This is a genomic window from Bacillus sp. Medicinal_06 (genome assembly GCF_056711665.1).
On sequence record NZ_JBWYHD010000009.1, the window covers coordinates 57672 to 173014 of the forward strand.

Below are 115343 nucleotides of genomic sequence, written 5' to 3' on the forward strand. Positions count from 1 at the left end.
AACAACATATATTTAATAAAATGAGATTTATTCTCAAGAAACAGCAAAAGAAAACTAGGTGTGTCCACCTTTTTTGATAATGATTCTCAGAATCACAATTCTATTCTACCTACCGGTATAAAAGGCTGTCAACCATTATTTTGCAATATCAAACTAATGTAATTGATATGAAACCAATATCATAATATGACGTTTATCCATTGGTACATGTTTACTGTATATCAGTATCTAAAAATAATTTTAAATTTCAGCAATAAAAAAAGAAGAGTAAATTATTCACTCTTCTTACTTATTTAGTTTCGCTTCAATTTTCTTAATCAGTTCATCTTCGTTTGGCGCTGCAACCGGACGATTATTCACAAAAGCGAATGATTTTTTACGACCTGGTCCACAATAAGATTGACATCCAACTTCAATATTTGCACATGAATCTACTTTTTTGAGCTTTGGTATCAAGGTCTTAATGTTCGTCGCCTGGCAATCATCACACACACGAAATTCGTTTCCCATTCTATACAACACTTCCTCTATTTTTAACTTTTCACAAGTACATTTAACAATAAACACTAAATGGTATTTTACCGCTCTTTGGGGCTTGATGCAAGTTCCCCTCTATGATTCCTACGCGATAGAAAACCTCACTTTCCCTCTTCATTTTTCCCTTTATAAACTCTCTTCATTCGTGCACCAATTTCTTACTTCCATCAAAATCTACCATATTTTTAAAAGCTTTGTATAAAAGCCCTTTCTTTTGCCCATTATAAAAATAGGAAGTTCATAAAAAGAAAGGGAGTTGAATCTATGAAAGTAAGACAAGATGCTTGGACAGACGAGGACGATTTATTACTTGCAGAAACCGTACTACGTCATGTTCGAGAAGGAAGTACACAATTAAATGCATTTGAAGAGGTTGGCGATCAATTAAACCGTACCTCAGCTGCTTGTGGATTTCGCTGGAATGCTGTTGTTCGTTATAGCTACGAACAAGCCTTACAGCTAGCAAAAAGACATCGAAAAGATAAAATGCGTGCCGCTAGCGGCGAACAGGCAAAAAAACGCCTCCTTTATACGCCACCAGCTTCAGCGGTAATTACGAATGATGAAGAACTCGTTGTAAACACAACTGTTCCTCGTTCAGAACCAGTTGTATCTAGCACTTCTATAACAATGCAAGATGTGATTTACTTTTTACAAACAGTAGGATCTTCAAACGTAAAAGTAACAGCACTCGAAAACGAGAATACGAGATTGAAACAAGAAATTAAAGCACAGATACTTCGTAATGAAGAGTTAGAAAAGAAATTAGAAAAGCTAGAACAACAATCTAATACAGTACAAGAAGATTACGAAACGCTCATGAATATTATGAACCGCGCTCGTAAATTAGCATTAATGGATGATGAAGAGCCTACGCAAACTTCTTTCCGTATGGATCGAAACGGCAATTTAGAAAAAATTGCAGAATAAAAAGGATGCGATGAATGCATCCTTTTTATTTCGCCTCAATCATATGAGCTTCTTCTATTTTAGAATCGTTCTTTATATCTGGGAAAATCTCTTTTTTCGGATTTTCTTTAAATACTGCCGATCCAATTACTTTTACTGGTTGACTCATTTTTTGATATGCTGCATCGCTTACAACTGCATACATATCTGCGTATTTACGTGCATCGCCAATAATTATATTGCCTTCATACTTCATTTTCTTCCCATCAATCACTACATCATTTTGCTCCGTTTTCGCAAATACAACCCCTGCATCATCAGAAATAGATGGAAGTGTTGTAATTGGTTTTACATCGTCTCCCTCTACTTTTCTCAGTACTTTTTCTTTTACCATTTTGTCTGCTGTTGTTTTACTCATAATTAATACTTTTTGATCATTAAAGGTACCAAATTTTGCTTCAAATTTATGCTGAGATTCCATTTTATCTTTATATTGATCCATTTTTTTCTGTACCGCTGCGTCATCACCATACATAATCACGCCGTTTGCTTGTGGGGCAATCATATCCATAATCGAGCAACCACTAAATACTGCAGCTGACATAATCGCTACAAGTCCTAATTTTACTTTTTTCATTTGTATTCCTCCTAAAACTATAATTACAATTCTTAGTTTAACGAGCATAGTGGCTTTTACCAATCGCCTTTCCTTACAGTAACATTACAATCTCGTAAGGTTCTTTTTCACAACTCTCCTCTCTCTTTTTTGTTATAATAAAGGTTGTTATTTTATAAATAAGGGGTTAGTTATATGAGCAATTCCCGTTCCATTTTATCTCAACCAGAGTGGCGCATTGTAGATCAGTCCAGTTTAGGTCAGACCTTCCACGCACTTCAATCATTCGCTATGGATGATACATTGTGCACAACAATCGGAAATGGTACATCTGCTTCGACAATGCGCTCTTGGGTTCATCACAATACAATTGTTCTTGGTATTCAAGATTCTCGTCTTCCTCATTTACAGGAGGGAATCTCCTTTTTAAAACAGAAGGATTTCAATGTCATTGTTCGTAATTCAGGCGGTCTTGCAGTCGTACTTGATGAAGGAGTTTTAAACGTATCGCTTCTATTTCAAGAAAACGAAAAAGGAATTGATATCGACCTTGGATATGATACGATGTGGCATTTAATTAAAGAAATGTTAAAAGATTACGATGTTGATATCGAGGCAAAAGAAATCGTTGGCTCTTATTGTCCTGGTAGCTATGATCTAAGCATTCGTAATCAGAAATTCGCAGGTATTTCGCAGCGCCGCATTCGCGGAGGGGTTGCTGTACAAATTTACTTATGTGCTACAGGTAGCGGCTCCGAACGTGCGGCACTGGTTCGTGATTTTTACAACTTGGCAATTCAAGGTGAAGAAACAAGATTTACGTATCCTGAAATTGTACCGAGCACAATGGCTTCTTTATCTGAATTACTCGGTGAAACAATTACCGTTCAAGATTTAATGATGCGTTTATTAAAAACACTGCAGCAGTTTGCGCCGCAATTAACACCATCACAATTAACTGTGGATGAAGTTCCTTTATATGAAATGAACTTGCAGCGTATTATTGACCGTAATAATAAAGCACTTAGTCTTGAGAAATAACAAAGGCCCCGCTATATAGCGAGGCCTTTCGTTTTTATAGTGCTTGAGCTGCTGTAATTAAAGCTAACTTGTACACTTCTTCTTCGTTACAACCGCGAGATAAATCGTTTACTGGCATGTTTAAACCTTGTAAGATTGGTCCCACTGCTTCAAAGTTACCTAAACGTTGTGCAATTTTATAACCGATATTACCAGCTTCTAAGCTTGGGAATACGAATACGTTCGCATCACCTTTAATAACAGAACCTGGTGCTTTCTTCTCGGCTACAGATGGTACAAATGCAGCGTCAAATTGGAACTCACCATCTAATGTTAGCTCAGGAGCCATTTCTTTTGCAATGCGAGTTGCTTCTACAACTTTTTCTGTTTCTGGAGATTTCGCAGAACCTTTTGTAGAGAAGCTTAACATTGCAACGCGTGGATCGATACCGAATAGCTCGGCAGTTTTTGCACTTTCAATACCAATTTCAGCTAAATCTTGGCTGTTTGGTGCAATGTTGATTGCGCAATCAGCGAATACATACTTCTCATCTTCACGTACCATGATAAATACGCCTGAAGTTTTTGTAACGCCTGGTTTTGTTTTAATGATTTGAAGTGCTGGACGAACTGTGTCAGCTGTAGAGTGAGCTGCACCACTTACTAAACCGTGTGCTTTGCCCATGTATACAAGCATTGTACCAAAGTAGTTTTCGTCTTTTAAGATTTCACGAGCAGCTTCTTCTGTTGCTTTACCTTTACGGCGTTCAACGAAAGATGCTACCATTGCATCCATTTCTTCATATGTAGCTGGATCGTAAATATCAACGCCTGCTAATGTTAAGTTCATGCTAGCAGCTTTTGCGCTAATCTCTTCTTTATTACCAACTAAAATTGGTTTTACTAACTCTTCTTTTGCTAAACGCTCTGCAGCGCCTAAAATTCTTTCATCAGTTCCTTCAGGAAGTACGATAGAAATGCCTTTTCCTTGAACTTTTTCTTTTACTGTTGTAAATAAATCGCTCACGAATAAACCCTCCTACAAATGTTAAAAAACTCTACCTTTAAGAATACTTCTTTTCATCTATATTTTAAACTTATAGCTCCTAAAAAATAGGTAAAATGAAAATGATTATATTTTCATAAAATTCAGCCCTATTAATTTTCCATTTATCTATGGATATAAGAGATATATAACCTTTCTTTTTTTAGATGAAAAAGAGCATCCGCCCATGCATAGCAGCGGTCAGGGGCTTTTCCTGCCCCATGCCAATTGAAAACAAAATGAATGTATACATACTCCCCTTTCTAGCATTTTAAAATGTGACAATTTTATGCACCCGAGCTTTACATGGGTGACTTTAAACCTATATATGCTATAGTTAACGTGTAAAATATCATTAACTGAGGTGAATAGAATGAGTGAAGCAGCAAAAACGTTAGATGGTTGGTATTGTTTACATGATTTACGTTCTATCGACTGGGCAGCATGGAAAACATTATCTAGTGACGAACGCGGACAAGCGATGTTTGAATTTTTAAACGTCATTGAGAAATGGAATAAAGTAGCTGCCGCAAAGCAAGGTAGCCATGCAATGTATACAGTTGTTGGGCAAAAAGCTGATATTATGTTTATGATTTTACGTCCAACAATGGAAGAATTAAATGAAATCGAAACAGAATTAAATAAAACAACATTAGCTGAATATATGGTTCCTGCATACTCTTACGTATCTGTTGTTGAACTAAGTAACTACCTGCCAGCTGACGAAGATCCATACCAAAATCCACAAATCTTAGCACGCTTATACCCAGAATTACCAGAAGCAAAACACATTTGTTTCTATCCAATGGACAAGCGTCGTCAAGGAGATGACAACTGGTATATGCTTCCGATGGAAGACCGCAAAAAACTAATGTACAGCCACGGAAAAATCGGTCGTCAATACGCAGGTAAAGTTCGTCAAGTCATTACTGGTTCTGTTGGCTTCGATGATTACGAGTGGGGCGTAACACTATTCGCTGACGACATCCTTCAATTCAAAAAACTTGTATATGAAATGCGCTTTGATGAAGTAAGTGCTCGCTATGGTGAATTTGGTACTTTCTTCGTTGGTAACATTTTGCCAAGCGAAAAAGTAGCTAAATTTTTATATGTATAATACAAAAAAGGAACGAAATTCGTTCCTTTTTCTTAATATCCTACAAAACACCTTCAAAAATCCTCTTTTTTCATCAAATTTAAACAATAACAGACAAAAATTTGTCAAATTCCCTATTAAATCATAACCTTCTTATATTCGAAATTACGCTAAGATGGTACGAGCTATATGCTAATAACGATGCGAAGGTGATAATTTATATGAGGAAAATTTTATCTATTTTACTAGTGTTTCTATTGTCATTTTCTTCCTCAGGAGTAACAACCTCCCCTGCAGAAGAAAAAATACAAATAGAAGCTGCCGCTGCCATTCTTTTTGATGCAGATACAGGGAAAATACTACATGAACAAAATCCAGATGAATTACTAGCTATTGCCAGTATGTCAAAACTTATTGTTGTTTACTCCGTTTTAGAGGCTATTAAAGAAGGAAAAATCACATGGGATACAAAAGTAAATATCTCTGATTACGCTTATGAAATTTCCCGTAATAATGAATTCTCCAATGTTCCTTTCGAAAAAGGGCGACAATATACAGTTAAAGAATTATATCATTCTATTGTTATCTTCTCTGCAAATGGATCCAGCATTGCACTTGCTGAACTTCTTGCAGGAAGTGAAAAGAACTTCTTAAATCTTGCAAATGAACATGCAAAAAAACTAGGGTTAAAGAAATATAAATTTGTAAATGCTACTGGATTAAATAACGCTGATTTAAAAGGAAAGCATCCGGAAGGAACCGATCCGAACGGAGAAAACTCCTTATCAGCTCGTGACATGGGTATTCTATCAAAAACGATTATTAAAAAGTATCCAGAAATGCTAGAAGATACAAAACAAAGATTTAGAAACTTCCCAGATAACCATCCAAAGCCAATCCGTATGGAAAACTGGAACTGGATGTTGCCCGGGGCCGCTTTCGCTTACGAAGGAACAGATGGTTTAAAAACGGGAAGTTCAGATACAGCTGGATATGGGTTTACAATTACAGCAAAACGCGGTGACTTACGTCTTATCTCCGTTATTATTAAGACAAAATCAATGGATGAACGCTTTACGGAATCCCGTGAATTAATTGATTACGGTTTTAATAACTTTGAAAAACAGAAATTGAAAGTAGATAAAAATAATACACTTTCTGTTGTAAAAGGAAAAGAAGACAACGTAACTGTGACGCCTGAAAAAGAGATAACGGTAATCACGAAAAAAGGTAGCAAACCACCTTACAAAGTTTCCACTGAAGCAGATAAATCACTTGCTGAAGATGGAAAATTAGTAGCACCTATAAAAAAAGATACAAAAGTTGGCTCGCTCGTTTTAGAGTCAACTGACCAATACGGATTCTTAAATGGAAGCAACAAAATGAAAGTCACTGCAAAAACAACAGAAGAAGTAGAAAAAGCAAATTGGATCGTATTAACAATACGATCCATTGGTGACTTCTTCTCAAATATGTGGTCAAAAGTGTTTGGATAATAAAAAAGCTAGCAAATTGCTAGCTTTTTTATTATGTCTCTCCCTCTATATAAATCCAAATAAAAAACTTGACATAACTCCTTTTCTTTTAGGCGAAATTGAGCATCCAGCTATGCATAGAACTTCCTACCCCATGCCACTAAGTGAAAGCAGCAGGAAAAATCTTTATCCTCCGCAGCAATGACTTATGGATGTATATAACATCAAAATCCCACTTCTTAAAACTTTGTTTGGTTGTCATATCTGGCTTCTTTTTCTCATACGTATGAACTAGTAATTGTTCTACACCGTTTTTACCAACTCCTCTTTCTGTAAAAATGGTGGAAGAGAGGTGAAACAAATGGGTGTAATTTCTTATAACGAAGAACATGTAAAATTATTAGCAAGACTTATGCGAGCTGAAGCTGAAGGAGAAGGACAGCAAGGCATGCTAATGGTTGGGAATGTAGGTGTAAATCGTGTTAGAGGAAATTGTTTAGACTTCAAGAACATACGTAATCTACAACAAATGGTATTTCAAAGGCCTGGTGGTTTTGAAGCGACACAAAAGGGGTATTTTTACCAGCGTGCACGCGAACAAGATATCGCCCTTGCAAGACGTGTTATTGAAGGTCAACGATTTTGGCCTGCTAATTTTGCTTTATGGTTTTTCAGGCCAGACGGTCCTTGTCCACCAACTTGGTATAATCAACAAAATACTGGTCGTTTTAAAAAGCACTGCTTTTTCCAACCATCAGGAGAGGACTGCCCAGGTGTATATAGTTAGTTTTATTCTACATTTTAATTTTTAAGGGGAGGGAACGATTTATTATGGCACAGCAACAAAATCCATTCTATGGAACTTTTTTTCAACCTTCTGGAACCCAGTTACCACCAGGACAACAACAGCAACAAATGACACCTCAGCAACAACAAGCAATGCAACAACAAGCGATGCAACAACAAGCGCAAGCACAGTTTGCAGTATCTCAAGGTATGCTACCACTAGAACAATCCTATATCGAAAACATCCTTCGTTTAAACAAAGGGAAAAGAGCAACTGTTGTTATGACATACGAGCGTGGTAGTTCACTTGGAACACAATCTTATACAGGCATTATTGAGGCTGCTGGTCGTGATCATATCGTAATCAGTGAACCTCAATCTGGAAAACGTTTCTTACTACTTATGATTTACTTAGATTACGTAGAATTCCCGGAAGAAATTGTATATTTACCAAGCCAACAAGCAACCTATCCCCCAAGATCATAAAAAAAAGCTGGCGTTTGCCAGCTTTTGTTTTGTCTTTATAACCCTTTTACAACTGCAGTTCCTAGTAAAATCCAGCCTACGATGAACGCGACGCCACCAAGTGGTGTAATCGGTCCAAAAAACTTAATACCTGTTGTACTTAATGCATATAGACTTCCAGAGAACATAATAATTCCAGCTACCATAAACCAGCCTGCTGCACCTAGAAGGGAAGATTGAATTTTATCCATTAATAAAGCAACAATAAACAATCCTCCGGCATGAAACATTTGATATGTAACACCTGTTTTCCAAACTTCTAACATTTTTGCAGAAATCTTATTTTCTAAACCGTGTGCACCAAAAGCACCTAATGCAACAGATAATCCAGCTGCAATACAGCCTAATAAGAAGAAGATTTTCATTAGAATTCCCCTTTTTATCTTTATGATAAGAAATTTTTACATATAAGCCAACCTTTTTAACTCCTAAAAATCAAATAAAGAATTGCCGTTTGCATCCTCTTCCTTCATGTATACAGGTTCCCCCGAAACTGGTACGACTTGCTGAGTTGTTGCTGTCATTGTCATCGGATGAGATGATATAACTTGTGATTGTAATTTTGGCTCTACATACGTATGAGATTCACTCTGTTCATCTAAAAGTAAATCACATAAAGCACGAACAACTGATAAATGTTCTTTTGCCTTCTGTCCTTCACTGCTTTTTGCTTTCGCAATTTCATTTGCCATTTTATTTAAGATCTTATCGCTAGATACTTGCATTCCGTGTCACCTCTTACTTTGTAGTTCTTTCTCAAATTGCCCTAGTTTCTCTACTATATATATCCACTTTGATTTTCAAGCACCTAAGTCGCGGCTATGAAAACAAAAGAAGATCTCCACTTGTTTTCTCATTTTGTTCTCACTTGGCATGGGGCTAAAAAAGGCACTGACGGCTTCTATCCATCGCCGGATTCTCTCTTTCCACCTATAAAGAATGATTTTATGTCGTTTTTTTATTTTGTATTTATATAGACCGAATACTATTATCATATCATGTTATTTTAATTTTTCCTGCTATTTGTTTATCCATCTTCTTCCTCCGCATTGCATGAAATAAAGTGAAACTTTAATCAGTGGGGGTTTTCTTCATCTCCCACTGATAATTAGTCCCCACGAATCGGGCTTTTACGGGCTAAATTCCCCTCAATACTCATTACTACTACCCTAACAGGAATAATACGAAGTAGTTTTATTTTTTGTATTCCTATTCTTCTTCAACTCTTTTCTCCACTACAATCTTTGCCAGAGGAAATAAAATACGTATATACTAGAAGCGGAATCTACGAAAGAGGTCGATATGATGAAAACATTTCTTTCCGCCCTGCAGTGGGCGTTGTTTATTTTGGCTGGAAGCCTCATTGTACCAATTAGCGTTGCGGCCAGTTATGGACTTGAAGGTGCTGAAGCCATTGCATTTGTACAACGAACGTTATTTGTTCTTGGTTTCGCTGGTCTTCTGCAAGCTATATTTGGTCATAGGCTTCCTATCCAAGAAGGCCCAGCTGGTCTTTGGTGGGGAATTTTCTCACTATATGCAAGTCTAGGTGTTGTATTATTTGGATCTAACAGTGAAACACTTCGAGTCTTGCAATACGCTTTCTTATTAAGTGGTATTATTTGTATTATCCTTAGTGTTTTGGGGCTTATTGATAAACTTGTTCGATATTTTACACCGACAGTAATTGGAACATATTTATTCCTTCTTGTCGCCCAGCTAAGTGGTGCCTTCCTAAAGGGAATGTTTGGCCTAGATGGTAAACATTCCGAAGTACAAGCAAATGTATTCATTCTTTCACTTATTGTTATTTTACTATCATTTTTCATTATGAAGTTACCTATTATTGGACAATACTCTGTTCTTTTCAGCATTGTCTTTGGATGGATTTTATTTGCATGTTTCGGATTGTCTAATCCTATTACACCGGTAACAGACATGATTCGACTTCCATCCCTATTTGTCTTTGGGACGCCTCGCATTGAATGGAACATGGCGATCACCGTTATATTTGTTACACTGTTACTTTTAACAAACATGTTAGCAAGCATTCGTGTTGTACAAAAAGTTGTTTCTAAATACGAAAAAGACGCAGTCCAAGATCGCTTTAAACAAGCTGGTATTATAACAGGAATTAACCAATTGTTAGGTGGTTTGTTCTCAGCGATTGGACCTGTGGCTATTTCAGGATCAGCTGGATTTATTGCAACAACAAATATTTATAAACGCCTTCCTTTCATATTAGGATCAAGTTTTATTATTGTAATTAGTATATTTCCAAAGATTACATCATTCTTTGCCGCTATTCCTGTTGCTGTTGGATATGCTGCCATTTATCCTGTATTTGCAAGTATGATTGGTCTTGCCTTTCGTGAATATGACACTGTAGAAAATAAAGAGCGTTTATTCCGCGTCGCTGGTCTGTCTCTTTTCACAGGAATCGGTGTTATGTTTGTCCCACCGCAGGCTTTTTCGACCCTGCCACCATTTTTAGCATCATTTTTAAGCAATGGCCTTGTACTCGGTTCTGTCATGGCTATTTTGCTTGAAGTTTTATTTTCCCGTTCAAAGGAAAAACAGCCATTATAAATTGGAAAACTTCCATTATTGCACTCTATTTTCAGAGTTGTTACGATAGTGATAAATCATTATGGGCAATATGCCCATAATAATTTATCCTAACAATACAGTAATCCAATAAACTTTTTCTAAAGAAGTTCGATGTCTTACTATTTATTCCTCATTATTTTGCTAGATTGAATTTCTAACAATACGAATCATTATTTCAACAAAGAAAGGAATTTTTTACATGTCTTATAAAATGATTGTTTTAGATTTAGATGATACTTTACTTCGCGATGACCATACAATTTCAGAACGTACAAAACAAGCTTTAATGACAGCCCAAGAGCAAGGAGTAAAGGTTGTACTTGCTTCTGGCCGTCCAACATTTGGTATGCGCCATATCGCAAAGGAACTCCGTTTAGAAGAATACGGCAGTTTTATCCTATCATTTAATGGTGCTAAAATTATTAACTGTAAAACAGATGAAGAACTATTCAGTAGTACACTATCTCCTGAAATCGTTCACAGTTTATATGAAATCAGTAAGCATGAAGACGTTTGGATTCATACGTATGTCGGAGATGATATCGTAACAGAAGAGAATAATCCATATACAGAAATTGAAGGTCAACTGACAGGCATGCCGATTATCCAAGTAGATAGTTTTACAGCAGCTGTGCAAGAACCTGTTGTAAAAGTATTAATGAATAAAGAAGCTGAGCGCCTTGTAGAAGTAGAAAAGAAACTACAAAAACAATTAGAAGGTAAACTAAGTGTAATGCGTTCTAAGCCATTTTTCTTAGAATTCACAGAAGCTGGTGTTACAAAAGGAACAAGCTTAAATCAACTGATTCAAAAGCTTGGTATTAAGCGCGAAGAAGTTATTGCAATGGGTGATAGCTATAACGACCAAGCAATGATCGAGTTTGCTGGTCTTGGGGTTGCGATGGGTAATGCTCCAGATGATATTAAAGAAATTGCTAACTACGTAACAGACACAAACATGAATGACGGCGTTGCTAAAGTTGTAGAGAAATTTGTACTTAAAACTGAAGTTCTAGTTTAATATATAAATTTTTCAACATATACATTGCTGCTATGAAATCAAAAGGTAACTTACACTCTCTTTCTCCCTTTGTTTTCACTTGGCATGGGGCGAAAATAGGCACTGACCGCTTCTATCCATGGACTGATTCTCTCTCCCATCTAAAAAGAGGGGTTTTATATCAGTTCTTCAATCTGAATTTATATAAATCCATTCACAAAACCCATTTGAAGTCAAACACTTCAAATGGGTTTTTATTTAAATATACGTAGCTTTGTGAAGATATTTTGAACTTTACAACATTCCCGTAGTGTAAACTTTGTTTTTGTATATAATGAAATAAAATAGACTATTTTATTTTGAATTAGAATACAAATTTACTATATACAAGCTCATATTATAAGGAGGCTGTTTCATGTTATCTACACCAATCGGAAGATTAAGAGCAATTGGATTAGTCGAGGGGATTTCCTTCCTACTATTATTATTCGTAGCAATGCCGCTAAAATACTTCGCGGATTTTCCAGCAGCCGTTAAAATTACAGGTATGGCTCACGGCGTACTATTCATACTATTCATCTTCGCAGTGATTCAAGTAACAATCGTACATCGTAAGTCAATCTTATGGGCTTTAGGTGCATTCATTGCTTCCGTTATCCCATTTGGTACGTTCGTACTAGATGCAAAATTAAAAAATGAACCACAATAAGTAAAAAGGTAGCTAACAATTATCCTGTTAGCTACCTTTTTTATAGGTTTGGAATTTGCCAATCAATTTCTTTCTCATTCATACTAGATAAGATATCGTTCACTTTCGAAAATGGTTTACTTCCAAAGAAACCGCGTCTTGCTGATAATGGACTTGGATGTACCGATTCAATAATATGATGATTTGCATTTGTAATCAGCTTTTTCTTCGCCTGTGCATGGCGTCCCCACAGTATAAAAATCACTGGTTTATCTCGTTCATTTAAAAGCTCAATTACGCGATCAGTGAAATGCTCCCACCCTTTTCCTTTATGAGAATTTGCTTCCCCTTGTCTGACAGTTAACACCGCGTTTAGTAATAACACGCCTTGCTCCGCCCATTTCACTAAATAACCGTTATTCGGGATTTCACAACCAAGGTCTGCACGCAGTTCTTTGTACATGTTTTGCAATGATGGTGGTGTTTTCACACCAGGTTGTACAGAAAAACTTAGCCCATGCGCTTGATCTGGCCCATGATATGGATCTTGTCCTAAAATGACAACCTTCGTATCCCCATAACTTGTATAATGCAATGCATTAAAAATATCATTGGCATTTGGATATACTACATGGGTACTATATTCTTCTTTTAAAAACTGCCTTAGTTTCTGATAATATGGTTTTTCAAATTCTGGTGCAAGTAACGGCTCCCAATCATTCTTTAAAATATGTTCCATCTCTTCACTTCCTCTTCACTTAATTAACCATGTCTTGCTTTGTAAAGACTACAAACGAAACGATAAGAGAAGCTATTGCCCAAACGGTTAAATTCATCAATGAAAAGCTCATCGATAGACCTTGCAATGCTGGTAACTTTCCTGACAAGTAATCTGTTAAGGATAAATTTACACTAAAAATATATTTTGCCCCTTCCCAAGATGTTGCGAAAGAACTTAAGATACCACCTGCAATTAATGCTGCCAGCATGACTCCCATACCAGCTGGTGTATTACGAATTAACACTGAAATCATAAAGGATATTGTTCCCACAACAATTGCAACAAACCACGCTAATCCATATGCCATTAAAATATATTGCCATTGCGGAATAAGATGAACAAAATTTGTATTTAATGTTTCTTTATCTATCCCAAATCCTGTAAGTACTGGTAATTTCCAACCAGAATATCCAAAAACAACGCCCGATAATGCGTATGAAAAAATTCCTACCAGGAGCAATATAAGTGAGATAAATAACAACATCGTCACGTATTTACTGAGAAGAATTTTCCAGCGCCGAATCGGCCGTGTTAGAAGCATTTTCATCGTTCCATCGCTTCGTTCTCCTGAAACAATATCAATCGCTACAATCATTACAAGAAGCGGAATAAACAATGTAATCCCCTGTTCAATGAATGCTCGCACAAATGTCGGTGCTCCCGGTGCAGTTGGATTAATATCATGATCTAAATAATATTGTTGTTGCTCCACTCGTACTTTCAACCAATCCCGCCATTCTTCTGGCAATCTTGAATTATTTAAACGGTTTTGTGAATCAACAATTTGCTGCTGAAGGGCTACTTTCCAATCACTCGTACCGAGGCGCTTTTGTGTTGTTTGCACTTCACGATACTGTGCATACACAAACAAAGGAATTAAGATTGCCAATATGAGCATAACGACAAAAATACGTTTCTTTCGATAGATTTTTTCTGATTCATTTAAAACAAGATTCGCAAATTCACGCATGCTGCTCACTCCTTGTGAGTTCAATGAATAAATCTTCTAACGTAAACACAAGTTCCTTCACGCTATGTACATCTATTCCGTTTTCTACAAAGCGTTTATTCCAATTACTAATTGATGAAATGTCCATCCGGCAAAGTAAACGTTCATTGTCTACACTAATTTCTCTTACTTCTTCTGCCGCTTCTAACATATTTTTCGCCTTTGCAATCGGTGTAACAATCCATTCCACACGATCGCTCGCAGTTTTAATTAACTCTTCAATTGGTGCAACCGTAATCATTTTCCCTTTATGAATAATCGCAACGCGATCACATATCATTTGTACTTCGCTTAGTAAGTGACTCGAAATAAAGACGCTCATATTTTCTTCTTTCACAAGCTTATGTATAAATTCCCGCATCTCTCTAATACCAGCTGGATCTAAGCCATTTGTTGGCTCATCTAATATAAGCAGTTTCGGGTTTCCAAGAAGAGCCTGTGCGATTCCAAGACGTTGTTTCATGCCAAGAGAATATGTTTTTACTTTATCGTGAATACGTTCATCTAAGTGAACCATTTTCGCAATTTCTAAAATACGTTCATCTGATATACCGCCAAGCATCCGTGCAAATTGCTTTAAATTTTCCCATCCCGTTAAATAGGTATAAAGTTCTGGGTTTTCCACGATACTCCCAATTTGTCGCATCGCTTCGCGAAAATTCCCTTGAATATTATACCCACCAATCGTAATCTCACCTTCAGTTGCTTTAATAAGCCCAACTAGCATCCGAATTGTCGTTGTTTTCCCAGCTCCATTTGGACCTAAAAATCCAAATACTTCTCCTTGGTTCACATCAAACGATATGTTCTCCACAAGCGTCTTTTTCCCAATTACCTTTTTTACATCCCGCACTGAAAGTATTATCGTCATTTCGCCTCTCCTCCATCTAGCTGCATCTTACTTACAACATTTTGTAATAAGCGAGTTGCCATGTATGAGTAGCCTGTTTCGTTTGGATGGAAATGATCTGAGTATAATAATTCTTTCCCTCTGCTTTGAAACAGATCAAACGTTGGCGTTATATATACATTTCTATTATCTATTGCTAATTTCTCTAAAGATGCATTCCAATCTACAACAATCGATGAAGAGCCTTTTAAATCCTCTACATCTTCAAATGGATTATATAAACCAAGCCAAAAAATCGGACTATCTTGGTTTAACTTTCGGATTTCAGCTAAAATTTGCTTCGCCTGATTTTGAAACGTTTGCGTATCAGGACGGTATGTTTCTAAGTCTATCTTCTCAAGTGATTCCCAGCCTGGAAATAAGTCATTGCCTCCAATGGTTAAAACGATTAAATCTGCCTGTTTAATGGAGTATTGAGCACCACTGCTTTCTATTTGCTTTAACAAATCTGGCATCTTCGCACCACTAACAGCTAAATTCGTTAACGCAACCTTTTGTTTATAATCCTCTTGTAGACTTTCTTTTACTCGCCCCACATAGCCAATTCCTTCTTTATCACCAACGCCGCGAGTTAAAGAATCACCTAAGCTGACAACTTGTAATGTTCCTGGGTTTTGTTTCCCTTTTACTTGTTTTTGTTCTGTCTTCGTAGTTAAATTTGAAGCTTTCGGATTTAATACATCATTAATACCCGAAATAAAGCCATATGCAAATAAACAAAAAGATACGATTGTAATGAGTAAAATTCCTTTTATTAATTTTGATCTCATATCAAAACCCCTTTTAGCCTGGTAGATTGCCCATATTATACCAAACGCCCATTTGAAAAGCGATTTTCATCTCTTCTATAATTATGTAGTTTCACGAATAGTCAATTGCGGCAAGAGTTCAATACTCTTCACATCTATCTTTTCATCTTTTATCTTCTCATATAGTATCTCAAATGCTTTTGCACCAACTGCTTTACTAGAATGAGCAATCGTTGTAATTCCTAATACATCTGCTACTTCTTGATCGTCACACCCAATAATCGCTAGATCTTCCGGAACACGAATCCCATGTTTCTTTGCTTCTGTTACCATACCTGCTGCAATATGGTTACAAGAAACAAGGAATGCTGTTGGCCTTACAGGCATCTTTATCCATTCCCTTATTACATTGCGCCCGTCGTCTACCTTAAAACACCCTTTAAATTTCCAGTTATCCGCAGGTGTAATAGAAATATGTTGCAGTGCATCCTCGTACGCTTGTTTTCTTCTTTGACTATTAATGCTATTGTCTCTTCCAATACAATATCCAATACAAGTATGACCAGTATCTATCAAGATTTTCATTCCTTGAGCAAACACTTTATAGTAATCAATATGTACGCTCGAGATGAAATTCGAATCTATTTCTTCACAAACTACAATTGGCCCAAATTTCGTATACTCCTCGAGCTTTTCCTTATCATTTGTCCGGGAACATATAATGACTCCATCAAGCTTTTTCATTTTTAACATCTGCAAAATTTCAAGTTCCCTTTCTTCACTATAATTCGTCTGACAAAGCATCATATGATAATTATTCTTTGCAGTTTCTTTCGATATCCCCTCAATAATAGCACTATAATATTGATCATTTACATGCGGCAATAAAACACCAATTACATTTGTTTTTCCTTTCACTAAATGAATTGCATTCACATTTTGAGTGTAATTTAACTCTTCTATAATGGCTAAAATCTCTTTTCGTTTCTGTTCATTCACATACGGATGATTATTAAGTACACGTGAAACAGTTGATACAGATACTCCAGCCAATTCGGCAATTTTTCTTATATTAGTCATTTCATTCTCTCCTTTTTACAAAATTTCTCCCTTGACCTGGTAAGCTTTTCACATTATATCCTTTCCTAGCAAACACGTTCAGAAAGGATTAGGAACATATGATACAATTCAAACTAGAATATATATTTTTTATCGGTGGCTTACTCATTCTATCTCTCGGAATTAATATGATGACAACCATCACTTCTTTTGGACTTAGTCCTTATGATTCATTTTTCATTGCCCTATACCAAAATTTTGGAGTAAGTATTGGCTTTTGGATTTTTATGATTAACTTCGCTTTTACAATTATTGTACTGTTTTTAAATAAAAAGCACATTACAATAGGAACAATCGTTACTATGGTTCTTATATCTGTTTTTGTTGATTGGATTGGTTCTATCGATGTCATTATGAATTCTATCCGCTCTCTTCCAAAATATATAACACTTATTTGTGGAAATCTATTTGTTGGCGCTGGAATTGGCATTTATGTATCTACACAGCTCTGTGCTGCACCGCAAGAAGCATTCGTCTTAACCATGGCTGAAAAGAAAAAGTGGACATTTCGAAGAACAGAAATTTCATTAGCCTTTTTATTTTTAACATGTAGCTTTTTACTAGACGGTCCTATTTACTTTGGTACAATTATCCTTTCATTTACAACAGGCTGGATTATTCAAGCATTTATTCAGATTGGCACAAAGGTCCTTAACATAAAAAAGCCTATTGAGCATCACGCTCAATAGGCTTCATCTATTTTACTGAAAAACAGCTCCCTGAATATAATCAAAGACAGCCTTCTCATCATTTGGTAACACAACTGGCTGAATTTTCTTCGTATCAATAGCGATATTTGGGTCTTTCAAGCCGTTACCTGTTAATACCGCTACAATTTGGCTTCCTTTTGCAATTTCGCCGCTTTGCAGTTGTTTATAAACACCTGCAAGAGAAGCGCATGAAGCAGGTTCTGCAAAGATTCCTTCGTACTTGGCTAACCATTCATATGCCTCAAGAATTTCACGATCTGTCACTTCATCAATTTTACCTTGAGAGTATTCTGTAGCGAGGGCGGCTTGTTCCCAACTTGCTGGATTCCCAATTCGAATCGCTGTTGCAATTGTTTCTGGCTCTTCAATCTTATGTCCACGCACAATTGCCGCTGCTCCTTCCGCTTCAAAACCGTGCATCTTTGGCAATCCCGTGCCAAGTCTTTCATGATACTCTTTGAAACCTTTCCAATATGCTGTAATATTTCCAGCATTACCAACTGGAATTGCTAGAATATCCGGTGCTTTTCCAAGCGCATCACAAATCTCAAACGCAGCTGTTTTTTGCCCTTCAATTCGGTATGGATTAACAGAGTTTACAAGTGTAATCGGCGATGACTTACTTAGCTTACGTACAATTTGCAAAGCATGGTCGAAATTCCCATCAATACTGATAATCTCGGCACCATACATGACAGCTTGCGCTAATTTACCGTATGCAATCTTCCCATTTGGAATAATAACGATACATGACAATCCTGCCCTAGCCGCATAAGCTGCTGCAGATGCAGATGTATTCCCCGTAGAAGCACAGATAATGGCTCCGCTCCCCGCCTCTTTTGCCTTTGCTACCGCCATTACCATACCGCGATCCTTAAAGGATCCGCTCGGATTTGCTCCTTCGATTTTCCCATAAATTGTTGAACCCCACCGCTTCGAAAGGTTTTCTAATAAAACAAGTGGTGTATTGCCTTCATGCAATGTTAAGGAAGGTGTCTTTTCCGTAATAGGTAAAAACTCCTTATACTCAGCAAGCAAACCTTTCCACATTACTTAGCATCTCCTTCGATTCGATAGTTTGCTTTCACACAATCTACTTCCTCGTATTCCCTAAGTGTATGTAAAATATATTCATAGTCTGCAAGTGATGCACGATGGGTTACGATAACAATCTCAGCCTTTCCTTTCTCCTGTAGCGGCATTTGGATAATCTTCTCAAAGCTAACACCACGTTCAGAGAATAAAGACGTGATTTTTGCAAACACACCAATTTCATCTTTTACATGTAATCGTAAAAACTTTTTCACAAAAATTTCATCCGGCTCTTTTAATACCTTCTCATACTGAGGAGAAACTGCACTATTCCCAGTTACACCAAGGCGTACATTTTGCATTACCGCAACTAAATCAGAAACAACCGCTGTCGCTGTTGGTAAGCTTCCTGCACCAGGTCCATAAAACATCGTTTCTCCTACCGCTTCACCATACACATATACGGCGTTATATTCATTTTGAACAGCTGCAAGAGGGTGTGTATTCGGAAGCAACGTTGGTTCAACTGTTACCTCTAACTTTTCACCATCGCGCTTTGCGAGCCCAATTAATTTAATTGTGTATCCTAAGCTTTTACTATATGCAATATCTTCCTCTGTAATGGAAGTAATCCCTTTCACCTTCACATCTCCAAGTTCTACATTTGTAGAAAAACCAAGAGTAGCCAAAATCGTCATTTTTCTTGCTGCATCTAAACCTTCAACATCTGATGTTGGATCTGCTTCTGCAAATCCAAGCTGCTGCGCTTCTTTTAACACGTCGTCGTATGCTCTCCCTTCGTCAGACATTTTTGTCAGAATAAAGTTCGTTGTTCCGTTCACGATTCCCATCACTTTCGTAATAAGATCCGAGGAAAGCCCTTCTACAATGCTGCGTAGAATTGGAATCCCTCCAGCTACGCTCGCTTCGTAGAATAAATCAGCTTGATTTTCCTTTGCTACTGTCAGTAATTCCGCCCCATGCAATGCCATTAAATCTTTATTAGCAGTAACAACATGTTTACCATTGTTCAAAGCTTGTAAAATATAAGATTTTGCTTCCTGTATACCTCCCATCACTTCAATGACAACATCGATATCAGGATTATCTATAATTTCATTTGCATTTTTCGTTAATAAAGTAGAGGGGACTTGGACCTCTCTCTCTTTCTCAATATTTTGCACTAATACTTTTGTTACTTTCACTGGGCAACCAACTTGGTGCATTAATCGATCTTGATGATCCGTAATAATACGAACCACACCGCTGCCAACTGTTCCAAGGCCTAATAAGCCCACTTGAATTTCATTCATGATACTGTCCACCCCTCTAAAGAATTGTATTTAGATGCCATTATATAAGGTAAAATTCTGAAAAACAATGTATTTTGAACATTTAGAAAAATATAAGATAATCCTTACAAAGAAAGCGTTGCCACGTGTTATATGATGATCATCTTACAAAATATAAGGGGTTTCTTGATATACATAATAATTTAACCAATTTGAAAATAATAAATTTCCATGACTTCGCCATCTTATGAGTGGCTTTTCAGCTGGGTTATTATGTTTAAAATAGTTTTTTGGAACCTTAATCTCTAGCCCTTTTTGTTTATCGCGTTCATATTCCTCTTTTAACGTATTACAGCTATATTCACTATGACCAAGAACAAAAACCTGCCTTCCCTCTTGCCCCATAATAAGGTGAACACCCGCTTCTTCTGATGTTGCTAGTAACGTTAGTTCTGGTACCTTTTCAATATCAGCTCTACGTACTTCTGTATGGCGAGAATGAGGTGCAAAGAAGAGTTCATCAAACCCTTGCAATAATTTCACATGCTGTTCATGCACTTCATGTTCAAATACACCAAACATCTTTTCTTTAAGCGGATATTTTGGAATTCCATAGTGATAATGCAAACCCGCTTGCGCCCCCCAACAAATATGCAGAGTAGATGTTACATTTGTTTTTGAATATTCCATAATACGCCCAAGTTCTTCCCAATAATCTACCTCTTCAAAAGGAAGTGTTTCAACCGGCGCTCCTGTAATAATGAGACCATCAAATTTTTCTCCCTCGATATCGCGAAACGTTTTATAAAAACTTGTTAAATGATCTTGCGCTACATTACGGGATACATGAGACTCCATATGGAGCAAATGCACGTATAATTGGAGTGGTGTATTACCGAGTAATCTGAGCAATTGCGCTTCTGTTTCTTGTTTTGTTGGCATTAAGTTCAAAATTGCAATTTTTAAAGCACGTATATCTTGTGTTTCAGCTCGTTCTTTTGTCATGACAAAAATATTCTCTTTTTGCAATACTTTACGAGCTGGTAAATCCTTATCAACAATGATCGGCATGTGCTTTGCCTCCAACTAATGCTTCCTCTAGGTCCGCAATAATATCAGAAACATCTTCTATACCGACTGATAGGCGAATTAAATCAGATGTAACACCTGCTAAACGCTGTTCTTCTTCATTTAACTGTCTATGCGTTGTACTAGAAGGATGAATCACACATGTTCTCGCATCTGCTACATGTGTTACAAGTGTTGCTAACTTCACATTTGCAATAAATTCTTTCGCAGATTCTAATCCTCCTTTAATTCCAAATGTTAAAACACCACTTGCACCTTTTGCTAAATACTTTTGTGCTAGTAGATAATTTTCGTTACTTTCTAATCCCGGATAATTCACCCATTCAATACGATCATGATTAGCAAGCCACTTCGCAACTGCAAGAGCATTTTCACTATGACGCTCCATTCGTAAATGCAATGTTTCTAAACCAATATTGCTAATATACGCATTGAATGGGCTCATACAGTTTCCATAGTCTCTTAATAGTTGAACACGAGCTTTCACAATATATGCTGCCTGCCCAAAGTTCTGCACATAACTTACACCGTGATAACTTGGATCTGGTTCGACAAGCTCTGGATATTTTCCATTTGTCCAATCAAAATTTCCACCATCAATAACAATCCCACCTAATGAACTTGCATGGCCATCAATATATTTTGTTGTAGAATGAACAATGATATTTGCCCCATGTTCAAACGCTTGGCACAAATATGGTGTCGCCAAAGTATTGTCCACGATAAAAGGTACTTCTAGTTCTTTTGCCGCTGCTGAAAACTCTTTAAAATTTAAAACATTCATCGCTGGATTTCCAAGCGATTCTGCATAAATTAGCTTTGTTTTGTCATTTGCAAGTGCCACAATCTCATCAGCAGCTAAATTTGGATTAAAGAATGTAACATCAATTCCTAATTTACGTAGACTTATCCCAAATAAGTTAAATGTTCCCCCATAAACGGTTGAAGAACAAAGTAAATGATCACCACTACTACAAATATTTAGAACAGCAAGCATAATGGCCGCTTGACCAGAGGCTGTCGCAACAGCTCCAACGCCGCCTTCTAAATCGGATAACTTTTGTTCAAATGCTGCTAGTGTCGGATTCCCAATACGCGTATAAATATAGCCTTCTGCCTCTAAATTAAAGAGTGCCGCTAAATCATCAGACGTATCGTATTTGTACGTCGTACTTTGATAGAGTGGTAAAACACGTGGTTCACCATTTTTTGGTGTATAACCACCCTGTACACAAATGGTTCCTTTTCCCCATGATTCTCCCATTTCTCTTTCTCCTTTCTTTTATAGAAAATAAAAAAACTGCTTCTTTCCCTAACAAGAAAGAAGCAGTTTGAAAACACGCTCTAAAGTCTCTTTCTTATCTCTCAGGGTTTATTACCTGCAGGATTTGGCACAATTCCGTGATACGGCTGTTGCCAAGGTTTCATAGGGCCTGTCCCTCCACCTTTTCTTGATAAGACTATGCAATTACCGTTGATTTTATAGCAATCATTTCCTAATGTCAATTATTTTTCTGAATGTTTACAAAAGATTTTATTAACTGTTTTATTGTTTATTCAGAAAATTAAAGTTATATTAAAATTATTATTATAATTGACCTTTCCCCCTAAAATATTCTACACGTTTACTTATACGTTTTTTCTTTTCATACTCTATCGTCATGAGTAAAGCGGCTATTATAAGCAAGCTATTACTAACAATCATCAAAGGAATAGATAAGTATATCATTGCATATAAACTTGGAAAAATTGCAGCGCACATAAAAAAAATTCGATGAAGAAACACTGCGATACAAACAAATAGTATAGATACCATAACCATAATAAAAATAGAAAACTGTTCTACATGAAAGGAAGTCCACCGATATTCTCGATAAAAATAAGTTATGACTTGTACGGCACATGCTAAAAAGCCTATCATGTGACCAACAACATGGAATTTATACCTATCTTGTTTTCTTCCAATTTTTATAGCTAAATTTATAAAGGTACCCATTACAGCCCCGATTACTGTGAACACCCCTATATACCATAAATTTCTACCAATCGAAATCTCAACGCCATAAACACCATAAAGCATAAGGGCTATACCCGTTCCAATCATTATAGTAGACAAAACAACATCATATTTTTTATACGGAAATTGCCTTTGCAAAATTAACGAAATAATTAATATACAGGTACATGCTGCTAAAGCAGTATAAATAAAAACACCCAAACCTCTCCCTCCCTCATGGTAAATTTTACTATAAAATCACAATAAGTCTTATATTCATTCATATGAAAAAAAACTCACGTACATAACGCGAGTTTTCACTATTCTACAATAACAGCTATACCTTAACCAATTCATTTCCCTCTATTCCTTTGGCTTATTGCACAAGACACTCTCCCAATTTCCTTAGAATCTTTAAAGGGATAACACCATGTTTTAATCTAAGAAGATCGTAATTATTGTAAAATTTGATAAAGCTCATTAAGACTTTGTATTTCATAAGTCGGAATAATTCCAATATGATTCGGCTTCTTAGCAGGATTAAACCAACATGTGTCTAATCCTGCTAACTGCCCACCTTTAATATCTGCACTTAATGAATCACCGATAATTAATCCTTTCTCCACAGAGAAATTAGAAATTCGTGCAAAAACATAATCGAAGTATTCCTTCATTGGCTTTTGATGACCAGTGTCTTCTGAAACAAAAATATCCTTAAAGAATGAATGTAATCCCGAATTACGCAGGCGTTTATCTTGCGTTTTGGAAACACCGTTTGTAACAATATATAAATCATATTCGCTTTGGAGATCTTGTATTAGTTCAAAGGCTCCTTGAATAAGCTGATTCCCTTCTTCTAAATAACTACGATAATTCTGTTCAAACAAAGGTCCATCAACTTCCTGACCGTACTCCTTAAATAAAATTGAAAATCGAGTATTTACTACCTCATCTCGGTCCATTTTTCCTTCCTCAAAGGATTTCCACAGACCTTGGTTTATTCTTTTATAATGTGCTGTAATTTCATCAGTTAAAGGGATTTTTTGTTCCTCAAAAAGTAAATGTAACGCCGTTCTTTCAGCTGCTTTAAAATCTAATAAGGTATCGTCTACATCAAATAGTAATGTTTGATATTTCTTCATGTTGTTTCTCTCCCTTTCCACTATAAAAACACATTTTTTCTTTTATTCTCAAATAAATCGTATCACTCCCACTTGTAAAAAGAATAGGAGATATCTCATACTAAATGAGAGGTGAAAAAATGAAAATCGAAAAAAATTCAGATGAAATTTATAGTTATGTACAACGCTTCAATTTTCAAACGTTCTTCTCATTTGATATTTTTCCATATATAGAAATTCATTCGTTTCAAAAGAAAGAAACCATTTGTAACGAAGGAGAAGACTTTCCTTATCTCTATTACTTAATCTCTGGAAAAGCAAAAATATATATGAGCCATCAAAATGGGAGAATTTCCTTAATTGACTTTGTAAAAGCACCGTCAATTATTGGAGAATTAGGATTAATTGGAGTCGAATCTATAACAAAAGGTATCGAAGCTATGGAATCATGTATCTGTCTAGCTCTTCCTCTAAAAGATTGTCATCATCTCTTATTACAAGACGCATACTTCTTACAACAGCTATGCAAATTTATTGGAGAAAAAACACTTACTCGAACTGAACAATATGCAAGAAGCTATAACTACCCTTTAGAAAATCGATTAGCAGCTTTTATTCTGTTAACTGAGCAAAACAATTGTTATCTCGAAAAGCATACAGAGGCCTCTGAATACTTAAACGTTAGTTATCGTCATCTCTTATATGTATTAAAGCAGTTTTGTCAGCAAAATTGGTTAAAAAAAGAAGGAAGAATGTATTTGATACAGGGTAGAGAGCAATTAAAACAGTTAGCAGATGAGCTCAAACGAAAATAAAAAAGCAGCACCAACGTCTTAAAAACGTTGATACTGCAAGGGTACTTGTCATGTTTGAGTGACGATTATATTTTTAATTAAAATGTACTTGCTACTTTAGCAGCTTTTTCAAGGCCTTCTGCAATAATTGCTTCTGCTTTATCTGGGAATTGATTATGACCTTCAATGATCACTGTTTCCATATTTGTTGCACCGAAGAAGCCCATCATGCTTGCTACATATTTAACAGCCATTTCTACGCCAGCTGCTGGTCCTTCAGAATATACACCACCGCGTGCATTTAATAGTGCAATTTTCTTATCACCGATAAGACCTACCGGACCTTCTGGTGTATATTTAAATGTTTTTCCAGCACGATTTAGGTAATCAATATATGTGTGTAGTACAGCTGGAATTGTTAAGTTCCATAATGGGAAACCAAATACCACTTTGTCAGCTGCAAGGAATTGATCTAAATATTTATCCGCAACAGCTACTGCTTTTGCTTCTTCTGCTGTTAAGTCAAACCCTTTACCAGCTTTAAATGTACCATTAATCATATCTACGCCTACATATGGCAACTCTTCATTATATAAATCAAGTTCTACCACTGTATCATTTGGATGTGATTCTTTGTAGCTTGCTAAAAATGTTTCATATAATTTCACGCTAACCGCTTGGTCCGCTGGGCGGTTGTTAGCCTTTACGAATAAAACTGTTGTCATGTTTTATTTTCCTCCTAATACTTACTCTTACGTTGTTTATTATTTACTCGCTAAAAAGGGACAACCCCTTGTAATTGTTGTTGCTTACAAATACCATTTTATCCTCTCTCTTCTTTCATTTCTTCCTCACATGGACGTATCTTTTCAAAAAAAAAGTCCGCCTCCTAAAGGCGAACTAGGTCCTACGACTTTTGTCTTATACGATCCCATTTTTCACTGCATATAAAGCTGCTTGTGTACGATCCGATAGACTTAATTTACTTAGAATACTACTTACATGGGCTTTTACTGTTTTTTCGGTAATAACTAAAACAGATGCAATTTCCTTATTACTCATTCCTTTTGCCAAGAGCTGTAATACTTCATTCTCCCTTGCCGTTAGTACATCTACATGAATATTTGATAACTCCTGTTTCTCTTCTTGCGGCAACGTTTGAGAAAGAAGGCTACTGGCTATATCAGGATGAAGTTGAATATTTCCTTTGTATGCACTACGGATGGCTTCCACAAGTTGATCCGGCTCGACATCTTTTAAAATGTATCCACTTGCTCCAGCCTTTAAGGCTGGTAACACATGTGCTTGATCCGAAAAACTAGTTAATACGAGCACTTTTACATTTGGATACTCTTTTTTTATACACGCAGTTGCTTCAATCCCATCCATCTCTGGCATATATAAATCCATTAGTACAACATCTGGCTGCACCTCTCCTACTTTCATTAGTGCCTCTTTTCCGTTATTTGCTTCTCCAACTAGCTCCAAATCTTCTTGCGTGCTTAAAAAAAATGCTAATCCTTTTAAAACAACTGTATGATCATCAACTAATAATACTTTTATCTTCACGAATTTCCCTCATTTTCACATAGCATTATAATGGTACGATAACTTTTATACTCGTTCGATTTTTCTCACTTACAATTGTAATACATCCGCCAATTAACCCTGCGCGCTCACGCATTGTTGTCATACCGAGCGATTTTTTCTCTTTTATGTCTTTTTCTATAAAACCAAGCCCGTAATCAACTATCTCTAAAGACACTTCTTTCTCCGTCACTCTCAAATAAATTGTGGCCTCTGTTACTCCCGCATGTTTACTCACATTATTTAACGCTTCTTGCCCAATTCGCCATAGCGTTTCTTCCACTACACGTGGTAAATCGCGCACACCTGTAACCTGTTCACGTATTTTCAAACCTAAATTTTCACCATATTGCTTTAAAGCGGGCAGTAATCCTTTTTCTAATCCTTCTGGGCGAAGTTGCCAAATAAGTGTCCGCATTTCTTTTAAGGCACCTTGCGCTAACTCTCTCATCTCATAAAGAGATTGATCTACTCTTTCATTTTGTCCCTTCAAAACAGCTTCTGCGCCCTTCGTCATGAAGGTTAATGAAAATAGCTTTTGTGAAACTGAATCATGCAAATCCCTTGCCAAGCGGTTTCGTTCTTCCATTCGGACAAGCTCACGGCGCTGCTGGTTTAATCGTAAATTCTCAATCATTAATGAAATATGATTCGTTAACGCTTGAAGAACATCTACGGCATTTGTATCAAACTCACCCTTGTTTGAACTCACACATAAAACGCCGAACACATGATTTCGAATATGTATTGGAGCTGCAATAATAGAACCATTAGGATGAACGCTATTTCCCACTTGTCTTTTCATTAAAATAGGTCGATTTTTTTCTATCGCTTCCTTCGCTGCCCTCTCTAAGCCAAAATCCACTTGTACTGTATGCTTCTTATAGCAAGCTCGCATAGAGAGCTTTTCCTCTTTTATAAAAAATGAAACTGGCTCCCATAGAAATACATCTCCCACTTGTTTCACAACTTCTTCTGGCAATGTACTTAATTTATGAATTTTTCTTAGTTCCTGAATAAATCGCTCTAGTTTCACATAATAATGAGCTCGTTTCTTTTCATTTTCATATAGTTTCGTTCTTTTTAAAGCTGTCCCAATTTGCAAAGCAACCGATTGCAACAGCATAAGTTCTTCTTCAGAAAAATGTATTTTCCCTGGACCTGCAACATTTAAAACCCCAAAATCTTCTCCACCAGCTTTTAATGGGACAGTTGCATGATGAAGGATCCCCTCAGTGTCACCCCAATTATTTTCAACCGCGTTGTTAATTCGTTTACATTCAATAATATTAACAGCTCGCTCTAATTTCCCCTCTACAAAACGGCGTAAACACCAACATTCTCCTTCACACATTGGCCTTTTATTTTGAAAAGAAAGCGCTGCTGGTAAATGATAATCAATTAACTTTGTATACCTACCATTTTCATCAGCAAGAAAAATCCATCCTGTTGTTAATCCTGTTACATGCAATAACTTCTCTAATACTGCTTGCAACACATGATATGTATCATTAGATGTATTTAATGTTTCTGCAATCTCTTTTAATATAGCTAATTCACTTATACGGTTTTCTTGAAACATAAATTGTCTCCTACATACAATATTTTCTTTTCTCATTGTACCAAATTCAATATCTTTTCAACCAAGCTAACTACTTTTTCACTTTTTACTTATTCACAACATTGATATAATGGTTAAAAATGTAGTTTTCATTATATCACCTGAGGGGGCTTTCACAATGACATTAAACAAGGCACTTACAATCGCTGGTTCTGACACAAGCGGTGGTGCTGGTATACAAGCAGATTTAAAAACGTTCCAAGAACTTGGTGTATACGGCATGACATCTCTTACAACAATCGTAACGATGGATCCGCATAACGGCTGGGCACATAACGTATTCCCTATTCCTGCTTCTACACTCAAACCACAATTAGAAACAACAATTGAAGGTGTTGGTGTTGATGCTTTAAAAACAGGTATGCTTGGATCTGTTGAAATCATTGAAATGGTTGCTGAAACAATTGAAAAGCATAATCTACAAAATGTAGTCGTAGACCCAGTTATGGTTTGTAAAGGTGCAGATGAAGCGTTGCATCCCGAAACAAATGATTGCTTACGCGATGTACTTGTTCCAAAAGCATTAGTTGTTACACCAAACTTATTTGAAGCCTACCAATTAAGCGGTGTAAAAATTAATTCACTTGAAGACATGAAAGAAGCTGCTAAAAAAATTCATGCTTTAGGTGCAAAATATGTATTAATTAAAGGTGGTAGCAAATTAGGTACAGAAACTGCAATTGACGTATTGTACGATGGAGAAACATTCGATTTTCTAGAATCAGAGAAAATTGATACAACAAATACACACGGCGCAGGTTGTACATACTCTGCAGCAATTACAGCTGAACTTGCAAAAGGTAAATCTGTAAAAGAGGCTGTAGCAATCGCAAAAGAATTCATCACAGCTGCAATTCGTTACTCTTTCAAATTAAACGAATACATCGGACCAACACATCACGGTGCATATCGTAAATTTGCTGCTGGAAAAGAACTTGTATAAGAAATAAAAAACAAGCTATCCATGGATAGCTTGTTTTTTATGATGCTAATTTATCTCTATAATCCCAAAACTTTTTACCTTTTTGTTGTTCCACGTGAAACAACAAAAAAAGTAAAAAAGAGCGACGAATCGCTCTTTCTCTTCAACAACACCTTGATATTTTTCCACCTTTCGCATTGAATCTAGCTTCTTGCGCCTCTGCAAAAAACTGTTTTTGACATAGAATCGGTTCTTCCGGGTGGTGCTGTTTCATATGAATAACATACGTTTCATAACTTGGTACTCCAACAAGCAAACTAATAAATTGCTTTCGCGATTTCCACACCTTCCCCAATTTTTTAAGCATAGTTTCTCGACTCACTTTCATCTCTTGAAATATATGGCGCTTCTTTTAATGGTGTTGCTTTATTTTGCAACACTTTAATCCATATACGAATCGCAGAAATAAGAACTGCGATAACAACTACCATGAAAATCCCACAAAGTGCTGCATCGATATAATCATTGAAAATAATTTGCTTCATCTGTGCCACATTTTTGGCTGGTGCTAGTATTTTCCCGTCATCTAAAGCATTTTGAAATACTTTTGCATGCGATAAAAATCCAATTTTCGGATTCTCATGAAATAATTTTTGATAGCCAGCTGTCATCGTCACAATCAACAAGCCTACCGTTGGGATAAGTGTAACCCAAACATATGCCTTTTTCCCCATTTTGAACAATATCGTTGTTCCAAGTAATAAAGCGATTCCAGCTAGCATTTGGTTAGCAATTCCAAAGAGTGGCCATAATGTATTTATACCACCGAGTGGATCAACTACACCTTGGTATAAGAAGTATCCCCACCCCAACACACATAACGTTGTTGCAATCACATTAGCCAGTGTAGAATCTGTTTTCGCAAACGGTTTATATACGTGTCCTAAAATATCTTGGATCATAAATCGTCCTACACGTGTACCAGCATCAATTGTAGTTAAAATAAATAGCGCTTCGAATAAAATAGCAAAGTGATACCAGAACGCCATCATCGCAGTGCCACCAATTACTTGTGAAAAGATATAGGCCATTCCAATCGCTAATGTTGGTGCTCCTCCCGTACGAGATAATATCGTTTGTTCACCAACGTTTACAGCCAGTTCTTTTAATTCATTTGGTGTAATCGTGAATCCCCAAGAAGAAATTACTTGAGCCGCTTGTGAGACATCGGTCCCGATAAGAGCTGCTGGACTGTTAATTGCAAAGTACGTTCCTGGTGTTAATACACAAGCCGCAATCATTGCCATCGCTGCAACGAACGATTCCATTAGCATTGCCCCGTAACCAATTGGCTGGGCATGTCCTTCTCTTTCGATCATCTTCGGCGTCGTACCAGAAGAAACTAAAGCATGGAACCCTGATACAGCCCCGCATGCAATTGTAATAAATAAAAATGGAAATAGATTTCCAGAAAACACTGGTCCTGTTCCGTCAATAAACTTGGACACAGCTGGCATTTGTAAGTCTGGCGCTACAATGAGGATCCCGATTGCTAACCCAACAATCGTACCCACTTTTAAAAAGGTACTTAAATAATCACGTGGAGCTAAGAGCATCCACACCGGTAATGCAGACGCAATGAAACCGTATACAATAAGCATAATTGCAATTGTTTCACCACTAAAAGTAAACATACTTGCAAGTGTAGGATTCTCAGCTACATACTGTCCTCCCACAAGAGATAAAAGAAGTAAAATAATACCGATAACGGATCCTTCCCCAACTCGTCCAGGACGAATGTAACGCATATAAATACCCATTAAAATAGCGATTGGAATTGTCGCTGCGATTGTAAACATTCCCCAAGGGCTACCAACAAGCGCTTTCACAACTACTAAAGCTAATACCGCTAATAAAATAATCATAATACCTAAAATACCAATCATCGCAATCAATCCTGTTACAGGACCAATCTCATCTTTAATCATTTCACCTAATGATTTTCCATTACGTCTCATTGAAGCAAATAAAATAACAAAATCTTGTACTGCTCCAGCAATTACAACTCCAACAATAATCCAAATTGTTCCTGGTAAATATCCCATCTGCGCTGCTAAAATTGGACCTACTAGCGGGCCCGCTCCAGCAATTGCCGCAAAGTGATGTCCAAATAATACCCATTTATTTGTTGGAACATAATCCTTCCCATCATTTAGCGTCTCAGCAGGTGTTTGTCGATTATTATCTAGTTCAAATACTTTTCGTGCGATAAATCTACTATAAAAACGATACGCAACCGCATATACAGAAACCGCTGCGACTAATAACCATACAGCATTAATCGTTTCGCCTTGTGATAAAGCAATGACACCAAATCCAGCTGCTCCTATTGCTGCGATTACACCCCAAAGTAAAATTGACTTAAATGCCTTCACATACAATCCCCCCTATACTACTTCTTAGTGGAGATTGTACTAAATTTTCTGAATATTTTAGTCGAATCCTCCTTATCATGAAGGATTCTTATGTTAACATGTTGAAATTCACCTATGACTTGTCATAATTCAATTTTATTTCGAAGTCGTTTTACATAATTTCGACTAACAGGAATCGGCTGCTCATCATACCTTTCTAAATAAAGATTATAAGTTCCGTTATAATAAGGCTTTAGTTCTTGAACATACATAACATTTATTAAATAACTTTTATGAACGCGCAAAAAATCATATGCTGTTAATTTATTTTCTAATTCTTGGAGTGTGTATGTTGAAATATACTGATTATTTGTTGTATATATTGAGACAGTTTTATTCTCCTTATTTTTACTTACATATACTATATTCTCTGGGAAAAGATACGTAATTCCTTCATGACTTTCAATCGGAAGTTTGCGCAAATGATTTTTTATACTCTTTCCTTTTTCTTGTTCTAGTCTATGCAAAAGAAATTGTAAATCTTCCGCATGAAAAGGTCGTAATAAATAATAAAACGCTTGGAAGCGAAAGGCTGTTATCGCCTCTTCTATATTCTCACCTATAAAAATAAACTTTGTATCGCTACTTAATTGCTGTAATAAGCTAGAGAATTCAAATCCTGTGCCATCCTTTAATTTTGTATCTAAAAAAATAAAATCAGGAATATGCTTTTTGGCTACTTGTAAAGACTCCATCCCTGTTCTTGCTTCAAAACACTCTATATTTCGAATATTTTCTGTAAATATCTCAATTAATCGATTTCTATTTTCTGTCTCTTCCATGATAAGTAAAATTTTCATCTGCCCAACCACCTAATTGTTTTGTCCATATGTCTTGTTGTATACATTCGCTTTAGTACGAAACAATCCCTTTTTCTATGCATATTTTCTATTGAATAAGCTACTCTTCTTCTCAATAATAACAAAGGAAGGAAGTCTTTTGGACCTCCTTCCTTTGTTATACTAATTCTCTTTGCTTCGTTTCCTGTCCAAGTACAACCACTGCAAGCACCCCTATTAAAATGGAACTGCAAAAGATTGTAAAGATCAAAGAGAGAGAAGCTTGAGAAGCAACAAGGTAACCTACTAACAACGGACCAAGAATACCACCAATACGACCAAATGCTGCAGCCATACCAGCCCCAGTACCGCGAATCACTGTCGGATATTGCTCAGGTGTATATGCATATAGTGCACCCCATGCTCCTAGATTAAAGAAGGATAATAACATTCCTGCTACTAACAATGTCGTGAGCGATTCAGCTACTCCAAAGACGTAAGCACTACATGCTGTGCCAATTAAATACGTAACTAATACAAATTTACGACCGAGGCGTTCAATAAACCATGCAGCAGTAAAATACCCTGGAAGCTGTGCCAATGTCATAATTAACACATACTGGAAACTCTTTATTAAACTAAATCCTTTTAACACCATCACACTTGGCAACCAAAGGAACATGCCATAATAAGAAAAGACCACACAGAACCATAAAACCCATAGCATAATCGTTGCTTTTCTATATTCTCCAGACCAAACCGCTTTTATATTTGCAAGAACAGATTGTTTTTTCTCAACCTTTTCAAACCTTGGTGAATCCGGTAAATTCCATCGTAAATATAACGCATAAAAAGCGGGGATCGCACTTAATACCATCGCTATTTGCCAACCGTAGTTTGGAATGACAAAATAAGAAATTAAAGCTGCAATTAACCAGCCACCCGCCCAAAAACTTTCTAGTAATACAACAATTTTTCCACGTTCATGAGCTTCCACACTTTCAGATACAAGCGTGGAAGCAACTGGTAATTCCCCGCCAAGGCCCATACCAATTAAAAAGCGTAATATGAGAAACATAGTCAATGTTGTTGTTAATGCCGTTAAGCCGCTACCGATAGAAAATAATAATAACGTTATAATAAAGACCGATTTTCTTCCCATCTTATCCGCTAGTATCCCAAATGCGAGTGCACCAACAGCCATCCCGATAGAATTGATACTTCCTATCCAGCCCATCTCTTGGCTACTTAGTCCCCATTCTTTTTGCAGTGCAACGATGACAAATGAAAGCATACCCACATCCATTGCATCAAATAGCCAACCTAGCCCCGCTATTCCAAGAAGCTTGCGCTTTGAAATTTCTTTTACATTCCCCACAAGAAGTCCTCCTTACACAGGTGTCTTTACACATCATTTTACATGTGTGTATTGTATAAGTAAAATAATTTCATCCCTATTTTTACTTAAAGGTTCCTTTTTAATCTTCCCATAAAGTGGAGCTTCCATTAGTAGGGTTTTACTAATGGTTTGCCCTCAACAATTGGGCTTTTACGAGCAATGATTCTCCACTTATCTTCTTCGTGTTCCTCTGAATCTTGAGGCGTGGGTCTTACTCCCCTAAAATAGCGGGATAAAATGAAGGTTAAGAATGCCACATATTCAACTTTCAAAAATAAAAAAAGCAGCGATATTTCGCTACTTTTTCGAACGCATCACTGCTTTTAGAAATTCAGCTAATACAAGCTGACGACGCCAACGCGTCGGATTACTACATAGACGGTAAAACCATTCTAAATGAATGGCTTGAATCCATTTTGGTGCACGTTTTACTTCTCCTGCCCAAACGTCCAAACTACCGCCTACACCAACAGCTACCTTTGCTTGCAAACGATGTTTATTATTTTGGATAAAGTTTTCTTGTCTTGGGAACCCAAGTGCTACAAGTAATAGATCTGGCTTTGCTTCTTGAATACGAGAAATAATATCTTCTTCCTCTTCTTGCTTGAAATATCCATCTTGTGTTCCTACAATAGATACAGCTGAATATGTTTTTGTTAAATGATCAGCAGCACCTTTCACAACATGCGGTTTTGCTCCAAGTAAAAAAACAGATACAGATTTATTCTCTTTCGACAACGCCCCAAATAAATCACTCATTAAATCAAAACCTGCTACACGCTCTTTTAATGGCGTGCCTAGCATGCCGCTTGCTTTTACAACTCCAATACCATCTGGTGTGATTAAATCAGTTTTCAAAAGTGTTTGATGAAAACTTGGATCTTTTTTCGCACACATTACAATTTCCGGATTCGCTGTTACAACTTGAAATGTATGAGTTTGTTCTAATTCTAACTGCTTCATGATATATTGAATTGTCTCTTCCATTGTCATCGTAGAGAAAGGGACACCTAAAATATCAACTGTTTGTACTGCCATAATTATAATCCTCTCTATTTCAATAAAAGTTTTTTATATGCTTTATGAGTATCTTCATATAGATTTCGTAATGAGAAATGAGAAGAAGCATGCTCATACAAACGTTCACCCATCGATGCTAATTCACCATTCATCCATTTCTTATAGCTTTCCTCTAATGCACTTGCTAATGCATGCACATCACCAATTGGTACAATCCATCCATATGTATGATCAACAATCAACTCTTCCATATCACCAACATTTGTTGCAATAGAGGTTAAGCGTTGATTTGCTGCTTCTAATAATACAAGTGGGAAGCTTTCACTATAAGAAGTTAATAAATTAATATGAGAGGATGCATATAATTCTTTAACATCCGAACGATACCCTAAAAACATCACTTTATCTTCTAAGCCTTTCTGCCTTACTGTCTCTTTCAATTCTGTTTCAATTGGGCCATCTCCAACTAATAATACCTTAATGTTAGGAATTGTTAGTTTTTGCAAGGCATCAAATAAAATATTATGTCCTTTTACAGGATGAAGACGGGCTACTTGAATGGCAATAAAGGTCCCTTCTTGTACACCTAATTCATCTTTCATATTATAAGGCTTTGTTGGAAGGTTATCATACTCAATCCCGTTATAAACGGTACAAATTTTATCTTCTGGCACACCTAGTGCTACTGTATTTTTCTTAAAACGTTCCGTAATGGCAAAAAATAAATCCACTTTCTTATAAGATTGCAAATTTAACTTTGTAAAAATCCAACCTTTTAAACCGCGCTTCATAAAATCAAGAGTTGGATCACTATGAACTGTTGTTACCCATTTTGCACGTATCTTCCTTTTTAGAAGAGAAAGATAAAAGTTCGCGCGCGCACCATGTGTATGTACAATATCAAAGTGTTCTTCGTTAATAAACGTACGTATTTTGGAAAGAATTGATATGTCATAACGAGATGATTGGGAAAAAACGTGCACCTTAATTCCAAGCTCTCTTGCTTCTCTAGCAATTGCACCTTCTTCAAACACAAGTAATTCAACTTCATCTTTTGGAAATTGCGACAAAAGTGAAATAATGTGAGTTTTCCCGCCACCTTCTTCTGCTCCAGCATTCATATGCAACACTTTCATCTCTGTCTTCCTCCATCTTTATGTTCTCTTATAATTACTATAACAAAAAATAAAAGCTAACGTGACGCTAGCTTTTATTTTTCTATCATTCAATTTCTAAATCAACAATTAAATATGCAAAGATTACAGCAAAATAAATACTTACTCCAGGCGCCGTTAATACATGTCCCGCTATAAATGCGATACCCAGCGCTAAACCTAATGCAGTTGCTAATAATCCGTATTTGACTGTAAATACATCCTTAAATCTAGTTACTAGTACGAGAAGAATTTTCACACCGAAGTATAAGAATGGGATTAAAAGTAGAGCGAAACCGACAATTCCAAATGAATAGAACCAATCATGAAAATCTCGTTCAATTAGCTTCGGATATTCTTTGAAATTCCCAGCATACCCCATGCCTAATAATTTTTGAGATGTTGGAGCTTTTGCATAGTAGTCTTTGTACATTTGTTGGAATAGCTCACGCCCACTAAAAATAATTGCTTGTGTTTCTTCTTTTTTCTCTACTTCTTTTTCTTTCGCTATTTCTTTTTCTTGTTCCTCTTTTGTAACAGAAGGTTTATTTTGTTTCTTTTCTTCTTTCTTTTCTTCTGCCTTTTTCGCTTCTTGTTTTTGCTCAAAAATTTGGAAGTGAAGTCCTATATTTTTTAAGAATGGTGAAAATGGTGTATACGCTAATACTCCAGCAAAAACGACAGTTGCTAGAATACCATTCAATAAATATGGCTTCTTCTTTCTATCTTTACGCTGCAGGAATGCTTGAACATAGCACATGAAAACAGCAACAACCATTGTACCAAAAATTGCTCCAAAACCAACCTTTGTACCAACAGCAAATAATGAGAAGATAATTAAAATAGAAGGAATCCAAAAATAACTCTTCGCTATGCTTGTTGTTTTCTCAATTGAATATAGGACAACAATTGGACATATAACTGCTAAAATAGCGCCTAATTCATTTCCTGCATAGAACCAACCACGTGAACCAAGTTTCACCCATTCGTAGCTGTTATAATCCGTTCCTGTCGCAATGGAAATAACCATGATACTATTTATAATTAACGTTGCATACACAATATAGTTACGCATTTTGGAATACGCATTTGTTTTTTCTCTTAATGATTTAAATACAAAAATGTAACAAGTAAGCATAATTAATGGGTATAATGATTTTGCTATGAATTTAACTTCTTCTCCTAACATAATAGGGCTTTTGACAAGTTTATTATTTACTAAACCTATAGCAAAAACAACACCTACTACTATTAAATAGATGATATATTTACGATTTTCTTTTTCTTTTGCTTGAAGCAAAATATAGATTCCACCAAGAGCCATTACTAATAAACGCGTAATAACTCCAATTGTTGTATCGATTTTCAAAACCATGATGCAAAATGATGTGAGTAAGTCTAAAACTGGCTGTAACATAATGAAAATCAATAAAAGATTTCCAAATTTATTACCTAAACTATTATTTTCTAACATCTCGAACCCCCATAACTATCATAACCTTATCTCACTTTATACAATCTACAATAAACCTTTAACTCGTCTCAAATATTTATTATAACATAATTTTTCAGTTAACCACTTGCTATTTTCAACTACTATCTATATAGATAATAGATAATAAATCTCTTCCTTATATGTTGCATATCCCGTATTTTCAAACGCTTTCTTTCCTCGTTTTTTCTTTTTTTCTACATGTAACGAAAAGTAATTGTTATTTCTAAAACTTTAGTGTATATTTTGCTCTGGAACATCTTTAAGAGGAAGGGATTAAAGCCATGTTATTAATCGAAATATTTACGTTTCTCGGCATTATCGCCGCTGCCATTTCTGGTACATTAGTTGGTTTAAAGAAAGATTTAGATTTATTTGGTGTCCTTTGTTTAGCTGTAGCTACTGCACTTGGTGGCGGAATTATTCGTGATATTATGATTGGTAACCTACCTCCCGTTGCATTTGTACAACCGATTTACTTTTTTGTTAGCGTATTAGCAGCTCTCTTTACTTGTATGTTTTTTGAACGTATTAATAAACTTCAAGTTGTCATTATGCTTTCAGATGCTGTCGGTTTAGGCGTTTTTACTGCTATTGGCGCAAATGCTGCCATGTCACATCACGTCGATGCTTCCTTCTTAGTTGTTTCGATGGGTGTTATTACAGGTATTGGCGGAGGGATTTTGCGTGATATTTGTGCTCAAGATATTCCCTATGTATTCCGTAAAGAGATCTATGCAATTGCTTCTATTTTAGGTGCAATTAGTTTCCTAATTACGTATGAAATGGGTGCACACGTATTAGCCTTTTATATTTGTTTACTAGTAACATTCATCATACGTGTAGTCACTGTTATATATAATGTGCATTTTCCAGTCTTCTTTAAAAGTCATGCAAAGGCAAATGCTAATAAAGTGAAACTTTAATCAGTGGGGGTTTTCTTCATTCCCCACTGATTATTAGCCCTCACCAATCGGGCTTTTACGGGCAGTTGACCTCCCATCTAACTTCTTTGCTTTTGCCGAATTTTGAGGTGGGAGGCTTACTGCTCGTTAATGCGGGGTAAAAGTCATAAAGAGAATTCAAAGGGAATTCGCTTTATTTATGCCTAAAAAGAAAACTCACCACTTAAAAAATGGTGAGTCTTCTTTTCTCATATACCTCAGTATGTCCCCGAAAGATACAGAATAAAAATATCCTGCTCCAAAAAGGTTTTATTCTATTTTTTGAAAAATAGCTTTTGACAATAGAATGACAACATATAGACACCTAAACTTTGTAGAATGAATAAACTTGGTATAGTTAAATTACTATGTATCATATCCTTATTTAAAAGTTTCATGCCAATATATCCAGTTATAAGTAACAGTAGAAACATATAACCTTCGCTCTTTTGTTTCTGAATAAGAAAATGTAAAAGCGCAATTGACATAAATAAAGTTACAGCTATAAAGATGAGTTTTTCACCTTTTAGCAATGCCCCATTCATTCCTTCTGAAGATAGCTGATCTGCACTTGGCTTAACGACAGCTAACCGTTCTGTTTCTAACTCACTTACATTTTGATTTAGGCGTTCTTTCATGCTTTTTGCTTGAACCGTTTCTTGTTTATTACGCCCTTCCCCAATTAAAACCGATTGCATATACGCATCATTAGAAATGGTATATTGTTTTATTCCCATTGCTTGAATCCCATAGTTGATACCAAAATGAGTAGCATAAAATACAGCCAAAACCCCGATCAGTTTTAACAATACATTTTGTTTATCTGCACTTTGGAATATTTCCACTAGTAAGACATACATAATTACTAAAGTAAGTATAAATACCCCTACTGGATACATCATATTACTAAGAGCAAATAGTATCGCAGCACATGCCCATGTGTAAGAATGACTCAATCCTTTATGCAGTAAGATGTAACTCGCAAAGTAAAATAGAAATATAGAGAGTGATTCCCCTGTTAATAATGAACAAGAAAGAATATTGGGCAAATATAGTGAGTAAAACACCGCCGCGATTCGACCGCATTCTTCTTGAAATAAAATTGCCGCAATTCGATAAATGAAAAATGCTGTTCCTGCGCAATATAAAACATTACATAATTGCAACACAAATGTAGCATCGCCAAATACACGAATTAATACTGACTCATATATAATGAAAGGTATTTGACTAACAAGAGTTATATTACCGCTTCCCAGCGCAACTTGTTTTGCAGTCTCATACATGGCCCTCATATCTCCTATAACTGGAGTATCAAAAAAGAGAACTGCTCCAAGTCTAATAAGCACCGTCATACTCATTAGAAAAATGAGAAACTGTTTATCCGTAAATCGATATTGCAAAATAGAAGAGAGAAGTAACAGTAGTATAACGAAAATCGAGAGCACAATCGCTAAACTTGTAGCACTTCCTCCTAAAAACTGCTTACTTCCCTCAAAAGCGTTCCAGCAAGAATAAACAAAAAAGGCAAGCATAGTTCCAATAATCATTTTACTAAAAAAAGATGAAAATCCTGTTTGTAGATGATTCATATGTATATTGCACCTCTATTTCCATTCATGACAAAACGATTCTATCATGAATGGACTTGTGACAGGTAGAAAATTTATCCCGCTATTTTAGAACAGTAACACTCCACCTCAAAATTCAGCGGAAGCAAGGAAAGTTAGGTGGGAAATGAACTGTCCATAAAAGCCCGATTGGTGAGGGCTAATAATCAGTGGGGGATGAGAAAAAACCACTGATTAAAGTTTTACTTTATATGATAAAAATATAACAGTTACTTTTTCACTTGCAATGTAAGCGAAACCTCTTTTACACTACAACCTATACAAAACAAATTTTCTTTCAGTTATACGAATAGAAATACAATATTATTCTATTTTAATAAAGTATACTTCTTATCGAATCTCAATTATCGAAATAACAAATTGTATTCGAGAGAAGGCACTAACCTTTTTTATACAGAAAACAGGCATGCCACTCTGATTGAAAACATAAATAGGAGTCGATTATATGGATAAGAAATTTATGAGAGAATCAAAAGCAATTAAAACAACGCGTGTTTTTCCAAACGATTTAAACAACCATCAAACATTATTTGGCGGAAAATTATTAGCGGAAATTGATAGTATCGCATCTATCGCAGCAGCAAGACATAGCCGAAAACATTGCGTAACAGCTTCCATTGATTCCGTAGACTTTTTAACCCCAATCCACCAAACGGATTCCGTTTGCTATGAGGCATTCGTTTGCTACACCGGGAGATCTTCTATGGAAGTATTTGTGAAAGTCGTTGCAGAAAATTTATTAGAAGGAGAACGCCGTATCGCTGCAACTTGCTTCATTACATTCGTAGCACTAAAAGATGGAAAGCCATCTTCTGTACCACAGGTGCTACCAGAAACAGAAGAAGAACATTGGTTACATAAAACAGGAAAAGAACGTGCACAAAGTAGAAAAGATAACCGTACAAAAAGTAGAGAAATGGCCGATGTATTAACATTGAATAAACCTTGGAACGCATAAATTAAAACTTCTTTCAAAAAGGTTGATACTCTCTTAGCGAATATAGGTCCACTATATTCGCTATTTTTTAAAATATATATGAATCCAACTTGATTTTCCAACATATAAATTGTGGCTATGAAGAACAGAAAGAGACTTTCACTCATTTTCTCCTTCTGTTTTTACATAGCATAGGGCTAAAAAAGGCAATGACCCTGTACATGAGCAGATTCTCTCTCCCACCTAAAAGGAATGGTTTTATGTTGGTCTTTCAATCCGTATTTATATTTATCCAAACATATCTTTTTACAAAACCCATATCATTCGTTTTATCTACTTCATATATCTTCCTAACCAATAGTTGATTTACAAAGTTTATGTGCGGTACACTTATATCCGTAGTTATTGACTACCAATACTAATTTATTGAATATGGAGGAAATCTCTTGAAGCTTATACAACGAATTAAAAACAATCCACTTTATAGCAAAGTAAAATCAATTCCTGCTATTAAAAAATATTCTCAAAATAAAACACTCCGTATTCGAAGAGCAAATATGGAGCAGTACGGATTAAAAGCACTCATCCTAATGCAGGAAGCGTTTGAAGCTGCCGGTCATACATTTTGGTTAGATTATGGGACTTTATTAGGCGCTGTACGTGAAAAAGATTTTATCGGACACGACGATGATATTGATGTTGGAGCTTTTTACGTAGATGAAAATATGAGACAAGCTATTGAAGACCAAATGAAACAAAGAGGATTTATAAAAGAAAGAGCATTTATAATTGATGAAAAAACAGTAGAGGAAACATATGTATATAACGGCGTATACGTTGATATTTTCTATTACTTTAAAGAAGCAAATCATAAAATATGGTGCTATTTCTTCGAAGGCGGTAAAAATGTAGTGTTCGAAGATCATGAAACATACCGTGTTTCAACTGGCTGGAAAACAAAAAAGGCCGTCTCTACATTCGCAGACATGGGAGCAATCTCGTTTAAAGGTGAAACATTTGCTGTTCCTAGTAATTATGAGCAGTATTTAACAGACAATTATGGACCAAATTATATGATTAAAAATGCAGATTGGGATTCTTCTAACTCTGCTTCTAATATTGAATTACTTCCTATAGAACATGCAGAAGGAATCTATTTCAATAATTAATACAATGATTATGAAAGATACGTATTTAACTTTCATTTGTGTGGAAAGGTGAAATTATGCAAAAGTCACTTGTCTCAAATATTTTTTATAAAATATTGCTGAATACCTTTAATATTATTCTCCCAATTCTAGTAGGCCCTTACGCATACAGGATGCTCGGTGCTGATTCAATGGGAACTGTTAACTTTGCTGAAACGATTTTTAATTATTTTTTCATTTTTGCTGTATTTGGTGTATATCAATATGGATTGCGTGAAATTAGCTTAGTGAAAAATGATAAAAAGAAAGTTTCACAATTATTCACGAGTCTATATGTGATTAACTTTACAACCAGTATTCTGGCTTTAATAGCATTTTCACTCTTTAGTTATATTGGATACGGAAACCAAGATTTATTTCCTGTACTTCTCATTTTCGGATTCAACTTTATTGCAAATTTATTTTATGTAGAGTGGTTTAATGAAGCACATGAGAATTATGATTTTATTACGAAAAAAACCGTTATTGTTCGTCTGATTTATGTTGTGCTTCTTTTCACTTTTATTCATGGAGCAGATGACTATAAGCAATTTGCCGGTTTATTAGTTCTATCAACATTTTTAAACCATACGATTAGTTTTATATATGTGAAACGACAAGTTAAGTTTGATTTTTCCAATTTAACAATTATTCCACATTTAAAGCCTTTATTTTTAGTTGTTATCTTTTCAAACGCTAATATTCTATACACACAGCTAGATCGCCTTGTTCTAGGAGAATATGCCGGAAAAGCTGAAGTTGCTTTCTATGTAATGGCCTTTCAAATTATGACCATTATTAATACACTTATGTTAAGTGTTGTACAAGTTACAATTCCAAGACTCTCCTATTTATCAGGTAACGCAACTGAAGGAGAATATGAATCATTACTAAATAAAATCTCAAAAGTATATTTCATTACTCTGTTTCCTGCAGCGATTGGATTAATGCTTATTGCTCATGGAGCTGTTGTCATTTACGGCGGAAATGAATTTGCTGGAGCTGGTAACACCTTAATCGTGTTTGCATTTTATATGATTTCAGTAGGAATTGAATCTATTTTATCAAACCAAATTATTTACGTGAAAAAGAAAGAAAGTATTTTAGTACGCTTTTTATTCATTTGCGGTTTCATAAACCTTGCATCTAATATTGCGCTTATATACTTTGATGTACTTACACCAACAACAGCAATTTTCACAACAACAATTGCTAACTGTTTATTAATTATATTCGAATATATTTATGTAAAAAAGAAATTAAAAGTAAATTACACATTGTTCGACATGCAAAAGCTACGATACCTGTTTTATTCACTGACATTTTTACCAATATCATTCTTAGTGAATACAATAATTTCAGGACAAATCCTACAAGTTATCATCACAATGTTAGCATGTGGATTCGCTTATGCACTTATCCTATTCATAGCGAAAGATGAAATTCTCTTTATGCTATTAGACAAACTAAAAGCACGATTTAAAAAAGCTTAAATGCAACCTCTTAAAGGAGCTGTTACAATTGAAATTCTCTTTAATCATGGCCACTTGTGGTAGACGTGATGATATTCTTGATTTACTACAATCATTAGAAAAACAAACATATAAAAACTTCGAACTTATTGTAGTTGACCAAAACGATACACCAATTTCTGATCTATTTGAGGATTACAAAGAAAAGTTCGCCATTAACTATATTTATACCCCTATTAAAGGGTTATCCCGTGCCCGTAATACAGGATTAAAAGTAGCTGATGGCGATATCATTGCTTTTCCAGATGACGATTGTATCTATGAAACAAATGTGTTAAAAAGCATTCTAGAAACATTTAACAGCAATAAAGATATTCAGTTTATATCAACGAATACTACAAATGTAGAAGGAACCGGCTCATTAATACTCGCTCCAGAAACAGATATTATTTTAAATAATAAGTACGGATTCATGGGACCTTCCTTCACACTATTCTTTACAAAACAATTTGTACAAGATGTTGGTATGTTTGATGAAGATTTAGGTGTTGGATCTGGAACAATTTACGGAGCTGGTGAAGAAACTGATTTCGTGCTGCGTGGTATGAAAAATGGATATACAGGACTATTTAGAAAAGACCTATTCGTATACCATCCAGTAAAAGAAGAAGTGATTAATGAGCAATCATTAAAAAGAGCTATTTCCTATGCCGGTGGTTTCGGAAGAGTAATTCGTTTACATTATGGCTTTCCTTACTTTTTACGCGCGGTTGCAGCCGCTACATTCCGTATGACACAAAATATTTCGAACGACAAACGTAAATTCCATGCAAATCGTTTAAAAGGAATCGTTCGAGGGTATTTTAAATAGAAGAAAAATAAGAGCAAACGAATTTAACGTTTTCTCTTATTTTTTCCCTTTAAAAATGCAATTGTCTCCTTTAACCCCTCAAGATAAGATGTCTGCGGTACTTTGCCAATGTGACGCTCATATTTTTCCCCGCTCAATACAACCGGTTCTTCTGTCAAATATAACATTTCTACAAACTCTTTCATTTGTTTATCAAATAGGCCAATCATTCCGATTATACGTTTTTTTACAGTCATTATAGGTTTTGTATATCCAGTTAATTCTCTTATATGCGTAATCATTTCTTCGCCTGTAATTACACCTGATCCTGGTATGTTCCAGTTTTGCCCATATGCATCATCACGTAATGTTAATTCAACAATAGCTTTAGCTCCATCCGGTGTAAAAATATATTCCCTAGCAAGCTTCTTATCCCCAACAAAACTAGATATTCTATTTGCAAGAACACCTTGCAGTGTATGATGAACGAGTGTACTTTCCGCATTTGGGCCATAAAAATCTGGAAAATGAGCAATAAGTACCGGCACCTCTGCTTGCTTCGCCATCCATTCAAGCTGTAAACGCATTTTCCCCTTCTTTGTGTGCGGATCCTTCACAGCCTCTTCCGTTACCTTCCCTCCGCCTTGTCTTCCATACGCATAAATATTATCTATCATCGCTAATTTAGCACCGTGGTGTTTCGTCGCTTCTAATATATTTTTTAGTAACTCTGGTTGTTTTATCTCCCAATCTGTATACGGTATATTTACAGCATGAAATATAACATCTACATCTTTAGCAGCTTCCATTATATTTGCTTGCTTAAATACATCTCCTGCTACTATTTGTATTTTTTCTTCATCGTAAAACAGCTTTTCTAATCTCTCCTTATTTCTCGCAAAAGCAATTGTATCAATCCCTCTCCCGCACAACTCCTTTGTAATCGCATACCCCATTGCTCCAGATGCTCCCAACACTAGCGCCTTTTTCATCATCATATCCCCCTTTAATTAACCGATGTTCAATTAATGTTAAAAAGAAAATCACTTACATTAGAAGTGATTTTGCAATAAAATTCACATGTTCTTTAGCTAAATCTTGTACATCTTCAAACGTTTGACCACTTCCACAATAATGTGCAACAAATCCATGTAATGATAAAAAAACAGACCATACTGTCATTGCGTTTATATTTCCTTTACATAAAGAAGATATAACAGAAGCGAACTTTTCATAACTAACATTTGGTCCATCTGCTAAACATTCTTTTAATTCGTCATCTTTAATCAAGAACATGATTTCATAATGACTTTGATTTCGTAAACCGAATTCAATAAATCCAAATAAAACCGATTTTAATTGCTCTTCTCGCTGTAAATTTTGAGCATTAATTTCATCTAGTTTTTCATTTAATAATTGAAAATCTTGTTCAACCATCGCATAAAAAAGCTCCGCTTTATTCTTAAAATGATAATAAATTGAACCATGACTATACCCTAATTCTGTTGCAATTTTACGCATGGAAGTATGCTGATATCCTAATTTTATAAATAAATCTCTCGCTGCATTCATAATCATTTCTCTTGTTAATTCTTGTTTAACTGCTTTTCTTGGCGACATCTATCATACCTCACAATTTAATTAACCACCGTTCAATTATATTATATTCCTTTCCCAGAAAAAAACAACCTTGTTTTTGAAAAAATATACATTTTGAAAGGATGGTATTATCTCTAAGAATTTAGTATCATGATTCAAGATACTATTTTGAAATGGACGGAGGACACTATGAGCTTATTAACAGTTGAAAATTTAGGTCATACATTTGGTGACCGCACACTATTTAAAGACGTATCAATGCGTTTATTAGCAGGAGAACATGTTGGATTAGTTGGCGCAAACGGCGTTGGCAAATCAACATTTATGAATATCATTACTGGACAACTTATCCATGACCAAGGACGTGTAGAATGGACACCTGGCACACACTACGGATATTTAGATCAACATACCATTTTAACACCTGGCAGAACAATTCGTGACGTATTAACAGATGCATTCTTACCTTTATTTGAAAAAGAAAAAGAACTCAATATCATTACAGAAAAAATGGGAACGGCTACACCAGAAGAATTAGAAGAACTTCTAGACCAAATGGCAGAAATACAAGATGCACTTGAAGCAGGTGGCTTCTACTTACTAGATATTAAAATCGAAGAGGCGGCACGCGGTCTTGGAATTGATGCAATTGGATTAGACCGTGATGTTTCTGCGTTAAGTGGTGGACAGCGTACAAAAGTATTACTTGCAAAGCTATTACTTGAACAACCAGAAGTACTATTACTGGATGAGCCGACAAACTATTTAGATGTTGAACATATTCAATGGTTAACAAATTACCTGAAAGAATATCCACATGCATTCCTTTTAATTTCCCATGACACGGAATTTATGAACAGATGTGTGGATGTTATTTTCCATCTAGAATTCTCAAAAATGACGCGTTACACAGCGACATATGAAAAATTCCTAGAGCTAGCTGAAATCAATAAAAATCAACATTTAAACGCTTATCAAAAGCAACAAGAATTTATTAAAAAACAAGAAGATTTTATCGCAAAAAACAAAGCTCGTTATTCTACAACAGGTCGTGCAAAGAGCCGTCAAAAACAACTTGATCGCATGGAACGCATCGATCGTCCAGAAACAGCGATTAAACCAGAATTCTCTTTCAAAGAATGTCGCGCAAGTAGTCGCTTTGTCTTTGAAGGTGAAGACGTAGAAATTGGATACACACATGCATTATTACCAAAACTAACGATGACAATTGAACGTGGAGAAAAAATTGCAATTGTTGGATGTAATGGTGTTGGTAAATCAACATTATTGAAAACAATCCTAGGTAAAATTAAACCGTTAAGCGGGAAAACAAGCCTTGGTGATTTCTTAGAACCAGCATACTTTGAACAAGAAGTAAAAGCTGATAACTTAACACCTATCGATGATGTTTGGAATACATTCCCGAATCTAGATCAACATCAAATTCGTGCAATGTTAGCAAAATGCGGACTAAAAAATGAACATATTACTCGTCCATTAAGCCAATTAAGCGGTGGAGAGCAAGCAAAGGTTCGTTTATGTAAACTCATGGGTGAAGAAAGTAACTGGCTATTATTTGATGAGCCGACAAATCACCTTGATGTTACGGCAAAAGAAGAGTTAAAAAAAGCAATGAAAGCATACAAAGGAACAATTCTTCTTGTATGTCACGAACCAGACTTTTACCAAGATTGGATAACAAAAGTTTGGAATGTAGAAGAATGGGCCGAGCAAAAAATCTAACCACACCTTTTTCTATGTGGCAGTATAGAAGTTCTAAACTGCCACATACTGTATATCAATAAGACATCATCATGTTGGAAGCTATAAGTATGCTTTTTAATTCCTATGAATTTATGTTCTTCTTGCCTATAGAAATTATTGGATACTTCTTATTACAAAAAGTAAATCGAAACCTTGCCAAACTTTTCTTAGTAGGTATGTCTCTCTACTTTTATGCATATTTCGAAACAAAGTATCTAATGCTAATAGGTGTTTCATTATTTACCAATGCCATTATAGGTAACCAAATTTCACTGTAGAAAACGCAAAAAAACCATCACTGATGAAAAGGCTTATGAACAAAGATTATCAAATTTCACAAATGAAGTAATGCATTTTGATGCTTCTAAATTAACAAATACAGATGTAAAACTTAACTAAAAAAGCCCTCCCATAAGTTGATTTCACTTATGGGAGGGTCTCTTTTTTACATAAAATTACCTCATTCTATATAGTTATAAGGAACTACAATAAAATACATTTTTTTAAAACTTCTAACTATGATTTTTATCTTTAATATTTTTCTATTTTATAATTTTATTAATACATGCTATCAACAGATTTTTTCTTATTAAAAATATGAGTAATACCAATAGCTGCTAAAACAACCATAGGCATTGTAGCAGAATAATGATATCTTGGTGCTACTTCTACCAACATTTGCGCTAATGTTAACCCTATCGTGTAAAGACAAATAATGAAAACTGAAGATTTATTTCTATTTTTAAATGCTTTCACGACACCTAAAAGCGAAGTTGCAATTAAGAAATAATAAAAAACATTAGATATTACGGCGTATCGTACTGGATGATCCAAGACGGGTTGTGCATATCCAGCAGCCTGACTATCTTCACCTAAAAAAACGATAAACTTATCAAAAAATAGCTTTGAAAAATCTATGTTACCACTTTGTATTCTCTTCTTTGCTTCTTCTAACATTTGTTTTTGAACCTCATTCGCAGTCCATCCTGGTTTATCATTGTAATATATCAGCAATTCAGAATCTGCCGCATTCCATGTTCCTGAACTTTCTGTGTTAAATCCTACATAAAAATTGTATCCAGGTGTTGAGGCTATCTCTTCACCTAAACGCAATGTTATATAATGATTTGCTGCTGAAGAAAAAACAAAGTATCCCAATAATATAACACCTAAGTATGTTGCCTTACTTACAAGTAGTTTTTTATTTCCCAAGTGCCTTGTATCTATTATGAAAAGCCATATAGCTAAAGCTATAATCGGTACCGCCGCAATTGGACGTACCATATTCATTAATGCAAGTAATAAAGCTAATAACACTGAATAAAAGAGCAATTTTTTAATACTGATACTTGGAAGTTTCTCATAAACAATAATCATGATTGCCCAAATTAATAGCAATATTGTACAATACAACGGTTCCGACATTGCAAACATATTATAGATAGTTTGTGAAGGTAAAAGAATCCATAAAACACTTGCAGTTATTGCTGTTCTCACACCGCTAATTCTTCTGCATATAAAATATATTAACCCCATCGATATCGTCGATAAAACCACATTAACAATTGGAGGTATCATATAACTTACTCCAAATATTTTAAAGATAATACTTAGGAACGATGCATACCCAAAAATATGGGGAAAGAGCGCTACATATCTACTGCTAATAACGAAATCTTTACTGAGTGATTCAGCAGTATAATAAAAAGTTGCATAATCAACAAGTGGCTCAATTTTATACATGAAAATCCAAGTTAATTTAACTGCCAAACAAATGATTAATAATACCAAGAAACATTTTGTTTCATTTAATTTTTCAAGATACAATGAACCTTTTCTTAGAATAAAAGTTCCAATCAAACACAAAAATAAAAAACTAACTAACAAAAATACATAATTATATTTTTGCGTATCAGAGAAATAATTAATAATTAATAATGCAGCAAAAAAACCGTAAATAATATATATGGCTCTTGCCGAAAAAGTTGATAATCCTTTAAAAAATGTGTTCAACAATTACACTCCTTTTAAATTATATTTATATAACGATATTACAACAGCACCTTTATCACACATTAACGGGCATTCCCTACTAAAGGAAGCTTTACTTTATATGATTTGTGCAGAACGTTCAAAAAACTGCTTTTCATTATTTTATAAAACAAAAAAACCCTAAAATTCCTGAATAATATTTACACCATTAACACAACTCTTACATATCCCAGTTATTGAATTCCGCTACAAATTACTATACATTAATAACACTTGGATTGCCATATTCGTTTTAGCCCCAGCCATTATACTATATATAAATCAAATTTATAAAAAACGAACCTTTTAGCACCCTATATTTAAATGATTTATACTTATAAGGACTAATAATAACGTAGCATTTTAATCAAAAGTCCTCCAACTTCCCCTTAATTTTTTATATCCACTATTGTTTTATATCATAATTAAAAGATTTAATTGCTATACCATATTGAAATGTTAATCTACCCAAAATATGTAACATGTTACTAACAATTATGCTATAATTGTTAGTTGTTATGTATGAATAACATTCCAGTACAATCTATTTTATTTATATATTTTATAAAGATGAGGATACTATTATGGAGAAATTTTTAAAGTTTGGTTTAGTAGGAATCTTTAATACGCTCATTACAATTATAAGCTATATCATCTTGGTTAAATTGGGTATGAATTACCTTATCGCAAATACAATCTCCTATTTAATTGGCGTTGCAAATAGCTATTATTGGAATAAAAATTGGGTATTTCAATCTAACAGTAAAAACTTATCCGTGTTTTTAAAATTTCTGACTGTTAATCTAATCGTATTAGCTTTTAATACACTTAGCTTGTTTATATTGGTAGACAAACTTTTATATAATGAATTTATTGCGCAAATTTTCGCGATTGGTATAGGTATGATGATAAACTTTTTCCTAAATAAAATTTGGACATTTAATCAAAGCGAAAAATCCTACTAATTAGAAACTATTCAAATTTATTGAAACTATGGAGGACAGGAACATGGAAAAACTCATTTCAGTTGTAGTTCCTATGTATTTCGAAGAAGAAGTAGCACAGGAATGCTATAATCGTTTAAAATCTGTCATGATTCAAAATAATATCAATTATGAGTTTGTGTTTGTAAATGATGGAAGTACAGATCGGACAATGGAAATTTTAAAAGAAATTGCTGCAAATGATTATCGTGCTAAAGTTGTTAATTTTGCACGTAATTTCGGTCACCAAACGGCTGTAACCGCAGGGATTGATTGCGCAAGTGGAGATGCTATTGTAATTATAGATGCAGATTTACAAGACCCTCCCGAGGTGATTCCTGAACTTATAGCAAAATGGCAAGAAGGCTATGAAGTTGTTTATGCAAAAAGAAAGCAACGTAAGGGCGAAACTTGGTTTAAACTTTTAACAGCTAAATATTTCTATAAATTCTTAAACTACATGTCTGATATCGATATCCCAAAAGATACAGGTGATTTTCGAATTATCGATCGCAAAGTAGCAAATGTGTTTAAGCAAATGACAGAGCGAAATCGTTTCATCCGCGGGATGATGTCTTGGATTGGATTTAGCCAAACATATGTGGAGTATGAAAGAGATGAACGTTTTGCTGGTGAAACAAAATATCCACTAAAGAAAATGATTAAATTTGCATCAGATGGAATTATTGCATTCTCTACAAAGCCATTAAGAATCGTCATGACTTTAGGTTTAATGTCTGTTTTCATTTCTATTGCAGTTCTACTATACTCTGTTATTGTGAAATTAATTGGAAGTGATATTCAAACGGGTTGGGCGTCTATTATGGTTGCCATTACATTCTTCAGTGGAATTCAATTACTTGGCCTTGGAATCGTCGGCCAATATATTGCTCGTATTTATGACGAAAGTAAAAACCGTCCAATTTATATTGTGAAAGAAACAATAAATATTGATCAGAAAGATATTACTAATCCTGAAAGAGAAACAGTAAATTCATTATAAATAGAAACAAAAGGTATCGTTATATTTTTGTAACGATACCTTTTTTATTCTACCATTGGTGGGCGGTAATACTCCTCCCACCTCAACATTTAGCAAGAACACAGAAATTATATAGATAAATTACCCGTAAAAGCCCCACTAATTAAATTTTCGCTTTATGTAAATACTTATTTTTCTTCATATCAGCTCTTTATGATAGTCAAAACCTTAAAATCATCTTATATTATAATATCCTTTAAGTCGTAATTTAAAATCATTCAAATCAGGATATGCATTTAAATTTGCTAACATCCCTTGAATAACTGGAATTCTTGGATTTGGTACTCTTATTTCAGCTTCCAAAACATCTAATGTAACTAACAATTCGTCATTTTCTAATTGATCTGCTAAGGTGCGTTTAAGCATAATGATTTCCTGTAAGAAGTGTTCCTTTGCTTGCTCTTTAATAAGGTCAGAACTACAAAAGAATTGTCCTAATTTTTCCTCATGTAAAACAGGTATATCTGAAGAGTTCAAAAGCCCTGCTACGAGATCATCTATTCTCTTTAGAATAAATGTAGAAACATGTGGTAAATCAATTTCCGTTGCATTTAAAATGATCAATTCTAAGTATCCACGGCATATTCCCTCTACTATAATCACAAGGTCTAACAAATACGGAGTAATCTTATCACCGTAAATAGATAGTAAACTATTTCTATAAAATGCGTGTGACTCAAGCTTCATTCGCATCATAAATGCTTCTACCTCTTTATTAAACGGAATGGCATTCTCCCTCGCATGCATGATGATAAATTCCTTATGCTTTTGTACATCACTAAACTGACAATACAATTGTTTTTCAAACTTCTCGCGTGGAAGTAACGATTCGTTATCCAAGTCCATCATCTTTTTATGGATTTTGTCATAATAATACTTGAGTGTTGCTAATAACAATTCATCTTTTGACTTAAAATATAAATAAAAAGCTCCCTTCGATATGCCACAAGCAGTCACAATCTCTTGTACTGACGTTGCGTTTACGCCTTTAGTTGCAAATAACTTCATTGCCATTTCTATAATTAAACGTTCTTTTTCTTTCATAGTTTCTCTCCTAATTTAATCTCGCATCTTAAAGTTTTAACTTAGCTTTATTATACCATTCCTTTTCATTGACGACTGACCACTCAGTCAGTTATATTATGTATTAGACTGACCAGTTGGTCAATATACGTTAAAAGGGAGCGCAAACATGAACAAAATAATTAACTTTTCGTTAAAAAACAAGTTCGCAGTTTGGCTATTAACCATTCTCGTTACCGTGGCAGGAATTTATTCTGGGCTTAATATGAAGCTCGAAACAATCCCTGACATTACAACACCTGTTGTAACAGTAACAACGGTTTATCCTGGTGCTACACCAGCGGAAGTAGCTGATAAGGTATCAAAACCGATGGAACAGCAACTGCAAAATTTGAGCGGAGTCAATGTTGTCAGTTCCTCCTCTTATCAAAATGCCTCTTCTATTCAAGTAGAGTATGACTTTGATAAGAATATGGAGAAAGCTGAAACCGAGATTAAAGAAGCACTTGCAAATGTAAAATTACCAGAGGGCGTAAAGGATCCAAAAGTTTCTCGAGTAAACTTTAATGCCTTTCCTGTTATTTCATTAAGTGTAGCGAGTAAAGATGAATCTTTAGCTACCTTAACTGAAAAAGTTGAAAAAAATATTGTCCCAGGATTAAAAGGACTTGATGGCGTTGCATCTGTTCAAATTTCGGGACAACAAGTAAATGAAGTACAACTTGTCTTTAAAAAAGATAAGATGAAAGAATTAGGTTTAAGTGAAGATACAGTTAAAAATATCATTAAAGGTTCTGATGTATCTTTACCACTTGGCCTATATACATTTAAAGATACTGAGAAATCAGTTGTTGTAGATGGTAACATTACAACAATCAAAGCTTTAAAGGAAATGAAGATTCCTGCCGTTCCTTCAGGAGCAAATAATCAAGGTAACCCAGGCGCAGGAGCTCAAGCACCTCAAATGAATCCAGCGACATCTGATGGTATTCCAACTGTTACATTAGAAGAAATTGCTGATATTAAAGAAGTTGGAAAGGCAGAATCTATTTCTCGTACAAACGGAAAAGATGCAATTGGTATTCAAATTGTTAAAGCTGCTGATGCAAATACAGTCGACGTCGTAAATGCAGTCAAAGATAAGGTAAAAGACTTTGAGAAAAAATATAAAAACCTAGAAATCATCTCAACATTTGACCAAGGTTCACCAATTGAAAAATCAGTTGAGACAATGCTTAGCAAAGCAATTTTTGGTGCAATCTTTGCCATAGTCATTATTATGTTGTTCTTACGTAACATTCGAACAACATTGATTTCTGTTGTCTCTATACCACTTTCTTTATTAATTGCTGTTTTAGTACTAAAACAGATGGATATTACACTTAACATGATGACACTTGGAGCGATGACCGTTGCAATTGGACGCGTTGTCGATGATTCAATCGTTGTTATTGAAAATATTTATAGGCGTATGTCCTTAGCAGACGAAAAATTAAGAGGCAGAGACTTAATCCGCGAAGCGACAAAAGAAATGTTTGTTCCAATTATGTCTTCAACAATTGTAACAATTGCGGTCTTTTTACCTCTTGGACTCGTAAAAGGTATGATTGGGGAAATGTTCCTACCATTTGCTTTAACAATTGTCTTTGCACTATTAGCTTCACTGCTTGTAGCTATTACAATTGTACCGATGTTAGCTCATTCCTTATTTAAAAAGGAAAGCACGAGAGAAAAACAAGTACATCATGAAGAAAAACCAAGTAAATTAGCAAATGGCTATAAACGTGTGCTTGGTTGGGCATTAAACCATAAAATCATTACATCTAGCATCGCTGTTCTCTTATTAGTAGGTAGTCTTGCACTTGTACCGATTATCGGTGTAAGTTTCTTACCATCTGAAGAAGAGAAAATGATTATTGCAACATATAATCCTGAACCGGGGCAAACATTAGAAGACGTTGAAAAGATAGCAACAAAAGCCGAAAAACACTTCCAAGATAAAAAGGATGTAAAAACAATTCAGTTCTCATTAGGCGGAGAAAACCCAATGAGTCCAGGTAAAACAAATCAAGCTATGTTCTTCGTTCAGTATGATAATGACACGAAAAACTTTGAAAAAGAGAAAGAACAAGTCATTAAAGACTTACAAAAGATGACAGGAAAAGGTGAATGGAAAAGCCAAGACTTCGGAGCTAGTGGCGGCAGCAATGAAATTAAGCTATACGTATACGGAGATAGCTCAGAAGACATCAAACCTGTCGTAAAAGATGTTCAAAATATCATGAAGAAAGAAAAAGACTTGAAAGATATCGACTCTAGTCTTGCAAAAACATATGTAGAATACACATTAGTCGCAGATCAAGAAAAACTAAGTAAAATGGGGCTAACTGCTGCCCAAATTGGAATGGGACTTTCTAATCAACATGATCGCCCTGTCCTCACAACAATCAAAAAAGATGGTAAGGATATTAACGTCTATGTGGAAGCAGAAAAACATGATTATGAAACGATTGATGATTTAACAGATCGTAAAATTACAACACCACTTGGCAACGAAGTAGCCGTTAAAGATGTTATGACTGTAAAAGAAGGTGAAACTTCCAATACAGTGACACATCGTGATGGACGTGTTTATGTGGAAGTAAGTGCAAAATTAACATCCGATGATGTTTCGAAAGCATCCACTGCTATTCAGAAAGAAGTCGATAAAATGAATCTTCCTTCTGGTGTAGATGTTTCCATGGGCGGTGTTACAAAAGATATCCAAGAATCATTCCAACAACTTGGTTTAGCGATGTTAGCTGCGATTGCCATTGTATACTTCGTTCTTGTCGTTACATTTGGCGGTGCTCTTGCACCATTTGCAATCCTATTCTCGCTACCATTTACAATCATTGGTGCCCTTGTTGCCTTACTGATTTCAGGTGAGACGTTAAGCGTATCAGCAATGATTGGTGCTCTTATGTTAATTGGTATCGTTGTAACAAATGCGATTGTTCTAATTGATCGTGTTATTCATAAAGAATATGAAGGTCTATCAACACGTGAAGCATTATTAGAAGCTGGCGCAACTCGTTTACGCCCAATCTTAATGACAGCAATCGCAACAATCGGTGCTCTTATTCCACTTGCACTAGGATTTGAAGGCAGTGGATTAATTTCTAAAGGTCTTGGGGTAACGGTAATTGGTGGATTAACAAGTTCAACATTACTAACACTTCTTATCGTTCCAATTGTGTATGAGGTACTCAGCAAGTTTAAAAAGAAAAAGAAAATAGTAGAATAAAAAATAACCTCGCGTGCAGCGAGGTTATTTTTTATTTGCAAACAGAATGAGAAAATCTCCATATCCTTCTTTCTCTAATTCCTCTTTCGGAATAAAGCGAAGTGCCGCTGAATTAATACAATAACGGAGACCACTTGGCCCTGGTCCATCGGGGAATACATGACCAAGATGAGAATCTCCTTCCTTACTTCTTACTTCCGTACGCGTCATATTGTGACTAACATCGATTTTCTCTTTTACACTAGCTGACATAACCGGCTTTGTAAAACTCGGCCAACCACATCCACTATCAAATTTATCTAAAGAAGTAAATAGTGGTTCACCGGAAACAATATCTACATAAATACCTTCCTCTTTATGATTCCAATATTCATTTTGAAAAGGCGGTTCTGTACCATTCTCTTGTGTTACATAAAATTGTATATCTGTTAATCGTTCTTTTAAGTGTGCATTATCTTTTGGCCAATGTTGTTTAATAAAGGCATCTCGCCCTGACCCTTTTCGATATAGTTCATAACGAAAAGCATTTTTCTTATGATATCCTTGATGATACTCTTCGGCTGGATAAAATGTAGCAGCAGGAAGAATTTTTGTAGCAATTGGCTTCGAGAAACGGCCACTATTAGCGAGCTCCAACTTTGATGCCTCAGCTTGCTGACGTTGCTCTTCATTGTGATAAAAGACGACTGTTTCATACGACTGCCCACGATCATGAAATTGACCGCCGACATCTGTCGGATCAATTTGTCTCCAATAAATGTCTAGTAACTTTTCATACGGCATTTTATTTGCATCGAATGTAATTTGTACCGCTTCATAATGGCCTGTTGTTTCGGAGCAAACCTCTTTATAAGTCGGATTCTCTTTATGCCCACCCGTATAGCCTGACACAACCTTAATGATACCTTCCATCTCTTCAAATGGTGAAACCATACACCAGAAACATCCTCCAGCAAACGTAGCAAGTTCTACTTTTTCATTTGTAGCCAATTTTCCTCACCTCACTATTTATTCTTCCTACAGTATGGCATATAAAGATAGACAATATGAAAGAAAAAGCATCGACACCGATGCTTTTTCTTTTACTTTATTTTTCAGCAAAGTCCTTTTCTTTCTCATCACTCGTCACATCTAGCACGTCTAAAAGGAACATAAAGACTGGAATACCAATAATCAGTCCCCATACACCTAAAAAGTGTTCCGAGAAAATTAATACCATGAATGTATAAAAAATCGGTAAATTCGTTTTTTGCGACATGAATTTTGGATTTAGAACATAACTTTCAAGTGCGTGAATAACAGTAACAATTATTAAAATATAAACTACATACGTAATGCTACCAATATTATAAGCAATCATACAAAGTGGAACGAGCGAAATGATTACACCAGCTACTGGAATTAAACCAAGTAAGAAAATCATTAACGCTAAACCAAGTAACTGGGGAAACCCTAAAATCCATAGTGCAATTACTGATAGAATACAATTAACAATCGCAATTAGAAACTGAGCTTCAATTACCTTTCCAAACGAACGAGCAAATTTCTTCCCGAAATATTCAATTTCAGTATAAAAAATAGCAAGTCTACTCTCCTTAAACTTTGCAGTAAAAGCAACAATACGAGCTTTTTCTAGTAAAAAGAACAAACTTAGAATGAGGGAAAGTAAAAATTGCAAGCCAAACTTTCCGACATTGGCAATAGATTTATAAAGAATATCTACACCTTGCCCTACATATTTGGAAAGCTCCATATGATTAATTGCATTAATTGAAGCCTTTATAATCTCATTATCTGGTGGATTTTTAAGAAATACATTGAACTGGTAAATCAATTGTGAGATTTGCACCGTCAATACTGGTAGATATTTAAATAATGTAATGGAAATTCCACCAACTAACATTACATATAAGAATGCTATAATAATTTTTCGATTAATCGGCATGAAATGATTCAATTTTCGAGAAATGAACTTCTGGAATCGATCCATTAAATACGTAAGTATAAACGTAATTAAAATTAAATTGAACATGCTTTTTAGCCCATATAACATTAAGGCTAGCAAGACTAATACAAGTAACCTCTGAAATCCTTTGCTTTGAAACAGGTTTTTCATTTGCATAATTGACGAGTGATCTCTCCTGTCCTATAAAGTAAAACTTTACAAAGGGGGTTTTCTTTATCTCCCCCACAAATTTGGCGTTTATGAATATCCTCTACCCATCTCTTTACTTTCGCTAGATTTAAGCTCGGGATACATGATGTTACCTTTCTATTTTACAATACAATTGTCCTTTTCAGAACGCATTCTATAAAGTATTAATGAAGATTTAAGGAAACTCTCTTTTCTTCTCGTATTAAAATAGGTCTTACCAATACTGTAACATAAAAAGCAAGCTATCAGTAGAAATCTGTCCTACGAATAGCTTGCTTTTATATTTTTTACCAAACATATTCTGTTAACCGATAAATGGCATAAACATCGGAATAACAACGACTGTTACAACCCCAACAACTGTTACTGCAATACTTGCCATTGCTGCTTCTACTTCACCCATTTCAATCCCAACTGCAACGCCAAGTGCATGTCCTGCAGTGCCAAGTGCTAATCCTTTAGCAATTGGATTTTTCACTCTAAATGTTTTTAAGAATAAAGCGCCAAGTGCGTATACAATAACTGCGTTAAAGATAACTGCAAAAGATGTAATAGCTGGAATACCGCCAATGCTTTCAGATAATGGTAATGCAATTGCTGTTGTTGCTGCTTGTGGTAACATAGAATTCATTACAGATGTGTCTAAGCCAATTGCTTTTGCGACAATGAACACAACAACCACTGAACAAACAGATCCAACAACGATAGCAGATAAAATTTGCCACCAATATTTTTTTAATTTATCAACTTGTTTATATAACGGAATTGCAAAGGCAATTGTTGCTGGCTCTAAGAAGAAACTAATCATTTTACCGCCAGTATTATATTCTTCAAATGTAAAGTTACCAACCTTTAAAAAGACAATCCCAAGTACCATTGCTACAAATAGTGGTGTGAATAAGAAGAATCCTTTTGAATGTTTAAATAAGAGTGTTCCGATCCCGTATGCAATTAATGAAACGACAATTCCGAAATATGGAGTCATTGTGCTTGCCATGTTCATTACCTCCTAACCTTGTATGATCTGATAATTACGCAACTTTCCCATGTTTGCGTCCTTTATGTGCAACATCTAATTGTTTTGTATCTGTTGTTTCTTTTTCTTCTTTACCTAGAATCAATTGTGCAAATAAACCAGTTACTGCTAGTAAAATAATCGTTGCCACAACGATTACAGTTATGATTTGTACAAAATATTGTCCCATTACACCAAGAGAGTTAATAACGGAAATACCAGATGGTACGAAAAGAAATCCGATAATACCTGTTAACGCTGTTCCAAGTGATTCAACCTGCTCCAATTTAATGACCTTTAAGCATAATAGGCTAAACAAAATGACTAATCCGATTACTGATGACGGCATTGGAATTGGTAAGTGCGTTGCAATAATATGAGAAACAAACATAATAACTGAGAAAACAAATGCTTGTGATAAGAAACTGTATACTTTTTTTGTACTCATTTTGGCCACCTCTTTCGATTTGGTACCTTTATTGTATATGATGTAAACGCTTAAGTAAGCGTTTACATATTGGAACGTCAAATATACGGAATCAGTTACAAAAATAACAGGATGAAATGCAAAAGCTGCTTCTTAAATACGAAGCAGCTTTTTGAGTTCCTTGGCATATGTACGACTTACTGGTACTTTGGAACCATCTTTCATAATTAAATTATAAGTAGAGTTAAACCATGGCTGGATTTCTGAAATGTGGTTAACGTTCGCAATAAAACTACGATGAACACGCATAAAATTTGTTTGTGGCAACTTTTTTTCTAAAATAACAAGCGTATCATGCGTTACATATGTTTCCCGAATCGTCTTTACAGTTACCTTCCCGTCCACAAGCCCTACATAAACAATATCTTCAATACCCACAAGCACAATGGATTCTTCTATTGGCAGTGCAAGTTTATGCATCTCTGTCGTAACATCTGGAACTTTCATATCCTGTTTTTTCTCTGTTTCACTTTGCTGACGCTTCTTATACTTTTTCAATGTCTGTACAATTCGTTCTTCATCAAAAGGCTTTAAAATATAATCTAATGCATCCACTTCAAATGCTTGAAGCGCATATTGGTCGTACGCTGTTGCAAAAACAATAGCCGGCGGGTTCTTCATTTTCTTTAATATATTCGCAATCTCAAACCCATTATCATCTGAAAGCTGAATATCTAAAAAGACAAGGTCTGGCTTGTTTCCCATTAATTTTTCTAATGCATCTTCTACGCAATCAGCTTCATCAATTACATCAACTTCTTTTGTACGCTGTAATAAATATTTCAATTCATCCCGCGCTAACATTTCATCATCAACTACTAATACCTTTAACACCACTTTCTTCCTCCTCTATGTTTTGAATTGGTATTGCAAATGAAATCTCTGTCCCTATTTCTATTTCACTCTTAATATGAAGAGTTGTATCTTTCCCAAACAGTCCTATTAAACGTTGATTAATATTATATAAAGCTGTGCCAGTCCCTTTTTTTGATGGTACAACTGCTTTCCCTAATTGTTCTAGACGCTCTTCTTCAATTCCCTGGCCATTATCCTTTACTTTAAAGTGAATCGTATCTCCCTTAGCGTGTGCATAAACTTCTACCTGGCAAATCGGTTGTTTCTTTGGAAAAGCATGGCGAAGTGCATTTTCTACTAACAATTGCAATACAAATGGCGGAAGTAAAATCGTCTCTAATCCTTCCTCAATATATGTTTTCACCTCATATTTATTTGGGAATCTCGCTTGCTCTAATGATAAGTATGCATGTACATGATTCAATTCTTGCTCTAATGGAATAAGCAACTGACGTGCTCCCTGTAAATTACAACGAAAATAAACGCTAAGTTGTAATAAAAGCTTTCTTGCCTTTTCTACATCTGTGCGACATAAAGCCGACACCGTATTAATTGCATTAAATAGAAAATGTGGATTAATTTGTGCTTGTAATGCCTTTATTTCTGCGTCTTGGAGCAGTTTACTTTGTAGTTCTGCTTCCCCTAATTCAAGCTGTGTCGAAAAAATCTTCGCTAACCCTTCTGCTAATTCTTCTTCTACACGACTTAATCGATTTGGATTTTTAAAATAAAGCTTTAATGTCCCAATTGTATTTCCATGTGATGTTAGAGGAATTACTACCGCTGCTTGCAGTGGACATCCTTCATATTGGCAATTAATAACCTCTCGTGATTTCGCTTTCATTATTTTCCCTGTTTTTAATACTTCTTTTGATAATCCTGTAATTAGACTATGAGATGGGATATGATGATCTGATGCTAATCCAACATGTGCTAATATCTTTTCTGTATCTGTTAAAGAGACTGCGTCTGTCCCTGTAAAACGATGGATAATTTGTGCTACATGTTTACAGGATTCTTCTGTTAAGCCTTGGCGAAAGTAAGGTAATGTCTTATCAGCAATTCGCAATACTTTATGAGTTTGTAAAGCCTTTGCATTTTCTTCTTGGCGCAAAATGGCTTGTATCATAGAAAGTAAAATAAAACTACCGAAACTATTCACAAGAATCATTGGGATTGCAATCGTTTTGACAACATTAATCCCACCTTCTACAATACATAGAATCATCACCATTTCTAAAGATACAATAAGAACACTTAAAATGGCAGAAAACCTTGGTGTAATGGTGCGATTATGCTTTCGAAAAATACGTCCAATATAACCAGTAATAATCCCTGCTAAAATAGATGAAATCGCACAACTAAGTGCTGTCGTCCCTCCAAGCATATAACGATGAATACCGGCAATAAATCCAACGCCAATCCCAACAATGGGTCCACCTAATAAACCACTAATTCCAACTCCCATAATACGCGTATTGGCAATCGTACTCGATGAAGAAACACCTTGCAGCCAATTTTCATTCATAATTGTATTACCTGCAATTTCAATCCCTGTGTAATTGCTTACAATTGTAAATGATGAAAAAATGCAAATAAGCATGAGTCTATCTTTATACCCATCTTGTTTATGAAGAAGTCGTCGAAATGTTTTAATATGCGAAAGTAAAAAACCTAATATAACAATTAATCCAACGCGTTCTATCATCATAAGTACTAAATCTAGCATCTGTGATTCATCCTTTATTTGTTTAGTTAATTTTATTATCGGAAAATAATGGAGTAAGAGTCAAGGATGAATAAATCAATGAAATTAAAATTATATAAAAATAGGATGTTTTCTTTATTATGAAAACATCCATTCCTCAATCCTCATGTTCTATCGTTTCTCCAATTGCTCCAATTACCGCTCCAGTTGCCTGTACCCAGCTTCCAATTAGCCCGATTAATTGTTCATCAACTTTGTTCTCTTTCTTTTCCTCTTCATTCTTCTGATTATTACCATCTTCCTTATCATTTTCATTCTTTTTTTCCATCTCTTCTTCTTTCAATACATTATATAAAGCTTGAAATGCTTGTAATCCCGCTCCTACTGTTTGTAATGAATTACCGATAACCCCTAACCATTGAATATTCTGAGTATCCCTAAGTTCATCAACGACTGCCAAAAAAGCACCGAAAGACTGCAAACCATTCCCAGCTATAATTAAATAATCATTTTCCTTCTCTTCATTCTCTAAATTAAGGGCCGTTCCAATTACATCAGAAGTATTCCCTAATGCTTGTACGAAAGCACTTGTTCTTCCCAATGAACAACCAGATTTCTCACTCGGCCGCATCTCGCCCCCTGTTTGCTCTATGAAATCATCGGATTGTTCGATGACTTCATCTTCATTTTCTTTTTTCTTCAATGAGCCATTTGGTTGCTTGGCACCTTCTTTATTCTCAGTTTCCCCATCTGCCTCTTCCGTTTGTCCAAGCCCTTGCAAGATACCTCCAATGGCTTGCACTGATTCCCCAACAATCGTTAATGCATCCTCTACGTTTTCCTCACCAATAAATGCCCTTGTATCTCCAATGGCCGATATAATATTTCCACCAGCTTGAAACCATGCTCCTGTAATTTCTAAACTTCTTGAACTCATAATTTTTCATCCACCCTAAACAAATCACCCTATAATTTATTATGATATTCGGGGTCCTTGCCTATTGTTTATATACAAGTTCAATCAAATAAAAAAGCATTGAAATCTCTCATTTCAATGCTTTTTTATTATTTGTGAAAGAAATTTGGAGTAAGAATATCGTTTGGATAAGGCTTATGATAAATATGAGTCGTCGCCGGTGACAATGGTGGAGTCAGCCAGACCCAATTCCCTGTTACAACACGGCCACAAGCAGCTTCCTGCTTTTCAAATTGCTGAAATTGTTGTGCTGCTGTATGATGATCCACAATACTTACTCCATTCTTTTTGAAAGAATATAAAACAGCTACATTTAATTCAACTAATGCTTTATCTTTCCATAATGTACTATTTCTAGACGTATCCACATTCATTATTTCCGCAACAACTGGCAGTAAATTATAACGATCATGATCTGCCAAGTTACGAGCCCCTATTTCTGTTCCCATATACCAGCCATTGAAAGGAGCAGCTGTATAAGAAATGCCCCCAATTTCTAGGCGCATATCTGAAATCATTGGTACTCCATACCATTTTACGCCTAAAGATGCAAATTGATATTCTGGATGCTCAATCTCAACCTCTTTTATCTCGTATTTAGGAATTTCTCTATATACAGGTTCTCGTCCGTCAATAGAAAATACAAGTGGCAATACATCAAAATTTGTACTTTCTCCCTTCCAACCAAGCTCCTGGCAAAACGCTGTAAATGGAACTGAATGAGAATCACCAACCATTCCCATTTCTGTTTCATATCCCGCATAACGAATCAACTGATGGTTATAAATTCGAATACTATTTTTTTCGCCATTATACTGCTTAAAGATTGTAATTGTCGGCTTAATTTTCCCATTATTCGTTGCATATCGAATATGATGAATCAGTGCGTTATATACACCTTCCTCATCATTCACTTCACGAGCATCTAATATATGCATTTTATTCCAAAATAATCTTCCAATACATCGATTACTATTTCTCCATGCCATCCGTGCACCATGAACAAGTTCATCAAAAGTGTGTTCATACGTTCCTGTCATTTCTATTTCCGATACAATTTGGGTGAGACGTTCTTCTATTTGCTGATCTTTGCCTAGTTCTTCATAACAAGTTGTAATAAACTTCCTTGCTTCATCTATTAATTCTTTCATTTTATTCATAAATAATCTCCTTCTACTCCAACAAGACGCTACTACTTTACAGTATAAGCAAAAAGGAGTGTAGTAACAAACCTTTAGAAGATGGTCTATATAAAAGCAACTAAAAAACAGCATAAACCCTTTCTTTTTAGGCAGAAGAGAGCATTCGGTCATGCATAGAGGTGATCAGAACATCTTCCTACTCCACGCCAAGTGAAAACAGAAAGAAAAAACGAGTGCAGTTCACCTTTTTCTTCATAGCAACGACTTATATATCAAAAGATCAAAGTGGCTTTATATACCTTTTCCATTACAGTTCATATTTTCAGAAGATTAATATAATTATACGTTTTATTGTTGACTTATGGAAAAAATAGGTGTAATTTTGTGTTAGATAAATTATTTTCACCTTATGCAACTTTTTTTAAAAAAGGAGGTGAACCATATGTCTTCATTTTATGTGCCTAAACTTTCATATAACTATGATGAGCTAGAACCATATATTGATAGTGATACTTTGGTACTTCATCAATGAAAAGTATTTACAGGCAATTCAATCACAAAAACATTAATTATGCGTAGAAGGTAAATTTGGTAATATAAAAGTAGTATCGTCGAAATCCTCCAAAATCCCCCGGATTGCCACCGGGGGATTTATGAACAAACATCAAATTACTTCAATATAGTTTTTCAATATATTATGTATATCTACCTTTAATTCTTTAAACTGAAATCCTAGCTCTTTCGCTCTCGTATTATCTATCGTACAATTTGTCATTCCATTATACGGAGCCATGTTCTCTCCCTTCGCTCCGATACAAGCTTTCCTTCCTGTATTCTCTTCTACAAAACGGATAACTTCTCTCATGGAAATAACGCCATTACTACATGCGTTAATTGTGCCACTTACATCTATCGTACTTAGCCAAGCTAGAAACTCTCCTGCCTCTTTTTCATGGATAAAAGACATTTCTCCTTCTATATCCTCTACTACAAAAGACTTTTCCATTACAATATTTTCAACATAAAATTGCAGTCTCTTTGTATAATCATTTTCACCAATAACAACCGGAAAACGTACTACAATTACAGGAAATGTTGCATATTTAAATAAAACGGCCTCTGCTAATCTTTTTCCTTCACTGTAAGAAAAATCTTTCCTATCTCCATAAACAATCGGATACTGATATGGATTGAAATCCTCTTCTTTTAAAGATAGCGCTGGTTCATATACAGCCATTGAGGATATAACGATATACTTCTTTACTTTATTATGCAGTACATTTCCTATAATTTTCGCTGCATTAGGACTATAGCATAGGTTATCATATACAACTTCATAACTTTCCCCTACTAACGCTTCCTGAAGTGCCCCTTCATCTTCTCGATCTACAACAATCCTTTTAACAGCACTGCCAAACGAATCTTTCGTAATTCCTCGCGTTGCAATTGTCACATCATTTCCGGCTTCCAAAAGGCTTTCAACTAATCGTTTTCCAAAAAATCTAGTTCCGCCTAGTACTAATACCTTTTTCATATTCACCATTCCCTAATTATTTTAATTTCTTATGATGACTGAATTACTACGTGTTATCTTTATTATACTCGTTAATGTATGTAAAAAGCAGGGAGTCTCCTTATGGATTCCCTGCTTCTCAAATCAAAACAATTATCATACTCGATATTTAAAAATGCAGTAGCAAAAATATAAAACAGAAAGTACTGAGACATAAGTCCATATCTGATATGCCACCGGAGTTCCCCATACCCCCATGAAATAAAGAAGAGAAGGAAGCGTAAGCGTTACCCATGATTGTACAAATGCTATTCTGCCAAGATATTGATTTATATTCTTTTTTTGTACATTTAGTACAAAGAATAAGTACCAAAGAAGCGCCCACATAAACCAAGTCAGTGCGTTAACAATGTCTTGAAATTGAACAAATGACACAACCATATAAAATAATGCAACAATGGCCACCCATAAACAAAACCATCCTAGCCCATTACCACTCATTCCTGTAATAAAGGTGATACCCACATATAAATACGTCAAGCCAAATAGAAACGTAGCTGCATATGAATACACCGTCCAGTTACTTTGATCGGAAATCATAATGAGATAAAACGGAATTACAATTTGTAGCACCCCTACAAATAAGTTAAAAACACCCGCACTTTTTTCTTCTGCCTTCCCTAATATAACAAGGCTATTTAAAAATAGTGCTGCACCTGAAAGTAATAATCCAACATAACCCATATATTTTGATGTGAAAAGTCCCTCCTTTCCACAAACTATCCTCCTCATATCATAAAATTATATTAGTAGTATTCTTCTTCTTATTTTGAACGGAATACATAAAATCAAAGTAATATATCAATAACTTGTGCCTCTATATTTCGTGAAAAATAAGTCAGACTTCCTACTTCTAAAGTTGAAATAATACAAAATATAAATATAATCCAACAATATTTAAAACGCTTTCAATAAAATGTATCTCTTTCGATGAAACAAATAGATTCTCCTACTATAACACTTACCTTGAAAACGATAACATCATCATAACAGTATTACTCCAAAAAATAAATGAGGAAAATTATGTAAACAAAGTCAAAACCTATTTCTATTAAAAAGACCACATATCTCACGATATGTAGTCCTTATATAGATAGAATATATTCATTTTTTCTTAAATTACATAACAATATACACATACAAAGTGAGCCAGACTACCTAATAACACAAAAATATGAAAAATTTCATGATGCCCCATATATTTAAATTCTAACCATTTTGGTTTAGCTCCATAAATAAATCCACCAATCGTGTAAAAAACACCACCAAGTACTAAAAATAAAATACCCTCTATACTTAGATTTTCCGATAATGGTGGGAAAAATAAAACAATTAACCATCCCATCATAAGATAAATTGCTGTTGATAACCACCTTGGACAGTTAAACCAAAACATTTTAAAAATAATACCACACAAAGCAGTTACATACACTAACCCAAATAATAATAAACCATTTGCATATTCTAATGTAATTAAACAAAAAGGTGCATATGTGCCTGCAATTAAGATGAAAATCATCGAATGATCCAGTTTTCTAAAGAAATAAATAACACGCTCGCTTGCTACAACACTGTGGTACACGGCCGAAGCTGCATAAAGTACCATCATCCCTACTCCAAATAGAATAACAGCTGAAATTGTAGAAACAGATGGCATTTTTACAGAGACCTTAACAAGCATAGCTAGCAAAGCAATAAATGATAAAATAGCGCCTCCTAGATGGGTAAACGCATTAACCGGTTCTCTTACATAAGCATTCATATTAACAACCCCTTATATAATTACATGTAGTTTTAATAACTACATGTAATTATATATACAATTCACCTAGAGGTCAACATTTACATTTTATTTGTTTCGTAATACCATATTTAAAGATAAATTGTACATTATTCTTATAAAGGTGAGGGTTTATATGGAAAACATACAGAACTTACTCGAAACACTACACTTAGAAAAAAATATTACACTTGAAGATATCCCTAATGTAGATTTATACGTAGATCAAGTGGTTCAATTATTTGAAAATAACTACGGTGATACAACACGAACAGAAGATGAAAAAGTACTTACAAAAACAATGATTAATAACTACGCAAAGGGAAAATTATTTATCCCTATAAAAAATAAGAAATACTCAAGAGAACATATGATTTTAATTAGTTTAATTTATCAATTGAAAGGAGCTCTCTCAATTAATGATATTAAAAGTTCTTTAGCGAACCTCAACGAGAGACTAATAAACGAGGATACTTTCGAGCTAGATACCCTCTATAAGGATTATCTTGAACTTACAGAAACAAATGTTGAGAATTTTAAAAGGGATGTAGATAACCGAGTAGCTGAAGTAACCACTGTTGCTTCATGTAAAGATAAAGAGTTAGAAAAATTTTTACTGCTAACTTCATTTGTAACAATGAGCAATATGTATAGACGTTTGGCAGAGAAATTAGTTGATGACTTGAAAGAATCTTAACCATAAAAAAGAACTACCCACTTGTTAGAGTGGGTAGTTCTTTTACTTAATTGCCTCATGAACCTTTAACCGCTTACCTTTTATCGTTGTATTTTTCATTACTTTTAAAACAAGTGGACCTTTACCATTTAATATATCAACATAAGAAACATTATCTTGTATCGTAATAATTCCTATATCATCCGCTGTGACACCTGGAATTTTAGCAATCGTACCGACAAAATCTACTGCACGAATCTTCTTTTTCTTTCCACCATTAAAGTACAACTTCATAATATCTTTATTTAAACCTGCACTTTTCTCTTTTTTCATAATTGGTTTCGTGTTTATTTTCTCTTCAAAGGCTGCCTTTTTCTTTGCAACACCCTCTTTTGACGGAGCTTCTATTTTCTGAATTTCAAAACCAATATATTCTTCAATTTCTGCTAGAAATCTCTCTTCATATGGCGTTACAAATGTAATTGCTTTCCCACTATTACCAGCACGCCCCGTCCTTCCTGTCCGGTGTACATAATTTTCCTTTTCTAATGGAATATCATAGTTAATGACATGGGTAATATTTTCAATATCAATTCCTCTCGCTGCCACATCTGTCGCTACTAAATAACGGAATTTCCCTCTTTTAAAATCATTCATTACCGCAAAGCGATCTTCTTGTATCATACCGCCATGAAGTTTATCACAAGGGTAACCAAAACGTTTTAACTGTCTAAATACATGGTCTACATTTTCTTGTGTACGGCAGAAAATAATACAGATATCTGGATTTTCGACAGTTGTGATATCTTTCAGAAGCGAAAACTTCTCTTCTTCTCTTACCTCTAAAAGCCTATGTTCAATTTTATCTGTCGTAATGCCAGATGCCTTTATCTCAATATTGATGGGTGATTTCATATATGTGCTTGATAAATTCTCAACGTCCTCTGGTAATGTCGCAGAAAATAACATTGTCATCCGATTTGTAGGTAATTCATCAATAATTGCCTCTACTTGATCAATAAAGCCCATATTTAACATTTCATCTGCCTCATCAATCACTAAATACTTTAATTTCTCTAAGCATAGGGTACCTTTTTCAATATGATCTAACACGCGTCCAGGAGTTCCGACAACAATATGTGTTTTTTGCTTTAATTCTAATTTTTGTCGTGCAAACGGTGATTTTCCGTAAACAGCTGTTGCCTTAATTCGTTTAAATCTTCCTATATTCGTGATGTCCTCTTTCACTTGCACAGCAAGCTCCCTCGTTGGCGTAAGTATTAATGCTTGCGGCTTATTTTCTTCCCATTTGACCATTTCACAAAGTGGAATCCCAAAAGAAGCTGTCTTTCCACTTCCAGTTTGCGACTTCACAACAAGGTCTTTCTTTTCTAGTGCAACTGGAATTACTTTTCCTTGCACTTCTGTTGGATTCTCATACTTTAAACTAGTAAGTGCTCTTATAATTTCCTTACTCAATGCATACTCTTTAAAACTTTTTCCACTCATGTACTAACCTCATTTTGTTATGTATTTTCTTTTATTTATTATTTAACCATAATCTAAATATTATATTTATCATTGCTCGCACTTCATTATACTGAAATTATGTCCCTAATCAAAAGCCATGTTCACCATTTGATAAAAATGAAGTTAATATAGTTATATGGACACAACTTTAGTTAAGTCCTTACAATGGATTTCAAGGAGGGAGTATCCGTATAACAAATAAAAAGGTTAATGAATAATTTAAATATGCCATTCCGGGCAATCTGTTAAAAAACTAAATAGCGAGTATGTTGTATCAGAAGTAACAATTTATACACGGATTTAAAAAAGTAAACCTTTACAAAACCCATCCAACTTACATTAATCATACCAATATTATGATGATTCCCTATGAAGGAAGTTTATCATCCTATGCACTTCAGGAAGCAATCCTAATATCCAACAAATAACTCAGTGAACTACCCACCACTTAACAACCTTACAATCTGTTTGAAGCAGGGACTTCTTTTCGGAAAATATGCTAAACTTCAGTGAATGCCCCCTTTAACACTCTTATGAGTTGTTTGAAGAAGGGGACTGAAGGTGCTGTTAAAATTATTAACGTTAATAACGAAATAAGAGGCCATTCAACACGTAATAATGTTGAACAGCCTCTTCTCCGGCAACCTATATAAATACTAAACTTATGAAATGCTTACAGTTCTTTTCTCCTCGGAAAGGTTATCTTTTTTCTCATAAGCCATCCTTATATCTTCTTCCTCAATATTCACTGTTTCTTTCACTATATAAATTGGACGATTTTTACTCTCATCATAAATACGCGCAATATATTGCCCAACAATACCGAGCCCTAGTAATTGAATACCACTGAAGAATGTAATAGCTACCATGATAGATGCCCAACCTGTTTGGATATCTTCCCCAATTACCTTAATTACAAAGGAATATAGCAATACTGCTATGGAAATAAAAACTGATAACAAACCTAGTGTCATTACAATTCTTAGTGGTTTCGTAGAGAAAGCAAAAATCCCATCTGATGCAAATTTAATCATTTTCTTTAATGGGTATTTTGTTTCACCAGCAAAACGCTCCTCGCGTTCATACTCTACATATGTTTGACGGAATCCAATCCAAGACATCATGCCTCGTACAAATCGATTTCGTTCTGTCATTTTCTTAAACACATCTGCTACCTTGCGATCAATGATTCGGAAATCACCTGTATCTTTTGGAATATCAATATCAGACATATAGTTTAAGAAACGATAGAAATATTTTGCTGTTAAAAGCTTAAACCACGTCTCACCCTTACGTTGTTTTCTTTTTGCATAAACAACTTCATAGCCTTCTTGCCATTTTGCAATTAGTTCAAGAATTACCTCTGGCGGATCTTGTAAATCTGCATCGATAATAACAATTGCATCTCCACTTGCACAGTCAATACCTGCTGTTACAGCGGTTTGATGACCAAAGTTACGTGCGAAGTTCACGACCTTTGCACGATCATCCCCGGCGGCAATTTCTTTTAAAATATCCATTGTACGGTCTGTACTACCATCATTTACAAAAATGAATTCATAGTTAATATTGTTTTGAACCATAACAGATTTCAATCGATTATAACACTCTTGTGCAACTTCTTCTTCAAAATACATAGGAACTACAACTGAAATTAGCTCTTTCATTCTTTATATCCACCTATTTCCACATCATAAAATAACCTCTATATTTATGACATACAAATTTATTTTAATACATATCTTATAAAATTATCCTTTGTTGTATTTGGTTATTAAGGATTCTATGTTATCACTATAATCTTTTAATAACGCTTTACCCATAGAATAAAATACAAAACAGTTTAATGTTGCTATGAACATTGCCATATTATTCTCACGTGAATAAAGAACAAATATTAAATTTAAAGAGATTGCAAAGGTTAATCCAAGGGTTATGCCTGTCCATTTTATATCATATAATAATACAAATATCACAAAAATTAATGTTGGGAAACTATATCTCTCATGCATTTGAGTAGGTAACATATAAAATGCAAAACATATAAATGTTGAAGCTTTCAATAACACCACTGTACTGCATTTACGGTTAAAGAAAACATACAGCCATGCCAAGAATACTGCTACAGCTAGAATCAATAATCCAACCCTCTTTAAACTTAAATGTGGCAAGATAATAATTGAGTCACTTACATCAGGTGTGGTTCCAATTATATAATACCAAATATTCATTGCATTTAAAGTTACGGTTGGAAAAGTTCCTACTGCACTTAAATACCCTTGCTGTAACATATCATAAAATGTACCATGAACTACAAAATAAACCCCAAATATTAATAGTGGTATACAAAATCCAAGTATATACTTAAACAGTGGTTTAAATTCTCTTTTTTCCCACATTACCTTTAGGAAATAAATAGCAAAAACAGGAGCAATTACAATAGATTGAAATTTTGCTAGTAATGCTATAGCGAAAATAACACCAGATAATAGCGGATTAGAAACAAGTAATAATATTGAACAAACCATTAGTATAGCATGTAACATGTCTATTTGACCCCAAATAGGTCCATCTAGTAATACTGCAGGATTTAATGCCAAAAATGTTACCAATATCGCTCTTATAAAAGGATTTTCTATTTTTTTAGAAGCTATAGCCAAGATAATTATAGCCACCATATCAAATAAAATAGGTGGTATACGAACTAAAACATCACCAGCTACTGCCTGTAAATTAAAAGCAGCTAGTACTTTTCCATATATACCTAAAATCGCTAAAAAGAATGGTGGGTAATTTACACCATAACCGTATCCATAAACATCGGCTAGACCGTATTTCCCAACGGTTTCCATCCAGTTAACAAAAAAGTCTTGATCCCCAAGAAATCCTGGTAAGTTTGAAGCTAAATATATGCGTATTAAAAACGAAAATACAATTAATATAAGGAAATAGAAATGAAGCCAACTTAAATTTTTTAAGCGAAAGCCTCCTTCTCTACTACTTAATATATTCATATTTCCCCTCCTTTTTTTATATTTCATCACGATATTATTAATTAAAATCACAATTTAAAATGATATCATACGATTTAAATACCGTCAATTTTTACCAATCAAAAGAAAAAATGGGATAATATAAATTCTAATTATTCATACTTAATAATGTTTAAAAATAAAATGTAAATTGATAGGGTTGGCCTCATTTACCGTTAATTATTAGTTGAACCAATTGGACTTTTTTGAATAAATAAAAAAGGGCTATCTTCTCTCTAGAGTAGATAGCCCCTTTTTATTTATAGATTCATATCCCTTTAAATTCCCCTACATTATATCTACATAAGAAACTTTATCTTGCATTAGAATAATTCCGATATTTATACAGCTTCCCTTGTCTCTTTTAGCATTTTCATATTAGAAACCGCTTCTTCATGCTTCATTTCATCAAATTCATTTTCACTCTTTGCAACAACGATTGTAGCAATTCCATTGCCAATTAAGTTTACGATTGCTCTTCCCTCACTCATAAAACGATCAACACCAAGAAGTAATGCTAATCCTTCTAAAGGAATAACCTTTAGTGCCGCTAACGTAGATGCTAATACAATAAACCCACTTCCTGTTACGCCAGCAGCGCCTTTAGACGTTAACATAAGTACTAAAATAATTGTAATTTGCTGTCCGATTGTTAAATCAACACCAAATACTTGCGCTAAAAAGACAACTGCCATGGATAAATAAATAGATGTACCATCCAGATTAAAAGAATAACCAGTCGGAATGACAAGGCCAACAACAGATTTTGAACAGCCATATCGTTCCATCTTATTCATCATTCTCGGAAGTACGGATTCCGAAGAACTTGTTCCTAATACAATTAATATTTCATCTCGAATAAACTTTAAATAATTCCATAAGCTAAATCCGTATATCTTACAAATAATATTTAAAACAACAAACACGAATAGGAACATCGTAATATATACTGACATCATCAATTTTCCAAGTGGTACGAGTGAAGCCAGCCCAAAATGACCAATTGTATAAGCCATTGCTCCAAACGCACCAAGCGGAGCGGCTTTCATTACATAGCCAATAATTTTAAAGAATACGTGTGAAAGTTTGTCTAAGAAATCAATCACTGAATTTCCTTTTTCACCAAGCGCAGCTAAACCTACCCCAAATAGAATTGAAAAGAATAACACTTGTAAAATGTCACCCTTAGCAAACGCATCAACCATATTAGAAGGGACGATGTGAGTAACAAAATCAATCCAATTAATACCCTGTCCCCCGCCTTGTGTATATTTAGATACATCTCCTTTGGCAAGTTCATTAAAGTTAAGACCTGAACCTGGTTTCATAACATTTACAACGATTAATCCAACAATAAGTGCGAATGTTGTCACAACCTCAAAGTAAATAAAAGCTTTTCCACCGACCTTACCAACCTTCTTCATATCTCCCATTTTGGCAATACCAAGTACAATTGTTAAAAAAATAATTGGTGCGATTACCATTTTTACAGCATTAATAAATGTATCACCTATCGGCTTCATTTCCTTCCCAACACTTGGCCACATAAGCCCGACCAATACGCCTAGCACAATAGCTGTTAATACTTGAAAGGTTAAATTTTTAAATAATCGTTTCACCTTCATTTCTCCTCTCATTTTTGAAAGCTTTCTCATCCTTATGTTTTTACATAATGATAGCGTTTTCAATAAGAGGTGAGAAGTTTATGGTCATAACGAATATTTTGGTCATTTTGGTCTCACTTTTTTACTTCACGATATACATAACGATTGACTGGCCTTCCAACTCCCCCATACTGTACTGCCAAACGAATGAATCCCTCTTTTTCCAAATAATCTAAGTAACGCCGAGCCGTAACTCTAGCTATCCCAATCGCACTAGCTACCTCTTCTGCAGAACGAGATTCATCTTGTTTTTTTACATACGCCTCAATTTCATTTAATGTAAATTCATTTAATCCCTTTGGCAAATTGCTTACTTTCTTCTTAGAACGTCCAGCATATAATAATACATCCAGTTGTTCTTGTGAAATTGCCCCGGATTCCTTCAAACTCATTCTATATTGTCGATACTTTTCTAAAGCTTGCTGAATTCTGTATAACTTAAAAGGCTTAATAATATAATCCATTGCCCCATTTTGAAGCATGAGTTTAATTGTTTCCCTATCCTTTGCAGCTGAAACAACGATTACATCTGTTTCTAACTCTTGTTTTCGAAATTCCTGCAATACCTTAATACCATTCTTTTTCGGCATAAAAATATCTAAAATAACAAGATCTGGATTTATTTTTTTTGCAAGATGGACTCCCTCCTCACCATTATTAGCGACAGCAACTACTTGAAATCCCTTTACGCTTCTAATAAATTCTTTATTTACTTCTTGAACCATTGGATCGTCTTCCACTAATAGTACCTTGATCTCCTCTTTATAGTTCATACAATTCCGCCTCCATCTTCATTGGAAAAGTAATGATAAAAGAAGTTCCTTCACCTTGAAAAGATGAAATGTTAATTTCCCCTCTTCCCTTTTCAATAATTTGCTTTACTAAGAAAAGTCCATAACCTGTCCCGCTAATTTTATTTACAGTAAACCCTTTCTCATACACTTTTGGTAAATGCTCTTCTTTTATTCCGCATCCATTATCCTCAATCAATATCGCACATACATCTTCAGACTGTTCAATACTAATATCAATTCTTTTATTCTTTACATCCGTTTGTTCAAATGATCCAAACGCATTTTCAATTAAGTTACCTAGTAATACAACAAAATCATGTTGATCTAATTGATAAGGAAATTCTTCTAAATAACTATTTTGATCAATTACAACTTGTATCCCTAATTCCTTTCCGCGGCTTATCTTGCTCAAAAGAAGACCTGCAATCGCATCATTTTTTATCGTTTCATTTAAAAAATTTGTTACACTACCCTGTTCTTCTGAAGTGTGGAAAGCAAGTTGTAATGCCTGATCTGCTTTACCAAGTTGAATTAAACCTGCTATTGTATGAAGTTTATTCATATGCTCATGGCTTTGTACACGCAGTGCCTCTACAAAGGTTTTCACTCCTGTTAATTCCTCTGCAAGTTTTGTAACTTCAGTACGATCTTGAAAGATTGCCACAGCACCAATTAATTCATTATCTTTCTTGATTGGTATACGATTACTTAAAATTACCTTTCCACTTACTTTTATCTCTTCATTATATACTGCCCGATTCCTCTCCACGATTTCTGGAAGTCTCGTATCCTTTAAAACTGCACGAATAGGCTTCCCTACAACATTTCCCTCTACTCGAAAAACTTGCTTTGCTTTTTCATTAAAAATAGTAATAATTTCTTGATTATCAATTGCAATCACACCCTCATTAATCGAATGAAAGGTTGCTGTTCGTTCTTCTAACATTCGTTTAATTTCATAAGGTTCTAACTGAAACATCTGTTTTTTAATATGATTGGCAAGCATCAACGAACCACTCAAACCAAATATTAAAGTTAATATAACAATAAAAGTAATCTCTTCTGCTAATCCAAGCATAATTTCCCAAAAGTTTGGTATTTTGTTCCCTACTACAACAACACCAATTTGATTTAAATTTTGATCCTTAATAGGCATAAAAGCACGAATTACAGTACCTATCTCTCCTTTTGCTTTTGAAAAGTAAATATGCTCCGCAAATGCTGGTTCTTCGTCCGTCCCTTTTGATGGTCTCCCAATCATTTCTTTTACAGGATGAGAATATCGAATTCGCTCCATATTCATTACTACTATGTATTCTGTTTCATTAATCACTCGAATATTTTCAATAGCTGGATTCAATGTAAACCACCCTGTTGTTTCCTGAAGTGATTTCTTTACATCTGACAGCTCTGCTACTGTCCGCGCCGTATTCATAGATCTAATTCTTAATTCTTTTTCTTCCTTTTGTTGAATATTTGCAATGATAACAATTCCACCTATAAATAGCGAAAAAATAACTACTGCATAGGATAAAATCGTAATTTTCCAGCGGATAGGCATTTGTTTCACTGTCCGTCCCCCTTTCCCCTAAAAGCATCTTTACGAATAAAAATCTTCTCTGTATGCTTACAATAACGACCTACGAGGAGGTTTAAGATGAAAAAAATCGCTATTTTTATACTCCTTTTTATTGTTTTCATTACTAGCGCTTTATTTGTAGGGTTTCACAGTCTTTTTTCCCAAGGTAAACTTGCTTATGACGATGACCAAGAAGGACTAAACAAACAAATTGTTTTCAAGTTTAGTCATGTTGTAGCAGAAAATACACCTAAAGGACTTGCGGCTAGTAAATTTGCTGAGCTTGTTAACGAGAAATCAAATGGAAATATAAAAATAGAAATTTTCCCAAACGGGAGCCTCTATTCTGATATAGAAGAAATCCGTGCTTTAAAAGCTGGACAAGTTCATTTCATTGCCCCTTCTACCTCAAAACTTGGAATGCTCTCTCACGGATGGGGCGTACTGGATCTGCCATTTGCTTTTCCAAGTTATGAAGCCATTCAAGAAGGCTTAAACGGAAAAATTGGGGAACAATTACTTCAATCCTTACAGAAAGATAAAATTAAAGGTCTTGCTCATTGGTCAAATGGCTTTAAGCAAATTACTTCAAATAAAGGGCCCATTCATACACCTAAAGATATACAAGGACAATCCTTTCGCATTATGCAAAGTGATGTAATCCAATCCCAATTTGATTTATTAAAAGTTGATGCACATCAAGATTCATTTAACTCTACATATAAATTAATTGAAACTGGAAAAGTTGATGGCGAAGAAAATACAATATCAAATATCTACTCTAAAAAATTTTATAACGTTCAAAACTATTTGACAATTAGTAATCATGGGTATTTAGGCTATGTTGTCATGATGGATCAACAAATATGGAATCAACAAACAGAAAAAACGCAGCAAATATTACTTGAAGCAATGAAAGAAACAACAGAATGGAACAACCATCAATCCATCCAAATGAATGAAAAACAACTTGAACTTATTAAACAAAATTCATCCATCCAAATTCATAGACTAACTGATGTAGAAAAGAAAGAATGGGAAAAAGTACTATCTCCCACATACGAAGACCTTGCTCCTACAATTGGAGAACAATTGGTAAATGATTTAAAAGAATTGAAAAATAAATATCAATTTCCTGAAGAAAATAAATAACAAAAAAGAGTATCAAAAATACTCTTTTTTGTTATTTCGCTATTATATTTCAAAATATTATTCGGCATTACCACTTAAATTTTAATAATATATCTTTTTAAATACGAACATTTTACCTATAAAACAATAATTAATTCGGTATTATCTATAATAATTTAAAATTTAACCCCTATATTTGATAAATATACATGAAAACCTTTGACTTAATGAAAAAAATGATGTACATTATCTTTTGGACGAACATTTTTTTAAGTTTAAAATAAAATATTCGTATTTAGGGGTGTAATTCGTGGAAAAAGTATTCGACTATGAAGATATTCAATTAATTCCTGCAAAATGTATAGTAAATAGCCGTTCTGAGTGTGATACAAGTGTCACTTTAGGAAAACATACATTTAAATTACCTGTCGTACCTGCAAACATGCAAACAATTATAGATGAAAAGATCGCTGTATATTTAGCTGAAAATAAATATTTCTATATCATGCATCGTTTTGAGCCAGAAAAACGTATCTCTTTCATTAAAGATATGCACTTACGTGGATTAATCGCATCCATTAGTGTTGGCGTTAAAGAAGAAGAGTATGAATTTGTACAACAATTAGCTGCTGAGCAGCTTTGTCCTGAATATATTACAATAGATATCGCACATGGTCATTCCAATGCGGTAATAAAAATGATTCAACATATTAAACAACATTTACCTGAAAGCTTTGTTATTGCAGGAAATGTTGGAACTCCAGAGGCAGTAAGAGAGCTAGAAAATGCTGGTGCTGATGCAACAAAAGTAGGAATCGGACCTGGTAAAGTATGCATCACGAAAATTAAAACAGGCTTTGGAACTGGTGGCTGGCAATTAGCTGCACTTCGCTGGTGTGCAAAAGCTGCAAGTAAACCAATTATTGCTGACGGCGGTATTCGTACTCATGGTGATGTAGCGAAATCCATTAAATTTGGCGCGACTATGGTTATGATTGGTTCATTATTTGCTGGTCATGAAGAATCTCCAGGAGAAACAATTGAGAAAGACGGAAAGCTTTACAAGGAATACTTTGGCTCAGCTTCAGAATTCCAAAAAGGCGAAAAGAAAAACGTAGAAGGTAAAAAAATGTTTGTCGAACATAAAGGATCTTTAGAAGATACATTAATTGAAATGGAACAAGATCTTCAATCTTCTATTTCTTATGCTGGTGGAACGAAATTAGAAGCAATTCGCACTGTAGATTATGTTGTCGTGAAAAACTCAATCTTTAATGGTGATAAAGTATATTAAGCTTTATTTACTTTTTAAATGTAATGAATATTGATTCGTATATAAAAAATGAGCAAGGTACTTTATTTTGTACTTGCTCATTTTTTTCTTATGATATAAATTTCCGATATACATGTGTAACTTGAACAATCTCAAATTCTAATAATTTGTATAAGGCCTCTTTATTATTTCATATATTGCTCAACTAATTCATAGCATCTTTCTTTTGTAGTTTTTGCTAAAGATTCTGTATAACCTACTTGTGCTAATGTTCCTTCTCCTTCAGATACGTATACTTCTTTAGCTTTACGATCTCGGTATGATATCCAATCACGTTGTTTTTCCTTTAATGTATTCATTTCATTAGCGGATAGTTGTGTTTTTAATACACCGTAAATATCATTTAATGCATCATCCCATGCTTTATACTTTTTACCCGCTCCTTCTTTCATCTTAGACGTGATTCCTTCTGCATACAGGTAATCTAAACTACTTAAACTCCCTTCAATATTATTTAACTTACTTAAGTATTCACTCTTCTTACCTTTATTAGTTTCTTCAACTCTTTTTCTTAGTGTTTCCTCTCTCTGTTTCACTTCTTCTGCCCTTTGTTTTGCTTCTTGTTCTCTTTGTTTCGCTTCTTCTGCTTTTTCTTTTTCTAATTGTGCTATATCTTGGGCCATTTGAGTAATTTGTTCCGTTGCTTTTTGATAATATATTTTCAACTCTTCATTATCTTTTGTTTCTTCTACAACTGCATTTAGTATTTCTTTTGCTTCTAAAAATTTTTGATTATTTTTTAATCCCTCTACTTTTGCAAATTGACTATTATACTTTTCTATTTTTTCCTTTTTGACCACTATAGATTCTCGTTGCCCTTTCGCTTGTTTATTTAACGTTTTAGAGCCACCCTCTATTTCCTCAATTTCTTCCAACAAGGTATTTGCCTCATCTAACTTTGCCTCTTTCACAGCTTTCAAGGCTTCCATCATTTTATTTGTTTGCGTGATTAGTACTTTTACTTTTTCATCTTCTTTTTGCTCTCCTAGCGCTAATTCAAACGAAGCTAGTGCCTTATCATATTCTTTATTTGCTAGTGCTAACTCTCCTTGCTTAATTGCCTTTTCGGATGTTTTATCATTACTACATCCTACTATCAAAAGAGATATCATTCCTAAAGTTGCTATTAATTTTTTCACATTAATTCCCCCCAAACTGCTTATATTCTCCCTTTAAAATTTACTGAAGAGAAGACTTGTTTCATGATAATTCAAATAAAAATATCTATCCCTAACAATTAAAATTCTCAATAAATTTATATATAGATTAAATGATTATGTATATATTTTCAAATTAATAAGCAATTATCATCCTCAAGAAATCAAAGAAGCTAGGAGAGGAATCGACTGCTCGTAAAGGACTAATCGGTGTGAACTAATGATCAATGGGGAAGAAAGAATCCCCCACTGATTAAAGCTTCACTTTATCCACCTATTTTCCAAATCTCTTACGGTATCCGCATTTTCTACATAGTTCTTCTACTGCTACCCTACGTGAAAATCCATCTACAATATTTTTCGCTCTATCTCTTTCAATAATTTCAGAGAATGGGGCCTCATTAATATTTCCAAGGTTAATAATTCCCTCACCATCTAAACAACAAGGAATAACAGTTCCGTTTGCTAAAATACCTGCTTGATTTCGAAGACCATGACAGAAGCCCTTTCCATCATCCTCTTCTTCATGCAAAGCCGGCCACTGAAATTCATAATCTTGGTTAATAAAGATGCGATCCGCAAGTTTTACACCACTTCCTGGTGTAATCTTCTCTTCAATTTTGTATGGTAAATCAAATTCTTTCTCAATAATTTCTAATAACTGTCTATTTCGTTGTATTTCAAGATTCGTTTTATTGTCTTGTGTAAGGTTCCATAGTCTTAGTGACACAATTAATTCCGATTGACTCGTTGCTTCTTTAATAAAGGAGAGGATACTTCTTACATATCCTTCTTTATCTTCAGATCCCGGATGACCGTCAAAACTATGAAGCGAGAAATTCATCTGTCTTAGTGCAGGTTTATTTAATAATTTATGCCTCTTTTTATTAATTAACGTTCCATTGGTTGTAATATTAACTTTAAATCCTTTTTCATGACTTAAATCTAACAATTGATCTATTTTAGGATGGAGCAGCGGCTCACCTTTTACATGTAAATAAATGTAGTCTGTGTGAGGTTTAATTTGGTCTAATCTCTTAGAAAAATCCTCCACAGAAAGAAATTGCTTCTGTCGTTCTGTTGGTGGACAAAAGCTGCATGCGAGATTACATACACTAGTAATCTCTAGATAAAACTTCTTAAACTTTTTCAACCTCAATTCCCCACTTCTTTAACTACTTAGAACACAATGAAAAATTGTTCTATCAATATTACAGCACAATTTTTTATAAATAGAAACAAACTTATTCAAGGAAACTAATTTTACCATTTTCTCTGTTTAGAAGAACATAATTGTATTGTTCATATTCCACTACAACCTAAACAATAATTCGTTCAATTATTACGAAGCATTAAAAAGACCATCGGGGATTATTTTCCAATGGTCTTCTTAATAGGAATAATCTAATAGATAACTATAGTATTGTAGAAATTTTAATAAAAAATATTCTTACGTATATCGAATTTTCCTAATCGTTATAACACATCTAACAGATAGTTCCTTTTATTTATGATAAGGTTCACCACGATTAATCCGAAACGCCCGATATACTTGCTCTAAAAGTACCAATCTCATCAACTGATGCGGTAATGTCATTTTTGAGAATGAAAGTGATTCGTTAGAGCGCTTCATCACTTCCGAACTAAGCCCTAGTGATCCCCCAATAACAAATGCTATTTTACTTTTTCCATACGTAGCAAGACGATCAAGATTCGCTGCAAATTCTTCTGATGATTTTTGTTTTCCTTCAATTGCTAATGCAATCACATGCGTATCATCTGAAATTTTATCTAGTATACGTATACCTTCTTTTTCTTTTACAATTAACATTTCTGCTTCACTTAAATTTTCCGGTGCCTTTTCATCCGGTAATTCAATCACTTCTACTTTTGCGTACGCAGAAAGTCGTTTTAAGTATTCTGCAATACCTTGTTTTAAATATTTTTCTTTTAATTTCCCAATCGAAATAATCGAGATATTCACACGTATTCCCCACCTTACAAACACGTTATCCACAAAACTTATCCACATATCCACAACTATTACCCACATATTGTGTGAGAATCTGTGTTCGATACAACATATGTCGCCTTGTTTTGACAAAATTCACACGTTTTTTCTTCTTTCTTGGAGTTATCCACATTGTTGATAACCGGTGCTACTTCGCACTCATCCACAATGATATCTAATGCTAATTCTACATGTTCTAAACAACAAGGTAACTTCATATTTTTCACCTCACTATTCCACAATAGAAAACAGGAGGATAGTCCTCCTGTTTTCTTAATAGTTTTGACTACCTAATTTCACCGTTGTTGTTGCTCGTTTTGTACCACGATAAAACGTCAGGGTCATTTTATCGTCAATTTTTTTATTATATAATACCGTTCGAAATCCGATAATATTATGGACTTGCTTTCCATCAACGGCCACAATTACATCATGTTCCCGAAGTCCTGCATTTGCGCCAGGAGATGGACTTTTCACGTCTAAAATGCAGACACCATCTGTTACACTACTTGGTAAATGCAACGTTTCAGACCAGTAATAATTTGGAATTTCATTTAAAGATCTAAGTTCAACCCCAACATAAGGCCGTCTTACTTTTCCATGCTTTTCAAGCTCATTCATAACAGGCACTGCTCTTGTAACTGGGATAGCAAGTCCAATACCTTCTACTTCTTTTGCTGCAATTTTCATCGAGTTGATTCCAATTAGTTGTCCTGCTGCATTTACAAGTGCGCCGCCACTATTCCCTGGATTAATAGCTGCGTCTGTTTGTAATACTTCTACTTGCCAGTCATAATGTCCATCCTGATCTAAGTCTACAGGAACAATTCTCTCATTTGCAGAAATAATTCCTTGTGTAACAGTTCCTGAGAATTGTAATCCAAGTGGGTTTCCAATTGCAATTACTGCTTCTCCACGACGAACTGTATTAGAATCTCCTATCTCAATGACTTTCTTTACATGTTTCGCATCTATTTCTAAAACCGCTAAATCTGTAACTACATCACTACCTAATACTTTACCAGGTACTTTTTTACCGTCGCTTAAGCTCACCTCAATACGATTTGCCCCTGCGACAACATGATGATTTGTTACGATATGAGCATGACCATTTGTTTTCTTATAAATCACACCTGATCCTGTCCCAGCTTCCGCATCCGCTTCTGAAAAATTATCACGTTGTATGTTAATAATTCCAACAACAGCCTCAGAAGCACGATCAACAGCATCTACAAATCCCGAATGCCCTACTCGCATTGTATTTGTTTGCGATGGTTTAAGTCCATTCCCTTCGCTTGCTTCCGCTTGCTCTATTGTTTGTGAACCAGAATCAGAAAATAAAGGGGCTCCAAATGCAAACAATGAAGCCCCAACAATTGTTCCTGCTATGCTAGAAATAACGATACCTTTGTGCTTCTTTTTACCAGTTCGTTTCATACGAAATTCTTCTTCATCAATAAAGGACATACTTGTTCACCAATCCTCCCGAAAACAACTATATTCTCCTTTATTGTTTACTAAAACCAAGAATTATACGTATTGAATTTTCGTTGGTGCCTTTGGATCCGTATCATGTACCTCAAATGCTTCCCCAACTGCAAAACCTTTCTCTTCTAGCACCTGCGCAACAGACATACGTGCTAGTTCTTTCATATTATTATCTAAACTCAAATGCGCTAAATAAATATGTTTCGTCTCATCTGTGATAACATCAGTCATTGCAAGTGCAGCATCTTCATTAGAAACGTGACCTACATCGCTTAAGATACGTCGCTTTATACTCCATGGATAGCGTCCCATACGAAGCATTTCAACATCATGATTACTTTCAAATACAAAGGCATTTGCTCCTTTAATGATACCTTTCATACGGTCGCTCACATACCCCGTATCTGTAATAAGAGCTAATTTCCTACCATTATGATGAAATGCATAAAACATCGGCTCTGCTGCATCATGAGAAACACCAAATGATTCCACTTCAATATCTCCGAATGTTTTCACATCGCCAATAGAGAAAATAAATTTTTGGTCTGTTGGAATGTTACCAATTAAATGTTCCATAGCATTCCACGTTTTTTCATTTGCATACACAGGTAACTGATATTTACGTGCTAACACACCAAGACCTTTAATATGATCACTATGCTCATGTGTTACAAGAATGCCTGATATATCTTGAATGTCCAATTCAGCTTGCTGAAATAAAGCTTCTGTCGCTTTTCCACTCAAGCCTGCATCAATGAGCAATTTCTGTTTTTCGGTCCCTACATATAGCGCATTTCCTGTACTGCCGCTTGCAAGTACACTAAAATGCAAACTCATTTCTGCTCACTCCATTATTTTTTCTTTTTCATTTTCCTTTTCTTTCTCTAGCTCAATTACTTGTCCCTCAATAGCATTTACAAAATAATCTACTTTTCGATCTGTTTTTAAATTCCATGTCGGAGCAAGCACTTGTATATTAGAAGCTGCAGATGTAACAAGAGTTGCATATCCAATCTGCGCTTCTTTAAAATGCGTATTTTGTTTTATTTCCTTCTTAAAGTATAAATTTTCTAAAGCTGTTTGAGCTGTAATAATCTCTTGCTCTTTTGCTTTTTCATTCTCACCCATCTCTTTTAAATCGGTTAACATTGTTTGTGTATACGAAATAAATTCACCTTTCTCATTTAAATCGACAACAATCATCCCATGATCATTATAAAAGATAGGTTTATCTTTATATTTTTGAAAGAAATAGATTTTCGTTGCTTCTGCTTTACCAAACTCATATTTCTGACCATCTAGCACATAATTTTTCAAGAAATCACTATATTTATCTTTAGACAGTGTTTTTGCATGTAATAATGGTTCTTTTAATTTACTTACAATTGTGTTTCTATCCTGCAAAGTAACTGCTTGGTTTTTTAAGGAACGGATGTCCTCTTCTTTAAATTCCTTATTTTTTGCTGTGATAAAGGAATCTTTCTTTGGTTCTTTTGGTAAATCACCAACTGTAATTTTATCATCTTTTAACTGTTGATCTACCTTTGTTTCTGCCATTAACTCTAATTGGTTACTATCCTGCTTTTGAATGAATTGAAACACGAGGAAGAGGTCTAAAATAAAAAAGGTAACAATAAATATTGTCTTAATCCGATTCCAGTCCAATTAGCTCTCCCTCCTTCTCTTCACTCCACTCAAATACTTGTTGATCTTCACCATAAATCACATACCAAATCGGCTTTAAGCTTCCCGTTACAACCTGCCCATTTGGTCCATTTGGTCCATTTTCTGGTACTAATTTATAGCCAATTCCTATATCTTGAATTAACTTTTTATCTACATCCGAATTTTTTTGTAATGATTCTATAACAGTCCATCCAGCTGGAAGTACTGTCTTTTTATCCTCACCTTTATCAATTACCAAATTAAATAATGGACGCTTATAGCTAATTAATTCTTCCGCTCCCCATACTTGTGTTAATGCGGTCATTCCTTCGCTATTAAATACGGGTAAATCTTCTTCATATAAGCGGAACTTTGTTTTCCCCTTGGAATTTAGATAATCGAATCTATATGCATCTGTTAAGCCGCTATGACTATTAACAAATTCAAAACTTCTTTGCATAAGAATGTTTCCATACATACGTGCACCACTAACCACAGATGAATTTGTATACTTTAACATTCGGTTCTGCTTATTGATTTGCATAAGACGAATACCATCCGTATAAGTTTCTTCTAATTCATTAGAAATAGGAGTCACATAACGCGGGTCACTAAACAGTGCATTTTTAAATGATTCTACAGGTAAATCCCGTGTAAAATATAAAAAACCCTGCATTTCTGTTGAACCATCCGGTAAAAATATTCTTTTTGTATCATTTATATCATACGGAAAATAAGGTCTTGCTAAAGCTAAAAATTGATTTTGTGCATTTACAATTTCACTTAGATTTACACCTGTTAATGTCATTTTATATACTTTATGATGGTTATAAGAAACGAAATTTACATCAATATTTTGATCACGACTTTTAGAAGGATCGATAACAATACGATCAAAATTATACGTATCTAATTTCTTATCTTTAATTGTTAATACGCCCCTAATCGCATCAAACGGAACCTCGGTCGGAAAGACAATTTCAATCTTCCCTTCTCCATGCACATAAGAGAGGAAATCACCTTTAGAGATAGAGTTCGTGATAGTGATATCCTTAAAATCATGAAATTCACCTTTCTCAATAACTCTATATAACAAGTTAATATTCTCTCTCTTTTCACTTGCAAAATGCTTCTTATCCTTATGAACAATCATATAGGATGGGACAATTACATTTGAAACATCTTTTTTTATTGCTTCTGCATTTCCTTGGACAAACTTTGTACTTTGCATCGAATTAGAATCTGGTACGTACGTCCATAAATTAAAAGTAAGAAACAGACTAATGACAACTAGGTTAATAAGAACGATGGTTTTAAAGTTTTCCATATTCATTCCCAATCGTCCTCTTCTTCCTTCGCCATTGGAAGAGTGAAATAAATGGTTGTCCCTTTCCCTTCTTCACTTTTTGCCCAAATAGATCCACCATGCGCCACAATCATTTCCTTAGCAATAGCTAAACCTAGGCCTGTTCCGCCCATCTGTCTTGAACGCGCCTTATCTACACGATAAAAACGTTCGAAAATCTTCTCCACATTTTCTTTTGGAATCCCCATTCCTTGGTCACTCACACTAATTTCTAGCATATCCTCTCGATCACGCAGGCGATATGTTACTGTTCCACCTTCAGGAGAATATTTTAAGGCATTCGAAATAATGTTATATAAAACTTGTGTAATTTTATCAGCATCCATATCAATGAATCGAGATTTCTTAGAAAATGAGCGTTTAAAGATTACATTTTGTTCTTTCGACATTTCAAAACGATCGATAACATTATTAAAGAAATCTGTAAAGTCTACCCATTCTTTCATTAAACGATGTTCTGTACTATCTAACTTAGATAATTGTAACAATGCATTTACAAGTCGAATCATTCTTTCCGTTTCTTCTTGTGTAACTGTTAAAAATTGTGGTGCAATATTCGGGTCTTGCCATGCACCATCACTAAGTGCCTCTAAATAGCTACGCATCGTTGTTAACGGTGTCCGTAGTTCATGTGACACGTTCGCCACAAACTCACGGCGCTCACGATCAATACGCTCTTGTTCTGTCACATCATATAATACAGCGATTAAACCATTTGCTTTACCTGTTTCCTTTTGAATAACAGAAAAACTAGCTCGCAGAATATACGGTTCATTTCTCGTACTAAAATCTAATAACACAGAATCTGGTTCTTCATATAAATGATCGAGTGTAAATTCCTCTTGAATACCTAATACTTCTAAAACAGACTGATCTAATGCCGTTTCACGTGAAACGTTTAACATCTTTTCTGCAGGATCATTTAATAAAATAATATCTCCTTTTCGATCAGTAGCGATTACTCCATCTGTCATATGAGATAAAACAGAAGAGAGCTTACGTCTCTCACTTTCAGTCGAAGAACGTGCTTGTTGTAATTTTTTTGATAAATTATTAAACGCTAGTGCTAATTGACCAATTTCATCATGACTATGGACTTTTACTTTACGAGAGTAATTTCCCTTTGCCATTTCAATTGCTTGTCTACGCATATCTGAAATTGGCCTTGTAATTGTTTGAGCTAATAAAATTCCTAAAACTGCTGTTACTAATAAAGCAATTACTGTCCCGGTTGCAAAAATTTGATTGATATCCTTCATCTGCTTATAAACATCTTCCATAGAAGCAACGATATGAATAACACCAATTATTTTCCCCTTATCGCCTTCAATTGGGGTTGCCATAACTTGAACACGATGGCCAGTACTTCCATCCTTCTCAATCTTTCCTTCAGCCTTTTTTTGCACAAGGGCCCTTTGCACTGATATGTCCGTTATTGTTTTCCCTACCATACCTTGTTTAGATAGATTAGATATTGCTAGTAGGCGCCTGTCCGGGTCAATAACACGTACTTCTTGAATATCCTTTTTCCGGTCTAAAGCAAAATCAGTAATTGATGTTTGAAGCGCCTTTTCTAAAGGTATATCTGTTTTTCCACGCTCTTTTGTAAACTCCTGCTTCAAATTATAGGACAATAGATTCGTTTGCTGCGTTAATGAATCTTTAAAACTTTGTACGAGACTTTTCTCAAGTTCACGAACAAAATATACACCAATAACCTGCATTGCTATTAAAATTAATAGCATATATATGAGCACAAACTTCAAATGAATCGATTGAAAAAAACCAACTTTCTTCATATACTACTCCTGCTCTGGATCACGCAAGTAATAGCCTACTCCACGTCTTGTTACAATTAAAGTTGGGTGACTTGGGTTATCTTCAATTTTTTCACGCAAACGACGTACTGTCACATCTACTGTACGTACATCTCCAAAATAATCGTAGCCCCAAACCGTTTGTAATAAATGTTCACGTGTCATAACTTGTCCTAAATGCTTCGCCAAGTAATGAAGCAGTTCAAATTCACGATGCGTAAGTTCAATGCTTTCTTCCCTTTTTGTTACACTGTAGGCATTTGGATTAATAACGATTGGTCCAATAATCATTTCTGTGTTTTCTTCTTTTTCAGCTGCCCCGCCTTGTTGATGGCGACGTAAGTTTGCTTTTACACGTGCCAATAATTCACGAGTACTAAACGGTTTTGTTACATAATCGTCTGCACCAAGCTCAAGCCCTAATACTTTATCGATTTCAGAGTCTTTTGCAGTCAGCATAATAATCGGCATTTCAGAGCTTTTTCGTATTTCACGACAAACTTCCAATCCGTCTTTTCCCGGTAACATAATATCTAATAAAACCATATCTGGTTGTTCTTCATTTGCCTTTTCAATGGCTTCATCTCCATCATGCGCCATTACAATTTCAAAGCCTTCTTTTTCTAAGTTAAATTTTAAAATATCTGCAATCGGTTTTTCATCGTCAACGACTAAGATTTTCTTTCCCATCATCGTTTCTTTCCTCCTAATAAAAATATGGTCAATCATCCTCAAACATTCACAGCTATTTGTATGGTACATAACCAAACAATTTTATCCTTCGTTTGAGTATTTTCTCCTCTATTCTCATAGAATCACGTATGATTCACATATGAATGGAACATGTACCATCTACAGAAAAACCCCTAGCTTCAACTGCTAGAGGCTCCTCATTCTATTGTAAAATAACTACTCTCATTTGTAAAATTGAACAAATAAAAAGGATATTAAGTGGGCCCACTTAATATCCTGAGAGTGGCTCGGGACGGAATCGAACCGCCGACACGAGGATTTTCAGTCCTCTGCTCTACCGACTGAGCTACCGAGCCAAAACATATATATAAAACCACTAATGGTGGTATAAACAAAAGTGGCGGTCCCGACCGGGGTCGAACCGGCGATCTCCTGCGTGACAGGCAGGCATGTTAACCACTACACCACGGGACCACAAAACATATATAAAAGACATGACCCGTACGGGATTCGAACCCGTGTTACCGCCGTGAAAGGGCGGTGTCTTAACCACTTGACCAACGGGCCACGAAAAATAAAATGGTGAGCCATGAAGGACTCGAACCTTCGACCCTCTGATTAAAAGTCAGATGCTCTACCAACTGAGCTAATGGCTCATACTCACCAACGTCATATTTTCGTGACGACAAGGGTTATCATAACATAATAACTTTTATTTTTGCAATACCTTTTTTATATTTTTTTATAAAAGACAAGAAAAAACTCATGTGAACATGAGTTTTTTCTTACATAAACCAATTTTATATCAATTAACCACCGTATACGTTACGAACGATGTTTGTTTGATTACGATCTGGACCAACAGAGAACATAGATAATTGGATACCTGTTAATTGAGACACACGCTCTACATAATGTCTTGCATTTTCAGGAAGCTCTTCTAATGATTTTACACCAGTAATATCTTCTGTCCAACCTGGAAGTTCTTCATATACAGGCTCACATTTCGCTAAAATGTTTAAGTTTGCTGGCACTTCATCCAGAACTTCTCCGTTATATTTATAAGCGATACAGATTTTCACAGTTGGAATACCTGTTAATACGTCGATAGAGTTTAAAGATAGATCTGTTAAACCACTTACGCGGCGTGCGTGTCTTACAACAACGCTATCAAACCAACCTACGCGGCGTGGACGACCAGTTGTTGTACCATATTCACGACCAACTTCGCGAATTTGATGACCAATTTCATCATTAAGCTCAGTAGGGAATGGACCGTCACCAACACGGCTTGTATATGCTTTACATACACCTACTACGCGATTAATTTTAGAAGGGCCAACTCCAGAACCGATTGTTACACCACCAGCAACTGGGTTAGAAGATGTAACGAATGGGTACGTACCTTGGTCGATATCAAGCATTACGCCTTGTGCACCTTCAAATAATACGCGGCGTCCTTCATCTAATGCATCATTTAATACAACAGATGTATCGCATACGTATTGCGCGATTTGTTGACCATACTCGAAGTACTCTTCGAAAATTTCTTCTGCATTAAATCCTTCTGCATCATACATTTTTTCAAACAGACGGTTTTTTTCTGCTAAATTGCGTTCAAGCTTCTCTTTAAATGCTTCGCGATCTAAAAGATCAGCCATACGAATACCAACGCGAGCAGCTTTATCCATATATGCAGGACCGATACCTTTTTTCGTTGTACCGATTTTGTTATCACCTTTACGCTCTTCTTCTAACTCATCTTGTTTTAAATGATAAGGTAAAATAACATGCGCACGATTACTAATACGTAGATTATCAGTGCTTACACCACGATCGTGTAAGTATTTTAATTCTACAAGTAATGCTTTTGGATCTACTACCATACCGTTTCCGATAACACAAATTTTTTCTTTATAGAAAATACCAGATGGAATTAAGTGTAATTTATACTTAACACCGCCGAAAACAATTGTATGTCCTGCGTTGTTTCCGCCTTGATATCTTGCAACTACTTCCGCATGTTCAGAAAGGAAATCAGTAATTTTACCTTTTCCTTCATCGCCCCACTGTGTTCCTACAACTACTACTGAAGACATTATTCAAGCACCTCCGCAATTTTCAAACGAACTTTTCAAACAATATAATTGTACCAAAATGAAAAGAGAAGTCAATTTAAAAACGAACATTTTTTTATGTTTTATCCATTTCGTTCGTAAGAATTATTTATTTCCACGATGTAAGCCCTATCTTTTGTTCATAAAAAAAGAAACACATCTTATTATAAGAAATGTGTTTCTTTTTTATACTTCTACTATGCCGGCGGTGCATGTCCATCATCAAAACGCCGCTCTAAGTTTACGAATTTGTTAAACTCCTTCACGAATGCGAGTTCTACAGAACCTACTGGACCATTACGTTGCTTTGCAATAATAATTTCAATCGTGTTTTTATTTTCTGTTTCACGATCATAGTAATCTTCACGATACAAGAATGCAACAATATCGGCATCCTGCTCAATACTTCCTGATTCACGAATATCAGACATCATCGGACGTTTATCTTGACGGGATTCAACACCACGAGATAGCTGAGATAAGGCAATAACTGGTACTTGTAGCTCACGCGCAATTCCTTTTAATGTACGGGAAATTTCAGATACTTCCTGCTGACGGTTTTCACCAGATTTCCCACTACCTTGAATAAGCTGTAAGTAATCAATTAAAATCATCCCAAGTCCCTGCTCTTGTTTTAGCCTGCGGCATTTCGCACGAATCTCACTAACACGAATTCCCGGCGTATCATCAATATATATTCCGGCATTCGAAAGACTTCCCATTGCCATTGTCAACTTCGCCCAATCATCTGAAGTTAACGAGCCCGTACGAAGCCTTTGTGCATCAATATTTCCTTCTGCACAAAGCATACGCATAACAAGCTGATCAGCACCCATCTCTAAACTGAAAATCGCGACGTTTTCATCTGTTTTAGTCGCCACATTCTGCGCGATATTCAGCGAAAATGCCGTTTTTCCCACTGAAGGACGGGCTGCCACGATGATTAAATCGTTACGCTGAAATCCCGCTGTCATCTTATCTAATTCCGTAAATCCAGTCGGTATCCCCGTAACTTCACCTTTTTGATTATGCAAAAGTTCAATTTTATCATAAGCATCTACAAGAACATCCTTGATATTTTGGAATGCTTTTGCATTTGTTTGATGTGATACTTCTAATATTTTTTTCTCCGCTTCATTTAGCAAGCCTTCTACATCATCTTCACGTTCATAACCATCTGATACAATGTGAGTTGCTGTTCGAATCAAACGACGCAAAAGTGCTTTTTCTGCAATAATACGTGCATAATACTCTACGTTAGCAGCTGTCGGAACAGCTTCTGCTAATTCAGCTAAATAAGAAACACCACCAACCTCTTCTAACAAACCTTGGTCGGCAAGTGCTGCTGTTGCAGTAACTAAATCAATTGGTTCTCCTTTATCAGATAGTTCAAGCATAACACCAAAAATCTTTTGGTGTGCTGTCCGATAAAAAGATTCAGGTAGCAGCAGTTCTGAAGCCGAAGTTAATGCATCTTGATCAAGGAAAATCGCCCCTAGAACTGCTTGTTCGGCCTCTATATTATGCGGAGGGGTACGATCAGTAAATACATCACTCATACGCAATCCTCCTTGTCTAACTTATTTTTATTGTTCACTAACATGAACCTTTACTGTTGCTGTTACTTGTGGATGTAATTTTACAATTACGTTTGTATATCCTAATGCACGAATTGCATCGTCCATTTCAAATTTACGTTTATCAAGCTTAATATTATGAGCTTTTTGCATTGCATCTACAATTTGTTTACTTGTAATAGAGCCGAATAAACGACCACCTTCACCAGATTTTGCTTTTAGCTCCACTGTTAATTTCTCTAAAGTTTCTTTTAATTTTTTAGCATTTTCAAGTTCAGCTGCTGCGTCTTTTTCTTCTTTGCGCTTTTGCGCTTCTAATGTTTTCATGCTACTGTTAGTTGCCTCAGCAGCTAATCCTTGTTTTAATAAGAAGTTATTTGCGTAACCGTCCGGGACGTTTTTTACTTCTCCTTTTTTCCCTTTACCTTTTACGTCTTTTAGAAAAATTACTTTCATGATTGTTTGCCTCCCTGTAAATAGTCATCAATAACAGATTGAAGTTTATCTTCAGCTGCATCGACCGTTATATTTTTCATCTGTGTAGCGGCATTTGTTAAATGCCCGCCGCCACCTAAGTTTTCCATAATTAGCTGTACGTTCACTTCACCTAAAGAACGTCCACTAATTCCAATAAAGCTTTCCCCACGTTTTGCAATAACAAAAGATGCAATTACCCCTGTCATTGTCAGCAACGTATCAGCTGATTGCGCAATTAATACTTGATCGTAATATTCATCACCATCTACTTTGGCAATCGCAATTCCATTTTTATAAATGTAGGCATTTTGAATCGTTTTTGCAACTCTTAAATACTGAGCCATATCTTCTTTCAGTAATTCTTGCACAAGAACCGTATCCGCTCCATGCGAACGTAGGTAAGAAGCTGCATCAAATGTACGAGCACCTGTCCGGAAAGTAAAGCTTTTTGTATCTACTATAATACCAGCCAGTAATGCTGTCGCCTCTAACATTGTCATTTTTAAACGTTTCGGCTGATATTCAAGGAGCTCGGTTACAAGCTCAGCTGTCGAAGATGCATATGGCTCCATGTATACAAGGAGAGGATCCTCAATAAATTCTTCACCACGTCGATGATGGTCAATTACAACCACATTTTCGATCTTATGCAAAAGCTTTTCCTCCATCACCATGGAAGGTTTATGCGTATCAACAACTACAAGCAATGAATCATCTGTTGCAAATTCCATGGCCTGCTGCGGCGTAATAAAATGAGACCACAATTCCTCATTTTGTTTCACTTTATCCATCAAACGTTTAATACCCTTATCAGAATCATTCTCATCTAATACAATGTACCCTTCACGCTCGTTTAACTGCGCTACTTTTAAAATTCCAATGGCCGCTCCAATTGCATCCATATCAGGAGCCCTATGGCCCATGATAATAACATTACTGCTCTCTAGTACTAAATCTTTTAATGCATGTGAGATAACCCTTGCACGTACACGCGTACGTTTTTCAACCGGATTTGTTTTACCACCATAAAACTTCACTTTGCCTGTTGCTTGTTTAATCGCAACTTGGTCTCCACCTCGTCCTAAAGCAAGGTCTAAACCCGATTGAGCCATCGCGCCAAGCTCTGATAAAGATAAGTCGCCCGACCCTACACCAACGCTTAGTGTAAGTGGAATATTTCGTTTTGATGTTTCTTCACGTACTTGATCTAAAATATCAAACTTCCCTTTCTCCATTTGAGCCAAAATACTTTCATTTAACACAATGAAAAAGCGCTCTGATGAAGCTCGTTTTAGATATGCACCATATTTGAGGGCCCACTCATTTAAACGTGATGTCACTAAGCTCGTAATGTTCGTACGTAATTGATCATCCAACCCTTGTGTAACTTCATCATAATTGTCCAAATAAATAATCGCGAGAACTGTACGCTGATCCTCATACATTTTTTCAATTTCTGTTTGCTCTGTTACATCAAAAAAGTAAATTAACTTTTCCTCTTTCCTTACAAACACACGAAACTTACGATTATTTAAAGATACAATATCATCAGCTGTTTCTCCTTTAATAAAAAGAAGTAAGTTTTCTGACACATCATACAAATGCCACCCCGCTAAGGAATGTTGCCCCAAACAAGAAGACAAATAAGGATTTGCCCAATCAATTCCATAATCCTTATTGTATAACAAAATACCAATTGGCATTTGATTAAATGCCTCATTACTGACTTTTTTTACTCTTGTAATCATATCCGTTGTGTATTTTTCAAAATTCCTCTGAAAGGCTAACTCAGACCGAATTACCAAAAAAAGTACAATACAAAAAATAAAAAAAGTGGCCATTCCCATTATCCAGTGAAAGTAACCAAGAATGGCAATAAGCACAAACATGAAAAAAGCCAATACATAAACAGGATATAAAAACCTCTGTTTCTTATAAAATTCAGGCATGTATCCAACTCCTATAAAGTAAAACTAACATAAATAGGGAATTATTCCATTCCTATCAATGTTTAGTTGAACAGATTAAACGCCCCAAAGTTAAACTTCCACTAAAAGCTTACGTCACATAATAAACTTTATATAAATACAAATTGAAAAACCTTATTTTTCAGATGGGAGAGAGCATCCAGCCATGCATAGAAGCGGTCAGATATCTTTCCTGTCCCATGCCAAGTTAAAACAAACAGAGAAAACGAGTGCAAATCACCTTTGTTTTCATAGCAGTAACTTATATGCGCAAAACCTAAAGTACGATTGATGATGGGAGTTTCACTGATTTCATCCCACGTTCTCACTTATTTTGATTGTATTTTAGAACGTAATGAAAAGCCTAAATCAATTATACCTAAGATTGTCACTAGAGGAAACAACATCGGGATCACCATACACACGACAAAAATGAGAATAGGAATCGCCTTTGCATAACCCTTTGCATATGCAAAAAAGGCTATAAATGCAAAGCCTTGGAATAAAAGAAGCAATGAAAAGATGGCATATAAATTCGAAAATGCCATATATACATATGAACCTGATTCGACTTTCATAAATGTTGAAAGCAAAATAAATACAACATAATACCAAACTATACTTTTTGGTAATCGGATATTTCTAAACTTAGGCCATGGTGCTATAGTATACTTCAATCTCTTTAAAACATTACCTGCTATTAATACTGTAATCCAAGAATATATTAAAGAAACCATTACAAGCAAACTTGGCAAAAGAATTCGAATCATATCACTGAATTGTCCTAACAAATCTTTTTGCTCTTGGCTAATTGGCGCACCTGCTGCCTTCATTATTTTTTCACTTTGCTCCATTCCTTGTTTGAACATATCTTGCATTTGCTTAAGAAAATCTATATTAAAAAATTGTATACTTACAACATAAACAAGTACAAAATTAAGCAGATATACAAGCATTCCTACCAATAATATTTCTATCGGTCCTTTTTTCTTCTTATACATATATCCTAAAGAAATGCCTATTACGCCTGACATGAATGTATTCACAAGACTAAGTGGTGAACTAATAATAATAGTAACAAGAATTGATGCTCCAAAAAGCATACATGTACTAGAAAACGGGTATCTTACCATAAACAATAAAAAGGGTAATGGTAGTGCAAATATTGCAACCATACTTATAACAGGTACATACAAGAATGTTAAAAGTAAAACCGCATATACCGCTAACAAAACTGCTCCTTCTGTAATAAGCCTTGTACGCTTCATTTTTTACCTCTCTTTCTGAAAAGAAAAGCATAGCAAAATGCACAGTAGAGTCTCACTCTACTGTGCATTTCATACGCTATTATTCACCAACATATGGTAAAAGTGCCATTTGACGAGCACGTTTAATTGCAACTGTAAGTTTGCGTTGGTATTTTGCGCTTGTTCCTGTTACACGACGAGGTAAAATTTTACCACGCTCAGAAACGAAACGTTTTAATAAATCAACATCTTTATAGTCGATGCGAGTGATGCCGTTAGAAGTGAAGAAACACACCTTACGACGTTTCGCACGTCCACCTTTGCGTCCTGCCATGTCTATTTCCCTCCATTCTTTGTTAAAAATAACCGATCTATACCATTAGAATGGTAAATCGTCGTCCGAAATATCAATCGGTTGACCTACATTTGAAAATGGATCGTCATTCTTCGTAAATCCAGAGTTACCTGAGTTACCCGAATTACTAGATTGACCAAATGGGTTAGAGCCTTGGTTACCGTAACCAGCTCCTGATGGTTGCTGATTGAATGAACCGCGTTGCTCCCCACCGCTATTACGCGGCTCTAAAAATTGTACGCTCTCCGCAAGAACTTCTGTTACATATACACGTTTACCATCTTGTCCCTCATAATTACGAGTTTGAAGACGCCCATCTACGCCTGCTAAGCTACCTTTTTTCAAATAATTTGCCACGTTTTCTGCTTGTTTACGCCATATTACACAATTAATAAAGTCAGCTTCACGCTCACCTTGTTGATTCGCAAATGCGCGATTCACAGCTAACGTAAAAGTAGCTACCGCAACACCATTGGGCGTGTAACGTAAGTCAGGGTCCTTAGTTAAACGACCAACGAGGATAACACGATTCATCAATCGAACCACTCTCCCTATATATCTTAATTATTATTCTTCTTCTTTAACAACGATGTGACGAATGATATCTTCGTTGATCTTAGCTAAACGATCAAATTCTTTAACAGCTTCTGCGTTAGAATTTACGTTTAAGATCATGTAGAAACCGTCACGTAAGTCGTTGATTTCGTAAGCTAAACGACGCTTACCCCACTCTTTCGTGTTAATGATTTCTGCACCATTGTTAGTTAAAACGCCTGCGAAGCGCTCAACTAAAGCTTTTTGAGCTTCTTCCTCCATGTTTGGACGGATGATGTACATGATTTCGTACTTTTTCATTACACTTTCACCTCCTTTTGGTCTAAACGGCCCATAATGGGCAAGGAGCAATTAATTATATAGTAATTACTCACGAGTTTAGATTATATCATAGTAAGTTAGATGAATCAACTAACCAATAAATAAAAAACTTGGCAAACATATGATACGTTCACCAAGTTGATATCTTTATTTTTCCTAGGAAATATTGAATTACACATTAAAGCGGAAATGCATAACATCTCCATCTTTTACGATGTACTCTTTTCCTTCTAAACGTACTTTTCCTGCTTCTTTAGCGGCTGTCATAGAACCTTTTTCCATTAAATCATCGTATGAAACTGTTTCAGCACGAATAAATCCACGTTCAAAGTCTGTATGAATAACCCCAGCACATTGAGGTGCCTTCATGCCTTGTTTGAATGTCCATGCACGTACTTCTTGTACACCAGCTGTGAAATAAGTAGCTAATCCTAATAAGTCGTAAGCAGCACGAATTAACTGGTCTAAACCCGATTCTTCAATCCCTAACTCTTCAAGGAATACTTTTTTCTCTTCCTCGTCTAGCTCAGCAATTTCCGATTCAATTTTTGCACAAACAACAATCACTTGTGAGTTTTCATTTGCTGCAAATTCTTTTACCATCTTTACATATTCGTTTTCAGATGGATCCATAATATCCTCTTCACTTACGTTGGCTACGTAAAGCATTTCTTTTGTCGTCAATAAGTGAAGGCCTTTAACGATTTTCATTTGTTCGTCTGTAAATTCAACAGTACGAGCCGGTTTACCTGCCTCGAATGCTTCTTTTAAACGAACTAAAATCTCGTGTTCGTATACTGCTTCTTTGTCCTTTTGTCTTGCTAATTTTGCTACACGTTCAATACGCTTATCAACAGATTCTAAATCTGCTAAAATTAGCTCTAAATTAATCGTTTCAATATCATCAATTGGATCTACTTTTCCTGAAACGTGTGTAATATTTTCATCTTCAAAACAACGAACAACTTGGCAAATTGCATCCACTTGGCGAATATGAGATAAGAATTTGTTTCCTAGTCCTTCACCTTTACTTGCACCCTTTACGATACCTGCAATATCAGTAAATTCGAATACAGTTGGAACAGTTTTTTTCGGTTCTACTAGTTCCGTTAATTTATTTAAGCGCTCATCTGGTACTTCTACAATCCCTACGTTCGGATCAATTGTACAGAATGGATAGTTTGCAGATTCTGCCCCCGCTTGTGTAATTGCATTAAATAATGTTGATTTCCCTACGTTTGGTAAACCAACAATCCCAGCCGTTAATCCCATATTTTTCACTCCTATGTCTCAATCTTCCATCATTATAGATAGTAACGAATAAAATGACAAGTTCCCTAAAAGTTCAAAAAAGTAACAGCCACCTAAAGCAGCTGTTACTTTTTCTCTATTCTTCATGCTTTACAAGAACTTTTTTCACTTTGCGATCAAACTCTCTTCGAGGAATCATTACCGAATGGCCACATCCCTCGCACTTAATGCGGATGTCCATTCCCATACGAATAATTTTCCAACGATTTGCACCACACGGATGGGCCTTTTTCATCTCCACAACATCGTACAAGTTATATTGCTTTTGTTCCACTCTCCAAACTCCCCCTCGTCATTAATTTGCTTTTTGATTAACCATCTCTTTACGATTATATAAAACCATATGTGGATATGGAATTTCAATGCCGTGTAAATCAAGACGATTTTTAATTTCTTTACGAAGTGCTCTAGCAATAGGTGCATGCTGCATCGGTTCCACTTCAGCAATTACACGGAGCACAACTTCAGATGCACCTAGGGTTTGAACACCTAATAATTGTGGTGTTGCTACCATTTGCTCATATTTTTCTGGTAATTCTTCTAATAACTCTTCAATTATTCGCTCTGCTCTTGCTATATCACTTTCATAAGAAATCGATACATCGACAAATGCTACACTATTACTAACAGAAAAGTTTGTTACTTGTGCAATACTACCATTTGGCAAAATATGAATTTCTCCCGTCCAGCTTTTTATCTTTGTTGTACGTAATCCAATTTCTAAAACTACACCTTCAAATTGACCGATGCGAACATAATCACCAACAGAAAATTGATCTTCTAATAAAATAAATAACCCTGTAATGACATCTTTTACTAAACTTTGAGCACCAAAACCGACTGCTAAACCGATTACCCCAGCTCCAGCTAATAAACCTGATGCATTAATATTAAATACGCCTAAAATTGCGATTAACATAATAAACATAACAACGTATGCTACAATATTTTCAAGCAGCTTAGCTACTGTAACCGTACGTCGCTCTGAAATTTGAATTGGCGAGCGACTTCCCATACGAAACGCATTTCTAACAATTGCTCTTGCGATACGTACTACGATTACTCCTGCTACTAAAATAATTAAAATCTTTAGCGTTACAATCCCAATATACTCCCAGCGATTTGAGTCCATTAAGTATTGTTTTAAGGTATCAAACCATTTACTTAATACGTCCATATCATTCTACCTCTCCAACAAAATTTTCTTTTTCATTCATCCTTTATTGTATCAGAAGTTTTCTCTATTTCTGAAAAAATTTTATTACCTTATTTGCGTTTGTTTGCTTTGATCTAGGTATAAATTGGAGTGAATATATATATACTAGTACTATTATTTCCGGTTTTATAAATGGCTTGCAAAAATATAGAACTTATAATTTTCCATATTACGAAATAAAATCTATACCTAAAAACTTTACAGTGAATCGTAAAATTTATCAAAAGGATGGATGATTCATGAATATAGGAAATTTCCGCTTGCCTTTTTTTGAAAAAAAATCGCAGAATGTTATGCATCACGATTTAGAAGCTTGTACAACAATTAGTGATTTTCTCTTCTCACACATACCTATCCATGAAACGCAACCCCTCAGCATAATTTGTATTGGAACAGATCGTTCAACTGGTGATGCACTTGGCCCATTAGTCGGATCTAAATTAGAACAAATGAACATTCAAAATTTCCACGTATTTGGCACACTCGATGAACCCATTCATGCGCTAAACCTAGAAGAAAATATCCAGAATATACAAACTTCATTACCTGATTCTTTTATTATTGCAATCGATGCTTGCCTTGGGAAATCTCAAAACATTGGTTCCATTACTGTTGGTGAAGGACCTAGTAAACCTGGAGCAGCAATGAATAAAAAGTTACCTGCAATTGGTGATCTACATATACATGGTATCGTAAACTTAAATGGTTTCATGGAATTTTTTGTGTTACAAAATACAAGATTAAGTCTCGTTATGAAAATGGCAGGTATTATTGCCCAAAGCATAAAGGAAACAGATCAAAAATTATCCGTATTAAAAAAAGCAAACCATCTATAAATAAAAAGATGGTTTGCTTTTTAGTTTCCCCTAGATAACAATTCTAAAATACGATTTAAATCTTCTTTATTGAAGAATTCTATTTCAATTTTTCCTTTTTCTTTCTTTGTTTCTTTGATTTTTACACCTGTTCCAAATTTTTCCCTTAACAATGTTTCACGCTCTTCAAAAAATATATTTCGTTCTTGCTTCACTTTCTTTGTTTCACGTGAAACTCGCTGATGAATCTGTTGGACAATTTGCTCTAACTGCCTAACATTTAATCCTTCCTTTTCAATACGCTTCAATAAAGATTTTAGCTGTTCTTCGTCTTTGATTGTAAGCAATGTCCGTCCATGTGCCATAGATAGATTTCCATCTGCAATCATTTCTTGAACAAATGAAGGAAGGGTAAGCAAACGAACATAATTAGCAATGTATGGCCTACTTTTTCCAAGACGCTTTGCTAATTGCTCTTGCGTTACATTTAGCTCGTCCATTAGCATTTGATATGCCAAAGCTTCTTCCATTGGATTTAAATCTTCACGTTGTAGATTTTCCAACAAGGCAAATTCCATCATTTGCTGTTCATTTAATTCTCGAACAACAGTTGGAACTGTTTCAAGATGTGCCTCTTTTGCAGCACGGTATCTTCTTTCACCAGCAACAATTTCATATCCTTTAATACTTTTCCTTACGATTAAAGGTTGTAAGATGCCATGTTCTTTAATAGACGCTGCCAATTCTTGAATTGCTTCTTTTTGAAAACTTTTACGCGGTTGATAGGGGTTTGGCCTTAATTCAGTCAGTGCAATTTCTTGAATTTTCTCTTCTTCTTTCACATCTAAATCTGGAAAGAACGCATTAATCCCTCTTCCTAATCCTTTAGCCACCAGCAATCACTTCCTCTGCTAAATCTATATATACTTCTGCACCTCTTGATTTAGCATCATACTGCATAATAGGTTTCCCATGACTTGGTGCTTCACTCAAACGAACATTGCGAGGGATAATAGAGCGATATACTTTATCTCGGAAATATTTCTTCACTTCATCTATAACCTGAATGCCTAAGTTTGTACGTGCATCTAACATCGTTAATAGTACACCTTGAATTGCTAAATTTTTATTTAAATGCTTTTGTACAAGTCGAACTGTATTCAATAATTGACTCAACCCTTCCAGTGCGTAGTATTCACACTGAACAGGAATAATAACGGAATCCGCTGCCGTTAGCGCATTAATTGTTAATAAGCCTAAAGATGGAGGACAATCAATAATAATATAATCATATTCATTACGAATTGGCTGCAAAGCCCTTTGTAAACGAACTTCCCGGGAAATGGTTGGTACCAGTTCAATCTCAGCACCTGCCAATTGAATTGTAGCAGGTAGAACATCTAAGTTTTCAGTTGCAGTTTTCTGGATAACCCCTTGAACTTCTGCATCTTCCACAAGGACATTATAAATACATTGATCTAATTCCGACTTTTCAATTCCTACACCAGTTGTTGCGTTCCCCTGAGCATCAATGTCAATAAGCAGCACTTTTTTCCCTACCTGTGCCAATCCAGCTCCTAGGTTAACAGACGTTGTTGTTTTTCCTACACCGCCTTTTTGATTAGCAATAGCAATGATTTTTCCCATGATGTCACCTACTTTCAACCTTTCTGTCTTATTCTAAAAATAATTATGTTTATTGTAACATGAAATAAAAATTTTTCTTTTGCATCCTTATTAAACTTCAAAATTTATTCTAAAACTCCTTCTTCATAAAAAAGAAAAATATAGGAAAAAAGATCTCCCCCAAAAGGGTGAGATCTATATCACATACAAATTATTTCTTTTTAGGAATTTTAATTGTGATCTGATAATACTCATCAAATTCTTCTTCTTCAGAATTGACATTCAGTCCACTATTTGCAACCATTTGTAATGATTGCCTAATTGTATTCATCGCAATTCTCATATCACGACTTACCGCTTTTTGTTTTGCCTTACGCTTTGGTTTTACTTCCTCCAATAGCTTAGCAATACGTTCCTCAGTCTGTTTTACATTTAATTGCTTTTCTATAATTTCTTGTAAAATCTTCAACTGCAATTCTTCATTTTTTAAAGGAATCAGAGCACGAGCGTGACGTTCTGTAATACTCTTTTCTAACAATGCTTGTTTAATTTCCTCTGGCAACTTTAATAGTCGCAACTTATTTGCGATTGTTGATTGTCCTTTTCCGAGCCTCTGTGCCAATGCCTCTTGTGTTAAATTATGTAACTCAATTAGCTTTTGATAAGCAACAGCTTCTTCAATTGCTGTTAACTCTTCACGTTGCAAGTTCTCAATTAGAGCGACCGAAGCCGTTTCCGTATCATTTAAGTTTTTAATAATAGCCGGAACTTTTTCCCAACCTAATTTCGTTGCAGCACGAAAACGTCTTTCCCCGGCAATAATTTCATACTTATCGGCTTCATATTGCCTTATAACAATTGGTTGAATAAGTCCATGTGTGCGAATGGTTAAGGCAAGTTCGTCAATTCGCGCATCATCAAAAACTGTACGTGGTTGATAACGATTAGGAATGATATTAGCTATCGGAATTTCTTGTATTTCTTCATGTATCTTTTTATCTATCTCTTCATGGCTTTCGTCTTGTAATTCGAATTCGCTCTCTTTATCTCCAAAGCCAAATAAACGAGAAAACGTATTTTTCATACATATTCCACCACCTTTGGGCCTATTGAATGTCCTACACAGAAATGTTTCCTATGAAACATTTACGTTTTCATTTATATAATTTAATCTTACGTCTAATAAGATTTATTTTTCAATAGGTAATTTATTGGGTGTCCCTGGTTTACGCGGATATTTCTTTGGTGTTTTGCGCTTTTTCATAATTGATAAAATGTTACGTTCACTTTCTTCAAATGGTAATTGGAAAGTAGAAATCTCTTTTAACTCACCACCAAGTACTTCTAAAGCATACTTACCATTTTCAATTTCTTCATTGGCAGCTGCACCTTTCATTGCGATAAATGTCCCACCTACTTTTACAAGTGGCAAACATAGCTCGCTTAGTACAGAGAGGCGTGCTACCGCACGCGCCATCACAATATCAAATGATTCACGTACACCCTCTTTTTTCCCGAATGTTTCAGCACGATCGTGGCAGAACGCAACATCACTTAACTCTAATTTTTGCGCTAAATGATTTAAAAAATTGATGCGTTTTTGTAATGAATCTACAATTGTTATTTTTAAATGCGGGAAACAAATTTTTAATGGAATACTTGGAAATCCTGCTCCTGCACCGACATCACAAATGGAAAATGGTTTTGAAAAGTCATAATAAAAAGCAGCTGTAATCGAGTCAAAAAAGTGCTTTAGATACACTTCCTCTTTCTCTGTAATAGCTGTTAAATTCATTTTCTCATTCCATTCCACTAATGTTTCAAAGTAGATTTCAAATTGTTCTAATTGCCTAGGAGAAAGGATAATTCCTCTTTCTCCTAGCATAGATTGAAATTGTTCTATGTTCATCTTGCCATATCTCCTTACTTATTTATTGGTTCGATACTCGCGCAATTTTTCCTTGTTCGATATACACAAGTAAAATGGAAATATCAGCTGGATTTACTCCGGAAATACGGGAGGCTTGCCCCATAGACAGAGGACGAACATCTTTTAATTTTTGTCTCGCTTCAGAAGCGATTCCAGAAATCGCATCGTAATCAATGTCGACCGGAATTTTTTTGCTTTCCATTTTCTTCATACGTTCTACTTGTTGTAAGGATTTTTCAATATATCCTTCATACTTAATTTGAATTTCTACCTGCTCTGCGATTTCATCGTGTATTTCCACTTCGCTTGGCGCAAGCGCACGAATATGTTCATACGTCATTTCCGGACGACGTAGTAAGTCACTTGCACGTATTCCATCCTTTAATTCACTTCCACCAACACTGCGAATTAATTCTTGCACCTCGGGGCGCGGTTTAATAATAATGCTTTCTAAACGCAATTTTTCTTGATCAATCTGTTCCTTTTTCGAACTAAAACGCTCATAGCGTTCTTCTGGAATTAAGCCGATTTCATGACCAATTTCCGTTAGACGAAGATCCGCATTATCATGACGTAATAATAAACGATATTCAGCTCGGGATGTTAAAAGGCGATATGGTTCGTTCGTTCCTTTTGTCACAAGGTCATCAATTAAAACACCAATATAAGCATCTGAACGACCTAAAATGACCTCTTTTTTCCCTAAAGAGCGGCACGCTGCGTTAATTCCAGCCATAATTCCTTGCCCTGCTGCTTCTTCATAACCAGACGTACCGTTAATTTGACCCGCTGTATATAAATTTTTAATTTTTTTCGTTTCAAGTGTCGGCCATAGCTGCGTTGGTACAATTGCATCATACTCAATTGCATAACCTGTGCGCATCATCTCAACATTCTCTAAACCAGGAATCGTTTTAAGCATTTCACGTTGTACGTCTTCTGGTAAGCTTGTTGACAGGCCTTGTACGTATACTTCCTGTGTATTACGTCCTTCCGGCTCTAAGAAAATTTGGTGGCGTGGTTTATCGTTAAATCGCACCACTTTATCTTCAATGGAAGGACAGTAGCGTGGACCTGTTCCTTTAATCATACCAGAATACATAGCTGAACGATGCAAGTTTCGATCAATTAAACGATGTGTCTCTTCACTTGTATACGTTAGCCAACATGGAATTTGATCCATAATAAATTTTGTAGTTTCAAAAGAAAACGCACGTGGTTTTTCATCACCCGGTTGAATTTCTGTTTTACTATAATCAATTGTATTGCTATTTACACGAGGAGGCGTACCTGTTTTAAATCTGACAAGGTCAAAGCCAAGTTCCTCTAAATGCTCTGATAATGTGATAGAAGGTTGCTGATTATTCGGACCACTTGAGTATTTTAAATCACCCATGATAATCTCACCACGTAAGAATGTACCAGTTGTAATTACAACTGTTTTTGCTGTATATTCAGCTCCTGATTGCGTAATTACGCCTTTACATACCTCATCCTCAACGATTAGGCGTTCTACCATTCCTTGACGTAATGTTAAGTTTGGTGTTTCTTCAATTGTTTTCTTTAATTCGTGTTGATATGAAAATTTATCCGCTTGTGCACGCAGAGCGCGTACAGCTGGACCTTTCCCCGTATTCAACATACGCATTTGGATGTGTGTTTTATCAATATTACGTCCCATTTCGCCGCCTAATGCATCAATTTCACGTACAACAATCCCTTTTGCTGGTCCACCAACAGAAGGGTTACACGGCATAAAAGCAACCATATCTAAATTAATTGTTAACATTAATGTTTTCGAGCCCATTCGTGCTGCTGCAAGACCAGCTTCACATCCTGCATGACCTGCACCGATTACTATGACATCGTAAGAACCGGCATTGTATCCCATTATTTATTCCTCCTAAGATCATCTATCCTTCTAAAATACCTATGTGTTATTTTCCTAAACAAAATTGAGAAAACAATTGATCAATTAGACTTTCATGGACAGTATCACCAGTAATTTCACCAAGTATTTCCCACGTTCTTGTTAGATCAATTTGCACCATATCAATCGGAACACCGTTCTCTATTGCATCAATAGCATCTTCAATTGTCTTTTCCGCTTGTGTTAATAAACCGATATGCCTTGCATTAGAAACATACGTCATATCTGCTGACTCAATTGTTCCTTCAAAGAATAAATCTGCTATAGCCTTTTCTAGCTCATCTACACCTTTTTCTTCAATTAGCGACGTTGTAATGATACGATTTTTACCCGCTAATTCTGTAACACGCTCTATATCAATTTGCTTTGGTAAATCTGTTTTATTTACAATAACAATAAAGTCTTTTCCTTGCACCGCACGGAATAATTCTTCATCTTCAGGCGTTAATGCTTCACTATAATTTACTACAATTAGAACTAAATCTGCTTGCTCCATCATCTCTTTTGAGCGCTCTACGCCAATTCGTTCAACAACATCTTCTGTTTCACGGATCCCGGCAGTATCAATAAGTTTCAATGGTACACCACGTACATTAACATACTCTTCAATTACATCACGCGTTGTTCCTGCTATATCCGTTACAATAGCCTTTTTCTCTTGAACAAGACTATTTAATAACGAAGATTTTCCAACGTTAGGTCTTCCGATAATTGCTGTAGCAATTCCTTCTCGTAAAATTTTCCCTTGCTTAGATGTCTCCAATATTTTTTTAATTTCTCCGCGAACATTTGTAGCTTTGTCAATTAAAATATTGTGTGTCATTTCTTCGACATCATCGTATTCTGGATAATCTATATTCACTTCTACATGAGCTAATGTTTCTAAAATTTCTTGACGAAGTCGACCAATTAATTTGGATAATCGTCCTTCCATCTGATTAATTGCTACACTCATCGCTCGATCCGTTTTCGCACGAATTAAATCCATTACAGCTTCCGCTTGCGATAAGTCAATACGCCCATTTAAAAACGCGCGCTTTGTAAATTCACCAGGCTCTGCCAAACGTACTCCTTGAGCCAAAATAAGTTGTAATACTTTATTTACAGAGACAAGACCACCGTGACAATTGATTTCTACAATATTTTCACGCGTAAATGTCTTTGGCGCCCGCATAATTGATACCATTACCTCTTCGATTACTTGATCTGTATCTAAATCAACAATATGACCGTAGTGAATCGTATGAGAAGAAACTGTCGTTAAATCTTTCCCTTTAAAAATGCGATTGACCTTTTCAATCGCATCCTCTCCACTTACTCGAACAATGGCAATTGCCCCTTCCCCAAGTGCCGTGGAAATTGCAGCAATTGTATCAAAATCCATGTCCTTTCACCTCACTTGTTTATTTCTCTATATTTCAACATGATTTTTACCTTCACTAAACTATTAGGATACCATAACGAACCTATCTACAAAAGAATAATAACTCATTTTATTATGTCCTCATGTGAAAAACACTAAACTTATTCACAGTGGATAAGTTTAGTGTTTTTCAGTTATCCACAATTCACTTTTTTCATACTGCCACAAAAAAACCGGCACTCATATGAGTAACCGGTTATTTGGAAGATATTACAACATGTCTGTGTGGTTCTTTACCTTCAGAAGTTGTAATTACATTTGGATGATTAGATAGTGCTTGATGAATAATTTTTCTCTCAAAAGAGGGCATAGGTTCTAACACAACATTTTTTTTCGTTACCATTACTTGTTTTGCTAACCGATAAGAGAGCGATTCTAATGTATCTTTTCTCTTACTACGATAGTTTTCGGCATCAATTGTGACGCCGATATATTGCTTTGTACTACGATTTGCAACAAGCTTTGTTAAATATTGTAAAGAGTTTAATGTATGCCCTCTTTTTCCGATCAATACCCCTACATCTTTCCCAGAAAGTGTAAATTCAATTTCTCGACCTTTTACATTTTTCGTAATCATCACATCCACACCCATTTCCTGAACAACACTTTGGAGGTATTGCTCCGCTTCTTGGATAGGATCTTTTTTCACTACAACTTCCACGATAGCTGGACGATTCCCTATAAAACCTAGAAATCCTCTCTTACCCTCATCAATCACATTCACATCTACTTGGTCCCTTGAAACTTTTAATTGTCTTAAAGCATCTTGTACTGCCAGCTCGACTGTTTGTCCTTTAGCAGTAATTATACTCACTTGCTTGATCCTCCCGCCTTACTAGCCTTAATTTCTGGCCCTTTGATCATATACATTTGAGCGATACCAAAGATGTTACCAACTACCCAGTATAGAGATAATGCTGCCGGGAAGTTAATTGCAAATATTAAAATCATAATTGGCATAAGCCATAGCATCATTGCCATTTGTGGATTCTGTCCAGCAGTTCCTGCCATAGCAACCTTTTGTTGAATAAACGTTGTGATTGCCGCAACAACTGGAAGGATATAGTACGGATCTGCCTGTCCTAAATCAAACCATAAGAATGTATGTTTACTAATCTCTTCCGTTCTCATAATTGCATGATAAAATGCAAATAAAATTGGCATTTGAACAAAGATTGGTAAACAACCAGCTAACGGGTTTACACCATTCTTTTGATACAACTGCATCATCTCTTGTTGCAGTTTTTGTTGTGTTGCTTGATCTTTAGAGCTATATTTCTCTTTTAATTTCACCATTTCTGGTTGTAGTGCTTGCATTGCCTTCGTACTCTTCGTTTGTTTAATCATTAATGGTAATAATGCAAAACGAATAATAAGAGTCGTAACAACAATCGCTAAACCATAATTACTACCAAATAAGTTTGCAAAATATGTGATTAACTGAGAAAGCGGGTATACGAAATATTCATTCCAAATCCCTGTGCTTTTCGGTGTAATCGGCTGATTCACTTCACTACAGCCCGCAGTGATCGCCATTAAAGCAATAACCATAGCTAGTAAGCCTATCTTCTTTTTCACAGCCTGCTCCTCCTTGTTTCGGTATGTATATAGTGTAATTCATTTCCCTTTTCCTACGCTACTTGTTTGTAATTTTAATACCAGAGCGCTTAAAGGCATGAATTAAGCTTTTCTTTAATTGTTCATATGTCATATCTGCACAAGGCTTCCTTGCTATTATAACAAAATCTTTTCCAGAATCTATCTCATCTTTCAATTCTGCAATCGATTGGCGAATCATACGCTTAATTCGATTACGCACTACTGCATTTCCTAACTTTTTGCTAACGGAAAGACCAATACGAAAGTATGGTTGCTCTGCTTTATCAAGCTGATATACCACAAACTGACGATTTGCATTTGATTTTCCATTTTGAAAAACAGCCTGAAATTCATCATTTTTTTTTATACGATTCTTTTTCTTCATATCAATTGACACTCCTGTATTTCATCAGCGGAAATTCATTATTACTAGAAAAAAAGACCACTGAACGATCAGTGGTCTACGCAGATAATACTTTTCTTCCTTTACGACGACGAGCTGCTAGCACTTTACGTCCGTTCGCTGTGCTCATACGGCTGCGGAAACCATGTACTTTGCTGCGCTTACGTTTATTTGGTTGGTAAGTTCTTTTCATTATATGACACCTCCCTGAGGAATATCTGTTAAAGACAGTCTTATAAATTATAGTTAATCAACTAGGAAAATGTCAATGGTTCTCCAAATTTTCATCAAATATTCATTTTGAACCTATTCACAATTTTTTTCACAGCCGTTTTATTTATTTGTGGATAACGAATTTTTCACTTTTTTATATCCACAAATTATTTTTTCACTTTTACACAGTATATCGTATTGTGGACAAGTTTATTCCACAAGGTATTGATTTTGTGGATAACTTTCTGAAATTCATTGCTATCGCTATCTTTTTTTGATATTATAGTTGTGTTTTCACCTTGAACAAGTTTTCCACATCTGTATTTTATCCACAAATTGTGCATAACATGTGGACAGTTATACTCACATGTGGGTAAATAGTTGTCCACATCTGTATTTTTTGTCGAAAACTCTATCTCGTATACAAACGACGTTTTTAGGTTTTAAAATACGTTTCGTATAAATATACATTATCTATTTTTAAGGTTGTACAATCGTTGCACAACCTTATTCTTTTACCATCTTTGTAAAGGAGGGACACCCTTGGAAAATATCTCTGATTTATGGAATAGTGCTTTGAAAGAACTAGAAAAAAAGGTTAGTAAACCAAGTTATGAGACATGGTTGAAATCAACCAAGGCACACGCTTTAAAAAAAGATGTATTAACGATTACAGCTCCAAATGAATTTGCTCGTGACTGGCTAGAATCCCATTATTCGGAGCTCATTTCAGAAACACTCTATGATCTAACAGGAGCAAAATTAGAAATTCGCTTTATTATTCCCCAAAGTCAAACTGAAGAGGAGATTGACTTTCCTCCTGCTAAAAAGAAAAGAATAAATGATGAGTCTAATCACTTACCACAGAGCATGTTAAATCCAAAATATACATTTGATACATTTGTTATTGGCTCTGGGAACCGTTTTGCTCATGCAGCTTCATTAGCAGTTGCTGAAGCACCAGCAAAAGCATATAACCCACTATTTATTTATGGAGGAGTCGGACTTGGAAAAACGCACTTAATGCATGCAATTGGACATTATGTCATTGAGCATAATCCGAATGCCAAAGTCGTTTATTTATCATCAGAAAAATTTACAAATGAGTTTATTAACTCCATCCGTGATAATAAAGCAGTCGATTTCCGTAATAAATATCGTAATGTCGATGTCTTACTTATAGATGATATTCAATTTCTTGCTGGGAAAGAACAAACACAAGAAGAATTCTTCCATACATTTAATGCATTACATGAGGAAAGCAAGCAAATTGTAATCTCAAGTGACAGACCGCCAAAAGAGATTCCGACATTAGAAGATCGCCTTCGTTCCCGTTTTGAGTGGGGGCTTATTACAGATATTACGCCGCCAGATTTAGAAACAAGAATTGCGATTTTACGAAAAAAGGCGAAAGCGGAAGGCCTTGATATTCCAAATGAGGTCATGCTCTATATTGCAAATCAAATTGACTCGAACATTCGTGAATTAGAAGGTGCACTTATTCGAGTTGTTGCTTATTCATCTCTAATAAATAAAGACATCAATGCCGATTTAGCTGCTGAAGCACTTAAAGATATTATTCCAAATTCTAAACCAAAAATTATTTCTATTTACGATATTCAAAAAGCAGTCGGGGATGTTTTTCAAGTTAAATTAGAGGATTTTAAAGCAAAAAAACGCACAAAATCAGTCGCATTTCCTCGCCAAATCGCAATGTATCTATCACGTGAGTTAACAGATTCATCTTTACCTAAAATTGGCGAAGAATTTGGCGGACGTGACCATACAACCGTCATTCATGCGCACGAAAAAATTTCAAAACTATTAAAAACTGATACACAACTTCAAAAACAAGTTGAAGAAATTAATGATATTTTAAAGTAGTAGCTGAATAGTGTGAATAACTTTGCTGGTTTTACACACAGTCTATCCACATGTAGATAGACTGTTTTTCCGTCTTTAAATAGAGTTATCCACATATCCACAAGCCCTATTACTATTACTACTATTTTTTATCTTTATTTAATAAATAAAATTCTATACTTGCCGGAGGTTTTCGCTATGCGTTTTACAATTCAAAAAGACTACCTTGTAAGAAGTGTACAAGATGTAATGAAGGCCGTTTCCTCTCGTACAACAATTCCCATTCTTACAGGAATTAAAGTTGTAGCAACTGAAGAAGGTGTTACATTAACAGGAAGTGACGCTGATATTTCGATTGAATCTTTTATCCCAGTTGAAGAAAACGGAAAAGAAATTGTTGAAATTGCACAATCAGGGAGTATTGTTTTACAAGCAAAATATTTTAGTGAGATCGTAAAAAAATTACCAAAAGACACAGTAGAAATTTCTGTGGAAAATCATTTTATGACAAAAATAAAATCTGGAAAATCAGAATTTAATTTAAATGGTTTAGATTCTGCTGAATATCCATTATTACCGCAAATTGAAGAACATCATGTATTTCAGATTCCTACAGATCTACTAAAACACATGATTCGTCAAACCGTATTTGCTGTTTCAACTTCAGAAACTCGTCCGATCTTGACAGGTGTAAACTGGAAAGTATATAACAGCGAGCTGACTTGTATTGCAACAGATAGTCACAGACTAGCACTTCGTAAAGCGAAGATTGAAGGGCATACAATTTCTGATGAGTTTCAAGCAAATGTTGTTATACCTGGTAAAAGTTTAAATGAACTGAGCAAAATTTTAGATGAGTCTGAAGAAATGGTAGATATCGTTATTACGGAGTATCAAGTATTATTCCGAACGAAACATTTATTATTCTTCTCAAGATTGTTAGAAGGGAATTACCCAGATACAACACGTCTAATCCCGGCAGAAAGCAAAACGGACATCTTTGTAAATACAAAAGAATTTTTACAAGCAATTGATCGTGCTTCTTTATTGGCAAGGGATGGTCGCAATAATGTTGTGAAATTATCAACGTTAGAAGAGCAAATGCTAGAGCTTTCTTCAAATTCACCAGAGATCGGGAAAGTAGTAGAGGAAGTTCAATGTGAGAAAGTAGAAGGGGAAGAATTAAAAATCTCCTTTAGTGCAAAATATATGATGGACGCATTAAAAGCATTAGACAGTACAGAAATTAAAATTAGTTTTACTGGGGCTATGAGACCGTTCTTAATTCGTACAGTAAATGATGATTCCATCATCCAATTAATTTTACCAGTTCGTACTTACTAAGTGAGAGGTGAGGGTTGCTAGTTTTAATATGCTAGTGACCCTTATTTGATTTTAGAGGATGTGCAAAAAGTTCGGTACTCATGTAGTTCCAGCTACAATCCGTACTTTTACGGGTATTACTTTCCTAATGCTAGTTTATTTAGTACAATGAAAGAATGAACACTTTCAGAAAGTGAGCGATTTTATGAAACGTATTAAAATTTCAACTGAGTACATTACACTAGGACAATTTTTAAAATTAGCTGATGTGATTGATACAGGCGGTGCTGTTAAATGGTTCTTACAAGAGTACGAAGTGTATGTGAATCAAGAACTGGAAAATAGAAGAGGCCGAAAGTTGTATGCAAATGATATTGTTGAAATTCCGGGAAACGGAACATTTCAAGTTCAAGCATAAAGGGGGAGCCCTTTGTATATTACAGAATTACAATTAAAAAATTATCGCAATTATGAATATCTAGATCTTTCCTTTGAGGATAAAGTGAATGTAATTATTGGTGAAAATGCCCAAGGGAAAACGAATTTGATGGAAGCTATTTATGTATTAGCGATGGCCAAGTCTCATCGAACTTCGAACGATCGTGAACTTATCCAGTGGGATGAGGATTATGGTAAAATAAAAGGTAGGTTAAAAAAGCGAAACAGTTCCTTGTCTTTAGAATTAAATATTTCTAAAAAAGGGAAAAAGGCAAAATTAAATCAACTAGAACAACAAAAGTTAAGCCAATATATTGGTGAAATGAATGTTGTTATGTTTGCCCCAGAAGATTTAAATCTTGTAAAAGGAAGCCCTCAAATACGAAGACGCTTTTTAGATATGGAACTTGGGCAAATAGCTCCTGTCTATTTGTATGAATTAAGTCAATATCAAAAAGTGCTCACGCAGCGAAATCACTTGCTTAAGAAAATGCAAGGGAATAGTAAAAATGAGGAGACGATGTTGGATGTATTTACACTCCAACTCATTGAACATGGTACAAAAATTTTGCAAAAACGTTTTGAATTTCTACATTTACTACAAGAATGGGCTGCTCCCATTCATCGTGGTATTAGTAGGGGGTTAGAGGAACTAGAAATAGTTTATAAACCAAGCGTAGATGTATCAGAATCAATGGATTTGTCGAAAATAAAAGAAGTATACTATGAAAGTTTTCAATCTGTGAAACAACGTGAAATTTTCCGTGGTACAACTTTAATTGGTCCTCATCGTGACGATTTGCAATTCTTCGTTAATGGTAAAAATGTTCAAGTCTTTGGTTCTCAAGGACAACAACGAACAACCGCACTTTCCCTAAAGTTAGCTGAAATTGAATTGATTTAT

Annotated in this window: 107 protein-coding genes, 4 tRNA genes, 3 pseudogenes and 1 riboswitch (1 of these 115 only partly in view); of the genes and pseudogenes, 30 read left to right on the plus strand and 84 right to left on the minus strand. The window is 35.2% G+C overall.

Annotated elements, in window-relative coordinates; genetic code table 11:
- Window positions 1–285: 285 nt before the first annotated feature.
- Window positions 286–510: a YuzB family protein gene (locus tag AC1M36_RS20630; protein WP_017153617.1), complete on the minus strand. Its 225-nt coding sequence runs from the start codon at window positions 508–510 to the stop codon at window positions 286–288.
- A gap of 291 nt (window positions 511–801) precedes the next feature.
- Here AC1M36_RS20630 and AC1M36_RS20635 point away from each other — a divergent pair, with 291 nt between their 5' ends.
- Entirely contained in the window at window positions 802–1467 is a 666-nt protein-coding gene (locus AC1M36_RS20635) for an RsfA family transcriptional regulator (RefSeq protein ID WP_336451503.1), read from the plus strand.
- 25 nt (window positions 1468–1492) lie between these two features.
- Here AC1M36_RS20635 and AC1M36_RS20640 read toward each other — a convergent pair whose 3' ends face one another.
- Window positions 1493–2083 (minus strand): lipoprotein BA_5634 family protein, encoded by a 591-nt coding sequence (locus AC1M36_RS20640; RefSeq protein WP_336451502.1) that lies wholly within the window; start codon window positions 2081–2083, stop codon window positions 1493–1495.
- 174 nt (window positions 2084–2257) lie between these two features.
- Between AC1M36_RS20640 and lipL the strand changes: the two genes are divergently transcribed.
- Complete coding sequence (gene lipL / locus AC1M36_RS20645; RefSeq protein WP_336451501.1) at window positions 2258–3103, plus strand: octanoyl-[GcvH]:protein N-octanoyltransferase; 846 nt, start codon at window positions 2258–2260, stop codon at window positions 3101–3103.
- A 34-nt stretch (window positions 3104–3137) separates the two neighbouring features.
- Here lipL and pta read toward each other — a convergent pair whose 3' ends face one another.
- Window positions 3138–4109: a phosphate acetyltransferase gene (gene pta, locus AC1M36_RS20650; RefSeq protein WP_336451500.1), complete on the minus strand. Its 972-nt coding sequence runs from the start codon at window positions 4107–4109 to the stop codon at window positions 3138–3140.
- A gap of 391 nt (window positions 4110–4500) precedes the next feature.
- On the opposite strand from pta, the gene hemQ reads away from it, so the two are divergent.
- The 4 genes from hemQ (at window position 4501) to gerQ (ending at window position 7970) form a co-directional block, all read left to right on the plus strand.
- The gene (gene hemQ / locus AC1M36_RS20655; RefSeq protein ID WP_336451499.1) at window positions 4501–5244 is read left to right on the plus strand and encodes a hydrogen peroxide-dependent heme synthase; all 744 of its coding nucleotides are present in this window, start codon (window positions 4501–4503) and stop codon (window positions 5242–5244) included.
- Window positions 5245–5438: 194 nt separating this feature from the next.
- Window positions 5439–6719: a serine hydrolase gene (locus AC1M36_RS20660; protein ID WP_336451706.1), complete on the plus strand. Its 1281-nt coding sequence runs from the start codon at window positions 5439–5441 to the stop codon at window positions 6717–6719.
- 340 nt (window positions 6720–7059) lie between these two features.
- On the plus strand, window positions 7060–7485 hold the full coding sequence (locus AC1M36_RS20665) for a cell wall hydrolase (protein WP_336451705.1): 426 nt from the start codon (window positions 7060–7062) through the stop codon (window positions 7483–7485).
- A gap of 44 nt (window positions 7486–7529) precedes the next feature.
- A complete protein-coding gene (gene gerQ, locus AC1M36_RS20670; RefSeq protein WP_336451498.1) occupies window positions 7530–7970 on the plus strand; it encodes a spore coat protein GerQ in 441 nt (146 codons plus the stop codon).
- 35 nt (window positions 7971–8005) lie between these two features.
- On the opposite strand, the gene AC1M36_RS20675 is transcribed toward gerQ, so the two are convergent.
- Window positions 8006–8374 carry a DUF423 domain-containing protein gene (locus AC1M36_RS20675; protein ID WP_336451497.1) on the minus strand — a complete coding sequence of 123 codons (369 nt, stop codon included), beginning with the start codon at window positions 8372–8374 and terminating at the stop codon, window positions 8006–8008.
- Window positions 8375–8437: 63 nt separating this feature from the next.
- A complete protein-coding gene (locus AC1M36_RS20680) occupies window positions 8438–8734 on the minus strand; it encodes a YwdI family protein (RefSeq protein WP_336451496.1) in 297 nt (98 codons plus the stop codon).
- Between the two features lie 580 nt (window positions 8735–9314).
- On the opposite strand from AC1M36_RS20680, the gene AC1M36_RS20685 reads away from it, so the two are divergent.
- The 3 genes from AC1M36_RS20685 to AC1M36_RS20695 all read left to right on the plus strand — a co-directional run bounded on the left by AC1M36_RS20685 (window position 9315) and on the right by AC1M36_RS20695 (window position 12328).
- On the plus strand, window positions 9315–10598 hold the full coding sequence (locus AC1M36_RS20685) for a purine/pyrimidine permease (RefSeq protein ID WP_479846151.1): 1284 nt from the start codon (window positions 9315–9317) through the stop codon (window positions 10596–10598).
- A gap of 220 nt (window positions 10599–10818) precedes the next feature.
- Complete coding sequence (locus AC1M36_RS20690; protein WP_431613152.1) at window positions 10819–11640, plus strand: Cof-type HAD-IIB family hydrolase; 822 nt, start codon at window positions 10819–10821, stop codon at window positions 11638–11640.
- A gap of 394 nt (window positions 11641–12034) precedes the next feature.
- Window positions 12035–12328: a DUF3817 domain-containing protein gene (locus AC1M36_RS20695; RefSeq protein ID WP_241816473.1), complete on the plus strand. Its 294-nt coding sequence runs from the start codon at window positions 12035–12037 to the stop codon at window positions 12326–12328.
- A gap of 40 nt (window positions 12329–12368) precedes the next feature.
- Here AC1M36_RS20695 and AC1M36_RS20700 read toward each other — a convergent pair whose 3' ends face one another.
- The 5 genes from AC1M36_RS20700 to AC1M36_RS20720 all read right to left on the minus strand — a co-directional run bounded on the left by AC1M36_RS20700 (window position 12369) and on the right by AC1M36_RS20720 (window position 16836).
- Window positions 12369–13046 (minus strand): uracil-DNA glycosylase, encoded by a 678-nt coding sequence (locus AC1M36_RS20700; RefSeq protein ID WP_479846140.1) that lies wholly within the window; start codon window positions 13044–13046, stop codon window positions 12369–12371.
- Between the two features lie 19 nt (window positions 13047–13065).
- Window positions 13066–14058 carry an ABC transporter permease gene (locus tag AC1M36_RS20705; protein ID WP_479846141.1) on the minus strand — a complete coding sequence of 331 codons (993 nt, stop codon included), beginning with the start codon at window positions 14056–14058 and terminating at the stop codon, window positions 13066–13068.
- Window positions 14051–14968 (minus strand): ABC transporter ATP-binding protein, encoded by a 918-nt coding sequence (locus AC1M36_RS20710; protein ID WP_336451491.1) that lies wholly within the window; start codon window positions 14966–14968, stop codon window positions 14051–14053. The genes AC1M36_RS20705 and AC1M36_RS20710 overlap by 8 nt, the downstream gene beginning before the upstream one ends.
- The gene (locus AC1M36_RS20715) at window positions 14965–15777 is read right to left on the minus strand and encodes an SGNH/GDSL hydrolase family protein (RefSeq protein WP_431613149.1); all 813 of its coding nucleotides are present in this window, start codon (window positions 15775–15777) and stop codon (window positions 14965–14967) included. The genes AC1M36_RS20710 and AC1M36_RS20715 overlap by 4 nt, the downstream gene beginning before the upstream one ends.
- Before the next feature lie 81 nt (window positions 15778–15858).
- A complete protein-coding gene (locus tag AC1M36_RS20720; RefSeq protein ID WP_336451489.1) occupies window positions 15859–16836 on the minus strand; it encodes a LacI family DNA-binding transcriptional regulator in 978 nt (325 codons plus the stop codon).
- A gap of 98 nt (window positions 16837–16934) precedes the next feature.
- Between AC1M36_RS20720 and AC1M36_RS20725 the strand changes: the two genes are divergently transcribed.
- A complete protein-coding gene (locus AC1M36_RS20725) occupies window positions 16935–17564 on the plus strand; it encodes a YczE/YyaS/YitT family protein (RefSeq protein ID WP_336451488.1) in 630 nt (209 codons plus the stop codon).
- A 12-nt stretch (window positions 17565–17576) separates the two neighbouring features.
- Here the strand turns inward: AC1M36_RS20725 and thrC are convergent, their stop codons facing one another.
- From thrC to AC1M36_RS20755, 6 genes are all read right to left on the minus strand, one after another.
- Entirely contained in the window at window positions 17577–18635 is a 1059-nt protein-coding gene (thrC, locus tag AC1M36_RS20730; RefSeq protein ID WP_479846142.1) for a threonine synthase, read from the minus strand.
- The gene (locus AC1M36_RS20735) at window positions 18635–19930 is read right to left on the minus strand and encodes a homoserine dehydrogenase (protein WP_336451486.1); all 1296 of its coding nucleotides are present in this window, start codon (window positions 19928–19930) and stop codon (window positions 18635–18637) included. Before AC1M36_RS20735 ends, thrC begins: the two co-directional genes overlap by 1 nt.
- 144 nt (window positions 19931–20074) lie before the next feature.
- A complete protein-coding gene (gene metA, locus AC1M36_RS20740; RefSeq protein WP_336451485.1) occupies window positions 20075–20980 on the minus strand; it encodes a homoserine O-acetyltransferase MetA in 906 nt (301 codons plus the stop codon).
- Entirely contained in the window at window positions 20964–22262 is a 1299-nt protein-coding gene (locus AC1M36_RS20745) for a bifunctional O-acetylhomoserine aminocarboxypropyltransferase/cysteine synthase (RefSeq protein ID WP_336451484.1), read from the minus strand. The genes metA and AC1M36_RS20745 overlap by 17 nt, the downstream gene beginning before the upstream one ends.
- Window positions 22263–22353: 91 nt before the next feature.
- Window positions 22354–22459, minus strand: a riboswitch (SAM riboswitch).
- 127 nt (window positions 22460–22586) lie between these two features.
- Complete coding sequence (locus tag AC1M36_RS20750; RefSeq protein WP_336451483.1) at window positions 22587–23216, minus strand: hypothetical protein; 630 nt, start codon at window positions 23214–23216, stop codon at window positions 22587–22589.
- A 233-nt stretch (window positions 23217–23449) separates the two neighbouring features.
- Window positions 23450–24136 (minus strand): YjjG family noncanonical pyrimidine nucleotidase, encoded by a 687-nt coding sequence (locus AC1M36_RS20755; protein ID WP_336451482.1) that lies wholly within the window; start codon window positions 24134–24136, stop codon window positions 23450–23452.
- Window positions 24137–24255: 119 nt separating this feature from the next.
- Between AC1M36_RS20755 and yeiL the strand changes: the two genes are divergently transcribed.
- Entirely contained in the window at window positions 24256–24930 is a 675-nt protein-coding gene (gene yeiL, locus AC1M36_RS20760) for a transcriptional regulator YeiL (RefSeq protein ID WP_336451481.1), read from the plus strand.
- A gap of 77 nt (window positions 24931–25007) precedes the next feature.
- On the opposite strand, the gene AC1M36_RS20765 is transcribed toward yeiL, so the two are convergent.
- The 3 genes from AC1M36_RS20765 to AC1M36_RS20775 all read right to left on the minus strand — a co-directional run bounded on the left by AC1M36_RS20765 (window position 25008) and on the right by AC1M36_RS20775 (window position 28078).
- The gene (locus AC1M36_RS20765) at window positions 25008–25634 is read right to left on the minus strand and encodes an FMN-dependent NADH-azoreductase (protein WP_336451480.1); all 627 of its coding nucleotides are present in this window, start codon (window positions 25632–25634) and stop codon (window positions 25008–25010) included.
- Between the two features lie 196 nt (window positions 25635–25830).
- Window positions 25831–26478 carry a response regulator transcription factor gene (locus AC1M36_RS20770; RefSeq protein WP_336451479.1) on the minus strand — a complete coding sequence of 216 codons (648 nt, stop codon included), beginning with the start codon at window positions 26476–26478 and terminating at the stop codon, window positions 25831–25833.
- A gap of 25 nt (window positions 26479–26503) precedes the next feature.
- Window positions 26504–28078 carry a GAF domain-containing sensor histidine kinase gene (locus AC1M36_RS20775; protein WP_336451478.1) on the minus strand — a complete coding sequence of 525 codons (1575 nt, stop codon included), beginning with the start codon at window positions 28076–28078 and terminating at the stop codon, window positions 26504–26506.
- A 157-nt stretch (window positions 28079–28235) separates the two neighbouring features.
- Between AC1M36_RS20775 and pdxK the strand changes: the two genes are divergently transcribed.
- Window positions 28236–29060 (plus strand): pyridoxine/pyridoxal/pyridoxamine kinase, encoded by an 825-nt coding sequence (gene pdxK, locus AC1M36_RS20780; RefSeq protein ID WP_336451477.1) that lies wholly within the window; start codon window positions 28236–28238, stop codon window positions 29058–29060.
- Window positions 29061–29202: 142 nt separating this feature from the next.
- On the opposite strand, the gene AC1M36_RS20785 is transcribed toward pdxK, so the two are convergent.
- The 7 genes from AC1M36_RS20785 to AC1M36_RS20815 all read right to left on the minus strand — a co-directional run bounded on the left by AC1M36_RS20785 (window position 29203) and on the right by AC1M36_RS20815 (window position 37339).
- Complete coding sequence (locus tag AC1M36_RS20785; protein ID WP_336451476.1) at window positions 29203–29406, minus strand: YbdD/YjiX family protein; 204 nt, start codon at window positions 29404–29406, stop codon at window positions 29203–29205.
- Window positions 29399–31474: a carbon starvation protein CstA gene (gene cstA / locus AC1M36_RS20790; RefSeq protein WP_431613146.1), complete on the minus strand. Its 2076-nt coding sequence runs from the start codon at window positions 31472–31474 to the stop codon at window positions 29399–29401. The genes AC1M36_RS20785 and cstA overlap by 8 nt, the downstream gene beginning before the upstream one ends.
- A 122-nt stretch (window positions 31475–31596) precedes the next feature.
- The gene (locus tag AC1M36_RS20795) at window positions 31597–32313 is read right to left on the minus strand and encodes a LytR/AlgR family response regulator transcription factor (protein ID WP_336451474.1); all 717 of its coding nucleotides are present in this window, start codon (window positions 32311–32313) and stop codon (window positions 31597–31599) included.
- Window positions 32314–32470: 157 nt separating this feature from the next.
- Entirely contained in the window at window positions 32471–33670 is a 1200-nt protein-coding gene (locus tag AC1M36_RS20800) for an MFS transporter (RefSeq protein ID WP_336451473.1), read from the minus strand.
- 318 nt (window positions 33671–33988) lie between these two features.
- A complete protein-coding gene (locus AC1M36_RS20805; protein WP_336451472.1) occupies window positions 33989–34729 on the minus strand; it encodes a WecB/TagA/CpsF family glycosyltransferase in 741 nt (246 codons plus the stop codon).
- Window positions 34730–34743: 14 nt separating this feature from the next.
- Window positions 34744–35847: a glycosyltransferase family 4 protein gene (locus AC1M36_RS20810; RefSeq protein WP_336451471.1), complete on the minus strand. Its 1104-nt coding sequence runs from the start codon at window positions 35845–35847 to the stop codon at window positions 34744–34746.
- Between the two features lie 85 nt (window positions 35848–35932).
- Window positions 35933–37339 (minus strand): O-antigen ligase family protein, encoded by a 1407-nt coding sequence (locus tag AC1M36_RS20815; RefSeq protein ID WP_336451470.1) that lies wholly within the window; start codon window positions 37337–37339, stop codon window positions 35933–35935.
- Window positions 37340–37641: 302 nt separating this feature from the next.
- On the opposite strand from AC1M36_RS20815, the gene AC1M36_RS20820 reads away from it, so the two are divergent.
- Window positions 37642–38283, plus strand: a complete 642-nt coding sequence (locus AC1M36_RS20820; protein ID WP_174100878.1) for a trimeric intracellular cation channel family protein — start codon at window positions 37642–37644, stop codon at window positions 38281–38283.
- Between the two features lie 293 nt (window positions 38284–38576).
- Here the strand turns inward: AC1M36_RS20820 and AC1M36_RS20825 are convergent, their stop codons facing one another.
- Window positions 38577–39893, minus strand: a complete 1317-nt coding sequence (locus AC1M36_RS20825) for a hypothetical protein (RefSeq protein ID WP_336451469.1) — start codon at window positions 39891–39893, stop codon at window positions 38577–38579.
- A gap of 484 nt (window positions 39894–40377) precedes the next feature.
- Between AC1M36_RS20825 and AC1M36_RS20830 the strand changes: the two genes are divergently transcribed.
- The 4 genes from AC1M36_RS20830 (at window position 40378) to AC1M36_RS20845 (ending at window position 44399) form a co-directional block, all read left to right on the plus strand.
- Window positions 40378–40890: an acyl-CoA thioesterase gene (locus AC1M36_RS20830; RefSeq protein WP_336451468.1), complete on the plus strand. Its 513-nt coding sequence runs from the start codon at window positions 40378–40380 to the stop codon at window positions 40888–40890.
- Window positions 40891–41315: 425 nt separating this feature from the next.
- On the plus strand, window positions 41316–42038 hold the full coding sequence (locus AC1M36_RS20835; RefSeq protein ID WP_336451467.1) for a LicD family protein: 723 nt from the start codon (window positions 41316–41318) through the stop codon (window positions 42036–42038).
- A gap of 56 nt (window positions 42039–42094) precedes the next feature.
- Complete coding sequence (locus AC1M36_RS20840) at window positions 42095–43549, plus strand: oligosaccharide flippase family protein (RefSeq protein ID WP_479846143.1); 1455 nt, start codon at window positions 42095–42097, stop codon at window positions 43547–43549.
- A gap of 28 nt (window positions 43550–43577) precedes the next feature.
- Window positions 43578–44399, plus strand: coding sequence for a glycosyltransferase family 2 protein (locus AC1M36_RS20845; RefSeq protein ID WP_336451465.1), 822 nt, complete (start codon window positions 43578–43580; stop codon window positions 44397–44399).
- Between the two features lie 23 nt (window positions 44400–44422).
- Here AC1M36_RS20845 and AC1M36_RS20850 read toward each other — a convergent pair whose 3' ends face one another.
- Both AC1M36_RS20850 and AC1M36_RS20855 read right to left on the minus strand, forming a co-directional pair.
- Window positions 44423–45370 (minus strand): SDR family NAD(P)-dependent oxidoreductase, encoded by a 948-nt coding sequence (locus tag AC1M36_RS20850; protein ID WP_479846144.1) that lies wholly within the window; start codon window positions 45368–45370, stop codon window positions 44423–44425.
- Between the two features lie 55 nt (window positions 45371–45425).
- Window positions 45426–45998: a TetR/AcrR family transcriptional regulator gene (locus AC1M36_RS20855; protein ID WP_336451463.1), complete on the minus strand. Its 573-nt coding sequence runs from the start codon at window positions 45996–45998 to the stop codon at window positions 45426–45428.
- A gap of 129 nt (window positions 45999–46127) precedes the next feature.
- Here AC1M36_RS20855 and AC1M36_RS20860 point away from each other — a divergent pair, with 129 nt between their 5' ends.
- Window positions 46128–47720 (plus strand): ABC-F family ATP-binding cassette domain-containing protein, encoded by a 1593-nt coding sequence (locus AC1M36_RS20860; protein WP_336451462.1) that lies wholly within the window; start codon window positions 46128–46130, stop codon window positions 47718–47720.
- A gap of 579 nt (window positions 47721–48299) precedes the next feature.
- Here the strand turns inward: AC1M36_RS20860 and AC1M36_RS20865 are convergent.
- Window positions 48300–49754 carry a glycosyltransferase family 39 protein gene (locus AC1M36_RS20865; protein WP_431613145.1) on the minus strand — a complete coding sequence of 485 codons (1455 nt, stop codon included), beginning with the start codon at window positions 49752–49754 and terminating at the stop codon, window positions 48300–48302.
- A gap of 602 nt (window positions 49755–50356) precedes the next feature.
- Here AC1M36_RS20865 and AC1M36_RS20870 point away from each other — a divergent pair.
- Both AC1M36_RS20870 and AC1M36_RS20875 read left to right on the plus strand, forming a co-directional pair.
- The gene (locus AC1M36_RS20870) at window positions 50357–50737 is read left to right on the plus strand and encodes a GtrA family protein (protein ID WP_336451460.1); all 381 of its coding nucleotides are present in this window, start codon (window positions 50357–50359) and stop codon (window positions 50735–50737) included.
- A 43-nt stretch (window positions 50738–50780) separates the two neighbouring features.
- Window positions 50781–51758, plus strand: coding sequence for a glycosyltransferase family 2 protein (locus AC1M36_RS20875; protein WP_336451459.1), 978 nt, complete (start codon window positions 50781–50783; stop codon window positions 51756–51758).
- Between the two features lie 213 nt (window positions 51759–51971).
- Here the strand turns inward: AC1M36_RS20875 and AC1M36_RS20880 are convergent, their stop codons facing one another.
- Complete coding sequence (locus tag AC1M36_RS20880) at window positions 51972–52841, minus strand: TetR/AcrR family transcriptional regulator (RefSeq protein ID WP_336451458.1); 870 nt, start codon at window positions 52839–52841, stop codon at window positions 51972–51974.
- A 148-nt stretch (window positions 52842–52989) separates the two neighbouring features.
- On the opposite strand from AC1M36_RS20880, the gene AC1M36_RS20885 reads away from it, so the two are divergent.
- Window positions 52990–56106 carry an efflux RND transporter permease subunit gene (locus AC1M36_RS20885; protein ID WP_431613144.1) on the plus strand — a complete coding sequence of 1039 codons (3117 nt, stop codon included), beginning with the start codon at window positions 52990–52992 and terminating at the stop codon, window positions 56104–56106.
- A 24-nt stretch (window positions 56107–56130) separates the two neighbouring features.
- Here AC1M36_RS20885 and msrB read toward each other — a convergent pair whose 3' ends face one another.
- The 9 genes and pseudogenes from msrB to AC1M36_RS20930 all read right to left on the minus strand — a co-directional run bounded on the left by msrB (window position 56131) and on the right by AC1M36_RS20930 (window position 64462).
- Window positions 56131–56583: a peptide-methionine (R)-S-oxide reductase MsrB gene (gene msrB, locus AC1M36_RS20890; RefSeq protein WP_420792338.1), complete on the minus strand. Its 453-nt coding sequence runs from the start codon at window positions 56581–56583 to the stop codon at window positions 56131–56133.
- A 45-nt stretch (window positions 56584–56628) separates the two neighbouring features.
- A pseudogene (gene msrA / locus AC1M36_RS20895) lies at window positions 56629–57096 on the minus strand (peptide-methionine (S)-S-oxide reductase MsrA); the annotation flags it as partial.
- A 97-nt stretch (window positions 57097–57193) separates the two neighbouring features.
- Complete coding sequence (locus tag AC1M36_RS20900) at window positions 57194–58228, minus strand: AI-2E family transporter (RefSeq protein ID WP_336451455.1); 1035 nt, start codon at window positions 58226–58228, stop codon at window positions 57194–57196.
- A gap of 337 nt (window positions 58229–58565) precedes the next feature.
- Window positions 58566–59258 (minus strand): antiholin-like protein LrgB, encoded by a 693-nt coding sequence (lrgB, locus tag AC1M36_RS20905; protein WP_336451454.1) that lies wholly within the window; start codon window positions 59256–59258, stop codon window positions 58566–58568.
- A 34-nt stretch (window positions 59259–59292) separates the two neighbouring features.
- Window positions 59293–59724, minus strand: coding sequence for an antiholin-like murein hydrolase modulator LrgA (gene lrgA / locus AC1M36_RS20910; RefSeq protein ID WP_336451453.1), 432 nt, complete (start codon window positions 59722–59724; stop codon window positions 59293–59295).
- Between the two features lie 132 nt (window positions 59725–59856).
- The gene (locus tag AC1M36_RS20915; protein ID WP_336451452.1) at window positions 59857–60597 is read right to left on the minus strand and encodes a LytR/AlgR family response regulator transcription factor; all 741 of its coding nucleotides are present in this window, start codon (window positions 60595–60597) and stop codon (window positions 59857–59859) included.
- Window positions 60575–62347, minus strand: a complete 1773-nt coding sequence (locus AC1M36_RS20920; protein WP_479846145.1) for a LytS/YhcK type 5TM receptor domain-containing protein — start codon at window positions 62345–62347, stop codon at window positions 60575–60577. Before AC1M36_RS20920 ends, AC1M36_RS20915 begins: the two co-directional genes overlap by 23 nt.
- A 136-nt stretch (window positions 62348–62483) precedes the next feature.
- Window positions 62484–63263 (minus strand): DUF6944 family repetitive protein, encoded by a 780-nt coding sequence (locus AC1M36_RS20925; protein WP_479846146.1) that lies wholly within the window; start codon window positions 63261–63263, stop codon window positions 62484–62486.
- Between the two features lie 128 nt (window positions 63264–63391).
- Window positions 63392–64462, minus strand: a complete 1071-nt coding sequence (locus AC1M36_RS20930; protein WP_336451449.1) for a nitric oxide synthase oxygenase — start codon at window positions 64460–64462, stop codon at window positions 63392–63394.
- A 424-nt stretch (window positions 64463–64886) separates the two neighbouring features.
- On the opposite strand from AC1M36_RS20930, the pseudogene AC1M36_RS20935 reads away from it, so the two are divergent.
- Window positions 64887–64970 (plus strand): annotated as a pseudogene (locus AC1M36_RS20935) (superoxide dismutase); the annotation flags it as partial.
- 138 nt (window positions 64971–65108) lie between these two features.
- Here the strand turns inward: AC1M36_RS20935 and AC1M36_RS20940 are convergent.
- The 3 genes from AC1M36_RS20940 to trhA all read right to left on the minus strand — a co-directional run bounded on the left by AC1M36_RS20940 (window position 65109) and on the right by trhA (window position 67779).
- Window positions 65109–65978, minus strand: coding sequence for an NAD-dependent epimerase/dehydratase family protein (locus tag AC1M36_RS20940; protein ID WP_336451448.1), 870 nt, complete (start codon window positions 65976–65978; stop codon window positions 65109–65111).
- 135 nt (window positions 65979–66113) lie between these two features.
- Window positions 66114–66701, minus strand: a complete 588-nt coding sequence (locus AC1M36_RS20945; protein ID WP_336451704.1) for an AmiS/UreI family transporter — start codon at window positions 66699–66701, stop codon at window positions 66114–66116.
- Window positions 66702–67131: 430 nt separating this feature from the next.
- Window positions 67132–67779 carry a PAQR family membrane homeostasis protein TrhA gene (trhA, locus tag AC1M36_RS20950; protein WP_336451447.1) on the minus strand — a complete coding sequence of 216 codons (648 nt, stop codon included), beginning with the start codon at window positions 67777–67779 and terminating at the stop codon, window positions 67132–67134.
- A gap of 154 nt (window positions 67780–67933) precedes the next feature.
- Here trhA and AC1M36_RS20955 point away from each other — a divergent pair, with 154 nt between their 5' ends.
- Window positions 67934–68494 (plus strand): DUF1836 domain-containing protein, encoded by a 561-nt coding sequence (locus AC1M36_RS20955; protein WP_431613142.1) that lies wholly within the window; start codon window positions 67934–67936, stop codon window positions 68492–68494.
- Between the two features lie 42 nt (window positions 68495–68536).
- On the opposite strand, the gene AC1M36_RS20960 is transcribed toward AC1M36_RS20955, so the two are convergent.
- The 6 genes from AC1M36_RS20960 to AC1M36_RS20985 all read right to left on the minus strand — a co-directional run bounded on the left by AC1M36_RS20960 (window position 68537) and on the right by AC1M36_RS20985 (window position 77054).
- Window positions 68537–69982 (minus strand): DEAD/DEAH box helicase, encoded by a 1446-nt coding sequence (locus AC1M36_RS20960; protein ID WP_479846147.1) that lies wholly within the window; start codon window positions 69980–69982, stop codon window positions 68537–68539.
- Between the two features lie 683 nt (window positions 69983–70665).
- Entirely contained in the window at window positions 70666–71670 is a 1005-nt protein-coding gene (locus AC1M36_RS20965) for a glycosyltransferase family 2 protein (protein WP_336451444.1), read from the minus strand.
- Between the two features lie 84 nt (window positions 71671–71754).
- Window positions 71755–73017 carry a hypothetical protein gene (locus AC1M36_RS20970; RefSeq protein ID WP_479846148.1) on the minus strand — a complete coding sequence of 421 codons (1263 nt, stop codon included), beginning with the start codon at window positions 73015–73017 and terminating at the stop codon, window positions 71755–71757.
- 359 nt (window positions 73018–73376) lie between these two features.
- Window positions 73377–74660 carry a C4-dicarboxylate transporter DctP gene (gene dctP / locus AC1M36_RS20975; protein WP_431613139.1) on the minus strand — a complete coding sequence of 428 codons (1284 nt, stop codon included), beginning with the start codon at window positions 74658–74660 and terminating at the stop codon, window positions 73377–73379.
- 113 nt (window positions 74661–74773) lie between these two features.
- Complete coding sequence (locus tag AC1M36_RS20980) at window positions 74774–75472, minus strand: response regulator (protein WP_431613138.1); 699 nt, start codon at window positions 75470–75472, stop codon at window positions 74774–74776.
- Window positions 75462–77054, minus strand: a complete 1593-nt coding sequence (locus AC1M36_RS20985; protein ID WP_336451703.1) for a sensor histidine kinase — start codon at window positions 77052–77054, stop codon at window positions 75462–75464. The genes AC1M36_RS20980 and AC1M36_RS20985 overlap by 11 nt, the downstream gene beginning before the upstream one ends.
- A 96-nt stretch (window positions 77055–77150) precedes the next feature.
- Here AC1M36_RS20985 and AC1M36_RS20990 point away from each other — a divergent pair, with 96 nt between their 5' ends.
- Both AC1M36_RS20990 and guaC read left to right on the plus strand, forming a co-directional pair.
- Entirely contained in the window at window positions 77151–78224 is a 1074-nt protein-coding gene (locus tag AC1M36_RS20990; protein ID WP_431613137.1) for a DctP family TRAP transporter solute-binding subunit, read from the plus strand.
- Between the two features lie 289 nt (window positions 78225–78513).
- A complete protein-coding gene (guaC, locus tag AC1M36_RS20995) occupies window positions 78514–79497 on the plus strand; it encodes a GMP reductase (protein ID WP_431613136.1) in 984 nt (327 codons plus the stop codon).
- Between the two features lie 164 nt (window positions 79498–79661).
- On the opposite strand, the gene AC1M36_RS21000 is transcribed toward guaC, so the two are convergent.
- From AC1M36_RS21000 to AC1M36_RS21120, 25 genes and pseudogenes are all read right to left on the minus strand, one after another.
- Window positions 79662–80675 (minus strand): lysozyme inhibitor LprI family protein, encoded by a 1014-nt coding sequence (locus AC1M36_RS21000; protein ID WP_431613135.1) that lies wholly within the window; start codon window positions 80673–80675, stop codon window positions 79662–79664.
- A gap of 292 nt (window positions 80676–80967) precedes the next feature.
- Window positions 80968–81846 carry a radical SAM/SPASM domain-containing protein gene (locus AC1M36_RS21005; RefSeq protein WP_336451437.1) on the minus strand — a complete coding sequence of 293 codons (879 nt, stop codon included), beginning with the start codon at window positions 81844–81846 and terminating at the stop codon, window positions 80968–80970.
- Window positions 81847–82197: 351 nt separating this feature from the next.
- Window positions 82198–82677: a 23S rRNA (pseudouridine(1915)-N(3))-methyltransferase RlmH gene (gene rlmH, locus AC1M36_RS21010; RefSeq protein WP_098336916.1), complete on the minus strand. Its 480-nt coding sequence runs from the start codon at window positions 82675–82677 to the stop codon at window positions 82198–82200.
- A gap of 59 nt (window positions 82678–82736) precedes the next feature.
- On the minus strand, window positions 82737–82922 hold the full coding sequence (locus AC1M36_RS21015) for a CxxH/CxxC protein (protein ID WP_174100912.1): 186 nt from the start codon (window positions 82920–82922) through the stop codon (window positions 82737–82739).
- Window positions 82923–82977: 55 nt separating this feature from the next.
- The gene (locus AC1M36_RS21020; protein ID WP_336451436.1) at window positions 82978–84171 is read right to left on the minus strand and encodes a S1C family serine protease; all 1194 of its coding nucleotides are present in this window, start codon (window positions 84169–84171) and stop codon (window positions 82978–82980) included.
- A 63-nt stretch (window positions 84172–84234) separates the two neighbouring features.
- Window positions 84235–85029, minus strand: coding sequence for an MBL fold metallo-hydrolase (locus tag AC1M36_RS21025; RefSeq protein ID WP_336451435.1), 795 nt, complete (start codon window positions 85027–85029; stop codon window positions 84235–84237).
- A pseudogene (locus AC1M36_RS21030) lies at window positions 85013–85857 on the minus strand (two-component system regulatory protein YycI). The gene AC1M36_RS21025 and the pseudogene AC1M36_RS21030 overlap by 17 nt, the downstream one beginning before the upstream one ends.
- Window positions 85838–87190: a YycH family regulatory protein gene (locus tag AC1M36_RS21035; protein WP_336451434.1), complete on the minus strand. Its 1353-nt coding sequence runs from the start codon at window positions 87188–87190 to the stop codon at window positions 85838–85840. Before AC1M36_RS21035 ends, AC1M36_RS21030 begins: the two are co-directional and overlap by 20 nt.
- On the minus strand, window positions 87187–89022 hold the full coding sequence (gene walK / locus AC1M36_RS21040; RefSeq protein ID WP_336451433.1) for a cell wall metabolism sensor histidine kinase WalK: 1836 nt from the start codon (window positions 89020–89022) through the stop codon (window positions 87187–87189). Before walK ends, AC1M36_RS21035 begins: the two co-directional genes overlap by 4 nt.
- Before the next feature lie 3 nt (window positions 89023–89025).
- Window positions 89026–89733, minus strand: coding sequence for a cell wall metabolism DNA-binding response regulator WalR (walR, locus tag AC1M36_RS21045; RefSeq protein WP_336451432.1), 708 nt, complete (start codon window positions 89731–89733; stop codon window positions 89026–89028).
- 283 nt (window positions 89734–90016) lie between these two features.
- Window positions 90017–90089 (minus strand) — tRNA-Phe (locus tag AC1M36_RS21050).
- A gap of 42 nt (window positions 90090–90131) precedes the next feature.
- Window positions 90132–90207, minus strand: a tRNA-Asp gene (locus tag AC1M36_RS21055).
- Window positions 90208–90228: 21 nt separating this feature from the next.
- Window positions 90229–90300 (minus strand) — tRNA-Glu (locus AC1M36_RS21060).
- 13 nt (window positions 90301–90313) lie between these two features.
- Window positions 90314–90389, minus strand: a tRNA-Lys gene (locus tag AC1M36_RS21065).
- 153 nt (window positions 90390–90542) lie between these two features.
- Window positions 90543–91832 (minus strand): adenylosuccinate synthase, encoded by a 1290-nt coding sequence (locus AC1M36_RS21070; RefSeq protein WP_336451431.1) that lies wholly within the window; start codon window positions 91830–91832, stop codon window positions 90543–90545.
- Window positions 91833–92047: 215 nt separating this feature from the next.
- On the minus strand, window positions 92048–93409 hold the full coding sequence (dnaB, locus tag AC1M36_RS21075; RefSeq protein ID WP_336451430.1) for a replicative DNA helicase: 1362 nt from the start codon (window positions 93407–93409) through the stop codon (window positions 92048–92050).
- A 27-nt stretch (window positions 93410–93436) separates the two neighbouring features.
- The gene (rplI, locus tag AC1M36_RS21080; RefSeq protein WP_207995707.1) at window positions 93437–93883 is read right to left on the minus strand and encodes a 50S ribosomal protein L9; all 447 of its coding nucleotides are present in this window, start codon (window positions 93881–93883) and stop codon (window positions 93437–93439) included.
- A complete protein-coding gene (locus AC1M36_RS21085) occupies window positions 93880–95853 on the minus strand; it encodes a DHH family phosphoesterase (RefSeq protein ID WP_336451429.1) in 1974 nt (657 codons plus the stop codon). The genes rplI and AC1M36_RS21085 overlap by 4 nt, the downstream gene beginning before the upstream one ends.
- Window positions 95854–96200: 347 nt before the next feature.
- Window positions 96201–97139: a YybS family protein gene (locus AC1M36_RS21090; RefSeq protein WP_431613134.1), complete on the minus strand. Its 939-nt coding sequence runs from the start codon at window positions 97137–97139 to the stop codon at window positions 96201–96203.
- Between the two features lie 79 nt (window positions 97140–97218).
- A complete protein-coding gene (gene rpsR / locus AC1M36_RS21095; protein ID WP_000918874.1) occupies window positions 97219–97452 on the minus strand; it encodes a 30S ribosomal protein S18 in 234 nt (77 codons plus the stop codon).
- Between the two features lie 45 nt (window positions 97453–97497).
- The gene (gene ssb, locus AC1M36_RS21100) at window positions 97498–98010 is read right to left on the minus strand and encodes a single-stranded DNA-binding protein (protein ID WP_336451427.1); all 513 of its coding nucleotides are present in this window, start codon (window positions 98008–98010) and stop codon (window positions 97498–97500) included.
- A 30-nt stretch (window positions 98011–98040) separates the two neighbouring features.
- A complete protein-coding gene (gene rpsF, locus AC1M36_RS21105) occupies window positions 98041–98328 on the minus strand; it encodes a 30S ribosomal protein S6 (protein WP_336451426.1) in 288 nt (95 codons plus the stop codon).
- Between the two features lie 192 nt (window positions 98329–98520).
- Complete coding sequence (gene ychF / locus AC1M36_RS21110; protein WP_336451425.1) at window positions 98521–99621, minus strand: redox-regulated ATPase YchF; 1101 nt, start codon at window positions 99619–99621, stop codon at window positions 98521–98523.
- A 115-nt stretch (window positions 99622–99736) separates the two neighbouring features.
- The gene (locus AC1M36_RS21115) at window positions 99737–99934 is read right to left on the minus strand and encodes a DUF951 domain-containing protein (RefSeq protein ID WP_033673542.1); all 198 of its coding nucleotides are present in this window, start codon (window positions 99932–99934) and stop codon (window positions 99737–99739) included.
- Window positions 99935–99955: 21 nt separating this feature from the next.
- The gene (locus tag AC1M36_RS21120) at window positions 99956–100837 is read right to left on the minus strand and encodes a mechanosensitive ion channel family protein (protein ID WP_336451424.1); all 882 of its coding nucleotides are present in this window, start codon (window positions 100835–100837) and stop codon (window positions 99956–99958) included.
- 278 nt (window positions 100838–101115) lie between these two features.
- Here AC1M36_RS21120 and yyaC point away from each other — a divergent pair, with 278 nt between their 5' ends.
- Window positions 101116–101712: a spore protease YyaC gene (yyaC, locus tag AC1M36_RS21125; protein ID WP_336451423.1), complete on the plus strand. Its 597-nt coding sequence runs from the start codon at window positions 101116–101118 to the stop codon at window positions 101710–101712.
- A gap of 20 nt (window positions 101713–101732) precedes the next feature.
- Here the strand turns inward: yyaC and AC1M36_RS21130 are convergent, their stop codons facing one another.
- The 10 genes from AC1M36_RS21130 to rpmH form a co-directional block, all read right to left on the minus strand.
- On the minus strand, window positions 101733–102584 hold the full coding sequence (locus AC1M36_RS21130) for a ParB/RepB/Spo0J family partition protein (protein WP_336451422.1): 852 nt from the start codon (window positions 102582–102584) through the stop codon (window positions 101733–101735).
- Window positions 102577–103338 (minus strand): sporulation initiation inhibitor protein Soj, encoded by a 762-nt coding sequence (gene soj / locus AC1M36_RS21135; protein WP_000516112.1) that lies wholly within the window; start codon window positions 103336–103338, stop codon window positions 102577–102579. Before soj ends, AC1M36_RS21130 begins: the two co-directional genes overlap by 8 nt.
- Before the next feature lie 190 nt (window positions 103339–103528).
- Window positions 103529–104401, minus strand: a complete 873-nt coding sequence (gene noc, locus AC1M36_RS21140; protein WP_336451421.1) for a nucleoid occlusion protein — start codon at window positions 104399–104401, stop codon at window positions 103529–103531.
- 105 nt (window positions 104402–104506) lie between these two features.
- Window positions 104507–105226: a 16S rRNA (guanine(527)-N(7))-methyltransferase RsmG gene (rsmG, locus tag AC1M36_RS21145; RefSeq protein WP_336451420.1), complete on the minus strand. Its 720-nt coding sequence runs from the start codon at window positions 105224–105226 to the stop codon at window positions 104507–104509.
- A gap of 22 nt (window positions 105227–105248) precedes the next feature.
- Window positions 105249–107138: a tRNA uridine-5-carboxymethylaminomethyl(34) synthesis enzyme MnmG gene (gene mnmG / locus AC1M36_RS21150; RefSeq protein ID WP_336451419.1), complete on the minus strand. Its 1890-nt coding sequence runs from the start codon at window positions 107136–107138 to the stop codon at window positions 105249–105251.
- 46 nt (window positions 107139–107184) lie between these two features.
- A complete protein-coding gene (gene mnmE, locus AC1M36_RS21155) occupies window positions 107185–108561 on the minus strand; it encodes a tRNA uridine-5-carboxymethylaminomethyl(34) synthesis GTPase MnmE (protein WP_479846149.1) in 1377 nt (458 codons plus the stop codon).
- A gap of 235 nt (window positions 108562–108796) precedes the next feature.
- Window positions 108797–109414 carry an RNA-binding cell elongation regulator Jag/EloR gene (jag, locus tag AC1M36_RS21160; RefSeq protein WP_479846150.1) on the minus strand — a complete coding sequence of 206 codons (618 nt, stop codon included), beginning with the start codon at window positions 109412–109414 and terminating at the stop codon, window positions 108797–108799.
- Complete coding sequence (gene spoIIIJ / locus AC1M36_RS21165) at window positions 109411–110178, minus strand: YidC family membrane integrase SpoIIIJ (protein WP_207995719.1); 768 nt, start codon at window positions 110176–110178, stop codon at window positions 109411–109413. The genes jag and spoIIIJ overlap by 4 nt, the downstream gene beginning before the upstream one ends.
- Window positions 110179–110236: 58 nt before the next feature.
- Complete coding sequence (rnpA, locus tag AC1M36_RS21170; protein ID WP_336451416.1) at window positions 110237–110584, minus strand: ribonuclease P protein component; 348 nt, start codon at window positions 110582–110584, stop codon at window positions 110237–110239.
- Between the two features lie 76 nt (window positions 110585–110660).
- Window positions 110661–110795, minus strand: coding sequence for a 50S ribosomal protein L34 (gene rpmH / locus AC1M36_RS21175; protein WP_000831901.1), 135 nt, complete (start codon window positions 110793–110795; stop codon window positions 110661–110663).
- 563 nt (window positions 110796–111358) lie between these two features.
- On the opposite strand from rpmH, the gene dnaA reads away from it, so the two are divergent.
- The 4 genes from dnaA to recF form a co-directional block, all read left to right on the plus strand.
- Window positions 111359–112699 (plus strand): chromosomal replication initiator protein DnaA, encoded by a 1341-nt coding sequence (gene dnaA / locus AC1M36_RS21180; protein ID WP_174100935.1) that lies wholly within the window; start codon window positions 111359–111361, stop codon window positions 112697–112699.
- Window positions 112700–112876: 177 nt separating this feature from the next.
- Complete coding sequence (gene dnaN / locus AC1M36_RS21185) at window positions 112877–114022, plus strand: DNA polymerase III subunit beta (protein ID WP_336451415.1); 1146 nt, start codon at window positions 112877–112879, stop codon at window positions 114020–114022.
- A 184-nt stretch (window positions 114023–114206) separates the two neighbouring features.
- Window positions 114207–114419 (plus strand): S4 domain-containing protein YaaA, encoded by a 213-nt coding sequence (yaaA, locus tag AC1M36_RS21190; RefSeq protein ID WP_003194149.1) that lies wholly within the window; start codon window positions 114207–114209, stop codon window positions 114417–114419.
- Window positions 114420–114431: 12 nt separating this feature from the next.
- Window positions 114432–115343: the 5' portion of a DNA replication/repair protein RecF gene (gene recF / locus AC1M36_RS21195; protein WP_336451414.1), read on the plus strand. 216 nt of this gene lie beyond the right edge of the window; only the first 912 of its 1128 coding nucleotides appear in the window; it begins with the start codon at window positions 114432–114434; the stop codon falls past the right edge of the window.

Coding starts and splice junctions, on each gene's coding strand:
- AC1M36_RS21070 (WP_336451431.1), bottom strand. CDS start 91,832: ATGTCTTCAGTAGTAGTTGTAGGAACACAGTGGGGCGATGAAGGAAAA.
- mnmG (WP_336451419.1), bottom strand. CDS start 107,138: ATGGGATACAATGCCGGTTCTTACGATGTCATAGTAATCGGTGCAGGT.
- soj (WP_000516112.1), bottom strand. CDS start 103,338: ATGGGAAAAATCATTGCTATTGCTAATCAAAAAGGCGGTGTAGGAAAA.
- AC1M36_RS20785 (WP_336451476.1), bottom strand. CDS start 29,406: ATGCTTAAAAAATTGGGGAAGGTGTGGAAATCGCGAAAGCAATTTATT.
- rsmG (WP_336451420.1), bottom strand. CDS start 105,226: ATGAACATAGAACAATTTCAATCTATGCTAGGAGAAAGAGGAATTATC.
- AC1M36_RS20715 (WP_431613149.1), bottom strand. CDS start 15,777: ATGAGATCAAAATTAATAAAAGGAATTTTACTCATTACAATCGTATCT.
- AC1M36_RS20900 (WP_336451455.1), bottom strand. CDS start 58,228: ATGCAAATGAAAAACCTGTTTCAAAGCAAAGGATTTCAGAGGTTACTT.
- rpsF (WP_336451426.1), bottom strand. CDS start 98,328: ATGAAAAAGTACGAAATCATGTACATCATCCGTCCAAACATGGAGGAA.
- trhA (WP_336451447.1), bottom strand. CDS start 67,779: ATGAATGCTTATGTAAGAGAACCGGTTAATGCGTTTACCCATCTAGGA.
- lrgA (WP_336451453.1), bottom strand. CDS start 59,724: ATGAGTACAAAAAAAGTATACAGTTTCTTATCACAAGCATTTGTTTTC.
- AC1M36_RS20980 (WP_431613138.1), bottom strand. CDS start 75,472: ATGAACTATAAAGAGGAGATCAAGGTACTATTAGTGGAAGACGATCCA.
- AC1M36_RS20805 (WP_336451472.1), bottom strand. CDS start 34,729: ATGGCAGTACAAACAGTTGATATTTTAGGTGTCCCTTTCTCTACGATG.
- AC1M36_RS20705 (WP_479846141.1), bottom strand. CDS start 14,058: ATGCGTGAATTTGCGAATCTTGTTTTAAATGAATCAGAAAAAATCTAT.
- AC1M36_RS20920 (WP_479846145.1), bottom strand. CDS start 62,347: ATGCTAGATTTAGTACTTATGATGATAGAACGCGTTGGATTAATTGTT.
- rplI (WP_207995707.1), bottom strand. CDS start 93,883: ATGAAAGTAATTTTTCTAAAAGACGTAAAAGGTAAAGGGAAAAAAGGA.
- AC1M36_RS21035 (WP_336451434.1), bottom strand. CDS start 87,190: ATGAATATGGAAAACTTTAAAACCATCGTTCTTATTAACCTAGTTGTC.
- AC1M36_RS20725 (WP_336451488.1), top strand. CDS start 16,935: ATGATACAATTCAAACTAGAATATATATTTTTTATCGGTGGCTTACTC.
- AC1M36_RS20820 (WP_174100878.1), top strand. CDS start 37,642: ATGTTATTAATCGAAATATTTACGTTTCTCGGCATTATCGCCGCTGCC.
- noc (WP_336451421.1), bottom strand. CDS start 104,401: ATGAAAAATACGTTTTCTCGTTTATTTGGCTTTGGAGATAAAGAGAGC.
- rpsR (WP_000918874.1), bottom strand. CDS start 97,452: ATGGCAGGACGCAAAGGTGGACGTGCGAAACGTCGTAAGGTGTGTTTC.
- AC1M36_RS20970 (WP_479846148.1), bottom strand. CDS start 73,017: ATGAATATATTAAGTAGTAGAGAAGGAGGCTTTCGCTTAAAAAATTTA.
- gerQ (WP_336451498.1), top strand. CDS start 7,530: ATGGCACAGCAACAAAATCCATTCTATGGAACTTTTTTTCAACCTTCT.
- yeiL (WP_336451481.1), top strand. CDS start 24,256: ATGAAAATCGAAAAAAATTCAGATGAAATTTATAGTTATGTACAACGC.
- AC1M36_RS20990 (WP_431613137.1), top strand. CDS start 77,151: ATGAAAAAAATCGCTATTTTTATACTCCTTTTTATTGTTTTCATTACT.
- AC1M36_RS20880 (WP_336451458.1), bottom strand. CDS start 52,841: ATGAAAGAAAAAGAACGTTTAATTATAGAAATGGCAATGAAGTTATTT.
- lrgB (WP_336451454.1), bottom strand. CDS start 59,258: ATGGCAAGCACAATGACTCCATATTTCGGAATTGTCGTTTCATTAATT.
- AC1M36_RS20840 (WP_479846143.1), top strand. CDS start 42,095: ATGCAAAAGTCACTTGTCTCAAATATTTTTTATAAAATATTGCTGAAT.
- AC1M36_RS20940 (WP_336451448.1), bottom strand. CDS start 65,978: ATGAAAAAGGTATTAGTACTAGGCGGAACTAGATTTTTTGGAAAACGA.
- AC1M36_RS20815 (WP_336451470.1), bottom strand. CDS start 37,339: ATGTTAGAAAATAATAGTTTAGGTAATAAATTTGGAAATCTTTTATTG.
- lipL (WP_336451501.1), top strand. CDS start 2,258: ATGAGCAATTCCCGTTCCATTTTATCTCAACCAGAGTGGCGCATTGTA.
- AC1M36_RS20925 (WP_479846146.1), bottom strand. CDS start 63,263: ATGAGTTCAAGAAGTTTAGAAATTACAGGAGCATGGTTTCAAGCTGGT.
- AC1M36_RS21085 (WP_336451429.1), bottom strand. CDS start 95,853: ATGCCTGAATTTTATAAGAAACAGAGGTTTTTATATCCTGTTTATGTA.
- AC1M36_RS20810 (WP_336451471.1), bottom strand. CDS start 35,847: ATGAAAGTGTTGCATATGAATGCTGGAGCAGAAGAAGGTGGCGGGAAA.
- AC1M36_RS20700 (WP_479846140.1), bottom strand. CDS start 13,046: ATGGAACATATTTTAAAGAATGATTGGGAGCCGTTACTTGCACCAGAA.
- AC1M36_RS20680 (WP_336451496.1), bottom strand. CDS start 8,734: ATGCAAGTATCTAGCGATAAGATCTTAAATAAAATGGCAAATGAAATT.
- AC1M36_RS20825 (WP_336451469.1), bottom strand. CDS start 39,893: ATGAATCATCTACAAACAGGATTTTCATCTTTTTTTAGTAAAATGATT.
- AC1M36_RS21025 (WP_336451435.1), bottom strand. CDS start 85,029: ATGAGTTTGCATTTTAGTGTACTTGCAAGCGGCAGTACAGGAAATGCG.
- AC1M36_RS20690 (WP_431613152.1), top strand. CDS start 10,819: ATGTCTTATAAAATGATTGTTTTAGATTTAGATGATACTTTACTTCGC.
- AC1M36_RS20855 (WP_336451463.1), bottom strand. CDS start 45,998: ATGTCGCCAAGAAAAGCAGTTAAACAAGAATTAACAAGAGAAATGATT.
- hemQ (WP_336451499.1), top strand. CDS start 4,501: ATGAGTGAAGCAGCAAAAACGTTAGATGGTTGGTATTGTTTACATGAT.
- AC1M36_RS20930 (WP_336451449.1), bottom strand. CDS start 64,462: ATGAATAAAATGAAAGAATTAATAGATGAAGCAAGGAAGTTTATTACA.
- AC1M36_RS20695 (WP_241816473.1), top strand. CDS start 12,035: ATGTTATCTACACCAATCGGAAGATTAAGAGCAATTGGATTAGTCGAG.
- walR (WP_336451432.1), bottom strand. CDS start 89,733: ATGATGGGAAAGAAAATCTTAGTCGTTGACGATGAAAAACCGATTGCA.
- AC1M36_RS20985 (WP_336451703.1), bottom strand. CDS start 77,054: ATGCCTATCCGCTGGAAAATTACGATTTTATCCTATGCAGTAGTTATT.
- rpmH (WP_000831901.1), bottom strand. CDS start 110,795: ATGAAAAGAACTTACCAACCAAATAAACGTAAGCGCAGCAAAGTACAT.
- AC1M36_RS20875 (WP_336451459.1), top strand. CDS start 50,781: ATGGAAAAACTCATTTCAGTTGTAGTTCCTATGTATTTCGAAGAAGAA.
- AC1M36_RS20640 (WP_336451502.1), bottom strand. CDS start 2,083: ATGAAAAAAGTAAAATTAGGACTTGTAGCGATTATGTCAGCTGCAGTA.
- dctP (WP_431613139.1), bottom strand. CDS start 74,660: ATGAAGGTGAAACGATTATTTAAAAATTTAACCTTTCAAGTATTAACA.
- AC1M36_RS20870 (WP_336451460.1), top strand. CDS start 50,357: ATGGAGAAATTTTTAAAGTTTGGTTTAGTAGGAATCTTTAATACGCTC.
- yaaA (WP_003194149.1), top strand. CDS start 114,207: ATGAAACGTATTAAAATTTCAACTGAGTACATTACACTAGGACAATTT.
- metA (WP_336451485.1), bottom strand. CDS start 20,980: ATGCCGATCATTGTTGATAAGGATTTACCAGCTCGTAAAGTATTGCAA.
- AC1M36_RS20735 (WP_336451486.1), bottom strand. CDS start 19,930: ATGAATGAAATTCAAGTGGGCTTATTAGGCCTTGGAACAGTTGGCAGC.
- AC1M36_RS20745 (WP_336451484.1), bottom strand. CDS start 22,262: ATGGGAGAATCATGGGGAAAAGGAACCATTTGTGTACAGGGTGGTTAT.
- AC1M36_RS20710 (WP_336451491.1), bottom strand. CDS start 14,968: ATGACGATAATACTTTCAGTGCGGGATGTAAAAAAGGTAATTGGGAAA.
- AC1M36_RS20675 (WP_336451497.1), bottom strand. CDS start 8,374: ATGAAAATCTTCTTCTTATTAGGCTGTATTGCAGCTGGATTATCTGTT.
- AC1M36_RS21120 (WP_336451424.1), bottom strand. CDS start 100,837: ATGGACGTATTAAGTAAATGGTTTGATACCTTAAAACAATACTTAATG.
- AC1M36_RS20850 (WP_479846144.1), bottom strand. CDS start 45,370: ATGAAAAAGGCGCTAGTGTTGGGAGCATCTGGAGCAATGGGGTATGCG.
- walK (WP_336451433.1), bottom strand. CDS start 89,022: ATGAAGAAAGTTGGTTTTTTTCAATCGATTCATTTGAAGTTTGTGCTC.
- AC1M36_RS21020 (WP_336451436.1), bottom strand. CDS start 84,171: ATGTCCTTTATTGATGAAGAAGAATTTCGTATGAAACGAACTGGTAAA.
- rnpA (WP_336451416.1), bottom strand. CDS start 110,584: ATGAAGAAAAAGAATCGTATAAAAAAAAATGATGAATTTCAGGCTGTT.
- AC1M36_RS20830 (WP_336451468.1), top strand. CDS start 40,378: ATGGATAAGAAATTTATGAGAGAATCAAAAGCAATTAAAACAACGCGT.
- AC1M36_RS20795 (WP_336451474.1), bottom strand. CDS start 32,313: ATGAAAATTTTACTTATCATGGAAGAGACAGAAAATAGAAATCGATTA.
- AC1M36_RS20960 (WP_479846147.1), bottom strand. CDS start 69,982: ATGAGTGGAAAAAGTTTTAAAGAGTATGCATTGAGTAAGGAAATTATA.
- AC1M36_RS20885 (WP_431613144.1), top strand. CDS start 52,990: ATGAACAAAATAATTAACTTTTCGTTAAAAAACAAGTTCGCAGTTTGG.
- AC1M36_RS20685 (WP_479846151.1), top strand. CDS start 9,315: ATGAAAACATTTCTTTCCGCCCTGCAGTGGGCGTTGTTTATTTTGGCT.
- thrC (WP_479846142.1), bottom strand. CDS start 18,635: ATGTGGAAAGGTTTGCTTGCTGAGTATAAGGAGTTTTTACCTATTACG.
- AC1M36_RS20945 (WP_336451704.1), bottom strand. CDS start 66,701: ATGGGTTATGTTGGATTATTACTTTCAGGTGCAGCACTATTTTTAAAT.
- mnmE (WP_479846149.1), bottom strand. CDS start 108,561: ATGGATTTTGATACAATTGCTGCAATTTCCACGGCACTTGGGGAAGGG.
- AC1M36_RS20860 (WP_336451462.1), top strand. CDS start 46,128: ATGATTCAAGATACTATTTTGAAATGGACGGAGGACACTATGAGCTTA.
- AC1M36_RS20720 (WP_336451489.1), bottom strand. CDS start 16,836: ATGACTAATATAAGAAAAATTGCCGAATTGGCTGGAGTATCTGTATCA.
- AC1M36_RS21015 (WP_174100912.1), bottom strand. CDS start 82,922: ATGAAGTTACCTTGTTGTTTAGAACATGTAGAATTAGCATTAGATATC.
- AC1M36_RS20955 (WP_431613142.1), top strand. CDS start 67,934: ATGGAAAACATACAGAACTTACTCGAAACACTACACTTAGAAAAAAAT.
- AC1M36_RS20765 (WP_336451480.1), bottom strand. CDS start 25,634: ATGACAACAGTTTTATTCGTAAAGGCTAACAACCGCCCAGCGGACCAA.
- AC1M36_RS20665 (WP_336451705.1), top strand. CDS start 7,060: ATGGGTGTAATTTCTTATAACGAAGAACATGTAAAATTATTAGCAAGA.
- AC1M36_RS20635 (WP_336451503.1), top strand. CDS start 802: ATGAAAGTAAGACAAGATGCTTGGACAGACGAGGACGATTTATTACTT.
- ychF (WP_336451425.1), bottom strand. CDS start 99,621: ATGGGATTAACGGCTGGGATTGTTGGTTTACCAAACGTAGGGAAATCA.
- dnaN (WP_336451415.1), top strand. CDS start 112,877: ATGCGTTTTACAATTCAAAAAGACTACCTTGTAAGAAGTGTACAAGAT.
- pdxK (WP_336451477.1), top strand. CDS start 28,236: ATGACATTAAACAAGGCACTTACAATCGCTGGTTCTGACACAAGCGGT.
- dnaB (WP_336451430.1), bottom strand. CDS start 93,409: ATGAGTGATGTATTTACTGATCGTACCCCTCCGCATAATATAGAGGCC.
- AC1M36_RS20755 (WP_336451482.1), bottom strand. CDS start 24,136: ATGAAGAAATATCAAACATTACTATTTGATGTAGACGATACCTTATTA.
- AC1M36_RS21090 (WP_431613134.1), bottom strand. CDS start 97,139: ATGAAGCGTACAAGGCTTATTACAGAAGGAGCAGTTTTGTTAGCGGTA.
- yyaC (WP_336451423.1), top strand. CDS start 101,116: ATGAATATAGGAAATTTCCGCTTGCCTTTTTTTGAAAAAAAATCGCAG.
- AC1M36_RS20775 (WP_336451478.1), bottom strand. CDS start 28,078: ATGTTTCAAGAAAACCGTATAAGTGAATTAGCTATATTAAAAGAGATT.
- AC1M36_RS20965 (WP_336451444.1), bottom strand. CDS start 71,670: ATGAAAGAGCTAATTTCAGTTGTAGTTCCTATGTATTTTGAAGAAGAA.
- AC1M36_RS20630 (WP_017153617.1), bottom strand. CDS start 510: ATGGGAAACGAATTTCGTGTGTGTGATGATTGCCAGGCGACGAACATT.